Source organism: Streptomyces sp. NPDC050161, assembly GCF_044460025.1.
Classification (GTDB): Bacteria; Actinomycetota; Actinomycetes; order Streptomycetales; family Streptomycetaceae; genus Streptomyces.
In genome coordinates, this window is record NZ_JBITJM010000022.1 from 1 (window position 1) to 111,888 (window position 111,888).

Annotated in this window: 104 protein-coding genes, 1 pseudogene and 1 riboswitch (1 of these 106 only partly in view); of the genes and pseudogenes, 53 read left to right on the forward strand and 52 right to left on the reverse strand. The window is 71.3% G+C overall.

Translation table 11 applies throughout. The features are described from left to right. The 4 genes from ACIBK8_RS28725 to ACIBK8_RS28740 all read right to left on the reverse strand — a co-directional run. Positions 1–525 (reverse strand): HAMP domain-containing protein (locus tag ACIBK8_RS28725; RefSeq protein WP_399044826.1); only part of this gene is annotated, 525 nt, incomplete at its 3' end. 401 nt (positions 526–926) lie between these two features. Then, a complete protein-coding gene (gene thpR / locus ACIBK8_RS28730; protein WP_399044828.1) occupies positions 927–1,517 on the reverse strand; it encodes an RNA 2',3'-cyclic phosphodiesterase in 591 nt (196 codons plus the stop codon). Positions 1,518–1,632: 115 nt separating this feature from the next. After that, positions 1,633–3,066: an MFS transporter gene (locus tag ACIBK8_RS28735; RefSeq protein ID WP_399044830.1), complete on the reverse strand. Its 1,434-nt coding sequence runs from the start codon at positions 3,064–3,066 to the stop codon at positions 1,633–1,635. Between the two features lie 30 nt (positions 3,067–3,096). Next, positions 3,097–3,534 (reverse strand): MarR family winged helix-turn-helix transcriptional regulator, encoded by a 438-nt coding sequence (locus ACIBK8_RS28740; protein ID WP_393687539.1) that lies wholly within the window; start codon positions 3,532–3,534, stop codon positions 3,097–3,099. 130 nt (positions 3,535–3,664) lie between these two features. Here ACIBK8_RS28740 and ACIBK8_RS28745 point away from each other — a divergent pair, with 130 nt between their 5' ends. Beyond that, the gene (locus ACIBK8_RS28745) at positions 3,665–3,880 is read left to right on the forward strand and encodes a ribbon-helix-helix protein, CopG family (protein ID WP_393687540.1); all 216 of its coding nucleotides are present in this window, start codon (positions 3,665–3,667) and stop codon (positions 3,878–3,880) included. A 9-nt stretch (positions 3,881–3,889) separates the two neighbouring features. Here ACIBK8_RS28745 and ACIBK8_RS28750 read toward each other — a convergent pair whose 3' ends face one another. After that, a complete protein-coding gene (locus ACIBK8_RS28750) occupies positions 3,890–5,356 on the reverse strand; it encodes an NCS2 family permease (protein ID WP_393687541.1) in 1,467 nt (488 codons plus the stop codon). A gap of 252 nt (positions 5,357–5,608) precedes the next feature. Between ACIBK8_RS28750 and ACIBK8_RS28755 the strand changes: the two genes are divergently transcribed. Together ACIBK8_RS28755 and ACIBK8_RS28760 are read left to right on the forward strand one after the other, a co-directional pair. Continuing rightward, positions 5,609–5,875: a DUF2530 domain-containing protein gene (locus ACIBK8_RS28755; protein ID WP_399044833.1), complete on the forward strand. Its 267-nt coding sequence runs from the start codon at positions 5,609–5,611 to the stop codon at positions 5,873–5,875. 56 nt (positions 5,876–5,931) lie between these two features. Beyond that, positions 5,932–8,334 (forward strand): HAD-IC family P-type ATPase, encoded by a 2,403-nt coding sequence (locus ACIBK8_RS28760; protein ID WP_399044834.1) that lies wholly within the window; start codon positions 5,932–5,934, stop codon positions 8,332–8,334. Positions 8,335–8,361: 27 nt separating this feature from the next. On the opposite strand, the gene ACIBK8_RS28765 is transcribed toward ACIBK8_RS28760, so the two are convergent. From ACIBK8_RS28765 to ACIBK8_RS28775, 3 genes are all read right to left on the reverse strand, one after another. Beyond that, the gene (locus tag ACIBK8_RS28765; protein WP_399044836.1) at positions 8,362–9,450 is read right to left on the reverse strand and encodes a phosphotriesterase; all 1,089 of its coding nucleotides are present in this window, start codon (positions 9,448–9,450) and stop codon (positions 8,362–8,364) included. Then, a complete protein-coding gene (locus tag ACIBK8_RS28770; protein WP_399044837.1) occupies positions 9,447–10,541 on the reverse strand; it encodes a DMT family transporter in 1,095 nt (364 codons plus the stop codon). Before ACIBK8_RS28770 ends, ACIBK8_RS28765 begins: the two co-directional genes overlap by 4 nt. Before the next feature lie 71 nt (positions 10,542–10,612). Further along, on the reverse strand, positions 10,613–11,380 hold the full coding sequence (locus ACIBK8_RS28775; RefSeq protein WP_399044838.1) for a glutamine amidotransferase: 768 nt from the start codon (positions 11,378–11,380) through the stop codon (positions 10,613–10,615). Positions 11,381–11,409: 29 nt separating this feature from the next. Between ACIBK8_RS28775 and ACIBK8_RS28780 the strand changes: the two genes are divergently transcribed. The 3 genes from ACIBK8_RS28780 to ACIBK8_RS28790 all read left to right on the forward strand — a co-directional run bounded on the left by ACIBK8_RS28780 (position 11,410) and on the right by ACIBK8_RS28790 (position 13,801). Then, entirely contained in the window at positions 11,410–12,627 is a 1,218-nt protein-coding gene (locus tag ACIBK8_RS28780) for a LacI family DNA-binding transcriptional regulator (RefSeq protein WP_399044840.1), read from the forward strand. Positions 12,628–12,708: 81 nt separating this feature from the next. Continuing rightward, a complete protein-coding gene (locus ACIBK8_RS28785; protein WP_399044841.1) occupies positions 12,709–13,509 on the forward strand; it encodes an SDR family NAD(P)-dependent oxidoreductase in 801 nt (266 codons plus the stop codon). A gap of 103 nt (positions 13,510–13,612) precedes the next feature. Continuing rightward, complete coding sequence (locus tag ACIBK8_RS28790; protein WP_393687550.1) at positions 13,613–13,801, forward strand: hypothetical protein; 189 nt, start codon at positions 13,613–13,615, stop codon at positions 13,799–13,801. Between the two features lie 21 nt (positions 13,802–13,822). Here ACIBK8_RS28790 and ACIBK8_RS28795 read toward each other — a convergent pair whose 3' ends face one another. Next, positions 13,823–17,125 (reverse strand): sacsin N-terminal ATP-binding-like domain-containing protein, encoded by a 3,303-nt coding sequence (locus ACIBK8_RS28795; RefSeq protein ID WP_399044984.1) that lies wholly within the window; start codon positions 17,123–17,125, stop codon positions 13,823–13,825. A 287-nt stretch (positions 17,126–17,412) separates the two neighbouring features. After that, positions 17,413–18,327: a DUF3027 domain-containing protein gene (locus ACIBK8_RS28800; RefSeq protein ID WP_393687551.1), complete on the reverse strand. Its 915-nt coding sequence runs from the start codon at positions 18,325–18,327 to the stop codon at positions 17,413–17,415. Positions 18,328–18,759: 432 nt separating this feature from the next. On the opposite strand from ACIBK8_RS28800, the gene ACIBK8_RS28805 reads away from it, so the two are divergent. The 4 genes from ACIBK8_RS28805 to ACIBK8_RS28820 all read left to right on the forward strand — a co-directional run bounded on the left by ACIBK8_RS28805 (position 18,760) and on the right by ACIBK8_RS28820 (position 22,440). Further along, on the forward strand, positions 18,760–20,157 hold the full coding sequence (locus tag ACIBK8_RS28805; protein WP_399044986.1) for an MFS transporter: 1,398 nt from the start codon (positions 18,760–18,762) through the stop codon (positions 20,155–20,157). Between the two features lie 123 nt (positions 20,158–20,280). Next, positions 20,281–20,784, forward strand: a complete 504-nt coding sequence (locus tag ACIBK8_RS28810) for a hypothetical protein (RefSeq protein ID WP_393687552.1) — start codon at positions 20,281–20,283, stop codon at positions 20,782–20,784. Between the two features lie 49 nt (positions 20,785–20,833). Next, the gene (locus ACIBK8_RS28815; protein ID WP_399044844.1) at positions 20,834–21,538 is read left to right on the forward strand and encodes a futalosine hydrolase; all 705 of its coding nucleotides are present in this window, start codon (positions 20,834–20,836) and stop codon (positions 21,536–21,538) included. A gap of 50 nt (positions 21,539–21,588) precedes the next feature. Further along, the gene (locus tag ACIBK8_RS28820) at positions 21,589–22,440 is read left to right on the forward strand and encodes a 1,4-dihydroxy-6-naphthoate synthase (protein ID WP_399044845.1); all 852 of its coding nucleotides are present in this window, start codon (positions 21,589–21,591) and stop codon (positions 22,438–22,440) included. Between the two features lie 28 nt (positions 22,441–22,468). Here the strand turns inward: ACIBK8_RS28820 and ACIBK8_RS28825 are convergent, their stop codons facing one another. Beyond that, positions 22,469–22,852: a cold-shock protein gene (locus ACIBK8_RS28825; protein WP_393687555.1), complete on the reverse strand. Its 384-nt coding sequence runs from the start codon at positions 22,850–22,852 to the stop codon at positions 22,469–22,471. A gap of 230 nt (positions 22,853–23,082) precedes the next feature. On the opposite strand from ACIBK8_RS28825, the gene ACIBK8_RS28830 reads away from it, so the two are divergent. Next, entirely contained in the window at positions 23,083–23,337 is a 255-nt protein-coding gene (locus tag ACIBK8_RS28830) for a hypothetical protein (protein WP_227050830.1), read from the forward strand. On the opposite strand, the gene ACIBK8_RS28835 is transcribed toward ACIBK8_RS28830, so the two are convergent. Then, the gene (locus ACIBK8_RS28835; protein WP_399044847.1) at positions 23,298–23,939 is read right to left on the reverse strand and encodes an HAD family hydrolase; all 642 of its coding nucleotides are present in this window, start codon (positions 23,937–23,939) and stop codon (positions 23,298–23,300) included. The two genes, ACIBK8_RS28830 and ACIBK8_RS28835, sit on opposite strands and share 40 nt — an antisense overlap. Positions 23,940–24,205: 266 nt before the next feature. Here ACIBK8_RS28835 and ACIBK8_RS28840 point away from each other — a divergent pair, with 266 nt between their 5' ends. From ACIBK8_RS28840 to ACIBK8_RS28855, 4 genes are read left to right on the forward strand one after another with little or no spacing between them, the layout of a single operon-like run. Further along, on the forward strand, positions 24,206–25,210 hold the full coding sequence (locus ACIBK8_RS28840; RefSeq protein WP_399044849.1) for a FecCD family ABC transporter permease: 1,005 nt from the start codon (positions 24,206–24,208) through the stop codon (positions 25,208–25,210). Beyond that, on the forward strand, positions 25,207–26,310 hold the full coding sequence (locus ACIBK8_RS28845; RefSeq protein WP_399044851.1) for a FecCD family ABC transporter permease: 1,104 nt from the start codon (positions 25,207–25,209) through the stop codon (positions 26,308–26,310). Before ACIBK8_RS28840 ends, ACIBK8_RS28845 begins: the two co-directional genes overlap by 4 nt. Continuing rightward, the gene (locus tag ACIBK8_RS28850; protein WP_399044853.1) at positions 26,307–27,149 is read left to right on the forward strand and encodes an ABC transporter ATP-binding protein; all 843 of its coding nucleotides are present in this window, start codon (positions 26,307–26,309) and stop codon (positions 27,147–27,149) included. Before ACIBK8_RS28845 ends, ACIBK8_RS28850 begins: the two co-directional genes overlap by 4 nt. Before the next feature lie 52 nt (positions 27,150–27,201). Beyond that, a complete protein-coding gene (locus tag ACIBK8_RS28855; protein WP_399044855.1) occupies positions 27,202–28,239 on the forward strand; it encodes an ABC transporter substrate-binding protein in 1,038 nt (345 codons plus the stop codon). A 283-nt stretch (positions 28,240–28,522) separates the two neighbouring features. Here the strand turns inward: ACIBK8_RS28855 and ACIBK8_RS28860 are convergent, their stop codons facing one another. Next, positions 28,523–29,851 carry a hypothetical protein gene (locus ACIBK8_RS28860; protein WP_399044856.1) on the reverse strand — a complete coding sequence of 443 codons (1,329 nt, stop codon included), beginning with the start codon at positions 29,849–29,851 and terminating at the stop codon, positions 28,523–28,525. Between the two features lie 245 nt (positions 29,852–30,096). On the opposite strand from ACIBK8_RS28860, the gene ACIBK8_RS28865 reads away from it, so the two are divergent. Continuing rightward, the gene (locus ACIBK8_RS28865) at positions 30,097–32,607 is read left to right on the forward strand and encodes a helicase-associated domain-containing protein (RefSeq protein ID WP_399044857.1); all 2,511 of its coding nucleotides are present in this window, start codon (positions 30,097–30,099) and stop codon (positions 32,605–32,607) included. 46 nt (positions 32,608–32,653) lie between these two features. On the opposite strand, the gene ACIBK8_RS28870 is transcribed toward ACIBK8_RS28865, so the two are convergent. Beyond that, a complete protein-coding gene (locus ACIBK8_RS28870; RefSeq protein WP_399044859.1) occupies positions 32,654–33,004 on the reverse strand; it encodes a hypothetical protein in 351 nt (116 codons plus the stop codon). A gap of 196 nt (positions 33,005–33,200) precedes the next feature. Here ACIBK8_RS28870 and ACIBK8_RS28875 point away from each other — a divergent pair, with 196 nt between their 5' ends. Further along, positions 33,201–34,859, forward strand: coding sequence for a DNA repair helicase XPB (locus ACIBK8_RS28875; RefSeq protein ID WP_393688320.1), 1,659 nt, complete (start codon positions 33,201–33,203; stop codon positions 34,857–34,859). A 14-nt stretch (positions 34,860–34,873) separates the two neighbouring features. Here the strand turns inward: ACIBK8_RS28875 and ACIBK8_RS28880 are convergent, their stop codons facing one another. After that, on the reverse strand, positions 34,874–36,151 hold the full coding sequence (locus ACIBK8_RS28880) for a glycosyltransferase 87 family protein (RefSeq protein WP_399044861.1): 1,278 nt from the start codon (positions 36,149–36,151) through the stop codon (positions 34,874–34,876). A 155-nt stretch (positions 36,152–36,306) separates the two neighbouring features. Continuing rightward, positions 36,307–36,504: a hypothetical protein gene (locus ACIBK8_RS28885; protein WP_399044863.1), complete on the reverse strand. Its 198-nt coding sequence runs from the start codon at positions 36,502–36,504 to the stop codon at positions 36,307–36,309. Positions 36,505–36,881: 377 nt separating this feature from the next. Between ACIBK8_RS28885 and ACIBK8_RS28890 the strand changes: the two genes are divergently transcribed. Together ACIBK8_RS28890 and ACIBK8_RS28895 are read left to right on the forward strand one after the other, a co-directional pair. Next, on the forward strand, positions 36,882–39,086 hold the full coding sequence (locus tag ACIBK8_RS28890; protein ID WP_399044864.1) for a HelD family protein: 2,205 nt from the start codon (positions 36,882–36,884) through the stop codon (positions 39,084–39,086). Then, on the forward strand, positions 39,083–39,484 hold the full coding sequence (locus ACIBK8_RS28895; protein WP_399044865.1) for a hypothetical protein: 402 nt from the start codon (positions 39,083–39,085) through the stop codon (positions 39,482–39,484). The genes ACIBK8_RS28890 and ACIBK8_RS28895 overlap by 4 nt, the downstream gene beginning before the upstream one ends. A gap of 27 nt (positions 39,485–39,511) precedes the next feature. On the opposite strand, the gene ACIBK8_RS28900 is transcribed toward ACIBK8_RS28895, so the two are convergent. Next, positions 39,512–40,246 carry a copper homeostasis protein CutC gene (locus ACIBK8_RS28900; RefSeq protein WP_399044867.1) on the reverse strand — a complete coding sequence of 245 codons (735 nt, stop codon included), beginning with the start codon at positions 40,244–40,246 and terminating at the stop codon, positions 39,512–39,514. Between the two features lie 360 nt (positions 40,247–40,606). On the opposite strand from ACIBK8_RS28900, the gene ACIBK8_RS28905 reads away from it, so the two are divergent. The 6 genes from ACIBK8_RS28905 to ACIBK8_RS28930 all read left to right on the forward strand — a co-directional run bounded on the left by ACIBK8_RS28905 (position 40,607) and on the right by ACIBK8_RS28930 (position 46,037). Continuing rightward, positions 40,607–41,101 carry a hypothetical protein gene (locus ACIBK8_RS28905; protein WP_399044869.1) on the forward strand — a complete coding sequence of 165 codons (495 nt, stop codon included), beginning with the start codon at positions 40,607–40,609 and terminating at the stop codon, positions 41,099–41,101. After that, the gene (locus ACIBK8_RS28910) at positions 41,098–41,892 is read left to right on the forward strand and encodes a hypothetical protein (protein ID WP_399044871.1); all 795 of its coding nucleotides are present in this window, start codon (positions 41,098–41,100) and stop codon (positions 41,890–41,892) included. The genes ACIBK8_RS28905 and ACIBK8_RS28910 overlap by 4 nt, the downstream gene beginning before the upstream one ends. A gap of 49 nt (positions 41,893–41,941) precedes the next feature. Beyond that, complete coding sequence (locus ACIBK8_RS28915; protein WP_399044872.1) at positions 41,942–42,853, forward strand: transporter substrate-binding domain-containing protein; 912 nt, start codon at positions 41,942–41,944, stop codon at positions 42,851–42,853. Between the two features lie 52 nt (positions 42,854–42,905). Continuing rightward, positions 42,906–43,577 (forward strand): hypothetical protein, encoded by a 672-nt coding sequence (locus ACIBK8_RS28920; RefSeq protein WP_399044873.1) that lies wholly within the window; start codon positions 42,906–42,908, stop codon positions 43,575–43,577. After that, on the forward strand, positions 43,574–44,653 hold the full coding sequence (locus ACIBK8_RS28925; RefSeq protein ID WP_399044874.1) for a serine hydrolase domain-containing protein: 1,080 nt from the start codon (positions 43,574–43,576) through the stop codon (positions 44,651–44,653). Before ACIBK8_RS28920 ends, ACIBK8_RS28925 begins: the two co-directional genes overlap by 4 nt. Before the next feature lie 133 nt (positions 44,654–44,786). Continuing rightward, a complete protein-coding gene (locus tag ACIBK8_RS28930; protein ID WP_399044876.1) occupies positions 44,787–46,037 on the forward strand; it encodes a Cmx/CmrA family chloramphenicol efflux MFS transporter in 1,251 nt (416 codons plus the stop codon). 27 nt (positions 46,038–46,064) lie between these two features. Here the strand turns inward: ACIBK8_RS28930 and ACIBK8_RS28935 are convergent, their stop codons facing one another. From ACIBK8_RS28935 to ACIBK8_RS28945, 3 genes are all read right to left on the reverse strand, one after another. Continuing rightward, positions 46,065–46,610 carry a pyridoxamine 5'-phosphate oxidase family protein gene (locus ACIBK8_RS28935; RefSeq protein ID WP_399044878.1) on the reverse strand — a complete coding sequence of 182 codons (546 nt, stop codon included), beginning with the start codon at positions 46,608–46,610 and terminating at the stop codon, positions 46,065–46,067. Between the two features lie 111 nt (positions 46,611–46,721). Further along, positions 46,722–47,897 (reverse strand): CaiB/BaiF CoA transferase family protein, encoded by a 1,176-nt coding sequence (locus ACIBK8_RS28940; protein ID WP_399044880.1) that lies wholly within the window; start codon positions 47,895–47,897, stop codon positions 46,722–46,724. 40 nt (positions 47,898–47,937) lie between these two features. Further along, positions 47,938–49,104, reverse strand: coding sequence for an acyl-CoA dehydrogenase family protein (locus tag ACIBK8_RS28945; RefSeq protein WP_393688292.1), 1,167 nt, complete (start codon positions 49,102–49,104; stop codon positions 47,938–47,940). 241 nt (positions 49,105–49,345) lie between these two features. On the opposite strand from ACIBK8_RS28945, the gene ACIBK8_RS28950 reads away from it, so the two are divergent. After that, on the forward strand, positions 49,346–50,080 hold the full coding sequence (locus ACIBK8_RS28950) for an IclR family transcriptional regulator (protein WP_399044882.1): 735 nt from the start codon (positions 49,346–49,348) through the stop codon (positions 50,078–50,080). Between the two features lie 148 nt (positions 50,081–50,228). Here the strand turns inward: ACIBK8_RS28950 and ACIBK8_RS28955 are convergent, their stop codons facing one another. Further along, positions 50,229–52,115, reverse strand: a complete 1,887-nt coding sequence (locus tag ACIBK8_RS28955) for a GAF domain-containing protein (RefSeq protein ID WP_399044884.1) — start codon at positions 52,113–52,115, stop codon at positions 50,229–50,231. 70 nt (positions 52,116–52,185) lie between these two features. On the opposite strand from ACIBK8_RS28955, the gene ACIBK8_RS28960 reads away from it, so the two are divergent. After that, positions 52,186–53,022 (forward strand): class II aldolase/adducin family protein, encoded by an 837-nt coding sequence (locus tag ACIBK8_RS28960; protein ID WP_399044886.1) that lies wholly within the window; start codon positions 52,186–52,188, stop codon positions 53,020–53,022. Between the two features lie 21 nt (positions 53,023–53,043). Here ACIBK8_RS28960 and ACIBK8_RS28965 read toward each other — a convergent pair whose 3' ends face one another. Continuing rightward, positions 53,044–53,340, reverse strand: a complete 297-nt coding sequence (locus ACIBK8_RS28965; protein ID WP_399044888.1) for a DUF4031 domain-containing protein — start codon at positions 53,338–53,340, stop codon at positions 53,044–53,046. A 68-nt stretch (positions 53,341–53,408) separates the two neighbouring features. Further along, positions 53,409–53,771: a hypothetical protein gene (locus ACIBK8_RS28970; protein WP_399044889.1), complete on the reverse strand. Its 363-nt coding sequence runs from the start codon at positions 53,769–53,771 to the stop codon at positions 53,409–53,411. 131 nt (positions 53,772–53,902) lie between these two features. On the opposite strand from ACIBK8_RS28970, the gene ACIBK8_RS28975 reads away from it, so the two are divergent. The 6 genes from ACIBK8_RS28975 to ACIBK8_RS29000 all read left to right on the forward strand — a co-directional run bounded on the left by ACIBK8_RS28975 (position 53,903) and on the right by ACIBK8_RS29000 (position 60,701). Further along, the gene (locus tag ACIBK8_RS28975; protein ID WP_399044890.1) at positions 53,903–54,847 is read left to right on the forward strand and encodes a MurR/RpiR family transcriptional regulator; all 945 of its coding nucleotides are present in this window, start codon (positions 53,903–53,905) and stop codon (positions 54,845–54,847) included. Between the two features lie 114 nt (positions 54,848–54,961). Continuing rightward, positions 54,962–55,900 (forward strand): N-acetylmuramic acid 6-phosphate etherase, encoded by a 939-nt coding sequence (gene murQ, locus ACIBK8_RS28980; RefSeq protein WP_399044891.1) that lies wholly within the window; start codon positions 54,962–54,964, stop codon positions 55,898–55,900. 77 nt (positions 55,901–55,977) lie between these two features. Next, the gene (locus ACIBK8_RS28985) at positions 55,978–57,627 is read left to right on the forward strand and encodes a PTS transporter subunit EIIC (RefSeq protein ID WP_399044892.1); all 1,650 of its coding nucleotides are present in this window, start codon (positions 55,978–55,980) and stop codon (positions 57,625–57,627) included. A 121-nt stretch (positions 57,628–57,748) separates the two neighbouring features. Beyond that, a complete protein-coding gene (locus ACIBK8_RS28990) occupies positions 57,749–58,108 on the forward strand; it encodes a DUF6204 family protein (protein WP_399044893.1) in 360 nt (119 codons plus the stop codon). A gap of 418 nt (positions 58,109–58,526) precedes the next feature. Beyond that, the gene (locus tag ACIBK8_RS28995; RefSeq protein WP_399044894.1) at positions 58,527–59,621 is read left to right on the forward strand and encodes a YncE family protein; all 1,095 of its coding nucleotides are present in this window, start codon (positions 58,527–58,529) and stop codon (positions 59,619–59,621) included. A gap of 267 nt (positions 59,622–59,888) precedes the next feature. Then, entirely contained in the window at positions 59,889–60,701 is an 813-nt protein-coding gene (locus tag ACIBK8_RS29000; RefSeq protein ID WP_399044895.1) for an alpha/beta fold hydrolase, read from the forward strand. Positions 60,702–60,741: 40 nt separating this feature from the next. Here ACIBK8_RS29000 and ACIBK8_RS29005 read toward each other — a convergent pair whose 3' ends face one another. Continuing rightward, positions 60,742–60,954 (reverse strand): hypothetical protein, encoded by a 213-nt coding sequence (locus ACIBK8_RS29005; protein WP_399044896.1) that lies wholly within the window; start codon positions 60,952–60,954, stop codon positions 60,742–60,744. Further along, on the reverse strand, positions 60,951–61,175 hold the full coding sequence (locus ACIBK8_RS29010) for a hypothetical protein (protein ID WP_399044897.1): 225 nt from the start codon (positions 61,173–61,175) through the stop codon (positions 60,951–60,953). The genes ACIBK8_RS29005 and ACIBK8_RS29010 overlap by 4 nt, the downstream gene beginning before the upstream one ends. Before the next feature lie 121 nt (positions 61,176–61,296). Between ACIBK8_RS29010 and ACIBK8_RS29015 the strand changes: the two genes are divergently transcribed. Further along, a complete protein-coding gene (locus ACIBK8_RS29015; RefSeq protein WP_399044898.1) occupies positions 61,297–62,130 on the forward strand; it encodes a helix-turn-helix domain-containing protein in 834 nt (277 codons plus the stop codon). Continuing rightward, complete coding sequence (locus tag ACIBK8_RS29020; RefSeq protein WP_399044899.1) at positions 62,120–62,416, forward strand: DUF397 domain-containing protein; 297 nt, start codon at positions 62,120–62,122, stop codon at positions 62,414–62,416. Before ACIBK8_RS29015 ends, ACIBK8_RS29020 begins: the two co-directional genes overlap by 11 nt. Positions 62,417–62,490: 74 nt before the next feature. Here ACIBK8_RS29020 and tgmC read toward each other — a convergent pair whose 3' ends face one another. The 5 genes from tgmC to map form a co-directional block, all read right to left on the reverse strand. Further along, positions 62,491–63,633 (reverse strand): ATP-grasp peptide maturase system methyltransferase, encoded by a 1,143-nt coding sequence (tgmC, locus tag ACIBK8_RS29025; RefSeq protein ID WP_399044900.1) that lies wholly within the window; start codon positions 63,631–63,633, stop codon positions 62,491–62,493. Further along, positions 63,630–64,592: an ATP-grasp ribosomal peptide maturase gene (gene tgmB / locus ACIBK8_RS29030; protein WP_399044902.1), complete on the reverse strand. Its 963-nt coding sequence runs from the start codon at positions 64,590–64,592 to the stop codon at positions 63,630–63,632. Before tgmB ends, tgmC begins: the two co-directional genes overlap by 4 nt. Further along, entirely contained in the window at positions 64,592–64,864 is a 273-nt protein-coding gene (gene tgmA, locus ACIBK8_RS29035; protein WP_399044904.1) for a putative ATP-grasp-modified RiPP, read from the reverse strand. Before tgmA ends, tgmB begins: the two co-directional genes overlap by 1 nt. A 220-nt stretch (positions 64,865–65,084) precedes the next feature. Beyond that, positions 65,085–65,795 (reverse strand): DUF4328 domain-containing protein, encoded by a 711-nt coding sequence (locus tag ACIBK8_RS29040; protein ID WP_399044906.1) that lies wholly within the window; start codon positions 65,793–65,795, stop codon positions 65,085–65,087. Positions 65,796–65,992: 197 nt separating this feature from the next. Continuing rightward, on the reverse strand, positions 65,993–66,763 hold the full coding sequence (gene map / locus ACIBK8_RS29045) for a type I methionyl aminopeptidase (protein ID WP_399044908.1): 771 nt from the start codon (positions 66,761–66,763) through the stop codon (positions 65,993–65,995). Between the two features lie 78 nt (positions 66,764–66,841). Here map and ACIBK8_RS29050 point away from each other — a divergent pair, with 78 nt between their 5' ends. Next, positions 66,842–67,144, forward strand: coding sequence for a helix-turn-helix domain-containing protein (locus tag ACIBK8_RS29050; protein ID WP_399044909.1), 303 nt, complete (start codon positions 66,842–66,844; stop codon positions 67,142–67,144). A 1,332-nt stretch (positions 67,145–68,476) separates the two neighbouring features. Here ACIBK8_RS29050 and ACIBK8_RS29055 read toward each other — a convergent pair. Both ACIBK8_RS29055 and ACIBK8_RS29060 read right to left on the reverse strand, forming a co-directional pair. After that, positions 68,477–68,722 carry a transposase family protein gene (locus ACIBK8_RS29055; RefSeq protein WP_399044911.1) on the reverse strand — a complete coding sequence of 82 codons (246 nt, stop codon included), beginning with the start codon at positions 68,720–68,722 and terminating at the stop codon, positions 68,477–68,479. Between the two features lie 206 nt (positions 68,723–68,928). Beyond that, the gene (locus ACIBK8_RS29060) at positions 68,929–70,071 is read right to left on the reverse strand and encodes an FAD-dependent monooxygenase (RefSeq protein WP_399044912.1); all 1,143 of its coding nucleotides are present in this window, start codon (positions 70,069–70,071) and stop codon (positions 68,929–68,931) included. Between the two features lie 173 nt (positions 70,072–70,244). Here ACIBK8_RS29060 and ACIBK8_RS29065 point away from each other — a divergent pair, with 173 nt between their 5' ends. The 4 genes and pseudogenes from ACIBK8_RS29065 to ACIBK8_RS29080 all read left to right on the forward strand — a co-directional run bounded on the left by ACIBK8_RS29065 (position 70,245) and on the right by ACIBK8_RS29080 (position 74,226). Beyond that, positions 70,245–70,580, forward strand: coding sequence for an ArsR/SmtB family transcription factor (locus ACIBK8_RS29065; RefSeq protein ID WP_399044913.1), 336 nt, complete (start codon positions 70,245–70,247; stop codon positions 70,578–70,580). Between the two features lie 317 nt (positions 70,581–70,897). Continuing rightward, positions 70,898–71,660, forward strand: a pseudogene (locus ACIBK8_RS29070) (transposase family protein). A gap of 1,465 nt (positions 71,661–73,125) precedes the next feature. After that, on the forward strand, positions 73,126–73,704 hold the full coding sequence (locus tag ACIBK8_RS29075) for a Uma2 family endonuclease (RefSeq protein WP_399044915.1): 579 nt from the start codon (positions 73,126–73,128) through the stop codon (positions 73,702–73,704). Between the two features lie 99 nt (positions 73,705–73,803). Further along, positions 73,804–74,226, forward strand: coding sequence for a VOC family protein (locus ACIBK8_RS29080; RefSeq protein ID WP_399044916.1), 423 nt, complete (start codon positions 73,804–73,806; stop codon positions 74,224–74,226). 51 nt (positions 74,227–74,277) lie between these two features. Here the strand turns inward: ACIBK8_RS29080 and ACIBK8_RS29085 are convergent, their stop codons facing one another. The 6 genes from ACIBK8_RS29085 to thrC form a co-directional block, all read right to left on the reverse strand. Next, positions 74,278–75,057, reverse strand: a complete 780-nt coding sequence (locus ACIBK8_RS29085) for an SDR family NAD(P)-dependent oxidoreductase (protein ID WP_399044918.1) — start codon at positions 75,055–75,057, stop codon at positions 74,278–74,280. 52 nt (positions 75,058–75,109) lie between these two features. Next, positions 75,110–75,805, reverse strand: a complete 696-nt coding sequence (locus ACIBK8_RS29090) for a type 1 glutamine amidotransferase domain-containing protein (RefSeq protein ID WP_399044919.1) — start codon at positions 75,803–75,805, stop codon at positions 75,110–75,112. 243 nt (positions 75,806–76,048) lie between these two features. After that, on the reverse strand, positions 76,049–77,674 hold the full coding sequence (groL, locus tag ACIBK8_RS29095) for a chaperonin GroEL (RefSeq protein ID WP_227046769.1): 1,626 nt from the start codon (positions 77,672–77,674) through the stop codon (positions 76,049–76,051). Positions 77,675–77,999: 325 nt separating this feature from the next. Next, positions 78,000–78,206 carry a cold-shock protein gene (locus tag ACIBK8_RS29100; protein ID WP_030576453.1) on the reverse strand — a complete coding sequence of 69 codons (207 nt, stop codon included), beginning with the start codon at positions 78,204–78,206 and terminating at the stop codon, positions 78,000–78,002. A 483-nt stretch (positions 78,207–78,689) separates the two neighbouring features. After that, positions 78,690–78,968, reverse strand: a complete 279-nt coding sequence (locus ACIBK8_RS29105; RefSeq protein ID WP_399044920.1) for a MoaD/ThiS family protein — start codon at positions 78,966–78,968, stop codon at positions 78,690–78,692. 78 nt (positions 78,969–79,046) lie between these two features. Further along, the gene (gene thrC, locus ACIBK8_RS29110; protein WP_399044922.1) at positions 79,047–80,339 is read right to left on the reverse strand and encodes a threonine synthase; all 1,293 of its coding nucleotides are present in this window, start codon (positions 80,337–80,339) and stop codon (positions 79,047–79,049) included. Between the two features lie 16 nt (positions 80,340–80,355). Beyond that, positions 80,356–80,516: riboswitch (SAM riboswitch) on the reverse strand. Positions 80,517–80,688: 172 nt separating this feature from the next. Between thrC and ACIBK8_RS29115 the strand changes: the two genes are divergently transcribed. From ACIBK8_RS29115 to ACIBK8_RS29125, 3 genes are read left to right on the forward strand one after another with little or no spacing between them, the layout of a single operon-like run. Continuing rightward, a complete protein-coding gene (locus tag ACIBK8_RS29115; RefSeq protein ID WP_393688240.1) occupies positions 80,689–81,654 on the forward strand; it encodes a glucosyl-3-phosphoglycerate synthase in 966 nt (321 codons plus the stop codon). A gap of 39 nt (positions 81,655–81,693) precedes the next feature. Continuing rightward, positions 81,694–83,151: a trehalose-6-phosphate synthase gene (locus ACIBK8_RS29120; RefSeq protein WP_399044924.1), complete on the forward strand. Its 1,458-nt coding sequence runs from the start codon at positions 81,694–81,696 to the stop codon at positions 83,149–83,151. Positions 83,152–83,204: 53 nt separating this feature from the next. Then, positions 83,205–84,236 (forward strand): cytochrome c oxidase assembly protein, encoded by a 1,032-nt coding sequence (locus tag ACIBK8_RS29125; protein WP_399044926.1) that lies wholly within the window; start codon positions 83,205–83,207, stop codon positions 84,234–84,236. 31 nt (positions 84,237–84,267) lie between these two features. Here the strand turns inward: ACIBK8_RS29125 and otsB are convergent, their stop codons facing one another. The 3 genes from otsB to ACIBK8_RS29140 form a co-directional block, all read right to left on the reverse strand. Beyond that, entirely contained in the window at positions 84,268–85,182 is a 915-nt protein-coding gene (gene otsB / locus ACIBK8_RS29130) for a trehalose-phosphatase (protein WP_399044927.1), read from the reverse strand. 76 nt (positions 85,183–85,258) lie between these two features. Continuing rightward, on the reverse strand, positions 85,259–85,558 hold the full coding sequence (locus ACIBK8_RS29135) for a DUF3263 domain-containing protein (protein WP_399044928.1): 300 nt from the start codon (positions 85,556–85,558) through the stop codon (positions 85,259–85,261). 81 nt (positions 85,559–85,639) lie between these two features. Beyond that, positions 85,640–86,863 carry an extracellular solute-binding protein gene (locus tag ACIBK8_RS29140; RefSeq protein WP_399044930.1) on the reverse strand — a complete coding sequence of 408 codons (1,224 nt, stop codon included), beginning with the start codon at positions 86,861–86,863 and terminating at the stop codon, positions 85,640–85,642. A gap of 331 nt (positions 86,864–87,194) precedes the next feature. Here ACIBK8_RS29140 and ACIBK8_RS29145 point away from each other — a divergent pair, with 331 nt between their 5' ends. The 3 genes from ACIBK8_RS29145 to ACIBK8_RS29155 all read left to right on the forward strand — a co-directional run bounded on the left by ACIBK8_RS29145 (position 87,195) and on the right by ACIBK8_RS29155 (position 90,494). Continuing rightward, positions 87,195–88,127: an ROK family protein gene (locus tag ACIBK8_RS29145; RefSeq protein ID WP_399044931.1), complete on the forward strand. Its 933-nt coding sequence runs from the start codon at positions 87,195–87,197 to the stop codon at positions 88,125–88,127. Then, positions 88,127–89,329 (forward strand): N-acetylglucosamine-6-phosphate deacetylase, encoded by a 1,203-nt coding sequence (gene nagA / locus ACIBK8_RS29150; RefSeq protein ID WP_399044932.1) that lies wholly within the window; start codon positions 88,127–88,129, stop codon positions 89,327–89,329. The genes ACIBK8_RS29145 and nagA overlap by 1 nt, the downstream gene beginning before the upstream one ends. 232 nt (positions 89,330–89,561) lie before the next feature. Continuing rightward, positions 89,562–90,494: a 1-phosphofructokinase family hexose kinase gene (locus ACIBK8_RS29155; RefSeq protein ID WP_399044934.1), complete on the forward strand. Its 933-nt coding sequence runs from the start codon at positions 89,562–89,564 to the stop codon at positions 90,492–90,494. An 18-nt stretch (positions 90,495–90,512) separates the two neighbouring features. On the opposite strand, the gene ACIBK8_RS29160 is transcribed toward ACIBK8_RS29155, so the two are convergent. Both ACIBK8_RS29160 and cdgB read right to left on the reverse strand, forming a co-directional pair. Continuing rightward, complete coding sequence (locus ACIBK8_RS29160; protein ID WP_399044936.1) at positions 90,513–91,436, reverse strand: carbohydrate-binding protein; 924 nt, start codon at positions 91,434–91,436, stop codon at positions 90,513–90,515. A 259-nt stretch (positions 91,437–91,695) separates the two neighbouring features. Next, positions 91,696–93,375 carry a diguanylate cyclase CdgB gene (gene cdgB / locus ACIBK8_RS29165; RefSeq protein WP_399044937.1) on the reverse strand — a complete coding sequence of 560 codons (1,680 nt, stop codon included), beginning with the start codon at positions 93,373–93,375 and terminating at the stop codon, positions 91,696–91,698. A 301-nt stretch (positions 93,376–93,676) separates the two neighbouring features. On the opposite strand from cdgB, the gene ACIBK8_RS29170 reads away from it, so the two are divergent. Beyond that, positions 93,677–94,273, forward strand: a complete 597-nt coding sequence (locus tag ACIBK8_RS29170) for a flavin reductase family protein (RefSeq protein WP_399044939.1) — start codon at positions 93,677–93,679, stop codon at positions 94,271–94,273. 33 nt (positions 94,274–94,306) lie between these two features. On the opposite strand, the gene arfB is transcribed toward ACIBK8_RS29170, so the two are convergent. Further along, entirely contained in the window at positions 94,307–94,735 is a 429-nt protein-coding gene (gene arfB / locus ACIBK8_RS29175; protein ID WP_393688216.1) for an alternative ribosome rescue aminoacyl-tRNA hydrolase ArfB, read from the reverse strand. Positions 94,736–94,938: 203 nt separating this feature from the next. On the opposite strand from arfB, the gene ACIBK8_RS29180 reads away from it, so the two are divergent. Both ACIBK8_RS29180 and ACIBK8_RS29185 read left to right on the forward strand, forming a co-directional pair. Continuing rightward, positions 94,939–95,514: a TerD family protein gene (locus ACIBK8_RS29180; RefSeq protein WP_393688214.1), complete on the forward strand. Its 576-nt coding sequence runs from the start codon at positions 94,939–94,941 to the stop codon at positions 95,512–95,514. 190 nt (positions 95,515–95,704) lie between these two features. Beyond that, positions 95,705–96,202, forward strand: coding sequence for a hypothetical protein (locus ACIBK8_RS29185; RefSeq protein WP_393688212.1), 498 nt, complete (start codon positions 95,705–95,707; stop codon positions 96,200–96,202). 115 nt (positions 96,203–96,317) lie between these two features. Here the strand turns inward: ACIBK8_RS29185 and ACIBK8_RS29190 are convergent, their stop codons facing one another. Further along, the gene (locus tag ACIBK8_RS29190; protein WP_399044941.1) at positions 96,318–96,995 is read right to left on the reverse strand and encodes a pentapeptide repeat-containing protein; all 678 of its coding nucleotides are present in this window, start codon (positions 96,993–96,995) and stop codon (positions 96,318–96,320) included. A 343-nt stretch (positions 96,996–97,338) separates the two neighbouring features. Between ACIBK8_RS29190 and ACIBK8_RS29195 the strand changes: the two genes are divergently transcribed. Beyond that, positions 97,339–98,562, forward strand: coding sequence for an FAD-dependent oxidoreductase (locus ACIBK8_RS29195; protein WP_399044943.1), 1,224 nt, complete (start codon positions 97,339–97,341; stop codon positions 98,560–98,562). A gap of 195 nt (positions 98,563–98,757) precedes the next feature. Here the strand turns inward: ACIBK8_RS29195 and ACIBK8_RS29200 are convergent, their stop codons facing one another. Beyond that, positions 98,758–99,873, reverse strand: coding sequence for a M24 family metallopeptidase (locus ACIBK8_RS29200; protein WP_399044945.1), 1,116 nt, complete (start codon positions 99,871–99,873; stop codon positions 98,758–98,760). A 363-nt stretch (positions 99,874–100,236) separates the two neighbouring features. Here ACIBK8_RS29200 and ACIBK8_RS29205 point away from each other — a divergent pair, with 363 nt between their 5' ends. Further along, positions 100,237–101,346: a DNA cytosine methyltransferase gene (locus ACIBK8_RS29205; RefSeq protein WP_399044946.1), complete on the forward strand. Its 1,110-nt coding sequence runs from the start codon at positions 100,237–100,239 to the stop codon at positions 101,344–101,346. A gap of 87 nt (positions 101,347–101,433) precedes the next feature. Here ACIBK8_RS29205 and ACIBK8_RS29210 read toward each other — a convergent pair whose 3' ends face one another. The 4 genes from ACIBK8_RS29210 to ACIBK8_RS29225 form a co-directional block, all read right to left on the reverse strand. After that, positions 101,434–102,291 carry a PmeII family type II restriction endonuclease gene (locus tag ACIBK8_RS29210; protein ID WP_399044947.1) on the reverse strand — a complete coding sequence of 286 codons (858 nt, stop codon included), beginning with the start codon at positions 102,289–102,291 and terminating at the stop codon, positions 101,434–101,436. Positions 102,292–102,409: 118 nt separating this feature from the next. Beyond that, a complete protein-coding gene (locus ACIBK8_RS29215) occupies positions 102,410–102,715 on the reverse strand; it encodes an SCO5918 family protein (protein WP_399044949.1) in 306 nt (101 codons plus the stop codon). 135 nt (positions 102,716–102,850) lie between these two features. Continuing rightward, on the reverse strand, positions 102,851–104,368 hold the full coding sequence (locus ACIBK8_RS29220) for a DEAD/DEAH box helicase (protein WP_399044950.1): 1,518 nt from the start codon (positions 104,366–104,368) through the stop codon (positions 102,851–102,853). Positions 104,369–104,737: 369 nt separating this feature from the next. Next, positions 104,738–104,941, reverse strand: coding sequence for a cold-shock protein (locus tag ACIBK8_RS29225; RefSeq protein ID WP_181763581.1), 204 nt, complete (start codon positions 104,939–104,941; stop codon positions 104,738–104,740). Between the two features lie 808 nt (positions 104,942–105,749). On the opposite strand from ACIBK8_RS29225, the gene ACIBK8_RS29230 reads away from it, so the two are divergent. Beyond that, the gene (locus ACIBK8_RS29230; protein ID WP_399044987.1) at positions 105,750–107,252 is read left to right on the forward strand and encodes an FAD-dependent monooxygenase; all 1,503 of its coding nucleotides are present in this window, start codon (positions 105,750–105,752) and stop codon (positions 107,250–107,252) included. Between the two features lie 55 nt (positions 107,253–107,307). On the opposite strand, the gene ACIBK8_RS29235 is transcribed toward ACIBK8_RS29230, so the two are convergent. Together ACIBK8_RS29235 and ACIBK8_RS29240 are read right to left on the reverse strand one after the other, a co-directional pair. Continuing rightward, the gene (locus tag ACIBK8_RS29235; RefSeq protein WP_399044952.1) at positions 107,308–109,059 is read right to left on the reverse strand and encodes an HNH endonuclease; all 1,752 of its coding nucleotides are present in this window, start codon (positions 109,057–109,059) and stop codon (positions 107,308–107,310) included. 256 nt (positions 109,060–109,315) lie between these two features. Beyond that, positions 109,316–111,217, reverse strand: a complete 1,902-nt coding sequence (locus ACIBK8_RS29240) for a KedN5 family methylcobalamin-dependent radical SAM C-methyltransferase (protein ID WP_399044989.1) — start codon at positions 111,215–111,217, stop codon at positions 109,316–109,318. 345 nt (positions 111,218–111,562) lie between these two features. Here ACIBK8_RS29240 and ACIBK8_RS29245 point away from each other — a divergent pair, with 345 nt between their 5' ends. Continuing rightward, a protein-coding gene (locus tag ACIBK8_RS29245) for a DUF2000 domain-containing protein (RefSeq protein WP_399044954.1) crosses the window boundary here: on the forward strand, positions 111,563–111,888 show its 5' portion. Its footprint extends 112 nt past the window's final position; only the first 326 of its 438 coding nucleotides appear in the window; the start codon lies at positions 111,563–111,565; its stop codon lies off the right edge, out of view.

A 111,888-nucleotide genomic window follows, 5' to 3' on the forward strand; every position in this document is an offset into this window, starting at 1 on the left:
CAACTCATCATCAGGACCACCCAACTCGATCCGACGATGCAGATCCGAACCAGCCACCCGCTGCGCCGTACGCGTGATCCGCCCCAACGGCGACAACACCCGCCCCGCCATCGCATAACCGAACGCGAACGCCACAATCGTCAACCCCAGCAACGCCAGCAGAGAACGATTGAGGAATGCGTTGAGGGCGACGGTCCGTTGCTGCTCAAGGCAGTCGTTCACCGCGGCGTTGACTTCGGAAAGGGAGCCCGCCGAACCGAGGGAGGGGCACCCGACGCTGTGAACCTTGATATCGGTGCCGAACACCCTCAGAGAGGGGAAACCGTCTTCGAGAGCGTTGGCGATCAGGATGTAGATGATGACGAGCAGCACCACGCCCGCCATCAGGAACATGCCGCCGTACAACAGCGTGAGCCGTATTCGGATGGTCGGCCGCACCCGGGCGAAAGGCCGGCCGGACCCGGATGCCGACTGCGTGGACCCCGTGGTGACGGTCGGCGGCACGGAGGAATGCGGAGGCGTCATCACCGATCAGCCTCAGCAGACGAAAGCGGACAAGACAGGTAATCTCGATATGCCTAAGCTCCGCATTACTGATCCCCTCTCAGGCTGCCTACCGCAGAATGGGTTTGTTATTCCCCCATCCTGCCCAGACGGGTCGTAAACCGGTGGTAAGGCTTTCGCTCGCCGAGGCCGGGCACGACACGTTTCCGTCACGGGCGGGCCGGAGCGCATTGAGGCGGACGGTGCTGTCGGCGAAGCTCTCGTCCGGTGCCTCCCCACGTCCCCGGCACCGGACCGACGGGTCAGCGAAGGGCCGCCGCCACAACGACGACGATGAGCAGCACGGCGAGCAGGCCGGACATGATCCGGTTCCGGGTTTTGGGGTCCACCCTCTGAGCGTAACCGGGGCCGGTCCGAACGCTTCAGCGACCCGGTCCGCCGGGGGTGTGCCCGCCGAGCGGCCAGGTCATCACCGTTTCGTAGTGCGGCTGTTTTCCGGCGACGCCAGGGATCGGCGGGTGGCTGCGGACGAGGGCCAGCGAGCGCACCGTCCAGGGCGTGCCGGCGAAGGTGTCGAGGGCGGCGGCGAACGGGGCGAGGGACAGGCCGGGGGTGCGGTTCCTGGCGAGGGTGAGGTGGGGGGTGTAGCCGGGGCGCTCGTCCATCGTCAGTCCGGCCCGGCGGCCGGCGGCCGACGCCGAGCCCGCCAGTTTCCGCATCGCGGCCAGTTCCCCGTCGGCCCCGGCCCACAGCACCCGGTCGGCGAACCGTCCGCCGCCGAAGATCCGCAGCCCGTACGGGGCGTGCCGGTGCGCGGCCCGCGCCAGCCTGGCGTGCAGCTGCGGGATGACCTCGTCGGCCACCTCGCCGTAGAAGGCGAGGGTGAAGTGCCAACTGTCGTGGCCGGCCCAGCGCAGCCGGCCGGCGTCCGGCAGGGAGCGCAGCGCGTCGACCCGGCCGGACAGCTCGTCCATCGCGGACCGGGGCGGGAGCACGGCGGCGAAGAGTCTCACCCCGCCAGTCTCACCCGGTGGCCGGGCCCGGCGCACGGTGTTTCCCGGTACCGGCGGACCACGGCCCCCGTGCCGCGCGGGGCGGTACGGGGGCCGTGCGGTCGTACGGCTGCGGTCAGGCGGCCGTGGCGAGCGACGCCTCGCCGGACGCGGGGACGCGCGGGACGAACGCCACGTGCCGGTGCCCGCGGCGCAGGTCTATCTTCAGCCGCAGGCCGCCCGCGCGGGCCAGGATGAGGCCGATGAGGACGGCGGCCAGCAGCGAGATCAGGCCGCCGGACAGGAAACCGACGCGGGCGCCGAAGGTGTCGGTGATCCAGCCGACGACCGGGGCGCCCAGCGGCGTACCGCCGACGAAGACCATCATGAACAAGGCCATCACCCGGCCGCGCATCAGCGGGTCGGTGGCCATCTGCACGCTGGAGTTGGCGGTGACGTTGATCGTCAGGCCGACCACGCCGATCGGGGCGAGCAGCACGACGAAGATCCAGAAGGACGGCGCGAGCGCGGCGGCCATCTCCAGGACGCCGAACACCACGGCGGCGCCGACCAGCAGCCGCAGCCGGGAGGACGAGCGCCGGGCCGCGAGCAGCGCGCCGACCAGCGAACCGGCCGCCATCAGCGAGTTGAACAGGGCGTAGGTGCCGGCGCCCTGGTGGTAGACGTGGTACGTGAACGCGGTCAGCCAGATCGGGAAGTTGAAGCCGAAGGTGCCGATGAAGCCGACGAGGACGATCGTCCAGATCAGGTCGGGGCGCCCGGAGACGTAGCGCAGGCCCTCGCGCAGCTGGCCCTTGCTGCGCGGCACCCGGTCGACCTTGTGGAGTTCGGCGGTCCGCATCATCAGCAGCCCGGCGATCGGCGCGAGGAACGAGACGCCGTTGAGCAGGAACGCCCAGCCGCTGCCGAACGCGGTGATCAGCGCGCCGCCGACGGCCGGGCCGATGAGCCGGGCGGACTGGAAGTTGGCGGAGTTGAGGCTGACCGCGTTGCGCAGGTCTTCCTTGCCGACCATTTCGACGACGAACGCCTGGCGGGACGGGTTGTCGATGACGGTGACCAGGCCGAGGACGAAGGCGACCAGGTAGACGTGCCAGACCTGGATGTTTCCGGAGAGGGTCAGGACGGCGAGGGCGAGGCCCGTCATGCCCATCGCGGACTGGGTGAACAGCAGCAGCTTGCGCTTGGAGAACCGGTCGGCGATGACGCCGCCGTACAGCCCGAAGAGCAGCATCGGCAGGAACTGGAGGGCGGTGGTGATGCCGACCGCCGTGGACGAGCCGGTGAGGCTGAGCACCAGCCAGTCCTGGGCTATGCGCTGCATCCAGGTGCCGGTGTTGGACACCACCTGGCCGGTGGCGAAGAGGCGGTAGTTGCGGACTCTCAGCGAACTGAACATGCCCTTGCGCGGTGCGGCGGCGGGGCCTGCGGTGCTGCCCGGGGCGGCGCCGGGCGTACGGCCTGCGGGGGCCGCGGTCGCGTCGTCGGAAACCGTGTCCTGCGGGGAGTTCGGTGCGGGGGCGGAGTCTGCTCCGGATCCCGTACTCAAAGTGGGTTCGCCTCCTCGGCCTCGGTGTCGCTACAGCTGTGCGAGTTTCTCCAGCACGGGCGCGGCGGCCCGCACCTTGGCCCACTCGTCCTCGTCCAGCCCGGAGGCCAGCTCGGCGAGCCAGGCGTTGCGCTTGCGGCGGCTCTCTTCGAGCATCGCCTCTGCCTGTTCGGTCTGCGTGACGACCTTCTGGCGGCGGTCGTCCGGGTGCGGTTCCAGCCGGACGAGCCCCTTGGCCTCCAGCATGGCGACGATCCGCGTCATCGACGGCGGCTGTACGTGCTCCTTGCGGGCCAGCTCGCCCGGGGTGGCGTGGCCGCAGCGCGCGAGGGTGCCGAGCACCGACATCTCGGTGGGGCTCAGCGACTCGTCGACCCGCTGGTGCTTGAGCCGACGGGACAGGCGCATCACGGCGGACCGCAGCGCGTTCACAGCGGCAGCGTCGTCGCCACGGGACAGTTCCGGCATGTTCGTTAGCATAACTCATTACCTTTTCTAAGGAAAGCCGCTGGGCAGACGGCCGCCGGGATCACCCATACGAGTGAGGACGCGCCGGAAAGGGACGCACCTGACCGGCCCGCGCGGGGACCGTGTCCTCATGGGATCGCGAGTGCTCAGCCTGCGTGTGGACGGGGAGCTGCTGGAACGCATTCAGCAGCACGCGGCGAAACGCGGAATGAGCGTCCAGGACTATGTCGTCCGGACGCTCATTCGCGAGGATTTCGACGAACGCTTCAAGACGTCCGTCGACGAGACGGCGCGGCTGGGCGGCTGGGGGCCCGACCCCGAGGGGTCACCCGCCACGCCGCCCTAGGCCGCCGGCTCAGGAGCCGAGCAGCTGCTCGATCGGGTTGAGCAGGAAGTACACGAGGAAGCAGAGCCCCACGACGTCCAGCAGCCAGGGGATCTCCTTGAAACGGCCGGTCGCGCTGCGCAGCAGGATGAAGGCGAGCACGCCGATGCCGATGCCGTTGGTGATGCTGTAGGTGAACGGCATCGAGATGATCGTCAGGAACGCGGGGATGCCGACGGTGAAGTCGCCCCAGTCGATGTCCCGCACGTTCGCCGCCATGATCAGGAAGCCGACGACGATCAGCGCGGGGGTCGCGGCCTGCGCGGGCACCACCGTCGCCAGTGGCGTGAAGACCAGCGCCAGCAGGAAGAGGCCGCCGGTCACCACGTTCGCCAGGCCGGTCCGCGCACCCTCGCCGACACCGGCGGTGGACTCCACGAAGCAGGTGTTGGCCGAGGCCGAGCCGACGCCGCCGGCCGCGACCGCGATGCCGTCGACCATCAGGATCCGGCCCATGCCGGGCAGGTTGCCGTTCTCGTCGGTCAGCCCGGCCTCCTCGCCGACGCCGATGATGGTGCCCATCGCGTCGAAGAAGCCGGACAGCAGCACGGTGAAGACGAACAGGCAGCCGGTCAGCACGCCGACTTCCTTGAAGCCGCCGAACAGGCTGATGTGGCCGATCAGCCCGAAGTCCGGGGCGCCGACGATCTTCTCGGGCACGTTCGGGACCGCGAGGCCCCAGGCGGCGTCGGGGATGTCGGCGACGGCGTTGATGACGATCGCGACGACCGCCATCACGACCATGCCGATCAGGATCGCGCCCTTGGTCTTGCGGACGACCAGCATGAACATCAGCACCAGGCCGAGCACGAAGACCAGCACCGGCCAGCCCTTGAGCTGACCGCCCTGGCCCAGGCCCATCGGCACGGTGGTGTGCGCGGCGTCCGGATTGCGGCTGACGAAGCCCGCGTCGACCAGGCCGATCAGCGAGATGAACATGCCGATGCCGATGGCGATGGCCCGTCGGAGGCCGCCCGGGATCGCGTCCATCACCCGCTGCCGCAGACCCGAAGCGACCAGGATCATCAGCACCAGACCGGCGAGCACGACCATGCCCATCGCGTCCGGCCAGCTCATCTTGGGCGCGAGCTGGAGGGAGACCACGGCGTTGATGCCGAGACCGGCGGCGATGGCGATCGGGACGTTGCCGATGACACCCATCAGGACGGTGCTCAGACCGGCCATCAGCGCGGTCGCGGTGACCAGTTGGGCGTTGTCCAGGTGGTGACCGAATTTATCGACACCGGCGCCGAGGATGATCGGGTTCAGCACGATGATGTACGCCATCGCGAAGAACGTCGCCAGCCCGCCCCGCAGTTCGCGGCCGACCGTCGACCCTCGCTGGGAGATCTTGAAGAAGCGGTCGAACCCGTTCTTGGGCGGGTGACCTGGGCTCTGAAGAGCACTTTCGACCGGAGTGGTGGCCGAGGACGACATGCGGGGACCTCAGTAGGACGGGCCTGGTGGAGGCGGGGGCGGCCCGGTGGACCCGGGTCAATGGACGAACCGAACGAACCGGAACGACTTGTAGGAATCAACGATCCAAACCAGTCAGATCCGGAAAGGTTCAGTATGAATAAACAATTCATTGATCGCTATCTCCGCGCGTAGAACGCTGCGCCACCTGGTCCCATCCCCGGCCAGCTGCCGCCGGAAGGCCCGCCGCCCGCGCCCCGTAAACTGGGCGCCATGTGGAAGAAGTCCGAACTGCGCGAGGCTCCGGCGCCTCTTGAGGGCCCCGTCGTCGGCACGATCACCGGCGGCACCATCATCTGGTTCGTCCTCTTCCTCGGCCAGCTGCCCTTCTACAGCTGGTACGCCGACGCGGGACACGCCTGGTGGGTGTGGACGTGCCTGGCCGGCGGCGGCCTCGGCCTGCTCGGCATCTGGTACGTCCGCAAGCGCGACGCCGCCATCAAGCGCGCGGCAGCCGCCGCAGCCGCGGACCCCGCCTGACCCACCGCTCCCCGCCCAGCGGGTGAGGTGCGCCCCGCGCCCGTACCGTCGAAACCATGACGCAGCGGGCGAAGACCGACATCGGGGAACCCGGGCCGGGCGGCCGGCCCGTCCCCGCCACCGCCCACCGCGGCCTGACCGCGTCCGAGGTCGCCGCGCGGGTGGCGGCGGGCGAGGTCAACGACGTCCCCGTACGGTCGTCGCGCTCGGCGACGGAGATCGTCCGCGCCAACGTCTTCACACGGTTCAACGCCATCATCGGCGTGCTGTTCGTGATCATCCTGATCGTCGGCCCGATCCAGGACGGCCTCTTCGGCTTCGTCATCGTCGCCAACACCGGCATCGGCATCGTCCAGGAACTGCGCGCCAAGAAAACCCTGGACAACCTCGCGGTGATCGGGGAGGCGCGGCCGACGGTGCGACGGGACGGGACGGCCGCCGAGATCCCCACCGCCGAGGTCGTCCTCGGTGACGTCATCGAGCTGGGGCCCGGCGACAAGGTCATCGTCGACGGCAAGGTGCTGGAGGCCGACGGGATGGAGGTCGACGAGTCCCTGCTGACCGGCGAGGCGGACCCGGTGCTCAAGCGGCCGGGCGAGCCGATGATGTCCGGCAGCTTCGTGGTGGCCGGCGGCGGCGCGTTCACCGCGACCAAGGTCGGCCGCGAGGCGTACGCGGCGCAGCTCGCCGAGGAGGCCAGCCGCTTCACCCTGGTCCAGTCCGAACTGCGCACCGGCATCAGCCGGATCCTCACGTACGTGACGTGGATGATGATCCCGACCGCGCTCGGCCTGATCTTCAGCCACCTGTTCACGCTCCACATGGCGGGCGACGACGCGGTGCGCCGGATGGTCGCCGGGATCGTGCCGATGGTGCCGGAGGGGCTGGTGCTGCTGACGTCCGTCGCCTTCGCGATCGGCGTCATCCGGCTCGGCCGCAAACAGTGCCTGGTCCAGGAGCTGCCCGCGATCGAGGGCCTGGCCCGGGTCGACGTGGTCTGCCTGGACAAGACCGGCACGCTGACCGAGGGCGGCATGGACGTCAGCGCGCTGCGACCGCTGAACGGCGCCGACGAGGGCGCGCTGCGGCAGGTGCTGGGCGCGCTCGGCGGGTCCGACCCGCGGCCCAACGCCTCGCTCCAGGCGATCATCGAGGCGTTCCCGCCGGACGCCGCCTGGCGGTGCACCGCAGCGCTCCCCTTCTCGTCGGCCCGCAAGTACAGCGGCGCCACGCTCGACGACCCGGCGGGCGAGAGCGCCACCTGGCTGCTCGGCGCCCCCGACGTCCTGCTGCCGGCCGGCGACCCGGCGCTCGCCGAGACCGCGGGACTCAACGCCCAGGGCCTGCGGGTCCTGCTGCTGGCCCGCTCCGACCGCGCGCTGGACGACCCGGCGCTCGCGCACGGCGTACGGCCCGCGGCGCTGGTGGTGCTGGACCAGCGGCTGCGTCCGGACGCGCACGCGACACTGGCCTACTTCGCCGACCAGGACGTGGCGGCCAAGGTCATCTCCGGCGACAACGCGGTCTCGGTGGGCGCGGTGGCGTCCCGGCTCGGGCTGCCGGGCGCCAACGCGCCGGTGGACGCCCGCGAGCTGCCCGCCGACCGGGGCGCCATGGCCGGAGCCCTGGAGGACGGCGCGGTCTTCGGCCGGGTCACCCCGCGGCAGAAGCGGGACATGGTCGCAGCGCTCCAGTCGCGCGGCCACCACGTCGCGATGACCGGCGACGGCGTCAACGACGTGCTCGCGCTCAAGGACGCGGACATCGGCGTGGCGATGGGCTCGGGCTCCGAGGCGACCCGCGCGGTGGCGCAGATCGTGCTGCTCAACAACAGCTTCGCGACGCTGCCTTCGGTGGTCGCCGAGGGGCGGCGGGTGATCGGCAACATCACCCGGGTCGCCACGCTCTTCCTGACCAAGACCGTCTACTCGGTGCTGCTGGCGATCCTCGTCGCCTGCTGGCAGATCCCCTACCCCTATCTGCCGCGCCATCTGACGCTGCTGTCCACCCTGACCATCGGCGTCCCGGCGTTCTTCCTGGCGCTCGCCCCCAACAAGGAGCGCGCCCGGCCGCACTTCGTCCGCCGGGTGATGCGGTACGCGATCCCGTCCGGCCTCATCGCCGGCACCGCCGCCTTCGCGACGTATCTGCTGGCCCGGCAGTACTACTCGGGTCCTGACGCGCTGTCCGCCGAGACCAGCGCGGCGACGCTGACGCTGTTCCTCACCGCGATGTGGGTGCTGGCGATCATCGCCCGCCCGTACACCTGGTGGCGGATCGGGCTGGTCGCGGCGATGGGCGTGGGATTCCTGGTGGTCCTGGTGACGCCGTGGCTCCAGCGCTTCTTCGACCTGCGGCTGGTCGGTACGACCCTGCCGTGGGCGGCCGTCGGCATCGCGGTGGTGGCGGCGGTGCTGCTGGAGCTGGCCTGGCGGTGGGCGCGGCGGACGCTGCCCTGAGACCGCCGCCGGACCGCAGCGCCGCCGTCAGGCCGTCAGCAGCCGGGCCGGGTTGTCGCGGAGCAGCGCGTCCAGGACGGCGGGCCCGGTGCCGCGGGCGGCGAGCATCTCCCGGAAGACGGTGGGGGCGTAGGCGAAGCCGTTGCCGCCGTGCTGGGTCCACATCTGCTTGAGGAACACGTCGTGGCTGAGCAGGAGTTGACCGGCGTGGCCCTGCTCGATGAGGCGGGTGACCGCGCCCGCGGTGACGGACGGGTCGGGCGACGCGCCCTCCTTGGGGAAGGTGATGTCCATGCCGACCATGTCGAACTCCAGGTACACGCCGCGCTCGGCGACCGACCGCTGGTAGCCGGGGTCGTCGGACGACGGGTCCATGTGGGCGAGCGACACCTTCTCGGGGCGTACCCCGACCTCGGTGCAGACCAGGTCGAGCACCTCGTGGGCCCGGCGCTGCCAGCCGGGCAGGTGGATGTTGAGGGCGACGGCGGGGTGGGCGAGCTGGGCGAGCGCGGCGGCGCGCAGCGAGGCGCGTTCGGCGTCGGTGAAGTCGGGGGAGACCCCGATCTCGCCGATGATGCCGGGGCGGATGCCGGTGTCGCCGACGCCGTGGGCCAGCTCCGCGGCGATGGCCGCCGCCTGGTCGTCGACGGTGCGTGCGGTGATCCGTTCGCCCTCGAACTTCTCCAGGTAGGCGCCGCAGCCCATCACGATGTTCAGGCCGGTGCGCTCGGCGAGGGTGCGCAGCCGCTGCGGGTTGCGGCCGATGGCGGGGCTCGATGTGGCGTCGACGACGGTCCGGCCGCCGAGCGCGGCGAACGCCTCGATCTCCGCGACGACCGCGTCCACCGGCTTGTCGGCGATGTTGTCGGCGCAGCAGTACGGGTCCTGGCGCAGCGCCCAGGCGACCGGGGCGGCGACGGGCGCGTCGACGAGGGCCGCGGAGAAGGGGTAGCTGGGCGGGTCGAGTACGCCGGAGAGGTCGTTGAAGAGGTGCTCGTGCGGGAGGACCAGCCCGAGGTCCGCCCGGCCGACCGGGCCGGTGACGGTCTGCACGGCGGGTCCTGCGGCCGGTGTTCCCGCGGCCCGTGTCCCGGCCGCCCGTGTCCCTGCGGTCATGACGCGGCTCCGTCCTCGGTCGCGGGTACCGGCACCGTGCCGCCCTTGCGGGAGGGCAGCATGCCGATGCCCGCGGCGATCAGCGCGAGAAGAGTGCCGATCAGGGTGGCGATGTGGACGGCGTGGCCGAGTGAGGGGATGGCCCAGTCGAGCGCCAGCGAGCCGACGAGCTGTCCCGCGGTGGAGGCGAGGCCGAGCAGCAGCAGGCCGAGGCCGCGCACCAGCAGGGCCATCAGTGCGATGGAGAGCAGTCCCAGCGGGCCGCCGAGGTAGAGCCACCAGTCGCCCGGCAGCGAAAAGGTGACGCCGCCGGTGGCCGCGCGGACGCCGTAGGCGACGAGCAGGGCGCAGAAGCCGACGAGGAAGTTCCAGCCGATCGAGACCAGCATGGAGTCGGCGGTCCTGGCGACGGCCGCGTTGCCCGCGGGCTGCCAGCCGGCCAGCAGGCCGCCGACGAACGGCATCACGGCCAGCGCGACGGCGTGCGGGACCTGGAAGCTCGGCGAGATCACCACGATCGTGGCGACGATGGCGAGGATCGCGCCGGTGGCACGCGGCAGCGTGAACGGCTGCTTGACGTCGGCGGTGACGCCGAAGCGGTCGCAGATGATGCCGGAGACGACGAGTCCGCAGATCAGCGCGATCTGGAAGGTGGCGACTCCCAGCACGCCGACGGTCACCCCCTCGGAGAGGACGATGACGGCGCCGCACAGCCCCGCGGCGTAGTTCCACCACGGGAGGGTGCGGGCGCGTATCTGGCCGGGGATGGCGAGAGCGGCCCCGCGGGTCGCGGGGCGGGCGCCGACGATGACGGCCATCAGGACCAGGCCGACGCCGAAGGAGACCAGGGCGGCGGCGTGGCCGTCGCCGAGCGACTGGCCGAGCTTGCCGTTGACGGCCGACTGCATCGGGCTGAGGGTGCCGGCCAGCACCGTGGCGACCACCAGCAGGACGGTGGCGGTGCCGCGGGCCGCGGCGCCACCGGGTCCGGTGCGGGCCGGTGTTCCGCCGCCGTCCACGCCTTCGGGACGGCTGCCGCCGGGTGCTGCGGGGTGGCGGGCTCCGGGGTCCGCCGCAGGGCTGCTCTTCACTGTCCGACCGTGCCTTTCATCGTCATTGATGGGAGGAACCGGATGTTCCGCAGGGGCGGGTCAGCGCCCCCTCAGTGTCGGCCCGACCGGCCGGGGGTGTCTGCGAGCCAGGTCACGGCCTGGTCGAAGAGCTTCTGGTAGCCGTCCCAGGCCAGGAATTCGCGCGGGGCCCAGTGCGGCGAGATGTCGGATGCGAAGGCGAGCGTGCGCCCGGCGCCCTCGTTGCGTACGGCGAGCAGCGGGCGGTCCTCGACGGTGGCCAGGACGGTGGCGTCGTCCTTGGCCGTCAGCCGCTGGTAGCCGAGGAGGATCGGCCACTGCGCGTCGAGGCCATCGGTGACCGGGTGGTGCTCGGCGGTGAGGGCGCCGTTGACGCCTTCGGGGGCCTCGACCCGGTCGTCGTACGGGAGGATCGAGACCGGCAGGACGTCCTCGACGGCGGTGCCGTGGTAGTTCGCCTTGGCCTGGAAGCCCTGGAAGCTGAGGTAGCCGCCCGCCATCATCAGGCCGCCGCCGTTGCGCACCCATTGCGCAAGGAGCTTGAGACGGTTGGGGAACGGGCGGCCCTCGTTGAAGACCACCGGCGGCAGCAGCAGGGTGTTGGCGCCGACGTCGGAGAGCAGCACGACGTCGTAGGCGTCCAGCTTCTCCTCGGTCTCGGGGAAGTCGGTGGCGACCGCGTGCGAGGGCATGTGCTCGACGTCGTGGCCGGCCGCGGTCAGCGCCTCGACCAGGCGCTCGCAGCCGATCTCCAGCCGGGTGTGCGGGAAGGCGTCGTAGCCCTTGTAGTCGGTGACGGCATTGATCCAGGACTCCCCTGCGATCAGCACGCGGGCCATGAGGTACCTCCTCGGTGGAGCTTTGCGCAATGTTGCGCAACTTGCGCACGGAACGTTTCCACGGCCCCTGGAAGCTGTCAATACCCCCCAGGGGCACCCGGTTCCCCGCCTCTCCCCCACCCGCCGTCGATCACGGCGGTATGCTCGGCAGCGACCGCCACCACGTGCAGGAACCCGCGGCCCCACCGGATCGGGGGCCGTCGTCGGAAGGAACCGGGATGACGTTGACCCGCGTTGCGCAACACGCTGGTGTATCGGTGTCGACGGTGTCGCGCTACCTGCGCGGCCAGCTCAACGTCCAGCCCGTCACGGCCGCCCGGATCGACGCGGCGGTCAGCGAACTCGGCTACCACGCGCCCGCCCCGCAGCCCGCCGACCGGGCACCGGCGACCGGCACAGGACTGATCTCGCTGGTCCTGCCCGACCTGGTCAACCCGTACTTCGCCCAGCTCGCCGACGCCTTCACGGCGGCTGCGGCGGCCCGCGACATCCCGCTGCTGCTCGGCGTCAGCGGACGGCACGACGAGCGCGCTGCCCGCCTCAACCGCCTGCTGTCCGCCGCCGGTTCGGTGGCCGGGCTGATCTACGTCGGGATGCGGCGCACCAACGAGGACGTGGACCGGGCCATCGACGAGGGCCTGCCCGTCGTGATCATCGACGAGGAGCTGGAACTCGCCGAAGGGCGCGAGGTCGACACCATCACCGTCGACAACTACGGCGGCGCCTACCAGGCCACGTCCTACCTCGTGCAGCTCGGCCACCGCGCCATCGCCCACGTCGCGGGCCCGCAGGAGCTGTCCACCACCCAGGAACGCAAGCGCGGCTATCTCGACGCGATCCGCGACGCCGGTCTCGACCCGGCCGGCCAGCTGGTGCTGCACGGGCCCTACACCGAGCAGTTCGGCGCGAGCACCTTCCCGTATCTGCACCGCGCGGGCACCGCGCCCACCGCGGTGTTCGTCGGCAGCGACATCGCCGCCGTCGGCATGCTGGCCGCCGCCGAACTGCACGGCCTGCGCATCCCCGACGACCTCTCGGTGGTCGGCTGCGACGGCATCCGAGTCGGCCAGTGGCTGCGCCCCAAACTGACCACCCTGGAACAGCCCACCGCCGAACTCGCCGCCACCGCCCTGGACGCACTCACCGCCCGGATGGCGGGCAACGGCACGAACGTCCGCAAGGTCCTGCCGCTCCAACTGGTCGTCCGCGGCTCGGCCGCCGCGCCCCCGGAGCCGTCGGCGGGGTGAAACCCGGTACGGCTCCGCCGGGCCCATCCAGGTACTGCTGATGCCTGGATGGGCGGCGCGGACCGGCGCAGACTCGACGTCATGAACCACACACCCGAGAACCCCACTTCGACCCCCGCCGCCCCTGGCCTGCTGGCCGGGAAGGTCGCCTTCGTCACCGGTGCCGGGCGCGGCATCGGCGCCGCCGCGGCGCGGCTGTTCGCCCGGGAAGGCGCCCGGGTACTGCTCGCGGCCCGCACCGAGGCCCAGTTGAAGGCGGTGACCGAAGAGATCAGGGCGGCGGGCGGCACCGCGGATCACGTGGTGTGCGACCTGGCCGACGCGGACAGTGTGCGCGCCGCCGTCGACCGCGCCGTGGAGCTGTACGGCCGCCTCGACGTCGCCTTCAACAACGCCGCGACGGGGGTACCGCCCGGCCCGCTCGACCAGGCGCAGGAGGCCGACTTCGACCACGCCTACACCGTGAACCTCAAGGGCCCCTGGCGTGCCATGGCCGCCGAGGTCGCCGCCATCCGGGCCACCTCCGGAACCGGCGCCATCGTCAACAACTCCAGCGTCGGCAGCCTGCGCGGCAACCCCGAACTGCCCGTCTACGGCGCCTTGAAGCGGGCGCTCAACAGCCTCACCGAGTCCGCCGCCGTCACCTACGGACCGGAGGGCATCCGCGTCAACGCCATCGCCCCCGGCACCACGCTGACCGAGATGGTGCGCGAGTGGGACGAGCGCTCCCCCGGCGTCATCGAGCGGCTCAACGCGAAGACCCCGCTGGGCCGCGCGGCCGACCCCGACGAGGTCGCCCAGGCCGCCGCCTGGCTCCTCAGCGACCGCGCCTCCTACGTGACGGGCACGGTCCTGCGGGTCGACGGCGGCATGCGGGCCTGAGCCGGAGCCGACGGCCGTTCGCCGCCCCGCGCCGTATCGGCCGGGTCACAGAACCCGCCCCGGCGTGGCGCCGTCCCGCCGTGACCCCCTAGGGTCCGTGCCCATGGCATTCACACCGGGGGACCTCACCCACGAGGTACTGGCGCGCTCACATCACTTCAGCCACTACCACTCGTCGCACGGCTCGTACGGCGGCAGCAGCGGCTCCTTCCAGTGGTGGGAGTGGCTGATCGTGCTGGTCGGCGGCGGCGTGGTCATCTGGAGTCTGATCAAGAAGTTCAGCTCCCGCTGACCACGGCGCCCGCCGCACGCCTCAGTCGAACCAGCGGGCCTGCGCCAGTTCGTCGCCCCGGTCCGGCTCCTCCAGCAGCGCCGCGACCTCGAACCGGCGCGGCCACTGGCCCGCCGCCCAGGCCAGCCCCGCGGCGACGCCCTCAAGCGTCGCCGCGTGCAGTGTGCCGTCGGCCGTCAGCCGCCAGTCCAGCTCACCGGCCGCTTCGCCCTCGCCGACGAGCAGCTCCTCGTGCTCCGTGTACGCGTCCGGCGTACCGGCGCCGAGCAGCACCCGCACCGCGTCGGGCACCTCGCGGCGGACGCCTTCCGAGCGGACCTCGGCGTCCACCACCTCGCCGAGCCGCCGTACCTGGAGCAGTTCGGCCAGCTCGGCGGCGCGGGCGGGGCGCACCGGCAGCAGCGCCCGGCCGGCCGCCAGCGGCATCAGGTCGGGTGCGTCGGCGACGACGGCGTCCGCCGCGTCCACCACCCGCACCTCGCCCGCCGCGGTGCCGCCGGCCGCCGTCGGCGGTGCGTGCACGACGGCCCGCAGCTCGTCGGGGAGCGTCACCTGTTCCGGGTCGAGTTCGGCCAACGCGCCGTACAGGGCGTGCAGTTGGGCCGCGCCCACGGGCAGCTCCGGGTCCGCGAGGCGGGCCAGCAGCTCCGCGGCCCCGCCCGGCTCGTCCAGCAGCGCGGCGACCGAGGTCCGTACGCCCAGCGCCCGCAGCACCTGCGCGTCGACCTCACCGGCGTCCGCCGACTCGTACAGTCCCGCCAGCAGCGGATCGCCGCCGGCCGACCGCAGTCCGGCCGGGCGCCGCCCGTCGAGGACCGGGTGCCCGCGCAGCCACCAGGCGGCGTAAGGGCGCACGGACTCGGTCGTGCCGTCCGGCAGCAGGACCCGCACCGGCGCGGTCAGCGCGTCGCGCAGCGGCGGCTTGGACAGCATCGCCAGCGCCTGCGGCCAGGCATCGTCGTCGACGAGGTCCAGGTCGCGCACCGCGACCAGTTCGGTGACCACCGGCGGCACCGGGGTGTCGGGCAGCGTGTCGAGGATGTCCTCGCACCACACGTCGACGGAGTCCAGCAGCCCGGCGTCGTCCGGCTCGGCGAAGTCGCCGTCGCGCGGCTCCAGTTCGTCCGGGTCGAGGACCACGTCCGTGGCCCGCACCAGCGCGAACTGGGCCAGTACGCCCACCGCGGTCAGCGGCTGCTCGCCCCAGCGTTCCGCCAACTCGGCGTCGCAGGCGGCGAGTTCACCCGCACGGATGACCCGCTCGAAATCGCTTCCCGGGTAGACCAGTTCACCCGCGGGTGCCAGCTCACCGTCCTCGTCGGGCAGCGCGAGCGCGCCCAGCCACGGCTCGTCGCCCGGCGCCAGACGCGCGTCCCGCACCAGCGCGAGCACCGTGTCCGCCACCGCGTCGGCGCCCAGCGGAGCCCCGACGCCGTCCATGTCGTCCGCGAAGACGTCGTAGGCGTCCTCGTCCGCGTCCAGCGAGTTCGCCACCGCGGCCCGCACCTGAGGTGTCGTCAGCACGGCGCGCGGCGAAGCGGGCAGCGCACCCAGCTTCTCCAGCAGCGGATGCACCGCGTCGGGGTGCGCGACCTTCAGGCCGAGCCTGGCCAGCGTGGCGTAGCGCGCCGCGGCTTCACCCTCCTGGCCGGCGGCCTCGCCCGGCAGCGGCAGCAGGACCTGGCGCGGCCCGATCGTGGTGCGCACCGTCTCGCCCGCGCCGCCTGGGCGCCGCCCGGCCTGGCCCGCCAGCGGAACCGGCAGACCGCTCAGCCGGTCCGGGTCGGTACCGGCCAGCGCGTCGTAGAGCCGCCACCACCAGCCGGGGGTCCGCTCGACACCCGCCAGCCGGTCCACCATCTCGCTCAGCGGCACCCTGGCCACGCCCAACGCCCGCAGTTCGGGCCGCCGTTCGAGCCCGGCGGGCAGCAGCGTCGGGAACAGTTCGGCCAGCACCCCGACGGTCCCGGCGCCCGCGCCCTCCAGCACCTCGGCGTCGACCGGCCGCAGCCCGTGACGCTCGTCGCCGTCCACCGGCTCGTCCCAGCCTGCGTCCGCCGCCACCGGCTCGTCCGCGTCGGCGGGCGCCCCCGCGCTCGGCAGGAAACGCACCCGCGGCAGCAGATCGAGGATCCGCCCGCGCAGCGCACCGTCAAGACCGCCCTTGCCCAGCGGGCCCGGCACCAGGTCGAGGGTGCCGACCGACACCGGCCGCCAGTCGCCCAGCAGCGTCGCGTACGCGTCGGCCGCCCGCTCCACCAGGAAGTCGGTCAGCGGTCCTGGCGCGACGTGCCGCCGGGTCGGCTCCAGCGGGAAGGACGCGATCAGCAGCGCGGGCAGCCCCATCGGCTCGTCGGTCGGCGTCGGCGCGTGCACCACGGCCGCCGTACCGGGCCGCACCGGCGCGCCCTCGTCGTCCACCGGCACCGCCCAGGTCACCGACCACACCGGCCGCAGCCGCTCCTCGACCGGCCGGTCGGCGAGCAGCGCGGGCTCCAGCGGGCCGCCGTCGCTCGCCACCCGCCAGCGGGTATCGCCCCGCTCGCTGTCCTCGATCAGGACCAGGTCCGCGTCCTGACGCCGCCTCAACTCCCGTACGCCGTCCGGGGTTTCGATGACAACCTCGGCGAGGCCGGGCAGCGTCAGCAGCAGCGCCGCGTCGACACCGGCCAGCAGCCGCTCGGCGAGATCCTGCGCCGCGCCGTCCCGCAGCGGCAGCACCACAGCGGTGTCGTACCCCTCGGGCGCGCCGCCCTCAGCGGGCAGCGGCAGCCGCAGCAGCGGTACGTGCCCGTCGCGGCGGCGCAGCTCGCCGCCGAGCCCCGGACTGTGCGCCGCGACCTCCCGCGCCAGCTCCCGCGCCTCGGCCAGCGACCAGCGGACACCGCCGGTACGGCCCACCAGCGCGGGCTCGTCGCTCACCGACAGCACGGCCGCGAATCCGACGCCGAACCGGCCCACCGCGCCGGCCGCCACGCTGCTCTCCCGCTTCGCCGAAGCCCGCAGCGTCGACAGCGACTCGACGCCGGTGGCGTCCAGCGGCGCACCGGTGTTGGAGGCGACCAGCACCGCGGGCGCGTCGCCGTCCGCCGGGTGCAGGGTCAGCCGCAGCCGGCCCGGTACACCGGCCCGGCCCGCCGCGTCCGCCGCGTTCTGCGCCAGCTCCACCGCGAGCCGGTCGCGGTAGCCGCCGAGCGCGAGGTCCTCCTCCGCGTTGGCGTCCTCACGGAACCGGGCGGGCGATGCGGCCCAGGCATCCAGCACGCCCCGCCGCAGCCGCGCGGTCCCGAACGGGTCGGCCCCCTCGGTCTCCCCGCGCACCATTGCCGTACCGGTCACTTGGCTCTCCCTCAAAGGCGGTCTCTGTCCCGACGGTAACCCCACGTCGGCGTCCGGCCCGCCGTACGGGCCGCCTGACGGCGGGGTGGGGTGCGGGGCGCGGCCCAGGCGGGTGGTGGGTTCCGGCGGTGGGGTCGGTGGGGTGGGTCTGTGGACTGCTTCGCTTTACGTCCTCAGACCCACCCCACCGACCCCACCGCCTCCCGTGGACAAGGGGCCGCGCCCCTCTGGGGGGGGATGTGTCAAAAAACGGGTGGAGCCGACAGTGCCGGCTAGCTGTGACCCAGTTCCTCGGCCGGGCCGGTGTCCTCGACCGAGCCGCTGTCGCGCTCGGGGCGCAGGGACAGGGCGTCGACGATCGTCTCGTCCACCACCGGGGCCGCGGGGCGCGGCGGGGCCGGCATGACGGCGGCCTCGGAGTGGCCGCCGCAGCCGTACGCCAGGGAGACGACCCGGCCGTCCGCCGGGGAGAACTCGTTGGCGCAGACGCCGAACGCCTGGCGCAGGGATCCGGCGAGCGGGGTCAGGAAGCCACAGGACACGCAGGTCGCGGGCGCGGCCTGGGCCATCGGGGTCTTCGCGCCGTACGCCTCGTCCCAGCGGTCGGCCGCGACGTGCAGGCCGTAGCGGGAGAGCACCCGGGCGCGGCGCATGCCAAGTTCCTCGGCGACGGCCGCGATGCCGCCGCGCTCCGGTGCGGGCTGGACCGCGGGCGATCCCGGCACCACGTCGGCGTCCTCGGCATCGGCGACCTCGGCCACCTCGCCCGGCACGGCCCTGGCGACGGCGGAGTTCGGCGGCGGGACGTCCTCACCGGTGTAGCCGGGCTCCAGGCGCAGGTCCTCGGCCTCGGTGGGCAGCAGGTCGCCAGGGCCCATGTCGCCGGGGCGCAGCCGCTCGCTCCACGGCACCCATTCCGGGGCGAGGAGGGCGTCGGGGCCAGGCAGCAGGACCGACTCGTCGAGCGTGACGACCTTGGCGCGGGAGGCACGGGCGACCGTCACCGCCCAGCGCCAGCCGCGGTAGCCGGGCTCCTTGCAGGCGAAGAGGTGCGTCACCACGCGGTCCCCGTCGGCGACCGCGTCGATGTGCTCACCGACCATGCCCGGCAGCGCCGTCTCCTCCGCCGCCGCGCGGGCAAGGTCGACCGCCTCGGCGCACAAGCGGTCGGGGGTACGGCTTCGCATCGCAGCACTCACAAGAATCGATTCTCTCTTCCACGCCGTCTCACGAGTGCGCCAGCCGGAGCTGTCCTGTCCTGTCCGGACGACCGGCAGGGCCGGGGCGGGCGGAGCGGACCTGGGGACCGCGTCGACGTCCGCGCCCGATCGCTTGGGTCGAGCGCACCTCTTACGACCCATTCTGCGGGATCGCGCAAAGGCGCGCGGCCAAGAACGACCGCCGGTGGCGCGCTACACACGCTACCCCTTCCATCGTGGACGACCCCTCGGCGGGAGCGGCAATTGTGATCGGCGACCGCCGTCCCCGGTGCCGCGCCCTGCGGGACGGCGGTGACACCTGGCGTGAGAAGGCGGGGAAACCACCATCTCCTGGGCGAGTTCGGGCAGTATGGCCAGGTGGCTGCCGCAAGGGCGTCGAAGGTGTCGAAGACATCACGGGTGTCACGGGCATCGACCGCGGGCGGGAATCGAGGCAATCGGGCCCGCCGGGCGGGCCGGGCGGCCGGCCGCCTGCTGCACCGCCCGTTCACCGGCGCGGCCCGCGGGTTACGGCGCCTCACCCACGCGCACGGCGCGGGCGAGTCGGGCCTCGGCAAGCTGATCGAGCTGCACGCGGTGAACTCGGCGGGCGACATGATGATCACGGTCGCGCTGGCGTCGACGGTGTTCTTCTCCGTGCCGACGGACCAGGCGCGCGGCCGGGTGGCCCTCTACCTGGCGGTCACGCTGGCCCCCTTCGCGCTGCTCGCGCCGGTCATCGGGCCGCTGCTCGACCGGATCCCGCACGGCAGGCGGGCGGCGATGGCCGGCTCGATGCTGGCCCGTGCGCTGCTGGCGGTGACGATGTCGGGCGCGGTCGCGGACGGCGGTCTTGAGCTGTATCCGGCGGCGCTGGGTGTGCTGGTGGCGTCCAAGGCGTACGGGGTGGTGCGCAGCGCGGTGGTGCCGCGGCTGCTGCCGCCGCGCATCTCACTGGTCAAGGCCAATTCGCGGGTGACGCTCGCCGGGCTGCTGGCGACCGGCGCGGCGGCGCCGGTCGGGGCGGGGCTGCATCTGATCGGCCCGCCGTGGCCGCTTTTCGGCGCTTTCGTGGTGTTCGTCGGCGGTGCGTTCCTGTCGTTCACGCTGCCGCACAAGGTCGACTCCGGGAAGGGCGAGGCGCGCGCCCGGCTGACGGCGCGGGAGGAAGAACGGGAGGAAGGGGCGGGCCCGCCGCGCTCCCGGCGGCCCGGCCTGCGGACCGTGGGCCCTTCGGTGCTGCACGGCCTCCAGGCCAACGCCGCGCTCCGCTCGCTCTCCGGCTTCCTGACGTTCTTCCTGGCCTTCATACTGCGCGAGCACCCGCTGGCCGGGCTCACTCCCGCGACCTCGCTCGGCCTGGTCGCGGTCTGCGCGGGAGGCGGCAACGCGCTGGGCACCGCGGTCGGCGCGTGGCTGCGGGCCCGCGGCCCTGAGCGGATCATCGCGGCGGTACTGGGGGTCGCGCTGACGGCGACGGTCGTCGCTGCGGTCTTCTACGACCTGCTGGCGCTGGTGGTGGTCCCGGTGGCCGCTGCCGCCGCCGGTCTGTGCCAGGCGCTGGCGAAGCTGTCGCTGGACGCGATGATCCAGCGCGACGTGCCCGAGCAGGTGCGTACCTCCGCGTTCGCCAGGTCGGAGACGGCGCTCCAGATGGCGTGGGTGGTCGGCGGTGCCATCGGGATCGCGCTGCCGCTCATCGGGATGCTGGGGATGGCGGTGGCCGCGGCGCTGGTGGCGGCCGGCGTGCTGCTGGCCGTGCGGGGGCTGCTGAGCGCGGCGCGGCGGGGCGGCGGGGCGGGGCCGCGGGTGGTGTGAGCGCCCGCGGGCGGGCGGCGGGGCGGGGCGGGCACGGCGCCGGATCCGCGCATCCGGTCGGGCGCGGCACGGCACGCCGCACCCGGGCGTGGTGTGCGCCGGGACGCCAGATAGCCTGCCCGCATGACCGCTGCGTTGATCTCCCGGGGCAAGGGCCGCCGTGCCGCTGCCGCCGTCGGTGCCGTTTCCCTGGGTCTCATCACCCTCTCCGCCTGCGAGAAGCCGACCGATCTGGCGACCGTGACCGTCGGTTCGTCGACGATCACGGCCGAGGCCACGCCCGGCTGCGACGGCGAAGGAAAGATGCTCGACAAGAAGCAGGTCGAGTCCTGCATCACCAAGAAGGGCGACAAGACCCTCACCGTCCACCCCGGTGAGAAGGTCCGCGTCGGCGTGGAGCCCGACGTCGCGAAGTCCGGCTGGATCGTCATCGGCGGCGGCCCGGTCATGCGCGAGCCGAGCAAGCAGACGTACCGCACCTTCGACGCGGACACCCTGTTCATGCAGCAGAACCCGCAGACCGGTCAGACCACCTACACCAAGTCGGTCACCCTCCAGGTCGCGGAGCTGGGCGAGGGTCAGGGCCCCAAGACCATGTGGCACTTCACGCTGAAGCAGAAGGACTGAGCACGCTGACCGGAACCGGGGAGCGGCGGCGCGCCGTGCGGGCCTTCTGATGCGGGTACTGGTCGTCACGGCGGTGGCCGCCGAGCGCGACGCGGTGTGCGCGGCGGGCGGTCCGTACGAGGCGTACGAGCTGCCGGGCGGTTACGCGCTGCACCGCCCGTCCGGTGACCGGTCGCCGGCCGTCGACGTGCTGGCCGCCGGGGTCGGCCCCGCGGCTGCCGCGGCGGGCACGGCCACCGCGCTGACCGCCGCTGCCCTGTCCGGCGCCCCCTACGACCTGGCCGTATCGGCCGGTATCGGCGGCGGTTTCGCGCCCGCGGCGCCGCTGGGTTCGCTGGTCGTCGCGGACGAGATCGTCGTCGCCGACCTGGGCGCCGAGACACCCGACGGCTTCGCGCCGGTCACCGCGCTCGGCTTCGGGACCGTGGCGCACCGCCCCGACCCGGCGCTGGTGCGGGCCTTCGCCGCCGCGTCCGGCGCGGCGACCGGTCCGGTGCTGACCGTTTCGACGGTGACCGGCAGCGCGGAGCGCGCCGCCGAGCTGGCGGCCCGTCATCCGGGCGCGCTGGCCGAGGCCATGGAGGGCTTCGGCGTCGCCGAGGCCGCCGCCGCCCACGGTGTGCCGGCCGCGGAGATCCGTGCGGTGTCCAACGCCGTCGGCCCGCGCGACCGCGACGCCTGGCGGATCGGCCCCGCGCTCACCGCGCTGACCGGCGCGTTCGGCGCGCTGCCCGGCGCCCTGAGCGCCCCGTGACACCCCGGCCCGGCCCGGACACGGACCGGGCCCACCTGGAGGAGGACCCCGTGAACCGGCCGCTGGACATCGCGTTTTCGCCGTGCCCCAATGACACCTTCGTCTTCGACGCCTGGGCGCACGGCCGCGTCCCCGGCGCCCCAGAGCTTTCGGTCACCTTCGCGGACATCGACGTCACCAACGGCATGGCCGAGCGCGGCGAGTTCGATGTGCTGAAGGTGTCGTACGCGGTGCTGCCGTGGGTGCTCGACGAATACGCGCTGCTGCCCTGCGGCGGGGCGCTGGGCCGGGGCTGCGGCCCGCTGGTGCTGACGCGGGAGGCCGGCCCCGCGGCGGGTCTCGCGGGCAAGACGGTGGCGGTGCCCAGCGAGCGCTCCACCGCGTATCTGCTGTTCCGGCTCTGGGCCGCGGCCGAGGTGCCTGGCGGGGTCGGCGAGATCGTCGTCCTGCCGTTCCACGAGATCATGCCGGCGGTGCGCGACGGCAAGGTCGACGCGGGTCTGGTCATCCACGAGGCCCGCTTCACGTACCAGGACTACGGCCTTTCCTGCCTGGCCGACATGGGCGAGCACTGGGAGGACACCACCGGCCTGCCGATCCCGCTCGGCGCGATCATCGCCAAGCGGTCGCTGGGCGCCGACACCCTGCGCGCGCTCGCCGACGCCGCCAGGACGTCGGTCCGGATGGCGTGGGACGACCCCGCCGCCTCCCGCCCTTACGTGCTCAGGCACGCCCAGGAGATGGATCCGGCCGTCGCCGACCAGCACATCGGGCTGTATGTGAACGAGTTCACTGCCGACCTCGGCGAGCACGGCTACGCCGCGGTGCGCGGGCTGCTCACCCGCGCGGCGGCCGAGGGGCTGGTACCGCCCCTCGGCCCTGATGCGCTGACATTCGTCTGATGCCGGGCGGCCGGCCGGCCGGGCGTCCTCAGACGTCCAGCTGGTCGGCGACCGCGCGGAGCATGCCGGCGATCTTCGAGCCGTGCGCCTTGTCGGGGTAGCGGCCACGCTCCAGCTGCTGGGTCACGTTCTCCAGGAGCGTGGTGAGGTCCTGGACGATCGACGCGAGTTCGTCGGGCTTGCGGCGCTGGGCCGCCGCCACCGACGGCGCGGGGTCGAGGATGGCTACGGAAAGTGCCTGGTCGCCGCGCTGGCCTGCGACGACGCCGAATTCGACGCGCTGTCCGGGCTTGAGTACGTCCACGCCGTCGGGCAGCACCGACGAGTGCACGAAGACGTCATCGCCGTCATCACGGGAGAGAAAGCCGAAGCCCTTCTCGCTGTTGAACCACTTGACCTTGCCGGTAGGCACGTCTGTCCTCGTCCTCGTACTCGTGGGAAAAAACTGGCGAACTGCGGGAAATGCGGAACTGCCGGGTGCGATAGCCGCTGTACTGCGGAATGTGCGGAAAAAACGGGTCTGGATAGCAGTGCAGCGGGTCACCTGGACCCGCCGTCACCAAGGCTAGTGGTCCGGTGCCCGGTGACAAGACGTCGCCAGGTGGTTCCTTGGTGCTCCTGGCCCGGACTTACCCTGGTCAGGTGTCTGACGAAACTCCCCAGGCCGGGGATCTGCTGGTCCGAATCGGCGCGATCACGTTCTTGATTGGCGCACTGGCCACTCTGGCCACAGTGACGCCGCTGTTCATCGGCGCCGAACCGCTGCCTTCCGTCTTCTACTGGGTGTGCATGCTGATGGGCGTCGGCTTCCTCGTCGCCGCCGCGGGGGTGATCAGGTCCGCCGCCGCCCAGCGCCGTCAGGCGGACGCGGCTTCCGCCGCCTCGTCCGCGACGTAGCGCCGCAGCCAGGCAGGGAACGCGGTCAGGTCGTCGAGTACGACGTCGGCGCCCGCCGCGCGCAGCTCACCGGCGTCGCACGGGCCCGCGGCCACGGCGACGGACAGCGCGTCCGCGGCCCGCGCGCCGCGGACGTCTCCGGTGTGGTCGCCGACGTAGACCTGCGCGCCGTACTCCTTGAGCGCCTCGGCCTTGGCCTCCGCCCAGAGTGAGCCGACGAGGGCGTCCGCCTCGATGCCGAGGTGTTCGAGGTGCAGGGCGGCGTTCGCCTCGTACTTCGCGGTCACCACGACCGCCCGCCCGCCGGCCGCGTGGACGGCCGCCACCGCCTCCCGGGCGCCGGGCATCGCGAGCGTCGGCCCGATGGCGTACGCGGGGTACAGCTCGCGGTAGACCTCGCTGATTTCGGCCACCCGCTCCTCGGGGAACCAGCAGCGGATCTCGTCCTCCAGCGGCGGCCCGAGCCGGGTCACGGCGAGGTCGGCGTCGATGGGTGTGCCGGTGCGGGCGGACAGCTCCAGGTAGGCCGCCTTGATGCCGGGGCGGGAGTCGATCAGCGTCATGTCGAGGTCGAATCCGACCGTCAGGGGGTGCGCAGCCATGCCTGCCATTGTGCCCACGCGTGCGCGGCGTCCCGGCGGCCGGGGCACGGGGACCTCGGCCTTACTGCCGGAGCACCCACGCTGCCCCATGGCCTGGCCGTACCCTTAGCCTTGCCTTACCTAAGGGTGTGCCCGTGTGTCCCTGGCCGGATTCACGGGCACGCTCTCAGCCACGGATATCTCGAAATGGACCCGATGTCAGCCGACCAGGCAAGCAGTCCCGGAGGCGCCGCAGCGCGTCCCCGCATACCCGGCGACCGCGCCTCATGACGCCCGGGGTGCGGGGCCGCAGACTCGGTCTGACGGCGGTGGCGGTGCTCGCGCTGCTGCTTGCCGTGCTGTTCTCGCTCGCCGTCGGCAGCCGGATGTTCGCCCCGTCGGAGGTGATCGGCGCGCTGCTGCACGGCGGCGACGGTGACGCCGCCGAAGTGGTGCGGTTCCTGCGGCTGCCGCGCACGCTGATCGGCCTGATGGTCGGCGCGGCGCTGGCGATGGCCGGCACGGTCATGCAGGGCATCACCCGCAATCCGATCGCCGATCCGGGGATCCTCGGCATCAGCCAGGGCTCGTCGGTCGGTGTGGTGCTGGCCATCTCCCTCGCCGGTGTGCACACCTTGACCGGCTATGTCTGGTTCGCGTTCGCCGGTGCCGCCCTCGCGTCCGTCGTCGTGTACGCCATCGCCTCCAGCGGTCGCGGCGGCGCCACCCCGGTCAAGCTGGCGCTGTCCGGTGCCGCGATCAACGCGCTGCTGGTGTCGGTGACGATGGCGGTGCTCACGACCCAGGCCGCCGCGCTGGACGAGTTCCGCTTCTGGCAGGTCGGCTCGCTCACCGGAAGGGACAGCGAAGTGGCCGGTCAGATCTGGCCGTTCCTGCTGGTCGGCGCGGTACTGGTGCTGTCCGTCGCCCGCGGTCTCGACGCCCTGGCGCTCGGCGAGGACGTCGCCAAGGGCCTCGGCCAGAACGTCGCGACGGTACGGATCGTCGGCGGTCTCGGCGCGACCGTGCTCACCGGCGCCGGGGTCGCGGCGGCCGGACCGATCGCGTTCGTCGGCCTCGCCGTGCCGCACATCGCCCGCGCGATCGTGGGCAGCGACCACCGCTGGGTGCTGCCGATGGCGGCGCTGCTCGGTCCGGTCATCGTGCTGGTGTCGGACACCGTCGGACGGGTCCTGTTCCCGCCGTCGGAGGTGCCGGCCGGCGTGATGACCGCGCTGATCGGGGTGCCGTTCCTGGTGACCCTGGTCCGCCGGAAGGCGGTGGCCGCGTGAGCGCCCCCGTCACCTCCCCCGGCACCGCCGCGCGACGCGGACCGGTGCGTCCGGCCGGGCACAGCAGGCTGACGGTCGGCCGGGCGTCCTTCCTCGTGCACCGCAGGGCCGCCGTCGTCGCGACGCTGCTGGCCGTGCTGCTGGCCGCCGTGTGCCTGGCGTACCTGTGCGTCGGCGAGAGCTTCGTCGCGCCGTCCGATGCGCTCAAGGTGGTGCTGGGGCAGCCGTCGTCGCAGGAGCTGGTGGTCGGGACGCTGCGGCTGCCGCGGATGGTCGTCGGGCTGCTGGTCGGCGCCGCGTTCGGGGTGGCGGGCGCGCTGATCCAGACGGTCGCCCGCAATCCGCTGGCCAGCCCGGACATCATCGGCGTCACACAGGGCGCGAGCGCGCTGACGGTCGGCTCGATGACCTTCGGCGTCACCTCGTACGCGGTGCTGCCGTACCTGTCGGTGGCCGGCGGGCTGCTCGCCGCCGCGCTCGTCTACCTCTTCGCCTGGCGCGGCGGGCTGCACGCCACCCGCTTCGTCCTCATCGGCATCGGCTTCGCCGTCGCGCTCCGCTCGGTCACCCAGCTCTTCCTGACGAAGGGCGACTACCTGGTCGCCCAGCAGGCCCAGGTGTGGATGACCGGCTCGCTCAACGGCCGCGGCTGGGCGGAAGCCGCGCCGCTGGGCTGGGCGCTGCTGGTGGCGCTGCCGTTCGTGCTGTGGGCGGCGCGCGCCCAGCGGACCGTGTCGATGGACGACGACACCGCGACGGCGCTCGGCGTCCGGCTGGGGCGGACCCGGCTCGGCCTGGTCGCCATCGGCGTGGTGCTGGCGTCGATGGCGACCGGCGCGGCGGGCCCGGTCGACTTCGTGGCGCTGCTCGCGCCGCAGATCGCGCGCCGTCTGACGCGCACCGCGCAGATCCCGCTGCTGAGTTCGGCGCTGCTCGGCGCCGGCATCGTCGTCCTCGGCGACCTGCTGGCCCGCAAGGCGCTCGCGCCGACCGAACTGCCGGTGGGCGTGCTGACCGCGGCCGTCGGCGCCCCGTATCTGATCTGGCTCATCATCAGGGGCCATCGCACCCGTAGCCGTGCCGCAGGAGGACAAGCGTGACCGAGACCGGCGAGAGCGTCGTCACGACTGCCGGGGACGGCTCCCCGAGCCGGCTCACGGCGCGCGATCTGACGCTGGCCTACGAGGACCGTACGGTCGTCGACGGCCTGGACCTGGATGTGCCGCAGGGCGCCGTCACCGTCGTCGTGGGGCCCAACGCCTGCGGCAAGTCGACGCTGCTGCGCGCCCTGGGGCGGCTGCTGCGACCGCGCCGCGGTGCGGTGCTGCTGGACGGCACGGATCTGGCACGCATCCCGACGAAGACGATCGCCAGGTCGGTGGGGCTGCTGCCGCAGACCCCGGTCGCGCCGGAGGCCATCACCGTCGGCGATCTGGTGGCCCGCGGGCGGCAGCCGCATCAGCGCTGGTGGCAGCAGTGGTCGGACGACGACGAGCGCGCGGTGACCGAGGCGATGGAGCGCACGGACGTGGCGCAGCTCGCCGAGCGGGCGGTGGACGAACTGTCCGGCGGGCAGCGGCAGCGGGTGTGGATCGCGATGGCGCTGGCCCAGGAGACCGATCTGCTGCTCCTGGACGAGCCGACGACCTACCTCGACATCGCGCACCAGGTCGAGGTACTGGACCTGGTGCGCCAGCTCAACCACGACCGGGGACGGACCGTCGTCGCGGTGCTGCACGACCTCAACCAGGCCGCGCGGTACGCCGACCATCTGGTGGCGATGAAGGCGGGCCGGATCGTCGCGCAGGGGCGGCCTGGTGAGGTCGTCACCGCCGATCTCGTCCAGGAGGTGTTCGGCCTCGAAGCGGTCGTGGTGCCCGATCCGGTCACGGGCTCGCCGCTCGTGGTGCCGGGGCGTCCGTGGGCCCGCTCGGGCTGAGGCCCGGCCCGTCTTCCCTTCTTCCGCGTTTCCCGAGCAGAAAGGGCAGTTCATGTCCCGCTTCGCCGTCCCCCCGCGCCGTACCGCGGCCGTCGCCGTCACGGTGCTGGCCGCCTCGCTCGTTCTGACCTCCTGCGGATCCGGAGATTCCGACTCCGCTTCCGGTGACTCGTTCAAGGCCGCCGACTGCCCGAAGCAGCCCACGACGCGCTGGGCGGAGCCGGCGTCCGGCGGCGGCACGCACACGGTGGCGACGGCGATGGGCGACGTGAAGGTGCCGACCGCGCCGAAGCGGGTGGTGGTCCTGGACACCGCCGAGCTGGACTCCGCGATCACGCTCGGCGTGAAGCCCGTCGGCGCGACCCGGTCCGATGTGGCGTCGGGCTTCCTCGACTACCTGCCCAAGGACAAGGTCGCGGGCATCAAGGACGTCGGCAAGATCGGCGCCCCGAACCTGGAGGCGGTCGCGGCCCTCAAGCCGGACCTGATCCTGACCAGCAAGGTCCGTGACGGCCGCAGCTACCAGCAGCTGACGAAGATCGCGCCGACGGTGATGACGGAGACCACCGGCTACCCCTGGAAGCAGAACTTCGCCACGCACGCGGCGGCGCTCGGCCGGATTCCGCAGGCCAAGAAGGCCGTTGCGGCGTACGAGGCGCATGCGGAGAAGGTCACGGCGGCGCTGGGCGGGGCGGCTAAGGCCAAGGCGCTGCGGACAAACATCGTCCGGTTCGTCGAGGGCGCCGACACCCGTGTTTACGGTTGCCAGAGCTACATCGGCACCATCCTCGCCGACATCGGCACGGGGCCCACGGACGTCGTCAACGGGTCCAAGGACGGGCTGATGACGGAGCTGAGCGCCGAGCAGATGAACAAGGCCGATGCCGACGCCGTCTTCTACGCGAGCTACGGCACGCCGGAGAAGTCGAAGGAGGCGCAGGTCACGGGCGGTGCGCTATGGAAGAACATGCGGGCGGTGAAGGACGGCAGGTCGTTCCGCGTCGATGATCAGCTGTGGATCCAGGGGATTGGGTACACGGCGGCGGACGAGATTCTGTCCGAGGTGCAGCAGCGGTTGGGGAAGAAGTGATGGGGGGGGGGGGGGGGGGGGGGGGGGCCGCCCGGGGGGGGGGGGGGGGTTTTTGGGGGGGGGGGGGGGGGCCGCGGGGCCCGCACCGGGTCGTCTCCTCGACGCATGTGCCCTTAGCTACCAGTCAAGAAGCTGCCGGTGTTGGCACCTGTCGCTGCGGGGAGCGACCCGGTGCGGCCCCTCCGACCCACCCGGGCCTCGTACGCGGCTGACCGCCGGTGGATGGTCCCTGCGCCTCGCCCTTCGGGCATCGGGGGGGGTGTGTGGCGTCTGGTGGTGTGGGTCAGGGGGTGGTGCGGCGCATGCGCCACAGGAGGAAGAGGGAGGAGGCCACTGCGGCGATGCGGACCATTGTGGGGAGGGCGTCCAGGAGTTCGTGGCCCAGTTGGCCCGGTGTGATGGGGGTGCCCCAGCGGCCGTCCATGCGGCCCCAGAGCCAGATCAGCATGCCGCCGATGAGGATGCCGGGCACGCCCAGTGCGGCGAACTTCGCCTCGGTGCGGGTGAGTCGGCGCGATACGTAGGCCAGCGCCCAGCCGGCCGCGAGGGCCAGCCAGGATCCCAGTACGGCGCCGACGAGCAGCAGCAGTACGGCGAGGGTGATCACCGGGCTGAGGCGGATGCGGGCGGCGGGTGAGGTGTCCTGGGCCGCGTCGGTGGTGGGTTCGGCGGCCGGTGCGCCGCTTTTGCGGGTGAGGGTGCGGCGCAGGATGCCGGGCAGGGGTGGCTTGGCGGCGGGGGGCTGAGCGTCCGTCGTGTCGTCTTCGGGGGCCGGTTTGCCGTCCTTTGACGGGGCGCCGTCCTTGGGGCGTTCCCATATTTCCGGGATCTCGATGCCGCCGACGAAACCGGGCACCGACTCGCCGGGGCCGAACGGCGCCGCCTGCACCCGCCACCAGTCGGGGCCGTCGTCGTCGCCGAGTTCGTCGGCACCGGCCAGGTGGGGCGGGGGGCTGGCGGCCGGGGGGAGGGTGAAGCGCGGTCCTGCGGTGTCGCCCGCCTGCTCGGCCGTCGGCTTGGCCGCCTTCTTCAGGAAGCTGAGCTTCGGGGCGAGGCCGCCTTCCGGGACCGGGCGGTCTCCGTCGCGGGGTGCGGGCACCGAACCGGTGAGCCCGCTGCGGGCGGCCAGGCCGCTGAGTCTGTCGCGTACGCCGGGGCGGGGAGTGGGTTCGGCCGCGGTGGGGCGGGGGGACGGTTCCGGAGCCGGGTGGTCGGCAGGGGAGGTGGCAGCGGAGGAGGCTGCGGAGGAGGCTGCGGTGTCGTGGGGGGTGGGCTCCGGCGGCTCGGGGGTGGGTGGTGCGGGGGGTGTGAGGGTTACTGGGGGTGCGGGGGTGCGGTCCTCGTCGGCCGCTCCGGTGCCCCCAGCTCCTCCGGCCGCTCCGGTCGCTCCGGCCGCTGCCGAGACCACCGCTTCCGGTGTGCCCAGGCGGGAGATGACCCGTTTCACGCTGGAGACCGAAATGGTTTTCTGGGCTGCCAGCTGGGCCGTCAGGTCGGTGCGCAGTGTGGCCACCAGCCGCATCCGCGCGGCCGATGACAGGCCCCGTTGCTGGGCCAGGTCGCCGACCCGGCTCAGATAGTCAAAGACGAGCTTATCGCTCTCGATCCCCACGAAATCCCCTGCGGCGTGCGCTGGTTGCTGCCTCGACGTTACCCCTTCGGCCCAGTGGGGTGACGGAGGCGGGACGTGTGAGGGGACTGTGGGGTGACGGGGCGGAGGGGGCGGGCGCGCTGTCGGGTGGGGCCTCGGGCCGGGCGTCCGTGGGAAGCCGGGGGACGCGATTGTGGGGCGTCGGGCACGGCGTCCGCTGCCGTCGCGGGAGACCTGCGCCCCCGGGCACGGCTACCGTAGGGCGGATGACTGATACGCCCCGCACACTCGCCGAGGAGCTTCGGACCCGCACCGACAGCGGGCTCGTCGACCTGCTGCGGGCCCGTCCCGACCTGCTGAGTCCGGTGCCGGGTGACGTCACCCAGCTCGCCACCAGGGCCGGGACGCGGGCGTCGGTGGTGCGGGCCGTGGAGCGGCTCGACCGGTTCGCGTTGCAGACGGCGGAGGCGCTGGCGGTGGCGCCCGATCCGTGTCCTTACGCGGTGCTCGCCGGGCTGATGGCCGGGGACGCGGGGGACGCGGGGGTGCTCGCCGCGCTGCCGGACGCGGTGGCGGGGCTGCGGGCGCAGGCGCTGGTCTGGGGGTCCGACGACCGGCTGCGGCTGGTGCGTACGGCGCGTGAGCTGCTCACGCCCAGTGCGACGCATCCCTCGCCGACGGGGCTGGGGCCGAGCGTCGCCGAGGCCACGTCGGGGATGTCTCCGGGGCGGCTCCAGGAGATCATCGCGGCTGCCGGGCTGCCCGCGACCCACGATCCGGTGACCGCGGTGTCCGCGCTCGCCGCCCTGTTCACCGACCGCGTCCGGATGGCGGCGCTGCTCGACACCGCGCCCGCCGAATCCGTCACCGTCCTCGACAAGCTGCTGTGGGGCCCGCCCTACGGCGGGGTCACCGACCGGCCCGCGCCGCATCTCCAGTGGCTGCTGGACCGCGGGCTGCTGCTGCCCGCGGGCGCGCGCAATGTCGTGCTGCCCAGGGAAGCGGCGCTGCATCTGCGGGCGGGGCGTGCGCACCGTGAGCCCGAGCCGGTGCCGCCGGCTCTCGCGCCGGTCACCGAGCGGGATCCGCTGGCCGTGGACGGCGCGGCGGCGGGCCAGGCGTTCACCGCGCTGGCGACCGTCGAAGAGCTGCTGAAGGAATGGGATCTCGGCGGGCCCGCCGTCCTGCGTGCGGGCGGGCTGAGCGTCCGCGACCTCAAGCGGACCGCAGCCGCGCTCGACACCACCGAGCAGCTGGCCGCCTTCTGGCTGGAACTGGCCTACGCGGCGGGGCTCGTGGCGTCCGACGGCGAGGCCGACGAGCGGTACGCGGCCACCCCCGCGGCCGAGGAGTGGCTGCAACTCCCCGACGAGCTGCGCTGGGCCGAGCTGGTGGCGGGCTGGCTGGCGGCGACCCGTACGCCCGGTGTGGTCGGCAGCGCTGACGCCAAGGGCCGGGCGCTGGCCGCACTCGGTCCGCACCTCGACCGCTCCCCCGCCCCGGAGGTCCGCCGCCGCGCCCTCACCCTCCTCGCCTCTCTCCCGCCGGGTGCGGCCGTCCCCGCGGGCGCCGTGCTCGACCGCCTCCACTGGGAGCGCCCGCTGCGCGCCGCCGCGCCGGGCGCACCGGCCTCCGGTACGGCCGCGCCGCCCGCGTCCGATCTGCGCTCCCGGATCGCCCAATGGACGCTCGCCGAGGCCGAGTTGCTGGGTGTCACGGGGCGGGGCGCGCTCGCCACCCACGGCCGGGTCCTCATCGGCGCCGAAACGTCACCGCAGCCGGACGAGCCGGACTCCGCCGGGCCCACCGCCGTGCCGTCGGCGGCGGAGACCGGGGCCGCCGCCGCCCGCGCCGCGGCCCTGCTCGCCCCGCATCTGCCCGAACCCCTCGATCACGTCCTGCTCCAGGCCGACCTGACCGCCGTCGCGCCGGGACCGCTGCGCCGCCCGCTCGCCGAGGCGCTCGGCGTGCTCGCCGACGTCGAGTCCAAGGGCGGCGCGACCGTCTACCGCTTCACGCCGGGTTCGGTACGCCGCGCCCTGGACGCCGGACGTTCCGCCGCCGAGCTGCAGGACTTCCTCGCGACGCACTCGCGCACCCCGGTGCCGCAGCCGCTCGCCTACCTCATCGACGATGTGGCGCGCAGGCACGGCCAGCTGCGGATCGGCGCGGCCGGCGCCTACGTCCGCTGCGACGACGACGCGCTGCTCTCCGAGATCCTCGCCGACCGCCGTGCCGCCCCCCTGCGTCTGCGCCGCCTCGCCCCGACCGTGCTGGCCGCGCAGACCGCGCCCGACCAACTCCTCGAAGGGCTGCGGGCGATGGGCTACGCCCCGGCCGCCGAGTCCGCCGAGGGCGACGTCCTGATCACCCGCCCCGACTCGTACCGCACCCCGCCGCGCACCGCGCCCGCTCCGGTGCCCGAAGGCCCGCCGGCGCCCGATCCAGCCCTCGTCGGCGGGGCCGTGCGCGCCATCCGGGCCGGTGATCTGGCGGCCACCGCGGAACGCAAGCCGGTGGCGGCGACCGCCCCGGCGCCGGGCGCGCTGCCCCGCACCACATCGGCCGAGACCCTGGCCACGATGCAGGCCGCGGTGCTCACCCAGGCCGCCGTCTGGATCGGTTACGTCAACGCCGACGGCGCCGCCAGCCAGCGCGTCATCGCACCGGTCCGCGTCGAGGGCGGCTTCGTCACCGCGTACGACCACACGTCCGACGAGGTCAGGACCTATCCGCTGCACCGGATCACCGGCGTCGCCGAGCTGGCGGAAGGCTAGGGGGTTCCTTTTCGATCCTCGTGTGCCAGGCGACCCGGTACGACCGTTACAGCCAGCGCTCGGCTGCCTCGACGGTGTCGCCGCCACCGGTGTTGAACGCGAGCGCGGCCTGCGGCGCATGGATCCGGACCGCGTTCACCACCTGCTCGAAGAAGGTCAGCAGCGGTTCCGGCTTGCGGATGCCGCCCCCGATGACGACGACGTCCCACACCCGCTCCGCCAGCGCCGCTTCGAGCGTGGCCCCCGCCGACTCGTCGAGCGGAACCAGCGTCAAGGACGCCTCCACACCGCGCTCCGCGAAGCGCGCCAGCTCACCGTCGAGTGCCGCGAGGATGGCGTCCGCGTCGAGGCCGGGTACGGCCCGCGGATCGATACCGAGAATGAGAACGGAAGACATCGGCCGAGCCTACCGGCCGTCCCTGGCGCGGTAGTTGGGAAATGTGGCCGTCGGCGCACGGCGTCCCACGTCGGCGGGCCGTCGGCGCTCCGGGCGCCCGCCGGTCAGGAGCCGCCCCGCCGTGTCGGCGCGATGCGGCACACTGGACGTTTGGCCGTACCCGCGGCCGGTCCCCCGGTAGTGAAAGGCGAGGCGCGTGAACGGACCTCTTATCGTCCAGAGCGACAAGACGCTGCTCCTGGAGGTGGACCACGAGCTGGCGGACGCCTGTCGCCGGGCCATCGCCCCGTTCGCCGAGCTGGAGCGGGCGCCCGAGCACATCCACACGTACCGGGTGACGCCGCTCGGGCTGTGGAACGCGCGGGCCGCGGGGCACGACGCGGAGCAGGTCGTGGACGCGCTGGTGCAGTTCTCGCGGTATCCGGTGCCGCACGCGCTGCTCGTCGACATCGCGGAGACCATGTCGCGCTACGGGCGGCTGACGCTGACCAAGCATCCCGCGCACGGCCTGGTGCTGACCTCGACCGACCGGCCGGTGCTGGAGGAGATCCTGCGGTCGAAGAAGGTGCAGCCGCTGGTCGGCGCGCGGCTCGACCCGGATTCCGTGGTCGTGCATCCGTCCGAGCGCGGGCAGATCAAGCAGACGCTGCTGAAGCTGGGGTGGCCGGCGGAGGACCTGGCGGGTTACGTCGACGGCGAGGCGCACCCGATCGCGCTGGCCGAGGACGGCTGGGCGCTGCGGCCGTATCAGCAGCAGGCCGTCGAGGGGTTCTGGCACGGCGGTTCCGGTGTCGTGGTGCTGCCGTGCGGTGCGGGAAAGACGCTGGTGGGGGCCGGGGCGATGGCTCAGGCGAAGGCCACCACGCTGATTCTGGTCACGAACACGGTCTCGGCGCGGCAGTGGAAGCACGAGTTGGTGAAGCGGACGTCGCTGACCGAGGAGGAGATCGGCGAGTACAGCGGCACGAAGAAGGAGATCCGGCCGGTCACCATCGCGACGTACCAGGTGCTGACGACGAAGCGGAAGGGCGTCTACCCGCATCTGGAGCTGTTCGACTCGCGGGACTGGGGCCTGATCATCTACGACGAGGTGCACCTGCTGCCCGCGCCGGTCTTCAAGTTCACCGCCGACCTCCAGGCGCGGCGGCGTCTCGGGCTGACCGCGACGCTGGTGCGCGAGGACGGCCGGGAGTCGGACGTCTTCTCGCTGATCGGGCCGAAGCGGTTCGACGCTCCGTGGAAGGAGATCGAGGCGCAGGGGTACATCGCGCCCGCGGACTGCGTCGAGGTCCGGGTCAATCTCTCCGACACCGAGCGCCTGGCGTATGCGACGGCGGAGACCGAGGAGAAGTACCGCTTCTGCGCGACGACGGGCAGCAAGCAGCGGGTCACCGAGGCGCTGGTCCGCAGGCATCAGGGCGAGCAGACGCTGGTCATCGGGCAGTACATCGACCAGCTGGACGAGCTGGGCGAGCATCTGGGCGCGCCGGTGATCAAGGGCGAGACGACCAACGCGCAGCGGGAGAAGCTGTTCGGCGCCTTCCGTGAGGGCGAGATCTCGGTGCTGGTCGTCTCGAAGGTCGCGAACTTCTCGATCGACCTGCCGGAGGCGACGGTCGCGATCCAGGTGTCGGGCACCTTCGGCTCGCGGCAGGAGGAGGCCCAGCGGCTGGGGCGGGTGCTGCGGCCGAAGGCGGACGGGCACGAGGCGCGCTTCTACTCGGTCGTCGCGCGCGACACCATCGACCAGGACTTCGCGGCGCACCGGCAGCGCTTCCTGGCCGAGCAGGGGTACGCGTACCGGATCGTGGACGCGGACGAGCTGCTGTCGGCGGATCCTTCCGAGGACGCCTGACCCGAGCCTGTCGGTCAGCCGGCCGTGCGGGTGCTCTGCGGCAGCGTCCGGCCGGTGCGTGGGCGGGGGATGCGGCGGGGGGTGCCGTCCGTCGGGGCCGTGCGGGTCCACCACACCACCATCGCCAGCAGCGCGAGGCCGAGCAGCGGGTACGGCGAGGTGAGCGGCTGCTGCCACCAGGAGAAGTGCAGGTCAAGGTCGCCGGTGTGCGGGACGATCCACAGGGTGCGGACGGTGAAGGCGAGCGTGACGGCGACGAGCAGGGCGCGGCGCCAGCGGATGCCGCGGGTGTGGGCGGCCAGCGCGACGATCAGCGGCACGCACCACACCCAGTGGTGGGACCAGCTGATCGGTGAGACGAGCAGCGCGGTGACGGCGGTGCAGAGCACGCCCCAGGTTTCGGCGCCGCGCCGCAGGAAGACGCGGCGGGCGGCGTAGAGCCCCCCGGCGGCGGTGAGCAGCGCGGCGACGGCCCATATGAGGCCGGGCTCGGGGGTGTGCAGGACGCGGGCGATCAGGCCCTGGAGCGACTGGTTGTCGACGATCCACACCTTGCCGACCCGGCTCGTCTCGAACATCCGGCGGGTCCAGAAGTCGACGCTGGCGTCCGGGAGCACCAGGAGTCCGAGCAGCACCGAGCCGAGGAATCCGGCCGCGGCGGTGCAGGCGGCCTTCACCCGTCCCGTGACGAGGAGATAGACCGCGAAGATCGCCGGTGTGAGCTTCACGCCTGCGGCGATGCCGACGGCGAGGCCCTTGAAGCGGGCGCCGTCGGGGCGGGCGAGGTCCCACAGGACGAGGCAGGTCAGGGCGAGGTTGATCTGCCCGAAGATCAGGGTCTGGAAGACCGGTTCGAGCCAGATGCCGAGTGCGGTGGCGCCGATGACGGTGGGCGCGGTGTACGCGGAGCGGCGTATTCCGGCGGCTTTGCAGGAGAGCTGGATCAGCACGGCGAGCAGCGCGCCGTTGACGAGGACGCAGGCGACCTTGAGCGTGGCGAGCGAGACCCACGTGGTGGGGAGGAAGAGCAGCGCGGCGAACGGCGGGTAAGTGGCCGGAAGGTGCCATTTGGTGGTGGTGAATCCGTAGAGATCACTGCCCGTCGCGGCGGCTTCGCCCTCGGCGCGGTAGACCTCTATGTCGGGCATCGGCAGCGGGTGGACCGTATACAGCACCCAGAGGCCGATGAGGGAAGCCGCCACCAGCGCCCCCGCGATCACCATGCGGTGCGGTCCGGCGACGCTCTGCGCCCATGTCCGCCTCCACGTCCGCGTCCCGTCGGCGGCAGACACCCGTTGTCCTCCTCGTCGCCCTGCGCTCCTTACGCGGCGACGCTAGCTGATCAGGACCGACGGCCCGTAACGGTTTCCGGTCAACCGGATGTCCGGGAGGAATCACGCGCCCGCCGGCCGCTCCGGGGCGGGTGCCGGGGCCGGGGCGCTCCGGGTCAGTCCTCGGCGTACTCGCCGAGCAGGACGACGCTGAAGGCCGCCGCGGCGAAGACCTTCACCGCGCGCAGGGCGTTGCCGACGAGGTGGTGGCTGTCGTGGTCCCGGCCGACGGATCCGGTGTCGAGTGCGGTGGCCCCCTTGGCCGGGTGCAGGGAAGCCGGTGCGACCGTTGGAATCATCGTTGCGCTGCTCATGCCTCCATGATGGTTTTCCCCCGGATGTGGCACATCGGTCGATGGGTCCATTCCGCAGAGGGCCTGAAGTCCGACGGCGGGACCGCCCGGCCCCCTACCGGAGGTGGACGGGGTCCTACGGGAGAGGGACGGGCCGCGGGCCGTACGGGGGCGCCGGAGCGGGCGGGCCCGCCGGATATCCGTTGGCGCCGCGAATAGCTGCTGACTACAATCGCGCGTCTGCCCTGCCTCCCGTCGAGGAGTGCCGCCGACCGGACGGAAACCGGCCGGTTCTTCGCATCACGCCGATGACCGCCCCACGTACCGAACAACGGCCCGCCGTGTCCGCTCGCAGCGGCGCGTGCCCGCCGCAGTGAGATCCCACCGGAGGCAACGCCGTGCCCGCGCACGCCCAGCAACCCGCATCACCCGTATCCGTCCCTGCCCCCGGCGCCGCAGCCGACCCGCTCCAGCGCGAGCGTGCCCACCTCGCCGCGTCCCGCACCGCGCTGCGCGCCATGCGCGCCGACGCCGAGGCGCTGAACATCGCCGACGTCACCGCGAACTGGGTCAACGCCGAGGTGCTCCAGGGCGAGATCGACGCCCGCATCAAGGCGCTCGCCGACCTGACCCACACCCCGCTCTTCTTCGGGCGGCTCGACTACCTGCACGCGCCGGGGATGGACGCGGCGGAGGGTGCGTCCGGGGAGAACTTCTACATCGGGCGGCGGCACGTCCACGACGCCGACGGCGACCCGATGGTCATCGACTGGCGCGCCCCCGTCTCCCAGCCGTTCTACCGGGCCTCCAAGAAGGACCCGATGGATCTCGCGCTGCGCCGCAGATTCGGCTACACCGGCGGCGAGCTGACCGCGTACGAGGACGAGCACCTCACGGATCCCGGGGAGGCCGAGCAGACCAGCAAGCTCCTCCAGTCGGAGATCGAGCGTCCGCGCGTCGGGCCGATGCGGGACATCGTCGCGACGATCCAGCCGGAGCAGGACGAGATCGTCCGCGCCGGGATCAGCGGTTCGGTCTGCGTGCAGGGCGCGCCCGGCACCGGGAAGACGGCGGTCGGTCTGCACCGTGTCGCGTATCTGCTGTACGCGCACCGGGAGCGGCTGGCCCGCTCGGGCACCCTCGTGATCGGCCCGAACGACTCCTTCCTGCACTACATCGAGCAGGTGCTGCCCGCGCTGGGCGAGCTGGAGGTCAAGCAGGCCACCGTCGACATGCTCGTCGGCCATGTGGAGGTGCGCGGCACGGACGGGGCGGCAGCCGCCACGCTCAAGGGCGACGCGCGGATGGCCGAGGTGCTGCGGCGGGCGGTCCGCTCGCACATCTCGCTGCCGCAGGAGCCCTGCGTGGTCGTCCGCGGCTCCCGCCGCTGGCGCATCCCGGCGTATGAACTCGAAGAGATCGTGCGGGAGTTGATGGAGCGGGAGATCCGCTACGGTGCGGCGCGCGAGGCGCTGCCGCAGCGGATCGCGCATGCCGTGCTGGTGCGGATGGAGCAGGCCGGCGAGGCGCCCGACGACCGGGTGCAGGACGCGGTGGCGCGCAATCCCGCGGTGAAGGCCGTGGTCAAGGCGGTCTGGCCGCCGGTGGATCCGGCGAAGCTGGTGCTGCGGCTGCTGGGTGACGCGGAGTTCCTGGCCGCGCAGGCGGAGGGGATCCTGTCGCCCGACGAGCAGCAGGAAATCCTGTGGGCCAAGCCGGCCAGGAGCGTGAAGAGCGCCAAGTGGTCTTCCGCGGACGCGGTGTTGATCGACGAGGCGATGGACCTGGTGGCGCGCACCCACTCGCTGGGCCATGTGGTGCTGGACGAGGCGCAGGACCTGTCCCCCATGCAGTACCGGGCGGTGGGCCGCCGCTGTACGACGGGTTCGGTGACGATCCTGGGCGACATCGCGCAGGGCACCACCCCGTGGTCGACCAACACCTGGGAGGAGGCGCTGGCCCACCTCGGCAAGCCGGGTTCGGCCATCGAGGAGCTGACGCTGGGCTTCCGCGTGCCGCGCGAGGTCATCGCGTACGCGTCCAGGCTGCTGCCCGCCATCGCGCCCGAGCTGACGGAGGCGACCTCGATCCGCGAGTCGGCGGGCGACTTCGAGATCCGCACGGTGCAGCCGCAGGACCTGGACACGTCCGTGCTCGCCGCCTGCCACGACGCGCTGGCGAAGGAGGGCTCGATCGGCCTGATCGCGGCCGACGAGCGGGTGCCCACGCTGCGCGCCGCCCTGGAGGACGCCGGCCTGAGCTGCCTCTCCCCCGGCGATGAGACCTCGGCCGACGCCCGCCTGACCCTGGTGCCCGCGACGCTCGCCAAGGGCCTGGAGTACGACTACGTGGTGCTGGACGAACCGGCCGCGATCGTGGCGGGCGAGCCGGACGAACGCACCGGGCTGCGCCGCCTGTATGTGTGCCTGACCCGTGCGGTGTCAGGACTGACGATCATTCATGCGGCGGAGCTGCCCGAGCAGTTGGCGGATGGAGGGGACGGTTCGGCCGCCGCGACAGGGGAGTTGACGGACATGCTCGACGGATTGGATGCCGTTCCCGGTCAGTTGCCCGACGGTTTCGAAGGGGCGACCACGTCATGACGTACGAGCGGGGCGGTGGGCCCGGCGCCGACGGTCCGCGCGCCGGGGAGGGGGCGGAGACGGAGGTCACGGTGTGCGTCACCGCCTCGCCTCTGGCGGCCTGGTTCCACCACCTGCTGACGCGTCCGGTCGTCGTGATCGACGGCCGGGAGCACCCGGTGCGCTGGGGGCAGCGGGAGGCGCGCGCCGGGCGTGCCCGGGTCGCTCCCGGCGCGCACCGGCTCTGCGTCGCCTTCCGCTACCGGTGGCAGCGGACGGCGCGCCTCTGCGAAACCTGCGAGGAGTTCACGGCGGACGGGACACCGGTCGGCTTCGCCGCCCGGCTCGGCGCGCGCAACGGCAGCGGGTTCAGGATCGGGGCACGGGGCACCGTCCGCGTCCCGCCGGACGCAGCCTGACGCCCGCCCCATCGCCCCGCCGCCCCTCTAGGCCCCGTCCAGCGCCGTCCGCCACTCCTGTACCGCTGCCGCGTCCACCGGGCCCGACCAGCCGTTGGGGCGGGCGGCGCCGCCGATGTGGAAGGCGTCGAGGCCGCCCGCGCGCAGCGTCGGGAGGTGGGCCAGGGTGAGGCCGCCGCCGACCAGGATCTGCGGGGTGTAGCCCGGTTCGCCGGTGGCCGCGCGGGACTGTTCGGCCAGCAGGGTCGCCAGGCCGTCGTCGACGCCGCACGCGGAGCCCGCGGTGAGGAATGTGTCGGGCCCTGCGGGCCCCGGGGCGCCGCCGGGGCCCGGGGTCTCGGGGAGGGTGGCCAGTTCCTTGCGCAGGGCGTCGCGGTCGGCGGCCCGGTCGATGGCCCGGTGGAAGGTCCAGCGGCAGCCGTCGATCACCTCGGCGACCGCCCGCACGGCGCGCAGGTCCGGGCTGCCGTCGGGGGCCAGGAAGCCGAGGACGAATTCATCGGCGCCCTCGGCCCGCAGCGCGGCGGCGTCCGCGCACAGCGCGTCCACGTCTCCGGCCGCGAAGCCGTCGGCGCGGCGCAGCATCACGCGCAGCGGGATGTCGACGGCGGCCCGGATGGCGGCGAAGACGGCGCGGGGCGGGGTGAGCCCGTCGGCCGCCATGTCGGTGGCCAGTTCGAGCCGGTCGGCCCCTCCGGCCTGGGCCGCGACCGCGTCCTGCGGGTCGAGCGCGATCACCTCCAGGAGTGCGCGCTTGCTCATGTGACCTCAACCCTTCGGTGGACGACGTGGACGACATGGACAGGAGTGGACGACGGTGGACCGGCAGGCACAGGTCTAGTCCAATATCCAGCGTAAGGGCTGGTGGGTGATGCGGGGCCCACCACCGCGCGGGACACGACCGAAAACCGCCCGTACGCGCGGCCGGGCACCCCTGTGCACCTCGGACCCGACGCGCACCCCTTACCCGTACGGCCCGTTCCGTTCACCCGGCCGACCCCGCTACGCGCGTCGCAAACCACTCATCAGGGCGGGTGTGAAACTTGCCAACCATGGGTAACACGCCTTCCTCGTAAGGGCGTTGCGGCATCATGCACGTGGCCCACGAGCAGGGAGAAGCCGATGTCCGACCTTGCCACCGTTTCCGCCGAAGTCGCCCCTTTTCTCGCCCTGGCGGCGAACAGCCTCGGCAGCACCGTCCTCAGCACCGCCCAGCAGCGGATCGCCGACCGCACGGTGACGGCGGGCGAAGGCTTCTTCCGCCGGCTGCTGCGCCGCGACTCCGACGGCGGGGACCAGGACCGCGGCAGCATCGGCGGCGGCACCGAGCCGCTGCTCGACACCCGTACCGCCGACACCCTCGACGGCCTGCTGGCCCGCCTCGACGACCGGGACCGGCAGCTGCTCTCCGACGCCATCACCGCCTGGCTGGCCGAGCCCGCCGACCGCCGCGAAGCCTCCCACCTGCTGGAACACGTGGCCCAACGCTCCGCACCCGCCCCCGTGCAGATCATCAACAACCACCCCACGGCGAACGGTGCGCACTCCCTCGCGGCTGTCGAGATCCACGGCGACATCCACCTGGGAGGCGGCGGACGCACCCAGGACGGCTCATGACAGCCGACGACCGCGAGGCCGGGAGCGCCCGCGGCGACCGCCGGAGCCGGCCCGCGCGGGACACCCCGGGCGGGCCGCCCACCCGTGACATCCACAACAGCCCCACCACGCACGGCGACCACTCCATCGCCGCCAACGACATCAAGAACGTCATCATCCGCTGGGTGCTGCACCCCAGCGCCCGCTGGTTACCGCTGCTGCTGGCCTGCGCCGGGCTGGTGATCGCCCAGAGCCTGCACCCGCGCGGCCCGTTCGGCCAGTACGTACTGTGCGCCGTACTGGCCGGGATCGCGCTCGCCACGGCCGCCGTCCGCGTGCTGATCCGCAAGCCCCCGGGCGCCGGCTTCGTCGGGGCGCTCTCGCTGATCTCCGTGCTGGCCACCGTCGGCGGCTGGCTGGCGTTCCAGAACAGCGCCTCGCACGCCGACATCGACGTGACGGGGCAGGTCAGCACGGAAGGCACCCAGCCGCTCGACGACGCGGGGAACCGCTCGCTGATCTTCACCCTCGGCGAATCCGCCCTCAAAGAACCGCGCGCACGGCTGCGCCTGAACCTGGCGATCGACGACCACGACCCGTCGGGACCGACCTGCCTGCACCGGACCTCCGCCACGGTCCACCTGCTCACCGGAGGTGTCGCAGCCCAGGAGGAAGACCTCAGGTCCAGCGGCACCGCCGACTTCGCCCTGGGCGCGCAGACCGGCACCGTCAAGATCCAGCTGACGTTGAAGACCGGCCGGAACTGCCTGATGGACGTACGGGCCACATCGGCGGTGCTGCACGACAGTTGACGGCCGGCACCGGCCACGACCAGGAACCTGAACGCGAACGGGGACGCCCATGACCACACCCGCACAGCACCGGGACACGCCGCCGAGAAGCCGCTCCCGCCGGAGCCGCCGCCTGGCCTGCGCCGCGCTGCTCGCCCTCACCGCGCTGCTCGCCGGTGCCTGCGCCGACCCCGAGCCGCCGTCCCTGTTCGCGGACGGCCGGGTCTCGGTCGGCGTCAAGAACGACCAGCCGGGGACCGGCAAGGAGACCTCCTACAAGTTCGCCGGGTTCGACATCACCGTCGCCCGGCAGGTGCTCGCCGGCGTGCACGCGGAGCCCGATTTCAGCAGCGTGCCGTCCCAGGACCGCAGCACGGTGCTCACCCACCACCAGAAGGACCTGGTCATCGCGACCTTCTCGATCACCGACAAGCGGATGAAGGCGGTCGACTTCGTCGGCCCCTACGCCACCACGTCCCAGGGCGTCATGATCCGCGAGAACGAAGCCGCCACCATCCGCAGCCGCAAGGACCTCAAGGGCAAGCGCGTCTGCACCTGGGAGGGCACCACATCCGTCAAGGAGCTGGACAAGCCCGCCTACGACGACATCGAGGACTATCCGCAGCACGACGCCTCGCTCTGCATCAAGGACCTTCAGGACGGCACGGCGGACGCGGTCTCGACCGACCAGATGATCCTCTACGGCTTCACGCAGGAGAAGGACGCCCACCTCAAGGTCGTCCCCGGCATCCTCTTCGGCTCGGCGAACGAATACGGCATCGCGATGGACAAGGGCCACCGCGCGGACTGCCTGCAGCTGCGCGACGCGCTGCGGGACTACCTCACCAGCACCGCCTGGGAGCAGGACTTCGCCATCTCACTCCCGTCCATCAAGGACGAAGAGCCGCACTGGCAGACCGATTTCAAGCCGACCACGGAGTCCATCGACCGGTTGTCCTGCCGCGACCACCCCGCCCCCTGACCCGGCCCGAGCCCCCTCGCCCGGCCCGTGCCCCGCGCGGCACAATGGCCGCATGACACCCGAGTCCCGTACGGCACGGCCCACCGGCCAGGCACCGGACCTGCACCGGCGCTGGGCCGCCGCCGTGGCATCGGCACGCGGCCAGGAAGGCCCCGATCCCGCCCCGTATGCGGACAACCTCCTGGCCCGCTGGGCGGAGCCGCAGCGCCGCTATCACACGCTCGCGCACCTGACCGCCGTCCTGGACCGCGTCGACGAACTCGCCGCGCACGCCGACGACCTGTGCGTCGTCCAGCTCGCCGCCTGGTTCCACGACGCGGTCTACCGCCCGGACCGCTCCGAGAACGAGGAGCGCAGCGCCGCCCTCGCCGAGCGCGCCCTGCCCGAACTCGGCGTCGGCCCGGCCCGCACCGCCGAGGTCGCCCGCCTGGTGCGGCTCACCGTCACCCACGACCCGGGCCCCGACGACCGCGACGGCGAGGTGCTGTGCGACGCCGACCTCGCGGTGCTCGCCGGCCGGCCCGACGCCTACGCGGCCTACGCGGCGGCGGTCCGCGAGGAGTACGCCTTCGTCCCCGACCCCGACTTCACCGCGGGCCGCGCCGCCGTGCTCCGCCAACTCCTGTCCCTCCCCCGCCTCTTCCGCACCCCCACCGGCCGGGACCACTGGGAACACCCGGCCCGCCGCAACCTCGCCACGGAACTGGAGTTGCTGGAGGGATGAGCGACGGGACGTATCTCGGCGGCGGCAGCGGCGATCCCTGGGCCGGGGTGGACGCGGCCGGTCTGGCACGGGCCGCTCGGGCGCAGGGCGAACGGCCGGTGGCCGGTGTGCAGGACATGGCGTCGTACCTCGCGGCCCAGGTGTCCGACACCTCCCACCGGGACGTGGTGGGGCCGCTGCTCGACGGGCGGGGTGCGAGCGGCGTCGTGCTGCGGCGGGGCGTGGTCATCGCCCGCTGGGGCGATCCGGCGCGGGAGGAGATGGCGTTCAGCGCGACCAAGAGCGTGCTGTCGCTGGTGGCGGGGGTGGCGCAGGATGACGGGCTGCTGCGTCTCGACGAGCCGGTCCGCCGGTCCGTCGGCCTGCCGCAGTTCGCGGACGGGCACGGGCACGCGATCACCTGGCGCCATCTGCTGGATCAGACCAGCCAGTGGGAGGGCGAGCTGTGGGGGAAGCCCACCGCGGTCGACGCCCAGAGCACGCGGGAGGGCACGGAGTCGGCGGGCGGTCCGCCCGGGGAGGGCTGGGCCTACAACGACGTCCGGGTGAACCTGGCCGCCCTCGCCCTGACGGTGCTGTTCCGGCGGTCGCTGCCGGACGTGCTGCGCAGCCGGATCATGGAGCCGGTCGGTGCCTCGCCCTCGTGGTCCTGGCACGGCTATGCCGATTCCGTGGTGGACATCGACGGCGGCCGGGTGCCCGTGGTGTCCGGCGGCGCGCACTGGGGCGGCGGCCTGTGGATCAGCGCGCTCGACCTCGCCCGGATCGGGCAGCTCTGTCTGCGGGGCGGACGGTGGGGCGACCGCCAGGTGGTGTCACGGCAATGGATCGACGCGCTGTGGACGCCCTGCCGGGTCAAGCCGAACTACGGGCTGTCCTGGTGGCTGAACGATGACCGCACGGTGTGGCCGCAGGCTCCGGCGTCCGGCCGCTGCGCCCGGGGGAACGGCGGCAGCCACCTGCTGTGGGTGGACCCCGCTCGGGACCTGGTGATCAGTTCGCGGTGGGGAGCGGACGTCGAGACGCTGCTGGCGGCGGTGTCGGAGGCGGTGGAGCCGGTCCTGGCCGCCGGGTAACCGTACGGGAGGGCCGCGCCCCGTCCCGGAACGTGGACACCGCGCTCGAACGGGAATTCCCCTCCCGCCTTCGCTGTTCCTTGCTGTTATGCCTGCTCCATCCGATCCTTCCGTTCCCTCCGAACGCGCCCGCATGCCCATAGCCGTGTACGTACTCGGCCTTTCTGTCTTTGCGCTGGGCACCAGTGAATTCATGCTGTCCGGCATCCTCCAGCCGCTCGCCCGTGACCTGGGGGTTTCCATCCCGCAGGCGGGACTGCTGGTGTCCGCGTTCGCGATCGGGATGGTGGTCGGCGCGCCGGTGCTGGCCGCCGCGACGCTGCGGCTGCCGCGCCGTACGACCCTGATGGCGCTGCTCGCCGTCTTCGGCCTCGGCCAGGTGGCGGGCGCGCTGGCGCCGACGTACGGCGTGCTGTTCGTCTCCCGGGTGGTGAGCGCGCTGGCCTGTGCCGGGTTCTGGGCGGTCGGCGCCGCGGTCGCCGTCTCGCTGGTCCCGGTGACCGCGCGGGCCCGTGCGATGGCCGTCATGGTCGGCGGGCTGAGCGTCGCCAACATCGCCGGTGTCCCGGCCGGCGCGCTGCTCGGGCAGCACGCGGGCTGGCGGTCGGCGTTCTGGGCGGTGGCCGTGCTGTCGGTGATCGGCCTGGTGGGAGTGATCGCGCTGGTGCCGCGTACGGCGGTGCCGACGGGTGACGACCGGCCGCAGCTCCGCCGTGAGCTGGCCATCTACAAGGACAAACAGGTCTGGCTCTCGCTGACCGCGACGGCGATGAACGGCGCCGCGGTCTTCGCGCTGTTCTCGTACCTCTCCCCGCTGCTGACCGACACCGCGGGGCTGGCGGAGAGCTGGGTGCCGACGGTGCTCGCGCTCTTCGGTGTCGGCGCGCTGATCGGTACGTTCGTCGGCGGCCGGGTCGCCGACGCGCATCTGTTCCCCACCCTGTTCACCGGAATCGCCGCGTCCACCGTCGTGCTGGCCGTGCTGGCGATCACCGCGCACAATCCGGTCGCCGCCGTCGCCCTCTCCCTGATGCTCGGCGTCACGGCGTTCACCACCGCTCCGGCGCTGAACGCCCGGATGTTCAACGTCGCCAACGCCGCGCCGACGCTGGCCGGGGCGACCACCACCGCCGCCTTCAACGTCGGCAACACCCTCGGCCCCTGGCTGGGCGGCCTGGTCATCGCCGCGCACTGGGGCTACCGCTCGGTGGCAGGACTCGGCGCGGCGCTGGCCGCGGTGGCCGTGCTGACCACCTTCATCTCGTTCCGCCTCCAGCGGTCCACGCCGCGCTCCCGGATCATCGCCAAGTCGGCGCCTTCCGACAGCGCCTCCGTGCCCGCGGCCCGCTCCTCCGCTGAAGGCTCGGAGCAGCACGCGGGCTGACGTCCGACGCGCCGGGGCGGGCCGCCATCAGCCCGTCCCGGTGAAGCTCCACCGGGTCTGGCTGTAGGTCTCGCCCCGGCCGAAGCCGAAGGCCGTCTCCGGTGCGACCCGGTAGACGACGGCACGGCCGCCGCCCCCGACGAAGGCGCCGTCGCGGACCTCGAACCGCCAGTCGCCGCCGTATTTCGCGGCGTAGGCGTCGGCCAGCCGCCGCAGCGTCTCCTCGTCGCCGACCTGGACGGCTTCCCCCTCGACGACCACGTCGAGCCCGGCGTGCAGGTCGTTGCCGCCGGCTGTCGAAGTGGTCAGGACGCAGTGGGAGTTGGCGGCGATGTTGTGCGCCTTGCGTTCGGCGGGTCCGGTGCAGAAGTGCAGCGCGTCGTCCATCCAGACGGCGATCAGCGGGGTGACGTGCGGGCGCCCTTCCGGCCTGAGGGTGGCGAGCCAGAAGACCTCCGCCTCGGTGAGCCCGCCGACCGCCGCCGTCCATGCGGTGGGGGTGGCGCCGTCGCTGCTGTAGCGCGTGTCGAGGGTGGTGGACGGCTCCCTCACCGGTACGTCCCTGGCCGGCATGACGGTCTCCTTTCGGCGCGGCGCGTGGTCAGGGCCATGGTGCGGGTGCCGCCCGCCGGACCCCGCCCCCGACGCGCCGCCCGCCGCCCGTACGGGCGCGCCACGACACCGTCAGCGTTCGCTCCCCTCTCCGGGCGGCCCGCCGCGCCCGTCGGCGCCGAATTCGGCGAGCACGTCCCGGGTGTGCTCGCCCAGTGCGGGCACCGAGCCCATGCGCGCCTCGACGTCCGCGAAGTTGATGGGCGGCAGCACCGCGTCGATGGGGCCGACCGGCGTGTCGACGGCCCGCCACCGGTCGCGGGCGGCCAGCTGCGGATGGCCGGCCAGACCGTGGACGGTGTGCAGCGCGGCGTTGGTGATGCCCGCCGCATCGAGTGCGCTGACCAGTTCCGCGGTGGGCAGCCCGGCCGTCACCTCGGCGATCACCGCGTCCACGGTCGCGCGGTGGCGGCAGCGGGCGACGTTGGTGGCGTAGTCGGGGGCTTCGGCCAGGTCGGGGCGGCCGAGCACGTCACGCGCCAACTGCCGCCACTGGCGGTCGTTCTGGACGCCGATCAGGAGGTCGGGGCCGTCCGCCGTGGGGTAGGCGTCGTAGGGGACGATCGCCGGGTGGCCCAGTGCGGCGCGCGGCGGGGGCGTTCCGGTGTGCAGGGTGGTGTAGAGCGGGTGTCCCATCCATTCGGTCACCGCGTCGAACATCGAGATCTCCAGGTGGGCGCCGCCGGCGCCGCGTTCCCTGCGCAGCAGGGCGGCCAGGACGGCGGAGAAGGCGTACATGCCGGCGCCGATGTCGGCCACCGGGATGCCCGTCTTGGCCGGGGACGCGGCGGTTCCGGTGACCGATGCCAGGCCGGTCTCGCCCTGGATGAGCAGGTCGTAGGCGCGCCGGTCGCGGTAGGGGCCCGAGCCGCCGTAGCCGGACATCTCCACGGCGATCAGGTCAGGGTGCGCGGCGCACAGGGCCTCGGCGCCGAAGCCCAGGCGCGCGGCGGCGCCGGGGGCGAGGTTCTGGACGAACACGTCGGCGTGCGCGACGAGTTCGGCGAGCGCCGCGCGCCCCTCGTCCGTCTTCAGGTCGATGGCGACGGATTCCTTGCCGCGGTTGAGCCAGACGAAGTGCGAGGCCATGCCGCGCACCGCCTCGTCGTAGCCGCGGGCGAAGTCACCGCCGTCCGGCCTTTCGATCTTGATGACCCGGGCGCCCAGGTCCGCGAGGTGACGGGTGGCCAAGGGCGCGGCCACCGCCTGTTCCACGCTGACCACCACGATGCCGTCCAGCGCGTGCATGGCTCCTCCAGAGGGTGCGGTAGGGGTGCGGCGGGTGCGCTCAGTAGGACCGGGGCAGGCCCATGACGTGCTGGGATACGTAGTTGAGCACCATTTCCTGGCTGATCGGGGCGAGGCGCATCAGCCGCGACTCACGGAAGTACCGTTCGACGTGGTACTCCTTCGCGTACCCCATGCCGCCGAGGGTCTGCACGGCACGGTCCGCTGCCTGGTAACCGGCGTCGGCGCACAGCCATTTGGCCATGTTGGCCTCGCGTCCGCAGCTCAGTCCGCGGTCGTAGCGCCAGGCCGCGTTCCTGGCCATCAGGCGGGCGGCATCGAGCCTGGTCAGGGCCTCGGCGAGGGGGAAGGCGATGCCCTGGTTCTGTCCGATGGGGCGGTCGAAGACGACGCGGTCGTTGGCGTAGCGGGTGGCGGCGTCCAGCGCGGCGCGGCCGATGCCCAGGGCTTCGTGGGCGAGCAGGATGCGCTCGGGATTCAGGCCGTCCAGGAGGTAGCGGAAGCCCTTGCCCTCCTCGCCGATCCGGGCGCTCGCCGGTACCCGCAGGCCGTCGATGAAGATCTCGTTGGAGGCGACGGCGTTGCGGCCCATCTTGGGGATCGGGCGGATGTCCATGGCCGTGCGGTCGACGTCGGCGAGGAAGACGGAGATGCCGTCGGTCGGTTTGCCGACCTCGGCGCGCGGGGTGGTGCGGGCCAGCAGCACCATCTTCTGCGCGTCGCCCGCCTTGGTGATCCAGATCTTGCGGCCGTCGATGACGTAGTCGTCGCCGTCGCGGCGGGCGAAGGTGGAGATGCGGGTGGTGTCGGTGCCCGCGTCGGGTTCGGTGACGCCGAAGCAGACGTGCAGGTCTCCCGTGGCGGCCTGCGGCAGCACCTCGCGGCGCAGTGCCTCGCTGCCGTGCCTGGCGAGGACGTTGAGGCCGAAGATGGTCAGGTGCATGGTGCTGCACCCGTTCATTCCGGCACCGGACGCGGCCACCTCCTCCAGCAGCAGGGCCGCCTCCAGGACGCCCAGACCACCGCCCCCGTACTCCTCGGGTATGGCGATGCCCAGCCAGCCCGCCTTCGCGAAGGCGTCGTAGAACTCCCAGGGGAACGCGCCCCGTTGGTCCTGGTCGGCCCAGTATGCGGGGCTGAAGGACCGCGCCAGGTCGCGTACGCCGGCCTGGATGTCCCGCTGCTGCTCGGTCGGTTCGAAGTCCATCGTGCTGCCGCTCCTTGCTCGTTCGCCGGCCGGGGCGCGGTGGCGGACCGGGGGCGACGTGCGCCCCTGTACCCGCTTGAGACCCGCACACGCGCCACCCCTGAGTCCTATATGCGATCCATGGTGCGTACATGCGAATTCAGCCGAACCTATTCCTACCCCCAGGGGCGGTCAAGAGGCCGGAAACGGCCACCGGCGCCAAGCAGTAGAGTCCGTATATACGAACGCACAGGGAGCAGCAGTGCCGGAGACCCACGCCAAGGCCCACCGAACCGTCAGCCGCGTGACGGACATCCTCGAAACCGTCGCCCAGCGGCCCGGCGTCCGGATGCATGAACTCGCCACCGCGCTCGACGCCCCGAAATCCTCGGTGTTCGGGCTGGTCAAGGGCCTGGTCTCGGCGGGGTACCTGATCGAGGACCAGGGGCTCTACCACCTCGGCCCCGCGCTGGGGAACCTGCTGCTCCTGCCGGCGCCGGACGTGGCGGCGGCGGCCGGGCCCGGCCTGGAAGCCCTGCGGGACGCCTTCGACGAGACGGCCATGGTCGGCATCGCGGTCGGCGACTCCCTGGTCTACCTCGCAGCTGCCGAGTCCCGGCAGCTGATCCGCTACTCGGCGCCGATCCGCACCCGCCGCCCGCTCTACCCGCCGAGCGCGGGCAAGGTCGTACTGGCCTTCAGGTCACCCCGCCGCCGTGACGCCTATCTGGAGAACGCGATCACCGACCGGCAGGAACTCCGGGCGGCCCGCGAGGAGTTGGCGACCGTACGGTCCGAAGGTGTCGCCTTCAACCGGGGGGAGACCCTGCCCGACGTGAGCGCGGCGGCCCGTCCGATCCTGACGAACGGCGAGGTCCGCGGGGTCATCGCGGTGGCAGGGCCCACCGCCCGCATCACCCCGCGGCTGCCCGAGATCGCCGACGCGCTGAGCGGGGCGACGGCCGATGCGGCCGGGCGACTCGGCCTCCAGCGGTAGGCGGGCACACACAACACCCCACGGGGCGGCGCCGGTTCACCCCGCGGGGCGGCGCCGGTTCACCCCACGGGACGGCGCCGGGCACACTCCGGCCACGGCGGCGCTCCGGTCACGTCCGCACGCCGGTCCCGTCCGCACGCCGGAACCGTCACCACGGCTCCGCGTCCGGGTGCACCCGGAGCAGGAACTGCAGATCCAGCGCGCGCGGCGGCTCACGCCAGGTGGAGCCGAGGAGGCCGTCCAGGACGGCGAGCCGCTGATAGAGCGTGTTGACGTGGACGCCGAGCGACTTGGCCGCGGGCGCGGCGCGGCAGCCGTGGTCGAGGTAGGTCTTGAGCGTGGCGAGCATCGGCATGCTGCGGCGTTCCTGCTCCCGGACCACGTCACCCAGCAACGCGTCGAACTGCGCCTGGAGTTCGGCGCGCCCGGCGTGGCTGAGCAGCACGCGGTAGATGCCGAGCCGGGCGGCCGTGGCGGCGACGCCGGTACGGCCGAGGGTCCGCAACGCGTCCACGGTGCGCACCGCTTCGCGGTAGCAGCGGTGGAGATCGGCGGGGCCCGTGGTGGGTCCGGCGACGCCGATGGTGGCCGACGGGGGCGTGCCGCCTGCGCCCCAGGCCCGTACGAGCTGCTCGGGGTCGCGCGCGGGCACGACCGCGACCAGCCGTGCGCCGTCCGCCGCGACGATCGTGCCGGCGGGCGGGCCGAGCGCGGCGAGTTCCCGGCGCGCCCGCCGCTGGGGTTCTCCCGGTTGCCCCTGACCGGGCTCGGCCGACACGAGGCAGTACCCGGCCGACGGGTCGAGTCCCGCGTTGCGCATGCGCTGGCGCAGCACCGCCGGGTCCGGCTCGGGGCGGTGGAGCAGGTCGAGCAGCAGCGCGTCCCGGGTCAGCCGGGTCGCCTCGGTGACCGCTCGCTCGCCGACGGCGGCGAGCGCGAGGGCCGGGGCGGCCCGTTCGAGGAGCGACCGGTCGGTTTCCGCGTCCTTACCGTCCAGGAGCACCAGCGCGCCCACCGTGACCTGCCGGGCGATCACCGCCGTGATCTGGACGGTCCCGCCGTCGGCCTGGACGGCACGGCAGGCGCCCCGCGGGTCGTTGACGAGCGCGGCCAGCACGGAGGGCAGTTCGGGCACCCGCGCGACGAGGTCGGCGGGCACGGCGTCGCCCGCGTCGACGAACCGCACCTCTCCGGTGGCCGCTGCCGCGATCTCGTCCACCAGCTCCTCGACGCCGCCGCCCCGCAGCACCACGGCGGTCAGTTGCTGCTCCCACGCCAACGCCCGCTCCAGCCGCGCGTTGACGGCGGTGAGCTGTTCCGCCGCCGTCTGGTGCCGCTCGATCGCCGCGGCGCTGTCGAGGGCGAGCGCCGCATGCGAGGCCAGCGCCGACAGCAAGGTGATCTCTTCCTCGGCGAAGTGGCTCTCCCTGCGCTTGCAGACGAACAGGGCCCCGAGCTGCCGGCCGCGCGCGGCGAGCGGCACGCCGAGCAGCGCGCGGAACCGCTCGGCGGTTGCGGTGGCGTCGAAGGAGTCGTGGGCGAAGGCGGGTTCCGTGGCGTAATCGCTGGTCCAGACCGGTGCGCCACGGTTCAGGACCGCGCCGAGCATCCCGGCGTCACGGGGCACGCGCAGGCCCCGCAGCTGCGGGGTCACGGCCCCGCTCGCCACCTCCATCACGAAGTCGTCGCCGTGCACCAGGCCGATGTAGGCGAGGTCCGCGCCCAGCAGCCTGCGGGCCTGCGCGGTGATCTCCTGGAGCAGTTCGTCGGGCTGGTGGAGGCCCGCCAGCCGCGCGGCGATGTCGTTGAGCGCGGCCAGCTCCGCCGCCCGTCGGCGCCGTTCGTCCAGCCGGGCCAGCAGCCGCAGGGCGGCGCCTGCCTGCCGCTCCGCCGCCACGGGGTCGGCGCCGCCCCGCACGAGGTCGTCGCCGTGGGCGCTGATCGTCTCGGCCGACGCTCCCGCCAGCAGCAGTTCGAGCCAGGACTCGGCCATCGCCACCCCTCCGCCCGCCGCCGAGATATATGTGCACAGCACACATTAGTCCGTCGGGATCCGGGCCGTTTTCTCCGTACCCGTCCCCCGGACTCGTCCCTAGCGTGAAGACATGACCGAAACCAAGGACGCGCCCCAGACCTCGATCGAACCGTCAGGCCGGTACGGAGACGTGAACGTCTTCCGGGCGGGCGAAGGCGGGCTGCCCACCCCGCCGGAGAACCTGTCCTCATCGGAGGAGCGACTGCTGCGCAAGCGGGAACTGACCGCCGCCTTCCGGCTGTTCGGCCGGTTCGGGTTCTCCGAGGGCGTCGCCGGGCACATCACGGCGCGCGACCCGGAGTTCCCCGACCACTTCTGGCTGAACCCCTTCGCGATGAGCTTCAACCGGATCAAGGTCTCCGACCTGCTCCTCGTCAATGAGCAAGGCGAAGTCGTCGAGGGCCGAGGACCGGTGAACATGGCCGGCTTCCACATCCACTCGTCGGTCCACCAGGCCAGGCCCGACGTGGTGGCAGCCGCTCACGCGCACTCCCTGTACGGCAAGGCGTTCTCCTCGCTCGGCATGCGGCTCGACCCGATCACGCAGGACGCGACGGCCTTCTACCAGGACCACGGCCTCTACACCGAATACGGCGGCCCGGCAGGCTACCGGGAGGAGGGCACCCGCATCGCCGAGGCCGTCGGCGACGCCAAGGCCGCCGTCCTCCAGAACCACGGCCTGATCACCGTGGGGCACAGCGTGGGCGAGGCGGCATGGTGGTTCATCACCATGGAGCGCTCCTGTCAGGCCCAGCTCGTCGCCATGGCCGCGGGCAAGCCGATCAGCATCGACCACGAGACGGCTGAGTTCTCCCGCAAGGAAGTCGGCTCCCCGTATGCGGGCTGGCTCAGCTTCCGTCCCCTGTGGGACCAGATCACGGCGGAACAGCCCGACTTGTTCGACTGATCCACCCCGCCCCGGGCCGGGTCAGTCGGCCACGCCCGGGGCCCCGCCGGCCGGTGCCGGGCGGTGCTTGGGGCGGCGCAGCCCGGCGTCCGTCAGGCGGCGCAGCAGTTCCTTGCTGCCGACCTCCACCGCGCCGGCCCGCACCGCGTCGCCGTAGCGCTCGCCCGGCAGGTCGTAGTGATCGCGCTCGAAGGCCCTGCGGGGCGCGCCTATGCCGTCCGCGAAGCGGTGCAGCTCGTCGAACGAGACGTCGCTGACGACGTGCGACCACATGCGGCCGTGGCCCGGCCAGGTGGGCGGGTCGATGTAGATCGCCACGTCACCGCTCCCCGCTGCCGTCGGACACTGCCGCGCCACCCGCCGACGCCGCTCCGGAAGTGGCCACCTCACCGCTCCGACGGCTTGCCGAGCCCGCCGACGCGGGACACCGTCACGGCCGTCTTCGGGCAGACCCAGTGCGGATCGGGCCCCAACTCCGGCTCCACGTCGAGCGCGTGCGGATCGCCGGTCTCCGTGCACACCGGGCACAGCGGCCAGCGGCCGTACCGCTCCAGCAGGGCGTCCTGCACGTCCTGCGCCACCAGACCGGCGACGAACTCCACGCCTGCAGGCCACTGCTCCACCCACCATCTGCGGTGGACGACGGCGTCCTCGACCAGCGAGACGATGTCCGCGTCGGCGACCTCGTCGGCCATCAGATCGGCGAGCACCAGCGCCCGCGCGGCATGCAATGCCTGTTCCAGCTCCATGCCACCCATTCTCTCGCGGACCACCGACAGCCTTCCGCGGTTGTCCACAGGCCGTGACCTGCGGCCCGGGTTTTCCACAGGCCGGGAGTCGAGGTATTGACGCGACCAGCCGATGAAATTACTTTTCAGTTGTGAGCAGCAGCCTGAAGGAAACTTTCAAGGACGCGGCCGTCGAGACCCGACCGGCCCCGACCCCACCCGCCCCTGCGGCGCTGGCCGCCAAGGTCCGCACCCTCGGCCCTTCGATGACGCGTTCCATGCAGCGGGTCGCCGAGGCCGTCGCCGACGACCCGGCGGGCTGCGCCGCCCTCACCGTCACCGGCCTGGCGGAACGTACGGGCACCAGCGAGGCGACGGTCGTCCGCACCTCCCGTCTGCTGGGCTACCCCGGCTACCGCGACCTGCGCCTCGCCCTCGCCGCGCTGGCCGCGCAGCAGGAGGCCGGCGGCGCCCCGGCCGTCACCGCCGACATAGCGGTCGACGACACCCTCACCGACGTCGTCGCGAAGCTGGCACAGGAAGAGCAGCAGTGCCTGGCGGACACCGCGGCGGGGCTCGACGTCACCCAGCTCGAAGCGGCCGTCGCCGCGCTGGTCTCGGCCCGCCGCATCGATGTGTACGGCATAGGGGCGTCGAATCTGGTCGGCCAGGATCTGGTCCAGAAGCTGCTGCGCATCGGCCTGATCGCGCACGCCCCCGCGGACCCGCACCTCGCGGTGACGAACGCCGTACAGATGCGGGCCGGTGATGTGGCCCTCGCGATCACCCACTCCGGCCGGACCACCGACGTCATAGAGCCGCTGCGGGTCGCCTTCGACCACGGCGCGACGACCATCGCGATCACCGGCCGCCCGGACGGCGAGATCGCGTCCTACGCCGACCACATCCTGACGACGTCCACGGCCCGCGAAAGCGAGCTGCGACCCGCCGCCATGTCGTCCCGTACCAGCCAACTCCTCGTCGTCGACTGCCTGTTCATAGGGGTCGCACAGCGCACCTACGACATCGCGGCCCCCGCCCTGTCCGCCTCCTACGAAGCGCTGGCGCACCGCCACTCCCCCCGCACCCACCGCTGACCACCATCGCCCCCAGGCACCACAACTCCCCTCCCCTCCCTCCCCTCCCCTTCAGCACGCCCCTCACAGCACGTCGTACAGGTCCGTCCGTACGAGCCGGAAAGAGCCGCCCCCATGACTTCCACCGACGACCACACCCGTCTGCGGGCCCAGTTGGACACCCTCACCACAGAGGCGTTCCGCCCCGAGCTGGCCGAGATAGACCGGCGATCCACCCTGGAGATCGCCCGGACGATGAACGACGAGGACGCCACCGTCCCGGCAGCCGTCGCCACGCAGTTGCCGCGGATAGCCGCCGCCATAGACGGCATCGCCGCACGGATGGCCGAAGGCGGCCGGCTGATCTACGCCGGCGCGGGGACGGCAGGGCGGCTGGGTGTGCTGGACGCCAGCGAATGCCCGCCGACGTTCAACACCGATCCCACCGAAGTGCTCGGCCTGATCGCCGGCGGCCCGTCCGCGATGGTCACCGCCGTCGAGGGCGCCGAGGACAGCGCCGCGCTGGCCGCCGACGACCTGACCGCACTCGGCCTGACCGCCGATGACACCGTCGTCGGCATCTCCGCGTCGGGCCGCACCCCGTACGCGGTCGGCGCCGTCGAGCACGCCCGTGCCCTGGGCGCGCTGACCGTCGGCCTGTCCTGCAACGCCGGTTCGGCACTCGCCGCGGCGGCCGAGCACGGCATCGAGGTCGTCGTCGGCCCGGAGCTGCTGACCGGCTCCACCCGCCTCAAAGCAGGCACGGCGCAGAAGCTCGTGCTCAACATGCTCTCGACGATCACCATGATCCGGCTCGGCAAGACCTACGGAAACCTCATGGTCGACGTCCGGGCGTCCAACGAGAAGCTCCAGGCCCGTTCGCGGCGCATCGTCGCGCTCGCCACGGGCGCGTCCGACGAGGAGATAGAGACCGCGCTCGCCGCTTCGGACGGCGAGGTGAAGAACGCCATCCTCATGATCGTCGGCGGCACCGACGCCCCGACCACGGCCCGTCTCCTGGACGCCTCGCACGGCCACCTCCGCGCCGCCCTGGAAGCCACCCGCAAACCCTGACCCGACCGCCCCCACCGCTGCCACCCCCACCCCCACCGCACCACCCTCCTCGTTGTCCGCACAGCAAGGCACCGCACATGTCCGAAGACAAGAACCGCGCCACCGCCGCCGCGATCCTCCCTCTCGTCGGCGGCGCCAGGAACGTCACTTCCATCGCCCACTGCATGACCCGGCTCCGCCTCGGCGTCCAGGACCGTTCGCTGGTCCAGGACGACGCGCTCAAGGCGCTGCCCGCGGTCATGGGAGTGGTCGAGGACGACACGTACCAGATCGTGCTGGGCCCGGGAGCGGTCGCCCGCGTCACCCCGGAATTCGAGCGCCTCGTCGAGGAAAACCGCGCGACCGGCACCACCACCGACGCCACCACCGCAGCCGCAGCCGACACCACCGGGGCCCCAACTGCCCCCCGCCCCACCCCGGCCCAGGCTCCGACCCCGGCCCCGACCCCGCCCCTGGAAGCGTCCCCCACCACCGCCGAAGACCTCGCCGCCCAGGGTGCCGCGCTCAAGGCCCGCCAGAAGGCGAAGAACGCCACCCCGGTCAAACTGTTCCTGCGCCGGGTCGCGAACATCTTCGTCCCGCTGATCCCCGCCCTGATCGGCTGCGGCATCATCGCGGGCATCAACGGCCTGCTGATGAACCTCGGTTGGCTCCCGTCGCTGGTCCCCGCGCTGGCCGCGATGGCCTCCGGCTTCATGTCGCTGATCGCCGTCTTCGTCGGCTACAACACCGCCAAGGAGTTCGGCGGCACCCCCGTCATCGGCGGGGCGGTCGCCGCGGTCATCGTCTTCCCCGGCGTCGCGGACATCACCGCGTTCGGCCAGAAGCTCTCCCCCGGCCAGGGCGGTGTGCTGGGCGCCCTGGCCGCCGCGCTGCTCGCGGTCCAGGTGGAGAAGTGGTGCCGCAAGGCCGTACCGGAGGCGCTGGACGTCCTGCTCACGCCGACCCTCACGATCCTGGTGACGGGCCTGGTCACCCTCTTCGGCCTGATGTACGCGGCGGGCGAGGTCTCCACCGCGATCGGCACGCTCGCCAACTGGCTGCTGGCACACGGCGGCGCGTTCGCCGGCTTCGTCCTCGGCGGCCTCTTCCTCCCCCTCGTGATGCTGGGCCTGCACCAAGCCCTCATCCCCATCCACACCACCCTCATCGAACAGCAGGGCTACACCGTCCTGTTGCCCATCCTCGCCATGGCGGGCGCGGGCCAGGTCGGCGCGGCCATCGCCGTCTACCTCCGGCTGCCGCGCAACGGCTCGATCCGCACCACCATCAAGTCCGCGCTCCCGGCCGGTTTCCTGGGCGTCGGCGAACCGCTGATCTACGGCGTCTCACTGCCCCTCGGCCGCCCCTTCATCACCGCCTGCGTCGGCGGCGCGTTCGGCGGCGGCTTCATCGGCCTCTTCAACCAACTCGGCGACACCGTCGGCTCCACCGCCATCGGCCCCTCGGGCTGGGCCCTGTTCCCTCTGGTCAAGGGCAACCAAGGCATCGCCACCACCCTCGTCATCTACGCAATCGGCCTGGCCGTCGGCTACCTCACCGGTTTCCTCGCCACCTACTTCTTCGGCTTCAGCAAGCAAATGCGCACGGAATTGAACGCAGAAACCCTCAAGGAGACCGCCGTCGCCACACCGGCGGCACAGGCGCCCACGCCGCACCCGGCAGCATCCGCGACTCCGGCCGCATCAGGCGCCGGAAACAGCGGAATCGACATGGTGGGCCGGTAGGAACGCGGGGAAGAACACGCAACACACCCCCCGTTGCGGGCGGCACACGGTCGGCCGGGCCCACCGTGTGCCGCCGGAAACGCGGTGGAGCCGGGCCGAGCGCGCTGGCTAGGCTCGCGAGATGAGTACTCGTACCTTCCGTATCACCGTCCGCGGTGTCTTCGACGGGCTCGGCACCGATCAGCGGGCCGAGCTGCTGTCCCGTGCCGCGGAGCACGACATCCTGCACGCGGCCTTCACCCCTGAGGGAAGCCTCAGCTACGACCTGGCCGCGCGCCCGGCCTTCACCTTCCGCTTCCTCGACTCGGGAGAGGAGGAAGCGGACATCCTGGAGGCGACCGAACGCGCCGAAGACGCGGCGAAGGCGTGGCTGGCCGAACGCGGCTACGGCCACAAGAACCTCAGGAGCAACGCCGAGGACCTCTCCCAGGCACCCCTGGGCAAACGGCAGCGCCGCGCCGCAGCCCAGAAGAACGCCTGATGCTCTGAACCCCGACATCCGGCGCCGGCCCGGACGACCCCGGTGAAGCGGCCGAACAGGTCGCCGCCGAGGTCTTCGCCGTCCCCAGTGGAGCAAAGATCTCACCCCGCATCAGCGTCGTCCCGCAGAGTCCAGCCCTGACGCCAACTGCCGCGCCGGGCAAGGGATTCGCCACCCCGCCTCCACGACGATCACCGCGATCACCGCGATCACCGCGATCACCGCGATCCGCAGCAGGCTTCCCGGCCACCGGCACCGGGCCACGACGGCACCGACGCCGCCATCCCCACCCCACCCCCTGTGACACGCCCCACACCAAAACCCGTCAAAAGTTAGGCAAGCCTAAGCTAACTTAATCTTGGATCGCTTCCCGCGAGCCGGCCCCAAGGGGCACCCCCGCCAAGGAGATTGACGCCGCATGTCTTCACTGACCCCCCGCATCCGCCGGATCGCCGCCACGGCCGCGGCCGTCGCCGCGGGCAGCACGCTGACCATGACCGGCGCCGCGCACGCCGCCCCCGCGGCCGGGCCCGCCCCCGTGGCCGCCCACTCCGGCAAGGCCACGCACTCCGGCAAGGCCGTCACGGCCGCTCCCCTGGCGAAGGGTCTCTACCAGTCCGCGTACTCGGACCGGAACCACGTCCTCTGGGCCACCGCCTCGGTAGGCCGCCCGCCGGTCACCAACTCCGCGCTGGTGAAGGTCAACCCGCACTCGATGAAGGTGAAGGCGACCTACACCCCGCCGGTCACGGACGCGGCCACCGGCGCCGTCGAAGCGGTCTACGGAGTCGCCGTGGACGACAAGCACAACACCGTCTGGACGACCAACACCCGCAACAACTCCGTCGCCGTCTACAGCCAGCGCACCGGCAAGCACCTCGCCACGCTCCCCGGCGTGAACCACGCCCGCGAGGTCGTCGTGGACGAGCGGCACAACACCGCGTGGGCCAGCGGCTTCGGCGACGGCTCGCTCGTCGCCTTCGACACCCGCACGTACAAGGAGAAGAAGCGCGTCACGGTCGAGGGCGCGGGCCCCGCCGGCCTCGCCGTCAACGAGCGCACCGGCACCGCCTACGCCACCGACCTGAACGGCAACCAGATCATCGAGGCGTCCACCCGCACCAAGACCCCGCGCCTCATCCCCACGGGCGAAGGCCCCATCTCGATCGCCCTGTCCCGCGACGGCCGCACCGCCTACACCGCCGACCAGAAGGCCGGCTCCCTCTCGGTGGTCGACCTGCGCAAGGGCGCCGTCACCAAGTCCGTGCCCACCGGCGACGGCACCCTCGCCGTCGCCAGCGACCCGCGCTCCCGCACCGTCCTGGTCGCCAACCGCACCGCCGCCACCGTCTCCCTCATCGACCCCCGCAAGGGCTCCGTCGTCAAGACCGTGACCACCGGCGCCAACCCCAACCACATCGAGATCGCCCACGGCACCGCCTACGTCGTCGACAAGTCCAACGCCGGCCCCCAGGGCGAGGACCAGCTCAACCGCATCCGCGTCAAGCGCTGACCACCACCCCACCCCCCACAGGCCCCCGGGGCACCCGCCGCACGCGACGGCGGGCGCCCCGGGGGCCACACCGCGTCCGCACCCCCGCCACCGCCCGGCCACCCGGCCGCCCGACCACCCGCACCCATCTCGTTCCGTGATCGCTCCCGACGCGAACTGCCTGTTGGTCCCACCCCCGTTCCCCGGTGAACTGATACCGGCCACCGCGCCTCCCCCGGAGAGCAAACACCGCAGGCCACCGCACCACCGGACCAAGGAGCGATCACCATGCCCCACGCCCACGTCAACGGCACCGAACTGCACTACGAGGACCACGGCACCGGCCCCGCCGCCCTGTTCCTGCACGGCTGGGGCACCAGCGGACGCGCCTGGGACGCCCAGGTGGCCGCCCTCGCCCCCGACCACCGCGTGGTCACCGTCGACTGGCGCGGCTGCGGCCTCTCCGCCCGCCCCGCCACCGGCAACACCGCCGAGGCCAACGTCGCCGACATCCTGGCCCTCATCGACACCCTGTCCCTGGACCGCCCCGTACTCGTCGGCAGCTCGATAGGCGCCGCCTTCGCCCTGGAGGCCGCCTTCCGCGCCCCCGACCGCATCGCCGGGGTCGTCTCGGTCGGCGGCCCGGGTTACTGGAACACGGTCTCCCCGGAGAAGGCCGCCCAGGTAGCCGAACTGCGCACGTCACTCGTCACCGACCGCGCCGCGACCGTCGCCGCCTGGGTTCCCACCTGGTACGGCCCCGACACCTCCCCCGCCCTGATCGACCAGACCATCCGCCAGGTCCTGGATTCGAGCGTCTTCCTGCCCGAGCTGTTCGCCGACGGAGCCCCGCGCGACCCGCGCGCCTTCCTCGGCGAACTCCCCGTCCCCGTCCACTACCTGCACGGCGACCTCGACCTCATCCCGGCCGAGGTCTCCCGCACCCTCGCCGGCCTCACCCCGCACGGCGAGTTCCACCTCTTCGAGAACACCGGCCACATGCCGCACCAGGAGCGCCCGGTCGCATTCACCGCACGACTCCGCACCGCCCTGCACCGGATGACCGCGCCGACGCACCCCACGACGGCCCCCGCCTCCTAGGCGGACACCGCGAGCCGCAATCAGCCGCCACGCCTCGCACTCAGGGCAGCCTGCTCGCCTGATTCAACTCCGCGACCCTGCCACGGAGTTCCTCACGCGGCATCGCGGCCCGGACCGAGTCCGGCGGGCAGTCCCACTCACGCCCGCCCCCAGGAGGCCGCAACTGCACATACGGCCCCTCGCGCCCCATCACCCGGCCGACCCGCCCGTCCCGCGCGTCCACGACGTACCGCCCGCACTCGACACCCGTCACGGCCGGCACCCTTCCAGCACCTCCACCAGCCGGCGCGCCGTGGCGAGATTGCACCGCCCGAGTTCGATCAACGGCTGCGGGTCGGCCATCACGCACGAGATCCGGTCCACCCGCAACGACGGCAGCGCCACGCCCAGTTCCCGCAACGTCTCGTCCACGACCCGCACGATCTCCTCGGCCTCCCCCAGCCGCTCCGCCGCCGGCCGACGCCGCTCACTCATCGCCATCGCCATACCACCTTCCACGCTCAGTAGTGATGTTCTTCACACAGCGTGGCCGGACTCGGCTAGCCTGAAAAGTGGCGCAGATCCAACACATCCGGCTGGCTGACCAGGAGTTCTCATGCCCGGACCGAAGCGTCTCGACCCGTCGTCATCACCTCGCGCGATGCTCGGCGCCGAGTTACGACACCAACGCGAGAAGGCCAACCTGTCGCAGGACGAACTGGGCGCCGCTCTCTTCGTCAGCGGCTCGTTCATCGGCCAGCTGGAGGCCGGTACCCGCCGGATGCTCCCCGAGTACGCCGCCCGCATAGACGAAATCCTCGGCACGGACGGCTACTTCACCCGCAACTGCGAAGCGGCCACGAAGTCGAAGTACCCGGACCATTTCGCGGAAGCGGCCGAGGCGGAGACACTCGCCTCAACCATCAAGGAGTACGCCCCGCAGCTGATCCCTGGACTTCTACAGGCAGAGGCTTATGCACGTGCTGTCTTCCGGGCGTACCAGCCGACGGCGCAAGAGGCGGACATCGACGAGTTGTCGACCGCGCGACTCGAACGTGCCCGACTCCTCGAAAACCCAACATCGCCACTGTTTTGGTGCGTACTTGACGAAGCCGTTCTGCGTCGGATCATCGGCGGGGCCCAGGTAATGGCGGAGGCGCTGCGCCATATCGCGATGTTGGCCAAGGGGCACCGGATCATCTTGCAGGTGCTGCCGTTCGACGCCGGGGCCCACGCGTCGCTTGGTGGCCCGGTGAAGCTGATGAGCTTCCCTGACGCGCCAACACTGGCCTATGTCGAAGGGCTTGGCATTGGACAGTTGTTGGACGATCCAGCCACCGTCGCACGAAACGAACTGACCTACGATCTGATCGGGGCCAGCGCATTGTCACCGGAAGCGTCTCTGGCCCTGATCGAGTCAGTGGCGGAGGAATACACCCGTGACCAGTGAATACGACCTGAGCGCTGCATATTGGCGCAAGTCCAGCTACAGCGCCGGTGATGGCGGTAACTGCCTGGAGGTAGCGCAGGACTTCCCCGGCGCCGCCTCCTGGCGCAAGTCCACCTACAGCGGCGGCAGCGGCGGCAACTGCCTGGAGGTCAACGACAACGCCCTCCCCGGTCTCGTCCCCGTACGGGACTCCAAGCGGCCTTCCGGCCCGGCGCTCGTGTTCCGGGCGGCGGCCTGGTCCGAGTTCGTGACGGGCCTCAACAGCGGTTCGCTGCACGGCGCCTGAGACACAAAAGCCCGGGGCCCGGGGCTCATCACCCGAGCCCCGGGCCCCAGGCCGTCGGCTGGGACCGCTGTGCGTCAGATCGGCAGGTCCCAGCCGGGCCCGTCCTCGGTGCCGAGCCACACTCGCTGACCGGCGGCCGAGACCGTGATGCCGAATCCCTCCTGGTGGGGTTCGCCGGCGGCCTGCCAGCGCTGCACCGCCCGCTCGACCCGGTCCCACAGGCGGACGGGCCCGCGCTGCACAACGGTCCACCCGCCGTTGGGGTTGGGTGCCGTCCGGGCCTGCGAACCGGTGGACACGTCCCAGAGGATCTGCTCCGCCCCCCTCCCCATACGTTCGGCCGAAGGCGCCGCGAGCTGCGCGACCCACCCGCCGGTCCACGTGTCGAGCTTCGCAGGGTCGATCCGGCTCGGGCGTTCCTCTCCGGGCAGCAGGGCCAGCGTCGGGCGGGGCGGCCGGTCATGGGGCCTGGCGATCATGAAACTGGTGTAGCCGGGCAGGAACCGCCCTGTTGCCTCCCCGGGGCCGGTCACGTCGAGCAGCACCAGGGAGTTGGCGTAACTCCACCCGGACAGGGTGACCAGGATCTTTCCGCCCGGCTTCACCTGGTGCAGCCACGGGAGCGGGACGTACCGGACCGAGCAGGTGGCGATGAGCCGGTCGAACCACCTGCCGTCCGGGTCGCCGCGCAGCCCGTCACCGGTGATCAGCCGGGGCGCGAAACCGGCCACCTTGAGCGCCGCCGCCGCAGCCTCGCCCACCGCCGGGTCGTACTCGATGCTGGTGAGATTGGCGTCCCCGAGGCGGTGCGCGCCGAGGGCAGTCGAGTAGCCGGTTCCGGTGCCGATCTCCAGCACCTGGTGCCCGACCTCGGCGCCGAGCTGCTGCCACATGCGCAGCACCAGCGACGGCAGCGTGGACGACGACGACGGGGAACCGGTCACAGTCCCCTCGGTCACGTCGTCGGGCCTGATGCGGCCGTCGAGTTGGGTGATCAGCGTGTCGTCGGAGTAGACCCCCTCCAGCCATCCGGGCTTGCCCTCTCGGACAAGGCGGTAGCTGGTCGGGACGCTGCCTGCCACCGGCATGAAGTAGGACCCAGTGAACAGCTCGCGGGGAACCGTCCTGGCGGCGCTGCGCCACTCGGGTTCGGTGAGGGTGCCGTCCTCGGTGAGCCTGTCCGCCAGGGCGCTGCGAAGCTGAGCCGATGTGCTCACGTGTCGGGGCCTTTCTCCAGCTGGTCGGCGATGGTGTGGGCGATCGCTGCGGGGGTTTTTGCCGGCTGCCACGCCCACTGGCCGTTCGGATTGCACTCAAGGAAGTACCAGTCACCGGCGGTGGTTACGGCGAAGTCGAACGCGCCGTAGGTCAAACGGAGTTCGCCGAGGTAGGCGGCGACCGCGCAGGCGACCGGATCGGGCACCTCGACCGGTGTGCACGTCATCAGGTCTTGACGGTGACGCCAGTCGAGATCAGGGCTGTCGATCCGGACCCCGACCAGCCGGTCTCCTACGGCGGTCACCCGCACGTCGAACGCCTTGTCCACCTTGGCTTGGAACATGTGCGGGCAGACGGACACGGCATCGGTGATCTCGGCCCCGCGCACCTCCCGGACCCACACACTGTGCGGCCGGCCGTCCACCCGGTAGGGCGTGTTCCACAGCGGTTTGTAGACCACTCCGCCGGACTGGTGGACCGCGAACTGCCGTGCCTCGTGCGGGTCGTTGGTGACTACGGTGTCGGGCACCAGGAATCCGCAGCGTCGTGCGGTCGAAAGCTGTGCGGGCTTGAACTCGGCGGCCCGGTTGTTCCACGGGTGGTTGACGTAGTGCGCGCCCGGCAGTGACGCGAGGATGCCCCCCGTGCCCCACAGGGCTTGTTCTGCGGCGAACCGACGGTCCTGATCGCTCAACCCCGGCGGCCCCTCGTAGGGGGAGGGCCTACGCACCCAGACGGACCGAATCCGAGCGGTGTCAAGTTCCCGGCTTGCCGTGCGCAGCGTGCCCCGCTGGTCGCCCGTGCGGTACGTGGCCGTCAGCGAGGCACCCGTGTGCAGGTCGATGCCGGGGTCGAGACGGACAACGGGAACCCGGCGTTCGGCGAGCAGCCGCAACACCACATCCGCTGTCACGTCGTAGGAGTTGGTCAGTACCAGTACCGACCTGCTGTCGTCCATCAGCCGGAACTCTGGTCCTGGTCGTACGACTCGGTGCTGTCCGCGTCGGTCGCGCCGCCCGGACCGGCCCCGTCACCGGGGGTGGTCGTGGTGGGCGTCAGGCCGCTCGTGCTGGTGCCGTGGCTGCCCAGCTCAACCGTCCGGCCGTGCTCATCCACGGTCACCGCGATCTGCGTTTCGGGGTCGATCACAGGCGTGCATTTCGGAACCGTAGCGGTGGCCGCGTACGGCCCCATTCGTTGCGTGCCCCACGGTGCGGGCGTCTGCGTCATCTGTTCTGCGCCTCCGTCTCATGGCGGTGCCAACAGCTCAACAGCTCAACAAAATGGCCGGAGTTGTGCAATCCCACCCCGCCGACTCTTCCTGTCCAGGGTGGGAGTGGCCGGGGCCGTTGTGCCATCTGAAGACCGCGCGGGCGCCTGAGACACAAAAGCCCGGGGCCCGGGGCTCATCACCCGAGCCCCGGGCCCCGGACCGTCGGCCCATCGAGGGTCAGAGTGCCGGGCCCCGTAGCGCCTTCTCGTTCTGCATCCGCGTCAGGCGGCGCACGAAGAGGATCGCCAGCACCGCGGCCAGGATGTCGATGACATCGCTCGCCATGAGCCCGACGATCGACCTCTTGATCTCATCCAGTGTCTCGGCCTTCGCGTACCACTTGCTGGCGCCCCGTCCGAAGCACAGGTTCACGATCCACAGCGTCCACCACGCGTTGAGGAGCGCCATGGAGCGGGAGTTCTCGCCCGCGCTGGCCTTCCAGATGTCGATGGCGACCCGCCGCGGGAACCACAGGTTCACCACCGGCACGATCCAGCCCCAGATCGCCCAACCGCGCTTCTTCATGTGGTACTCGGGGGCGAAGACCTCGGCGTTCACGCGGGTCCTGTGGAACCAGACGATGAAGACCACAGCAGTCGCGACCATGCTCGCGGCCTGCAACTTCCCGGACAGCCCGAACAGCGTGTCCGCCCGGTCGACCTCCTCCGGGGTCAGGGAAAGGATGTCGCCGATGAGCCGGTTGGCCACGTCGTACGAGCGGCGGCCCTGCCACAGCGAGAACAGGTCGACGACGATGACGAGCCCGAGCAGGCTCATCACCGCCTTCGAGAGCCCGACGGGCGAGCGGAGAACGGCCTGCGGTCCGTGCGGAGCGAAATGCTCCGGGGACGGCTGTGGCGGCGGCGGTGCGACGGGCATGTGGGACATGCGAAATCCCCCGGTGGTGCTGGATCACTGTGCTGACACGTGCAGCGGGCCGCCTCTCCCCGAGGCGGCCCGCACACAGAGGGAACATACGTTCTCCATATATCCCCTGTCCATTCAAAAAGGGGCAGACCGGCCCGTCTCGGAGTGAACCAAACTTTCCGACAGAGGGCAGAGTTGAGGCACCCTCACAGCCGCGCCTACTTCTGCAAGGTGAGGATTTCGGCTCCGTCGTCGGTGATGGCGATCGTGTGCTCACTGTGTGCCGTCCGGCAGCCGGTCGCGCTGCGGAGCGTCCACCCGTCGGCGTCGGTGACGAGTTCAGCGGTGTCCGCCATGACCCACGGCTCCAGCGCGAGCAGCAGCCCGGGGCGCAGCTTGTACCCACGGCCGGGCCGTCCGGTGTTCGCAACGTGCGGGTCCTGGTGCATCGTTGACCCGATGCCATGACCTCCGAACTGGGTGTTGATCGGGTATCCCGCCTCACCGAGGACCGTGCCGATGGCATGGGAGAGGTCGCCGACGCGAGCCCCGGGCCCGGCGGCGGCGATCCCTGCGGCCAGCGCGCGTTCGGTCGCATCGATCATCGCGACGCTCTCCGCAGGCTTCGCGTCGCCCACGAGGAAGCTGATGGCGGCGTCCGCGGCGACTCCGCCCCGGGAGACGGCGAGGTCGAGGGTCAGCAGATCGCCGTCGGCGAGCGCGTAGTCGTAGGGCCGGCCGTGGAGTACGGCGTCGTTGACGGCCGTGCAGATGTAGTGGCCGAACGGGCCGCGGCCGAAGGACGGCGCGTAGTCGACGTAGCAGGACTGCGCCCCCGCCTCGACGATCATGGCCTTCGCCCACCGGTCGATGTCCAGCAGGTTCGTGCCGACCGCGCTACGGCTCTTCAGCGTCTGCAGGATGTCGGCGACCAGGGCGCCCGTGCCCTTCGCCCGAGCCAGCAGGGTGGGGTTCAGGATCTCGATCATGCGGCACCCTTCTCGTAACCAATAAATATACCGGTCAAACTATACCGGCCAAACTATACCGGTACTAGAATCGGGGCCATGGTCAGGTTGCCGCTCACTCCCGAAGAGGTCGAACGCGGACAGCGCCTCGGCGCCTTGCTACGTCGGGCCAGGGCAGAGCACTCGATGCTCGACATCGCGCTCGCCGCACACGTCTCACCGGAGACCCTCCGCAAGATCGAGTCGGGCCGCGTGGCCACCCCCGCCTTCCCGACCATCGCGGCGATCGCCGACGTACTCGGCCTCTCCCTCGATGCGGTGTGGGCCGAGATCAACCGACCCGAACATGGCGCCGGACCGACCGGCTCCGGTCACCACGCCCCTGAGCGCTTGGCCTCGTAGGCACCGGGCCGGGGGCTCTGCGGGCTGCGGATCAGCCCCACACGTCCGAGTCGTCATCGTCGGACCCGGGCGCCGTGATCGCCGTTCGTCATGGCAAGCGACGCACAAAGGCCGAAGATGTTTCGCGGTATCCGGATTCGGATCACCCCGAGCGATCAATTGGCGCCGAATCAAAGGGAAATGGTCAGCGACGCTCGCAGACTTTCCGCACAGTACGCACGACGGATTCACGTACCGGTACGCGCGCCGGATGCGCTGCCGGCGAGTCGAGCAGACGAGGCCACCACGTGATGCACGGTCCTGTTTCGCTTCCCTGGTGCGCTTCGGGCAGCGTCCGCCGACAGCTGTCAGCTCGGGGTACCCAGGGGTGCTGCATGGGGGGGCGGGGTTTGCGGGGCATGGGGTACCACCATTCGAGCCAGGAGCATCGATTCTGCTTAGGCCACACGAAGGGCTTATCAAATCTCCCATGGAGAAGCGTGGAAGGGTACGGGCCCAACACCATCGCCATGAATGAGAGGCAGAAATGAAGCGCTGGAAAATCCCCGCCGTGGTAGCTGCTGTGCTCCTTGTCGCTGGTGGGGGAGCCGTTGTGGCCGCGCAGAGCAGCGTCTCGGACCAGCCCCCAAAGGGCCCCGCGCCAATGAGCCTTGACGGCTATCAGATCGTGCATCTGCCGAATGCGGCCGTTCCTAACGGTCAGCTCCGGTCCATTAGGTGCCCGGCTGGCAAGAAAGCTGTCGGAGGAGGTGTCAATTTGCAGGGAAACCGTCCCGTAATGGTTGACAGCAACCCCTTCTCGGACGGGTCCGGCTGGAGCGGAAGCGGTCGCCAAGATGGATTCGACACGATTGGCGTCAGTGTGACGGTGATCTGCGTGAATCCCTGACCTCATACCTGACTCGCCCCCAAAGATGCGAGAGGGCCGTGACGCTGACCGGGATGCGGCGATGACACCGCGAACCGAGCCCAACGCCGGTACGGGGCTTACGGGGCATGGGGGGCATGGGGGGCATGGGGGGCATTCGGAAGAATGACCGGGGGGCAATCGGGGTTCCGTCCGAGTGGCGGGTTGTGAGATCGATAAGCGTGAGCCGGCCAGTGTGCTGCATTCGCTGAACTCCCCTCGGCATCACGGTCTCTGCGGCCATTCCCATGCCAGCCCATGCGGGCCGCCCCTGTTCGTGACGGGGGAAGTACGGGTAATCGCTGTTCGGTCCGGGATCGAGTGCGTCTGCAGCCATTGCTGGCCCTTCCCGGAAACGTGGCCCTCGCGCGCCTGCCTCAGTTCCTCGGCGAACAACACTCCAGAGCTACTGAGCCTTTCCCACCTCAGGTTGAGGCGTGACGAAGGGCGGGGATGGTCTTCACGATGGCGGTGACTCGGTTGGTGCTACAGCGGAGTTTCCGCGAGAGGCGCCAGCCCTTCAGAGCGGCCATGGTTTGCTCGCCGAGGCAACGGGTCCGGGCGTGGGTGCTGTTGTGCCGACGTTGTCGCAGCTTGAGACGCAGGCCGCGGAAGGGCGCCCGGGTGGTGCCGCCGGCGCCTTGATACGCCTTGTCCGTCCAGCACTTCACCTCCGCGTCGCGGGGGGGGAGTCACCGGCAGCACCCATGTCGTGGCGAGCGCCGGGAACGGTGGGTGGGGCCGACAGCAGGCGATCTGCCGCATCGGCGATGACCTGCCACGCCGAGCCGGGCTCGTCGGAGATGGCGGCGCCGACCCGGTTGGGAGCTACAGGGGAGCTGCGCACCGGCCGGTGAGCGGTCGGTGCGGGCCTGGTCTACCGGTTCGCGGCTTCGCGAGAGGCGATCCGGTTCGTGCGACCGACCGCGCGGCCCACCGCGTTGCGCACCGCGAGGCCCGGCCGGGTGCGGGGCACCATGAGCCTGGAGAGCAGACCGACACGTCGCTGCCGCGGGCCTACCTCGCGGCGGAGCCGCGACTCGTAGGCGGCGAAGGCGCGGGCGTGATCACCGGGATGGGCGGCGAGCTCTTCTGCGAGGGCGTAAGCGCCCGCCATCGCCATGCTGGACCCGTCACCCAACAGGGCTGTCGCCGCCGCCGCGTCCCCGAGCAGTACGACCCGTCCGCGGGACCACGAGGGCACCCGGACGGTGGTCAGGGGGTCGAAGAACGGAGCCGGGTGGTCGAGGAACGCCGCCACGAGTTCCGGTGCCCGCCACCGCACGTCGGCGTAGGCGTCGGCCACGGTCTGCTTGTGAAGGGCGATGTTCTTGCGGTCGTGGGGCGCCGGCTGTGCGGCCCGGAAGGTGAAGATCGCGAGCGGAGTGGTCCGCGAGGGGTGGAGGACCAGCATCCGGTTCGGCACGGTCAGCATCGTCATCTCGGTCGGGTCCTCGATGGCGTCGGGTTCCAGCGGGACGGTCGCGCCGTACAGGCCCAGGTCGCTCGCGAACTGCCGCTCGGGTCCGAACACCAGGCGCCGTACGGTGGAGTGCATCCCGTCGGCACCGACCACCAAGTCGAAGCGCCGTGGCGCGGACCGCCGGAAGGTGACATCGACCCCGCCTTCGTCCTGGTCGAGAGCGGTGACCGTGTCGTCGAACAAGAACTCGGCCTCGGTCTGCGCCGACTGGTGGAGCACCTCGGACAGGTCGGCTCGGGTCACCTCGACCGTCGGCGCCTCGTCCGAGGTGAGCGGGAGTTGCAGGATTCGCCTGCCGCCGGGGTCGAGCAGGGTCAGCGACCGATTGCGGGTGGCGAGCCCGTGGAGCTGCGGGAGGATGCCCATGCGGTCGGCGACCGGGATCGCGGGCCCCTTCACGACGATCGCGCTACCACCGGAGCGCAGCTGCCGGGCGTGTTCGACGACCGTCGGCCGGTATCCATTCCGGGAGAGCCAGTACGCGAGTGCGGGCCCTGCGATTCCGGCGCCGACTATCAGCACCTCGGGCTTCTTCATGACGATGACCTCTCGGAGTGTCGATGACCAGGTTCGCGGCGAGTGCCGAGCCGGGGTTCAGGGAGCGGCGGCACGGGGCAGCGCCATCGGGTCAAGGTACGATCAATTTCGTACCTCATCAGGGAAGCACGCCCTTCAGGTACGATGCAAGTCATACCTGAAGGGGGTGCCGCGTGGCCGGGAGGAACCTGGTCGGCCCGGAGGCCGATGCGCTCGATCTGGGTGCGGTGTTCCGCGCCCTCGCCGACGAGCACCGTCGTTCGGTGTTGACGGAGTTGGCCGCCGACCGCAGCGACAGCGAGCGGGGCTGCAACTCGTTCGGTCTTCCGATCTCGAAGCAGACCCAGACCCACCATTTCCGGGTCCTGCGCGAGGCAGGTCTCATTGACGAGATCGACTACGGCAACCGCAAGGGCATCCGACTACGACGCGTGGACATCGAGAAGAGATTCCCCGGGCTGCTCACGCTCCTGGGTGCAGAGTCCCCAGGCGGTACTGCTCCTCGCTGAGTACAGCTGAGCACACCGGAGGGGAGTCCGAGTCGGCCCTGAGCCGCGAGCTCGGCCGAATCCAGCTCGCGCCCGGCTCGCAGGTAGCCGAGCACGACGCGGGCACGAAGGGGATCGGTGTCGCTTCGACCACCGTCCCGCGCTCGTGACCGGCGCCGAACTCTTCCGCACCCCCCTCACGTCCACACCCACTGAGATTTCCTCAACCTGCGTGCGGAGCAGGGCCGCTGGGGGGTGAGGGCGGGGACCGGGCGTGGAGAAGCTCCTGGTAGACGGGTGCGTGTCGAGTCCAAGCCATCCTGCCAGGAGCTTTCCGCATGCTTGTCCACCCAGCCGGGGTCGATCTGTCCACCTCCGCTCTGCGCTTCCTCGCCCGTGCGTTGACCGCACGTCGTCTTGCGCAAGGGACACGATGGCGCCGGATGGCCGCCGGACGGCAGGCGCTGCTCGTGCCGGCTCATCTGCGATGCGGCCATACCTACGCCCAGCTCGCCGCCGGATTCGGTGTGGGCACCACCACCACCTACCGGTACATCGCCGAGGCCGTCGACATCCTGGCCGCTCTGGCGCCAACCCTCGCCGAGGCGGTGAGGACAGCCTCCGGCAAGGCGTTCGTGATCCTGGACGGCACGTTGCTGCCGATCGACCGGATCGCCGCCGACCGACCCTTCTACTCCGGGAAACATAAGAAGCACGGCTGAACGTGCAGGTGATCGCCGACCCGGCAGGACGGCTGCTGTGGGCCTCGCCCGCGCTGCCGGGATCTGTCCACGACATCAAGGCCGCGCGAAGCCACGGCATCATCGGAGCCCTGGCGGGGGCCGGGTGGGTTGCTGGGCCGACAAGGGCTACCGGGGCGCCGACGGCACCGTGCGAGTTCCCTACTGGGGGCGCTGGGAGACTCTCTCCCCTGGTCAGCGGGCCGTCAACTGCTCACACGCGAAGATCCGTGCACTCGTCGAACAGGCCATGGCCACCCTCAAAACCTGGCGGCTCATGCGCAAACTGCGATGCTCTACCAGCCGTATCACCAGCCTCGTCCAGGCCGTCCTCACCCTGCACCTGACATGCACAAACTGAGGTTGGAAAAGGCTCACTGGTTCCGCGTGTCGGGAGACCCGGAGGGCAACGAATTCTGCGTCCTCGCGGGCCGCCGCCCCTGGCCGGGGGCCGCACACCGCGCGAGACCCGAGACCCGGGCGCCGAGATCCGGGCTTCGAGATCCGAGCTTCGAGCCCTGTTTTCAACGCACGGGAGGGGAAAGGGAATTCACCCACCCACCCGCCCAACTCCCGTACACACCAGCACCGATGACGGATTGTGTTCGGTTTGCCACAACCTGCCACGCCGGTCTAGCGTGCCCGGCACCAGACAAAAATCAACCCCGGCGGGTGCTACCAACACTCACGCCGGGGTCTGACCAACAAGATCGGAACAAGCGATCTCATGGCTACTGAAGACTCTAACGCCGTTACACCCCCGTCCGCACCCGCGCACCCCGGTCGCGTACATCCCTCGGCCCGCCCCGGCTACGGCAAACGCACCGCCCCGGGCCAACTTCCCCGCAGCGCCGACGACTTCACGCACCTCCCGCGCCGCGAAGCATCCATCGCCGGATACCTCGACCGGCTGCCGGACGGCGCCGACATCTCCGTGAAGACGCTGGCCAAGGTGCTGCCGGACTACGGCCAGTGCGCGCTGGGCACGGCACTGCGGCGGTTATCCGAGGCCGGGCACCTGCGCCGCATCACCGAACTCCGGGGCGGCAGCGGCAGCCCGCGCTGGGTGACCCGAACACACTTCTCCCGCACCCCGCGCCCGGACTCCTGGTGGGCCGCCCTCACCTCGGGCAATGTCCCCACCTCATCGGATGACGCCAGTACCTCCTCGGCTGACGTCCCCATCTCCTCGGGCAACGTCCCCACGGAACCGGCCGCCGTCCAAGCGCCACGCGTACCGACACCCCCGCGCGTACCGACACCCCCGCGCGAACCGACACCCCCGCGCGAACCGCAACCACCGCACGAACCGGAACCACCACCACCCCCACGTCCACACCACTCCCCACACACGGCGCACCCCCGCACCCCGGCCTACACGGCCCTCGCCGCCCTCGGCCGCACAGATCCCCGTATGACGCTCTCCGCCGCCGACTGCGCCGCCCTCGAACCGCTGGCCGCCGAGTGGCTGGCCCGGGGTGCGACGCCCGAGCACTTGGCCCAGGCGCTCACCGCGGGCCTGCCACCGGTCGTCCATCACCCCGCCAAGCTGGCCCACTCCCGCCTGACCACCAAACTCCCACCGGAGCCCCAACAAGCCCCGGAACCACCACAGTTCAACACCGGAACCCCACCCCGCCCCCGCTTCATGGAATGCACCCTCTGCCGCGCCCCTGGCCTCCCCAGGCCCTCCCCGGCGGCCTCTGCCCCGACTGCCGCAACGAACCCCGCCCCACCCCGCGCGGCCTCTCCCCCACGGCCGTCCACACCCACGCCCAACGCCTCCGAGAGGCGACCCGTGCACGCGCACCGGAAGGAAGCCGCCCATGACGCCGGGCATCGCCCGCCGCCCACAGATGCCCGTCGAGGACTTCGAAGAACTCGCCCACGCCGCGCCGGAAACCGTCACGCTCGAATTCCTCAACGGAAGGCTGGAGGTCAAGCCGCCACGGGACGGCACGCACGGAGCGATCGTCATGACGCTGCTGGAACAGTGCCTGCACCAGCGGCCCGACCTCGCCCTGTACCCCACCCAGGGCCTCCGCACCGGGTCCTACCGCAAGGACCGCGCCCGCCCCGACGGCTCCCTCGCCCCGGAGGACCACTTCGTCGGCCAAGGCGAATGGGCAAGCCCCGAAGGCGTCCTCATGACCGTCGAGGTGACCTCCCACGACGCCGACACCGACCGCCGCGACCGCCGCGAGAAGCGCGACGGCTACGCAGCCGCCGGCATCCCCGCCTACCTCCTCATCGACCGCGACGCGGGCACGCTCACCGTCTACAGCGAGCCGCTGAACGGCACCTACCGCACCCGCGCCACCCACCCGTACGGAGCCGCCGTCCCGCTCCCCGACCCCCTCGGCATCACCCTGAAAACCGAGGAGCTGAAGGACTTCACCCACTGACGGAGGCCCCTCCAGACCGGTGCGGCGGCCGGTCGCAGAGATCCCGATCGCGGCGGAACCGAAGCCGGGACCGGCCGGAACTGGGCTAGAAAGGTCGGCATGGAACTCACCCAGATACGTGTATTGGTGTCCGACTTCCCCGGCGTCTACCGCTTCTACCGGGACGTGCTCGGGCTCAAGCCGCAGTTCGAGGCCGAGAGCGGCCCGTACGCCAAGTTCAGCCCCGACACCGGGCATGCCGCCATCGCGCTGCAGGAGCGGGCGCAGATGGCCGGTGTGCTGGGGCAGTTGGAGGCGAAGCCGGAGGGTTACCGCGCGCTGGTGGTGCTGCGGGTGGACGACCTCGACGCCGCCCACGCCGAACTGACCTCGCGGGGTGCGGTTTTCACCCGGGAGCCGGGCCCGATGGGCGATCGGATGCGGGTCGCCTACCTGGAGGATCCCGAGGGGAACGTGATCGAGCTTCAGGAGTGGCTGGCGCCGCGCGAGCGGCCCGACGGCGAGTCGGCGCAGGAGGCGTAGGAGGCGTAGGAGAGGCAGGAGAGGCAGGAGAGGCAGGCGGGGGCGGGCCCCTCAGTGCACCGAAAAGCCGCCGTCCACGTAAAGGGCCTGGCCGGTGACGTAGGCGGAGGCGGCGCTCGCCAGGAAGACCGCGGCGCCGGCGAAGTCGTCGGGCAGGCCGTTGCGGCCGGTCAGGGTGCGGGCGGCCAGCGCTTCGACCTTTTCGGGGTCGGATGACAGGCGGGTGTTGAGCGGCGTCATCACGAAGCCGGGGACGAGTGTGTTGCAGGTGACGCCGTGCGGTGACCACGCCTCGGCCTGGGAGCGGGCCAGGGACTCCAGTGCGCCCTTGGAGACCCCGTAGGCGCCGCTCTGGACGAAGGCGCGGTGCGCCTGCTGGGAGGTGATGTGGATGATCCTGCCGTAGCCGCGTTCGGCCATGCCGGGGCCGAACCTGCGGCCCAGCAGGAAGGGCGCCTCCAGGTTCACGGCCATCGTGGTGTCCCAGACCTCGTCGTCCAACTCGCCCATCGGCGGGCGCAGGTTGACCCCGGCGCAGTTGACGAGAATGTCCGGTTCGCCGAATACGGCAGCCGCCCGGTCCGCCGCCGTCCGCACCCCTTCGCGGGTGCCGAGGTCGGCGCTCACCCAGGCCGCCCGGCAGCCTTCGGCCGTCAACTCGTCGGCGGTGGCGGCGAGTTCCGCTTCCCTGCGCGCCACGATCACGACGTTGGCGCCCGCGCGGGCGAGGGCGCCGGTGATGGCCCGGCCGATGCCGGAGCTGCCGCCGGTCACCACGGCGGTCCTGCCGTCCAGGGCGAACAGGCCGGAGAGGTACGTCTGCGAAGTCATGGCCGCACCTTAGACGCGGCGTTCGCGGGGTGCGCGAGGGGGTCGGGGCAGGTCAGCGCAGCCGCCCGACGACCGCTTCGGCGACCGCCTGCGCGCTGCCGGGGTTCTGCCCCGTGATCAGCAGGCCGTCCTCGACCACGTACGTGGCGAACGGCTTCTCCGCCGTGCTGTAGGACGCCCCGAGCTGCTTGAGCCGGTCCTGGAGGCTGTAGGGAACCACGTCCGCGCGCTGGGCCAGCTCTTCCTCGGGCCACGAGAAGCCGGTGACGTCCTTGCCCCGCACCAGCGGCTCCCCGCCGCTCAGGGTGACGTCGAGCAGGCCGCACGGCCCGTGGCAGACCGCCGAGACGATCCGGCCGGTTTCGTGGAACCGGGCAATGAGCGATTCCAGCGCCGCGCTCTGGTGGAAGTCGAACATCACGCCGTGCCCGCCGGTGAGGTAGATCGCGTCGAAGTCCTCGACGTCGACGTCCGCCACCGGCACGGTGTCCGTCAGCTTGTCCATGAACGCACGGTCGGCGTAGCGCTTGCCGGTGCCCAGGTCGGCGAGGACGTCGTGGGCCAGGCTCTCCGGGTCGAGCGGGACGTGGCCGCCCGCGATACTGGCGATCGTCATCGCGAAGCCGGCCTGTTCGGCGACGTCGTAGAAGTGCGTCAGCTCCCCCAGCCACAGGCCGGTGCGGTACCCGGCCTTCTCGTACTCGCCCACGCTCGTGACGATGACCAGGATGCGGTTGGTGCCGGCCATGGCGGCCTCCCTCTCCGAGCTGCCGGTGAAGCCGCCGGTGCCCGCGGGCACCCCGCAAGGGCCAGGCGGCACACGCGACTCACTCCCACGGTAACCGTGATCGTTTACGCCGCAACGCGGCTCCCGCACCGACGATTTGGCCCCGTGGTCCGCCCCGCACAACGCCCGAGGGCGACACCCCCCGGAAGGGGTGCCGCCCTCAGTACGTACTCCGGCGCTATGGCCTGCCGATCCTCGGGAGGATCAGAAGTCCATGTCACCGCCGGGCATGCCACCGCCGGCCGGGGCGGCGGACGCCTTCTCCGGCTTGTCGGCGATGACGGCCTCGGTGGTGAGGAACAGCGCGGCGATGGAGGCGGCGTTCTGCAGCGCGGAACGGGTCACCTTCGCCGGGTCGATGATGCCCTCGGCGATCATGTCGACGTACTCGCCGGTCGCGGCGTTCAGACCGTGGCCGACGGCCAGGTTGCGCACCTTCTCCACGACAACGCCGCCCTCAAGGCCGCCGTTGACGGAGATCTGCTTCAGCGGGGCCTCCAGGGCCAGCTTCACCGCGTTGGCGCCGGTGGCCTCGTCACCCTCCAGCTCCAGCTTCTCGAAGACCGAGGAAGCCTGCAGCAGGGCCACGCCACCGCCGGCGACGATGCCCTCCTCGACGGCCGCCTTCGCGTTGCGAACGGCGTCCTCGATGCGGTGCTTGCGCTCCTTGAGCTCGACCTCGGTCGCGGCACCGGCCTTGATGACCGCAACACCGCCGGCGAGCTTCGCCAGGCGCTCCTGCAGCTTCTCGCGGTCGTAGTCGCTGTCCGAGTTCTCGATCTCGGCGCGGATCTGGTTCACGCGGCCCTGGACCTGGTCGCTGTCGCCAGCGCCGTCCACGATCGTGGTCTCGTCCTTGGTGATGACGACCTTGCGGGCGCGGCCCAGCAGGTCGAGACCGGCGTTCTCCAGCTTGAGGCCGACCTCCTCGGAGATGACGGTGCCACCGGTGAGGATGGCGATGTCGCCGAGCATGGCCTTGCGGCGGTCACCGAAGCCCGGGGCCTTGACGGCGACGGACTTGAAGGTGCCACGGATCTTGTTGACGACCAGGGTCGACAGGGCCTCGCCCTCGACGTCCTCGGCGATGATCAGCAGCGCCTTGCCGGACTGCATGACCTTCTCCAGGAGCGGCAGCAGGTCCTTGACGTTGCCGATCTTGGAGTTGACGATCAGGATGTACGGGTCGTCGAGCGACGCCTCCATACGCTCCATGTCGGTGGCGAAGTACGCCGAGATGTAGCCCTTGTCGAAGCGCATACCCTCGGTGAGTTCCAGCTCCAGACCGAAGGTCTGGGACTCCTCGACGGTGATGACGCCTTCCTTGCCGACCTTGTCCATGGCCTCGGCGATCAGCTCGCCGATCTGGGTGTCAGCGGCGGAGATGGAGGCGGTCGAAGCGATCTGCTCCTTGGTCTCCACGTCCTTGGCCTGCTCCAGCAGAGCGGCGGAGACGGCCTCGACGGCCTTCTCGATGCCGCGCTTGAGCGCCATCGGGTTGGCGCCGGCGGCGACGTTGCGCAGGCCCTCCTTGACGAGCGCCTGGGCCAGGACGGTCGCGGTCGTCGTGCCGTCACCGGCGACGTCGTCCGTCTTCTTCGCGACCTCCTTGACCAGCTCGGCGCCGATCTTCTCGTACGGGTCCTCCAGCTCGATCTCCTTGGCGATGGACACACCATCGTTGGTGATCGTGGGGGCGCCCCACTTCTTCTCAAGGACGACGTTGCGGCCCTTGGGGCCGAGGGTGACCTTGACGGCGTCGGCGAGCTGGTTCATACCGCGCTCAAGGCCGCGCCGCGCCTCCTCGTCGAACGCGATGATCTTGGCCATGTGAAGTGGTCCTCCCAGGACGAAGGGGGCACCTCCCGCGCCCGAAGGCGTGGAGGCGGATTTCTCCGGACCGCGCTGGCGCCCGCGACGGACGGACCACACACCGGACGGTTCCTTCCCGCCCTGCCTGCGGACCTCGCCGACGGTCCAAAACTGTCACTCTCACCCGGAGAGTGCTAACGCCAATGATTAGCACTCGACCCCCTAGAGTGCAAGCGCCTGTGGGATACGTCGGGCCTACGCCCCCCGACCGTCCCGGGCACGACAGGAGGCCCGCACCCCCGAAGGGATGCGGGCCTCCTTCATGCTGCAGTCGGTCGGCGCCTCAGCCGGCCGCCACCCGGACCATGTCCGCCTGCGGCCCTTTCTGGCCCTGCGAGATCTCGAACTCGACCCGCTGGCCCTCCTCAAGGGTGCGGTAACCGTCCATCTGGATCGCGCTGTAGTGGACGAAAACATCCGCACCACCGTCGACCGCGATGAAGCCGTACCCCTTCTCCGCGTTGAACCACTTGACGGTGCCCTGAGCCATGCCTAACTCCCCTATTACTGGCCCTTGCGCAGGACCGCACTCCGCGGACCCGGGTCAGACCTCACCCCGCGAATGGCCCGTGGGGTGTGCGCCGGAACGCGTCGACCGCCGCTGAATGTATCTGCACCGATGCCCAGCGCAACAGGTCAATCGGACGAGAATTCTGACGGCGCAGGAAGGGGCGATATGCCCTGAACTACCCATATTCCCGGGCAAGTCGGGCCGGGCATAGCGCACTTAAGCCGCAAATGCTGCACACACTTTGCGCACAACTCACCGCGATCTCATGGGCGTCGAACCGCTCACGGTGGGGGCGTGGAAGGGAATCAGCGAAATGGTATCGCGTTTTGCAGGACCCTTTCACAACTCGGAATGGCCCCGTCCGCTTATCCGCGGACGGGGCCATTCCAGTCAGTCAAGGGAAAGGATGGCGCGAATTGAACGGCGCACTCCTTCCGAGGGGGCAGCGGCCCCCGAAGGCGGTCAGCAGCCTCCCGCCACCGCCGGAATGATCGAGATGCCCGCACCGTCCGGCGTAGGCGTCTCCAGGCCCTGCTCGAAGCGCACGTCGTCGTCGTTGACGTACACGTTCACGAAGCGGCGCAGCTTGCCCGCGTCGTCCAGCACACGGGCCGCGATGCCCTGGTGGTTCTTCTCCAGGTCGCCGATCACCTCGGAGAGGGTCGCGCCCTCGGCCGCGACCTCGGCCTGGCCACCGGTGTACGTGCGGAGGATGGTGGGGATGCGGACCTTGACGCTCATGGGTTCTGCCTTCCAACGGCTACGGAATACGACTGCGGGTTCGGGGGCCGCCGGGCGAGCGGCGGCGGGCGGGACGGGTCAGCCGGCCAGACCGGCCGAGCGGAACGCGTCCAGGCTCGGGCGGATGGTGGCCGTGGGGCCCGTGGTCGGGGCGACGGCGTCAAGCGTCTTGAGGCCGTCACCGGTGTTCAGGACGACGGTGGTCAGGGACGGGTCGAGCAGCCCCTCGTCGATGAGCTTCTTGGTCACGCCGACGGTCACACCGCCCGCGGTCTCCGCGAAGATCCCTTCCGTCCGGGCCAGCAGCTTGATCGCGTCCACGACCTGCTCGTCGTTCACATCCTCCACCGCACCGCCGGTACGGCGCGCGATGTCCAGGACGTAGGGACCGTCGGCCGGGTTGCCGATCGCCAGCGACTTGGCGATGGTGTCCGGCTTCTGCGGGCGCACCACGTCGTGACCGGCCTTGAACGCCGTCGAGACCGGCGAGCAGCCCTCCGCCTGGGCGCCGAAGATCTTGTAGGGCCGGTCCTCGACGAGGCCGAGGGCGATCAGCTCCTTCAGACCCTTGTCGATCTTCGTCAGCTGCGAGCCCGACGCGATCGGAATGACGATCTGGTCCGGGAGCCGCCACCCCAGCTGCTCGCAGATCTCGTACGCGAGCGTCTTGGAGCCCTCGCCGTAGTACGGACGGAGGTTGACGTTGACGAAGCCCCAGCCCTCGCCGAGCGGATCGCCGATCAGCTCGCTGCAGAAGCGGTTGACGTCGTCGTAATTGCCCTCGATGCCGACCAGGTCGCCGCCGTAGACCGCGGCCATGACGACCTTGCCCGCCTCCAGGTCGTGCGGGATGAAGACGCAGGACTTGAAGCCGGCCCGGCGCGCCGCCGCGCCCACCGCGCCGGCGAGGTTGCCGGTCGACGAGCAGGACAGGGTGGTGAAGCCGAAGGCGCGGGCGGCTTCCACGGCGATGGCGACGACCCGGTCCTTGAAGGAGTGCGTCGGGTTGCCGGAGTCGTCCTTGACGTACAGGCCGCCGGTGACACCCAGCTCACGGGCGAGGTTGTCGGCCTTGACGAGCTTGGTGAAGCCGGGGTTGAGGTTCGGCTTCTCGGCCACGTCCTCGGGGACGGGCAGCAGCGGCGCATAGCGCCAGATGTTGTCGGGACCGGCCTCGATCCGCTTCCGCAGTCCCTCGGGGTCGCCACTCGGCAGGTCGTACGCCACTTCGAGCGGCCCGAAACAGGTCGCACAGGCGAAGATCGGGCCGAGGTCGAAACGCTCGCCGCATTCGCGGCAGGAGAGCGCGACGGCAGGACCCAGAGCGACGGAGGAAGCGTTTTCGGTGACTTCAGTAGCTTGCACAGCCATGGAGGGAGGCCCTTTCTCCTCATCTTCCTCGGGGCGCATCTCGCCACGAGACGGATTTGGCACCTTCCCTAGCCGGGAGCCTCACGCGCGCGGGACGTTCACGTCCTGGCGGCAAGACCGGCTGGAGGGTTGCCGGGGCTTCAACGGGCCGTATCCCTCTGCCCCTCTGGATGAGCGGTATGGCACTGGGCAAAATCCCAGGCGTTTGTGGTGCGGAGACCCCGGCATGCGACGGTCGTCCGCGTTGTTCAAGACTGTAACCGAAGGCCCTGACGGTTGAGATAGTCGTCCGAACCGCGAGATGGATCACATGCGCCGCTGATACGGCGCGCACCGAGGAGTCGAAGACGTGCTGGAAGAGGTGGAGCGCTGGCTTGAGCACCGCTCCTGGTCCGCTGCCGACCGCCCGCTCGGGCAGCTGCTCGACGCCAAGCGGCAGACCGGCAGGACGGTCAGCGTGGTGCTGCCCGCACTCGACGAGGAGGCCACGGTCGGCACCATCGCCGCGGCCATCCGCGCCGCGCTGATGACCCCCGATGTGCCTCTGGTTGACGAGTTGGTGGTGCTGGACTCCGGCTCCACCGACCGCACCGCCGAGGTCGCGGCGGCGGCCGGCGCGCGCGTCGTGCACCGTGACACCGTCCTGCCGCGGCTGCCCGCGCTCCCCGGCAAGGGCGAGGTGCTCTGGCGCTCGCTGCTGGCGACCCGCGGCGACATCGTCTGCTTCGTCGACGCCGACCTGCGCGCCTTCTCACCGGACTTCGTCTCCGGCATCGTCGGCCCGCTGCTGACCGATCCGGACATCCAGTTCGTGAAGGCGATGTACGACCGGCCGCTGGAGACCGGCGGCGCGCCCGGCTCAGGTGCCGGACAGGGCGGCCGGGTCACCGAACTGGTGGCGCGCCCCCTCCTCAACCTCCACTGGCCGCAACTGGCCGGCTTCGTGCAGCCCCTGGGCGGCGAGTACGCGGCCCGCCGCTCACTGCTGGAGCGCCTGCCGTTCCCGGTCGGCTACGGCGTAGAGCTGGGCCTCTTGGTCGACGCCCTGCACACCGTCGGCCTGGACGCGCTCGCCCAGGTGGACGTCGGCGTCCGCAAGCACCGCCACCAGGACGGCCAGGCACTCGGCCGGATGGCGGCTGCCATCTACCGCACGGCCCAACTCCGGCTGGCCCGCGGCCACTTGGTGCGGCCCCGGCTCACCCAGTTCGACCGCGGCGAATCCGGTTTCGTGCCCCGCACCACCGACGTGGACACCGAGGAACGGCCCCCGATGGCCGAAATACCGGAGTACGCGGAACGCCGGGCGGCCTGAAGGCGCGCGGGCGGCACCCCGTCCGTCTACTCTCGCCGCATGGTCTCCGAACGCAAGCCTGCCGAGGTGCTCGTCGCCTCCAATCGCGGTCCGGTCTCCTACACCCGGGCAGCCGACGGCACGCTGACCGCCAAGCGCGGCGGCGGCGGTCTCGTCTCGGGCCTGTCGGCCATCGGCCCCGACACCGACGCGGTCTGGGTGTGCGCCGCGCTCGGCGACGGCGACCGCGCGGCCGTCCGGCGCACCGGCGGCGACCTCGACCCGGACGACACCGGTGGACAGCGCGTCCGGATGCTGGACATCCCCGCGGAGGTGCACGCCGCCGCCTACAACGGCATCGCCAACTCCGTGCTGTGGTTCGTCCACCACATGCTCTACCAGACGCCCCTGGAACCCGCCTTCGATACGGACTTCCGTACGCAGTGGGCGGCCTACGAGGCGTACAACGCGGCCTTCGCCGACGCGCTCGCCGAGGCCGCCGCACCGGGCGCCGCGGTCCTCATCCAGGACTACCACCTGGCGCTGGCCCCCGGGATGCTCCGCGCGCTCCGCCCCGACCTGCGGATCGCGCACTTCTCCCACACGCCGTGGGCGCCCGCCGAGTACTTCGCGATGCTGCCCGACGACATCCAGCGGCAGCTGCTGCGCGGCATGCTCGGCGCGGACCGCACCAACTTCCTGACCCACCGCTGGGCACGGGCGTTCCGCAGCTGCTGCCGGGCGGCGCTCGGCCCGGACGGCGAGATCGCCGAGGCCCGCATCGGCGTGTACGGCCTGGGCGCCGACGCCGGGTTCCTGCACGAGCGTGCGCACCGTCCCGACGTCGGCGAACGGCTCGTGGCGCTGCGCGCCCAGGTGGACGGCGGGCGCGGCGCCGCCCCGGCCCGCAGAACCATCGTCCGCGTCGACCGCACCGAACTCTCCAAGAACATCGTGCGCGGCCTGCACGCCTACCGCAGGCTGCTCGCCGACCACCCCGAATGGCGCGAGCGCGTGGTCCACATCGCCTTCGCCTACCCCTCCCGCCAGGACCTGGCCGTCTACCGCGACTACACCGCCGAGGTGCAGCGGGTCGCCGAAGCCGTCAACGCCGAGTACGGCACGCCCGGTTGGCAGCCCGTCGTGCTGCACGTCAAGGACGACTTCGCCCGCTCGCTCGCCGCCTACCGGATCGCCGACGTGGCCCTGGTCAACCCGATCCGGGACGGCATGAACCTCGTCGCCAAGGAGATCCCGGTGGTCTCCGACGCGGGCTGCGCCCTGGTCCTCTCCCGCGAGGCGGGCGCCCACGAGGAGCTGGGCGACGACGCCCTGACCGTCAACCCGTACGACATCAACGCCACCGCCGACGCCCTCCACGCGGCCCTGTCGATGCCGGACGCCGAACGCGCCGCCCGCACCGGACGCCTGGCCGCAGCCGCCACCGCGCTGCCGCCCGCCCGCTGGTTCCTGGCGCAACTGGAGGAGCTGCGGGCGCTGGATGACCGGTCCTGCTGACCGCAGGGCACCCGCTCCGCCGCCGTCGCGGTGCCGGGTCTAGCGTGTGATCCGTGACGGGTACAACGATTGCGGCCGGCCTCCCGGAACTCACCGCGGGGCGGCTGGCCGACAGCTGGCAGCTCGATCCGTACGCCCTGGCGCTGGTGCTCGTGCTGGGCGGTCTCTACGCCTGCGGTCTGGTGCGGCTCGCGCGGCGGGGCGAACGGTGGCCGCTCGCGCGGACCGCGGCGTTCGCGGGGATCGGGCTCGGCGGCATCGTGGTGGCGACCATGTCAGGGCTCGCGGTCTACGACCACGAGCTGTTCTGGCCCGCCGCGGTGCAGAACGTCGTGCTCGACCTGATCGCGCCGCTCGGCCTGGCGCTCGGCGACCCGCTGGCCCTCGCGCTGCGGGCACTGCCCGAAGAGCGGCCGGCCGCCCGGTGGCTGCGCGCGCGGCTGACCGGCCGCGCCCTGAGACTGCTGACCTTTCCCCTGGTCAGCACGGTGCTGGTACTCGCGTCCGAGCTGGCGGTCTACTTCACGCCGTACTTCCCGACGGCACTGCGGCACGGCCCGCTGCACGAGCTGATGTACCTGCAACTCCTGGTCGTCGGCAGCCTCTTCGTGCTGCCGATGCTCACCCGCGAGGCGCTGCTGCCGTCGTGGTGCAGCCATCCGGTGCGGGCGCTGCTGGTGCTGGTCGACGGGCTGGTCGACGCGGTGCCCGGCATCGTCGTGATGACCAGCAGCACCATGATCGCGGGCGGCTGGTACGCCTCGCAGCACCGGCCCTGGGATCCGAGCCCGGAGCGCGACCAGATGATCGGCGGCGGGCTGATGCTGACCATCGCCGAGGTCGTCGGACTGCCGTTCCTGATCGCGGTGTTCGCGGAGTGGGTACGGTCCGAGCGCGCCCGTACGAAGGCGCTGGACGCCCGGCTCGATCGCGAGCTGGCACCGGCGGGCGGGACGGCCGCTGCGGGCGGGACCGGCGCTGCGGGCGGGACCGACGCGCCGCAGCCGGAGCTGACCCGGCCGTGGTGGGAGACCGATCAGGGGATGGTGGGCGAGCGCTTCCGGCGGCACGGCGGGGGCGGCTGACCCGGGCGTCGACGGGGGCCCGCCGCCGTCCTCAGGTGGCCGCGAGCCGGTCCGCGAGCCCGTCGATCAGCGCCACCACGCCATCGGGCCCGTCGACCACCAGGTCCGCGCGGGCGGCCAGTTCGGCGACCTCGGCGCTGCCGCTGCACACCAGGAGGCCGGTGAGGCCGTCGGCGCGGAGGCGTTCGACGGCGTCGAAGGCGGCGAGGTCGCCGAGGTCGTCGCCCGCGTAGAGGACGGTGCGGGCGCCGCTCTCGCGGACCCAGTCGGTGAGGGCGACGCCCTTGTCCATGCCCGGCGGGCGCAGCTCCAGGACGAGGCGGCCCGGTTCGACGATCAGGCCGTGGCGGGCGGCGAGCGCGGACAGCGGCGCGCGCAGCCGGTCGAAGGCGCCCTGCGGGTCGGGGGCGCGGCGGGTGTGCACGGCGAGCGCGCGCCCGCCCTTGGCCTCGATCGCGGTCTCGGTCCAGGGGCCGTGCCAGACGCCGGAAGCGGCCAGCACGCCGGGGAGTTCGGCCGCCACGGCGGCGACGGCAGGCGGCGGCGGGGGCGCGTGGACGGTGTTGCTCGCGGCTTCCCAGCGCTCGGCGCCGTAGTGGCCGAGTACGACGAGGTGGTCGAGGCCCGGGGCGCCCGTGACGCCGGCCAGGCGGACCGCGACCTCGACCGGGCGGCCGGTGATCACGGCGGCGGCGCGCAGCCGCGGGACGAGGCGGCCGAGCGCCGCGGTGGCGCCGGGGTGCGCGCGGGCCTGTTCCGGGTCGGGGACGATGGCGGCGAGCGTGCCGTCGAAGTCGAGGGCGATCACGGCGCGTTGCGGCTCGGCGAGCAGCGCGGCGAGACCGGCCCGGCCGGCTGCGGTGCGCGGTTCGGGGAGGGCGCGGGGGCCGGGTTCCCGGGGAGCGGATTCCTGCGGTTCCGGTGCGGCGTTCGGGGAGCTGCCCATGGCGCCGAGCCTACCGGTGGGGCGGTGTGACGCGAGGGGTGTGCGCCGTCCCGGAGCGGTCCTTGAGTCCGGTACGTCAGCGCCGGGTGCGGCGGGCGGCGCGCACCCGGCGGAGGCGGTTGACGGTGACCGGGTCGTGCTCCAGCGCCCGCACGTCGTCCAACAGGGCGTTCAGGAGCTGGTAGTAGCGGGTCGGCGAGAGGCCGAGCCGCTCGCGGATGTAGCGCTCCTTGGGACCGGCCGACGGCCAGGAGCGGCGCTCCACGGCGAGCACCGCCGTGTCCCGCGCCGAGAGCCCGCCCGCTCCGGCGTCGTCCGCACGGCCGTCCGCCCCGGGTGCGGCGCCGTCCGCGCCGCCTCCCGCACCACTCGTCATCACGCTTCCGTACCGCCCGTCGTCACGTTTCCACGATAAGCCCACGGTCCGACAGCGCCGGGGGCCTCGGGGCGCGGGCGGTCACTCGCTGGTGTTGTCGGCGGTGTCCGCGGCGTTCTGCAGTTCGGTGAGCACGCTCTTGGGGTCGCCCTTGGGGCCGACCGCGGCGCCCATCTTCGCCTTGACGGACTTGGAGACCATCGGCCAGGAGATCTTGTTCGCGGGGTAGAACTGGGCGTCGCGGAGCTGCTTGAGGAAGCTGTGCAGCGTGCTGAACTTGTCGTCGGCCGCCATCTTCTGGGATGCCGTGGTGGTGACCGGCAGCAGCCCGTAGTCGTGCGAGAACTTCAGGACGTTGCCGTCGCTGTAGACGAAGTCGAGGAACTTGCCGGCTTCCTTGCGGTGGCCGTTCTGCTTGAACGCCATCATCCAGTCGGCGACACCCATGGTCGCCTTGGCCTTGCCGTTGACACCCGGCAGGTCGGCGGTGCCGTAGTCGATGCCCTTGGCCGCGGCCTGCTTCATCAGGGTCGGGTGGCCGTTGAGCATGGCGGCGTCGCCGTCGGCGAACGCCTGGAAGGCTTCCTCGCGGTTGAGGCCGGCCGGGTCGCCGCCGGTCAGGCCCTTGCCGACGAGGTTCTTCTGGAGCCACTCGAAGGTCTTGACGTTCTCCGGCGAGTTGATCGTGTACTTGCCGATCTGGTCGGTGTAGCTGCCGCCACCGCTGAGCATCCAGATCATGGTCTCGGCCTGGGTCTCCTCCGGGCCGAGCGGCAGCGCGTAGGGCATCTTGACGCCGTGTGCCTTCAGCAGCTCGGCGTCCTTGGCGATGTCGTCCCAGCTCTGCGGGGCTTCGGTGATGCCGGCCTCGGCGAAGAGCTTCTTGTTGTAGAAGAGGCGGCGGGTGCTGGCGCCGAACGGCATGCCGTACTGGATCCGGTGGTACTCGCCTGCCTCCGCGAGCGCGGGGGTGAAGGCGGCCTGGGTCGGGATGGAGAGCAGCTGGTCGACGCCGTAGAGCTGGTCCTTGGCCGCGTAGTCGGCGTACGCGCCGATCTGGGCGAGGTCGGGGGCGTGGCCGTCCTTGACGAGCCCGGCGACCTTCTTGTCGACCTCGGTCCAGCTGTAGACGTCGACGTCGACCTTGATGCCGGGGTTCTTCTTCTCGAAGGCGTCGGTCACTTCGTCCCAGTAGTGCTGGGAGCTGGTGGCCTTGCCGTCGCCGTAGTCCGCCGCGATCAGCTTGAGGGTGACGTTGCCGCCGCCGCCCGGACCCCCGTCACAGGCGGTCAGGGTCAGAGTCATGACGGTGGCGAGTCCCGCCGCTGCCAAGGTCACGTACCGCCGCTGCACTGCTGTTACCGCCCTTTGTCCCGAATGATGTGTAAGTACCCGGTTTGCCGTACGGCTTCAGGGATCGCCCTCCACCGGCATGGGCAGCGAGTCTCCCCCGCATACCGACACAAGGTCTACACCACCTCCCGAATCGCTGGGGTATCGCCCCAGGGAGGCGCAGGTCACAGCAGTTTTGCGTCAAAAAAATCATGGGGTTGCACCAAGGATAAATTCCGGTGAACGACAGGCGGTACGGCGAGTGGACTAGACCTTTCATGGCGGATCGCGCGAAACTGTTCCCGTGAGACACGTCATCGCCCTCGATGTGGGCGGCACCGGAATGAAGGCCGCCCTCGCGGGAGCGGACGGCACCCTCCTCTACGAAGCACGCCGCCCCACCGGCCGCGAACGCGGCCCGGAAGCCGTCGTCGACGCCATCCTCGGCTTCGCCGCCGAACTGCGGGACATCGGCAAGGCCAGGTTCGGCAGCACCGCAGCCGCCGCGGGAGTCGCCGTCCCCGGCATCGTCGACGAGGGCGCGGGACTCGCCGTCTACTCCGCCAACCTCGGCTGGCGGGACGTCCCGATGCGGACGCTGCTGTCCGAACGCCTCGGCGGCGTGCCCGTCGCCCTGGGCCAGGACGTCCGCACCGGCGGCCTCGCCGAAGGCCGCATCGGCGCGGGCCAGGGCGCCGGACGCTTCCTGTTCGTCCCGCTGGGCACCGGCATCGCGGGCGCCATCGGCATCGAGGGCCGCATCGAAGCCGGCGCGCACGGCAGCGCCGGCGAGATCGGCCACATCGTCGTACGGCCCGGCGGCCGGCCCTGCGGCTGCGGCCAGCGCGGCTGCCTGGAGGTGCTGGCATCCGCCGCGGCCGTCGGCCGTGACTGGGCCGCGGCCTGCGGCGACCCGCAGGCGGGCGCGGCGGACGCGGCCAAGGCCGTGGCATCGGGCGACCCGCGCGCCGCAGCCGTCTGGCAGGACGCCGTGGACGCGCTCGCCGACGGCCTGGTCACCGGACTCACCCTGCTCGACCCGCAGACGCTGATCATCGGCGGCGGCCTCGCCGAGGCGGGCGACACGCTCTTCGTGCCGCTGCGCGAAGCGGTCCGCCGGCGCGTGACCTTCCAGCGCCTCCCCTCGATCGTTCCGGCGGCACTCGGGGACGCCGCCGGCTGCCTGGGCGCAGGACTGCTCGCCTGGGATCTTCTCTCCACGGAGGTATCGGCCTGATGGCACAGCAACAATCCGCGGGGCGGTCCGGCGGCCTGCGCACCACCCTGGCCGGCGCCCGCATCGCCCGGCCTTCCGGCGTCGTCGACGGCGGCCGGATCACCGTCGAAGGCGACCGCATCGCCGACGTGTCCGGCCGCGAGGGCGACCCCGGCGCGGCCGGCACCGTCGTCGACCTGACGGGCCATCTGATCGTCCCCGGCTTCGTCGACATGCACGTCCACGGCGGAGGCGGCGGCTCCTTCTCGTCCGCCGACCCGGAGGAGTGCCTGACCGTCGCCGCCACCCACCGCAGGCACGGCACCACGTCGATGGTCGCGTCGACCGTCACCGGCGACCTCGACGAACTGGGCAAGCAGGCCGCGGTGCTCGCCGAACTCGTCCAGCAGGGCGACCTGGCCGGCATCCACTTCGAAGGCCCCTTCATCTCCCCGCACCGCTGCGGCGCGCACCAGCCCGAGCTGCTGCGCGACCCCGACCCGGCCGACGTGCGCAAGCTCGTCGACGCCGCCCGCGGCACCGCCCGGATGATGACCATCGCCCCCGAACTGCCCGGCGGCCTGGAGTCCGTACGGCTGCTCGCCGACGCCGGAGTGATCGCCGCCGTCGGCCACACCGACTCCACGTACGACGCCACCCGCGACGCCATCGACGCGGGCGCCACCGTCGCCACCCACCTCTTCAACGCCATGCCCGCCCTGGGGCACCGCGCGCCGGGGCCTGTCCTCGCCCTCCTGGAGGACGAGCGGGTCACCGTCGAGCTGATCAACGACGGCACCCATCTGCACCCCGCCGTCCTGGAGATGGCCTTCCGCGACGCGGGCGCCGGACGCGTCGCGTTCATCACCGACGCCATGGGCGCGGCCGGCATGTCCGACGGCATGTTCCCGCTCGGGCCGATGCGGGTCGAGGTCAAGGACGGCGTCGCCCGGATCAGCGAAGGCCCCACGGCCGGCTCCATCGCCGGCTCCACCCTCACCCTCGACCGCGCCTTCCGCCGCGCCGTCACCCTCGACCGGCTCCCCGTCGAACACGCCGTACAGGCCCTCTCCGCCAACCCGGCCCGCCTCCTGGGCATCGACGACCGCACCGGCTCCCTGGAAGCGGGCAAGGACGCCGACCTGGTGATCCTCGACGCCGCGTACGAAGTGGTCGGCGTGATGCGCCGCGGCGCCTGGGTGGTCCGCCCGGCCGGTATCTGACGGACCGTAAGGCGGCGGGCCGAACCGCCGTTCAGCGGACGGCGGTCGGCCCGGGTCTGGGCCAACCACCGTCCGCGATGGCATGATCGCTCGCGCACTTGTCCGTACGCTGCCGCCGAGCGCGGTTGCCAGACCAGCGGCCGTCCGCCCGACGGCCGTCCGGCCAACCACTGCCCGGCCGGCGGCTGCCCCATCGGCACAGCCGTCCGAGCACGGCGCGGGAGGGGGAACCATGATCCTCACGGTCACGCTGAACGCCGCCCTGGACGTCACCTACCGGGTACCGCAGCTGCGCCCGCACACCACGCACCGCGTCACCGAAGTCGTCGAACGCCCCGGCGGCAAGGGCCTGAACGTCGCCCGGGTGCTCACCGCGCTCGGCCACCGCACCGTCGCCACCGGATTCGCCGGCGGCGGCACCGGCGACGCGCTGCGCACCCTGCTCGCCCAGGAGACCGACGTCACCGACGCGCTGGTCCCCGTCGGCGGCACCACCCGCCGCACCATCGCCGTCGTCGACGCCGCGTCCGGCGACACCACCCAGCTCAACGAGCCGGGCCCGACCGTCTCCCCCGCCGAATGGAACGCCTTCCTCGGCACCTACCGCGAACTCCTGGGCGACGCACGGGCGGTGGCGCTCTGCGGCAGCCTGCCCCCCGGCGTACCGGTCGACGTCTACGCCCGGCTGACCCGGGCCGCACGCGGCGCCGGCGTCCCCGTCCTCCTGGACACCAGCGGCGAACCGCTGCGCCGCGGCCTCGCCGCCCGCCCCGACCTCGCCAAGCCCAACGCCGACGAACTCGCCGCCCTCACCGGCTCCACCGAACCGCTGCGCGCCGCCCGCGACACCCGCCGCCGCGGCGCACACGCCGTGGTCGCGTCCCTGGGTGCCGACGGCATGCTCGCGGTCACGTCCGACGGCACCTGGCAGGCCGCCCCGCCCCGGCGCATCGCGGGCAACCCGACGGGCGCCGGCGACTCGGCGGTGGCCGGCCTGCTGTCAGGACTGGTCGAGGGGCTCCCCTGGCCGGACCGGCTCACCCGCGCGGTGGCCCTGTCGGCCGCGACGGTACGCGCACCGGCCGCCGGGGAGTTCGACGCGGCGACCTACGAAGAGCTGCTGCCGCGGGTGGAAGTGACGGACCATCCGGTGGCGGCCGGCTGAGACGGCGCGTCCGGAAGGCTACTTCTTCTTCTTGACGTGCCCAGCCGCCAGCGAGAGGTGGTCGAGGTTGGCCTCGCACTTGTCGCCATCGGCGCAGGAGAGCGCCAGCGTGTTGGTGCCCTCGTTCAGGTGGATCCAGCCGAAGGTGTACGTCCAGCCCTTGTCCCAGGCACCTTCATCGGCGCCCGCGAAGTTCGACATTCTGATCTTCTGGGCCGGGCCGCTGTTCGTCGTCAGCGTCGCCGAGGCGTCCTTACCGGGGACGCCGTAGTCGACAAAGAGGGTGTAGTCACCACTCTTGGGCACATCGACGTTCCACGTGACCGAGGCGCCCACCTTGTTGAACACCACATAGGCGCCACTGGCCGACTTCGCGCCGCTGACCGACTTGTCGGTGGTCGCCTCGGGGCTGAGCTTGAGCGTCGCCGCGTCCTCCTGCGGAAGCTCGACCGGGGACGCGGAGTTGCTGGGCTTGTCGCTCGGCTTGACGCTCTCGCCCGCCGTCGGCTCCTTCTTGCCCGCCTGATCGTCGGTGCTGTCATCCTTGTTGTTGGTGATCATCGCGACGCTGATGCCTATGCACACCACCGCGACCACCGCGACGGCACCGATCAGCAGGCCCTTGTGGCTGCGCCGCGGCTCCTGCTCCTGGAGCGGCCGGCCGGACTGGGGGCGGTCGCCGCCCGGCAGCGTCTCCGGAGCGGCGTAGTTGGCGTGCGGACGGCCGTACGCGGGCTGCTGGGGGGCCTGTTGCTGGCCGCCGTACTGCCGCTCGCCGACCGCGCGTACCTGGTTGTAGGAGGTCCGCGGAACTCCCGGCTGCCGCGCCGTCCCGCCGTCGCCCGTCGCTCCCGCGCCGCCATCGCCGCCTTCCGAGCGGTAGAGGTAGCCGAACGGGTCGTCGTTCTCCGGCGTGTCCGCGCCATTGTTGCCGGCCGTCATTCCGTGTCACTCCCCAGCGATATGTACCGCGTCCGTACGCATGCGCAGAGGTCTGCGCGAACTGTTTTTCGGGCCCCCGGCGGCGCCGCGCCGCACCGGCGCAGCCTACCTCTTCGGCGCCAACCCCCGCCGGGTCCGTCCAGCCACAAGATCGCTACGGATCGGTGAACGACCGGTGTGAGGAGGAGCGATACCGCGGGTGTGAGATACGCAGCAACGGGGCCCGCTCCGGGGCCGGTCCCGGCGGCCTGCCGCCCGCTCAGCCCGCCGCCCGCCGGTTCGCCTTCGACCGGGAGCGCTTCTCGACGTACATCCGCTGGTCCGCCGATGCCAGGACCTCTTCGGCCGTCATCCCGCAGCTCGCCCAGCTGATCCCGAAGCTGGCGCCGACCCGCACCGCGCGGCCGTCCACCCGGATCGGCGGGATGATCGCGTTCCGCAGCCGTACCGCGAGGTCCTGAGCGTCGGCGGTGCCCAGACCGTCGGCCAGCACCACGAATTCGTCGCCGCCGAGCCGGGCGACCGTATCGCCGTCCCGCACCCCGCTGGTCAGCCGCCTGGCGACCTCGATCAGCACCGCGTCTCCCGTGTGGTGCCCGAACCTGTCGTTGATGGACTTGAAGCCGTCGAGGTCGCAGAAGAGGACCGCGAGGCCCTTGGAACCGTCGTCGGCGGGGCCGTCCCCCGGCGCGATGGTGTGCACGTGATGGTCGTACGGCAGCGCACCGCCCACCGACCGCTCCATGCCTTCGAGGCCGTCGAACGCCTCGTCGTCGGCCCGGAAGCCGTGCGGATCCGACGGGTCGGCGAAGACGGTGGCGGAGACCGCGTACGCGTCGGCGGGCGAGCCCGGCGGGCAGCCGCACAGCCGGGCGCCGAGCCTGGCCCGCAGCTCAGCGCTGTTGGGCAGGCCGGTCAGCGAATCGTGGCTGGCACGGTGCGCGAGCTGCAGTTCGTGCCGCTTGCGGTCCTCGATGTCCTCGACGTGCGTGAGCAGGAACCGCGGCCCGTCGGCGGTGTCCGCGACGACGGAGTTGCGCAGCGAGACCCACACGTACGTGCTGTCCCTGCGGGCCAGCCGCAGCTCGGCCCTGCCGCCCTCGGCCGAGGTGCGCAGCAGGGTGCCGATGTCCTCGGGGTGCACGAGGTCGGAGAAGGAGTAGCGGCGCATCGCGGACGCCGGGCGGCCCAGCAGCCGGCACAGCGCGTCGTTGGTCCGCAGCAGCCTGCCGTGCTGGTCACCGCCCATCTCGGCCACGGCCATCCCGCTCGGCGCGTACTCGAACGCCTGCCGGAAGCTCTCCTCGCTGGCCCGCAGCGCCTGTTGTTCGCGCTCCAGGCGGACCAGGGCCCGCTGCATGTTCGCCCGCAGCCGGGCGTTGCTGATCGCGATGGCGGACTGGAAGGCGTACATCTGGAGCGCTTCCTGGCCCCAGGCGCCGGGGCGGCGGCCGTTGCGCGGCCGGTCGACGGAGATCACTCCGAGGAGTTCGCCGCTGCCGTTGGCCGCGGCGTACATGGGCGCGAAGAGCCGGTCCATCGGATGCCACTCGTCGACGAAGCGGGGCGCGGGCCCCGCGGTGTGCCACTGCGGTACGTCATCGTCGTCCAGCACCCAGCCCTCGGTGTGCGGGATGAAGCACAGCTCGCCCCACCGCTCCCCCATGGCCAGCCGGCGCTCCCAGGAGGCGCGCGAGCCGACCCGCCCGGCCATCAGCGCCTCGGCGCCCGCGCTGCCTGCCACCGCGGCGACGACGAGGTCGCCGTCGGGGCGGACGAGGTTGACCGCGGCCAGCTCGTATCCGAGCCCCGTGGTCGCCCCGTCGGCGACGGTCTGCAAGGTGTCCGCCAGGCTACGTGCGGTATTCAGCTCGGCGACCACTTGGTGCAGCTGCCGCAGGGTCGCAAGACGGACGTACGGCTCCGACTCGGCCTCCATCGCTCGCTCTCCCCGAGACCTCGACAGCAACTCCAGAGATTCTTTGTCGTCCGATTCCACGGCCACTGAATCACAGTGAGCTGCCCACTCGGTACACAGGGTCAACAATTACCGTGCGCTGTGACTCAAGTCACAGAATGTGAAGTGTAGTTGACGACCGTCCCGGGAACCCCGGCGTCGGCATTCCTGCACTTCCTGAAAGCAAATTCCGGCTGCCCGCCAACTCAGCCGTCAGACCTAGGACACGGGTGGTCCCCCGGTCCGATGCGCCCTCGGGGCGGATGAGGTTAGCGTTCATGGCGTGTTCACGAAAAGCCCCGCCGCCGCACCCGCCGGTGCCCCCGCCGTCACCCCCGCATCCGTACCGGACGGCGCGCTGATCCCCCATTCTGATGGGGTGAGTGACGACGAGTTCCGAGCCGCCCTGTCCCGCCTCGCCGCCGGGGTGGTGCTGATCACCGCGCACGCCGCGGACGAAGGACCGCACGGCGAGGACGTCGGCATGACCGCCACCGCGTTCGTCTCCGTGTCATTGGACCCGCCATTGGTGATGGTGAGCGTTCGCAACGACTCCCGGATGGACGACCTGTTGGCGCAACAGCCGCTATGGGCCGTTTCGGTCCTGTCGGAGAGTCAACGGCAGATTGCCGGGCGATTCGCCATGAAGGGCCGCATCAGCGACCGACTGCTCTTTGCCGACCTTCCCCATGTACGGGGCGAAGCGTCCGGCGCACCGCTCATCGGCGGCGCGCTCGCCACCCTGGAGTGCCGTACCGAACAGCGGGTGGTGGCCGGCGACCACACCCTCGTCATCGGCCGCGTCCTGACGGCGTCGGCACCGGGCGACGACACCGGGCCGCTCACGTACTTCCGCGGAAAATACCGTCATTTGGGGTGAGTTGACGGGGGGCGGGCAGGTGGCTGCGGCCCCTCAGCCCCAGTCGCGGCCCGAGCGACCGCGCTTGGTGTCGCCGCGCTGCTTCTTCTCACGCAGCCGGCGTTCGTTGATGCCCCGCGGAATCCGCGACTTGCGGCGCGGCTTGGGCGGCGGCGCGGTCGCCTGCGCCAGCAGCGCGGTGAGCCGGACGGCCGCGGTCTCGCGGTTGCGCCACTGGGAGCGGTGGTCGGACGCCCGTACGGACAGCACGCCGTCGACGAGCCGGGCGGCCAGCCGCTCCAGGGCGCGCTCCTTCCACACCTCGGGCAGCGCCTGCGTCCTGCCGAGGTCGAAGCGCAGCTCGACCTGACTGTCGCTGGTGTTGACGTGCTGGCCGCCCGGACCCGAGGAGCGCGAGAAGCGCCACATCAGCTCGGCCTCCGGCAGGACGACCGAACCGCGGATGACATAGGGACCGGACATGTGTCCCATGATCCCGTGTTTCCGGGCGCCGGTCACCCGCTTTTCGTCGGCGCGCGACCGCCGCGCCATCAGGATTCGGCAAAGAAAGTAAAACGAGCTGGAACCTCGTGGTCCCCTGAGGGCGTTGAGAAGGAAGACGGTAGCTTCGTCAGTTCAGTACGAAGCCCGACGGTTCGACGATTCGACGAAGAAGGGGACATCCCATGGCTGTAAGCCTGTCCAAGGGCGGCAACGTCTCGCTCACCAAGGAGGCCCCGGGCCTGACCGCCGTCACGGTCGGCCTCGGCTGGGACGTCCGCACCACCACCGGCACGGACTTCGACCTCGACGCGAGCGCCATCGCGGTCAACCCGAGCGGCAAGGTCTACTCCGACCAGCACTTCGTCTTCTTCAACAACAAGGTGACGCCGGACCAGTCCATCGAGCACACCGGCGACAACGTCACCGGCCAGGGCGAGGGCGACGACGAGCAGATCAAGGTCAACCTCGCGGGCCTGCCCGCCGACGTCGACAAGATCGTCTTCCCGGTCTCGATCTACGACGCCGAGAACCGCAGCCAGAACTTCGGCCAGGTGCGGAACGCCTTCATCCGCATCGTCAACCAGGCCGGCGGCGCCGAGATCGCCCGTTACGACCTCAGCGAGGACGCGGCGACCGAGACCGCCATGGTCTTCGGCGAGCTGTACCGCAACGGCGCCGAGTGGAAGTTCCGCGCCGTGGGCCAGGGTTACGCCTCCGGCCTGGTCGGCATCGCCCAGGACTTCGGCGTCAACGTCTGACCCGTGCCGAGGCACTGAGCCGACGCACTGAGCCGAGGCGCTGAGCCGATGCTCTGACAAGCCGGCCGAGGCCGCCCGACCCGCCATCGCGCGCGGAGCGGGCGGCCTCGTCCGTTCCGGCCTCGCGGGCGTCCGTTCCCGTTCCCCCGCAGCGCCACGCCGCTCCCGCCGTCGTGACACCATCGACAGCGTGATCGACCTCGGCTACTCCCTCTCCCGCCGCTTTCCGGACCCTCCGCAGACGGACTACCGGACGGCGGACGTGCGCACCCTGCGTCACGACCTCTTCTGCGGCGATGTCTACATCGCCGACACCAAGGAGGACCGCGAGGTGTCCACCGCCTGGGGGTGGGTGCCGGTACTCGACTTCGCCTGGGCGCTGTGCGACATCGTCGAGCAGCTCGACACCGACCCGCGGGGCAGCCGCTCGTCCCGGCCGGTCCACGCCGAGCTGGACTTCACCGAGTCATCCGACCGGCTGCTCTTCGAGCGCCGCTTCGGCTGGGTCGACGTGGCCGCCGACTGGATGCCCGCGGACGAGCCGCCGCTCACCTTCAACCACGGCGCGCTGCGCCGCGAGGCCCGCGACTTCCTCCACGACCTGATCGCCGACCTCGCCGACATGCACGACGGTCTGGACGACAACCCGGCCGTATGGGCCCTCCAGGCCCGCTTCCCCCGCGTCTGACCGGCCGGGCCGGCAAGGCGGACAAGGCGGACACAGACCTCTCGGACCGACCGGGCCGCCCAGACCGTTCGGATCGACCGGGCCGCCCGGACCACCCGAACCGCCCGCCCTCCCCTCACTCCACCCGCACCCCCACCTGCGCCGCGAACGCCGGTGCCAGATCCATCAGTTGGACGGTACTGATCACCGCGCCCGACAGGCTCTCGATGCCTCGGGCGATGTCCAGCTCGGCCGCGCCCCGCAGGTCGACGTCCTTCATCCGCACCCCGCTGAAGTCCGCCCGCGCGACCGTGCAGCCGTCGAACGTCACCCGCTCCATCTCGGCACCCGAGAAGTCCGCCTCGACCAGCACGCACCCTTCGAAGACGACGTCCCGCAGCTTCGCCTTGCGCAGGTTCGGGAAGTCGATCTTCCCGCCCCGCACCAGGACCCGTTCCAGCACCGCGCCGTGCAGCTGTATCCCGCCGAGCCTGGCGTCCGTCAGCTCCACATCGCGCAGCGAAGCCTGCGACAGGTCCGTACCGACGCCGCGCACCCCGCTCAGCACGCTGTCGATGACGCGCGCCCGGCTCAGCACCGTCTCGTCGAGCGCGCACCGCCGCACCGCGCAGTCCATGAACCGTGCGCCCCGCGCCGACTGCCCCGCCCAGTCGGCTTCGGTGAACTCCAGCCCGTCGTAGTCCCCTTCGGGCTCCAGCTCCGCGCCGTCGTGCGGCGCCAGCTCGGGCAGCCGCACCTCCGCCCGACGTACCGCCCGCGCCGTCCCCTTGCCCTGCGCCGCCACGGCGCTCACCGCCTTCCGCCTCGCCTGTACGTCCGTACGCCGCCCCGACCGCCCGTCCACGACGAGCGGGCACGGGGCTCGGGCACACGCGGTACGTACGTCCTGTTCCCGTCTGCACACCCATCGTGAACCACCCCACTGACAATTCCCGCCCGTGATCCCCGCGCACGTCCCTGACCTGCGGCGATCCGATATCGCGGCACATGCAGCCCCGGCCCGCGAACCCCCGCCGGGCGTCCGCATGTCACATCCGTCCCCGCCCTCCCGTCCAAACCGGCACAGGCACGTACCGCACGCAGCGGACGCGCAGCGCATCCAGCGCGTCCAGGACACATCGCGACGGAGGAACCCCATGGCCCGCACGGCCGACCCCACAGGCACCGCACACCCCGCGCCCCGCCCCACCCCCGCCCGCCTCACCGTCATCGGCGGCGGCTTCGCCGGGCTCACCGCCGCCATCTCCGCGGCCGAGGCAGGCGCCGACGTCACCCTGTACGAGGCGCACCGCACCCTCGGCGGACGCGCCCGTACCGCCGACGCGCCCTACCGCACCAACGAAGGTCCGCACGCCCTCTACAGCCGTGGCCCGCACTGGGCCTGGCTCGCCCAGCGAGGGCTGATCGGGCCGCTCGCCCCGCTGCCGCTGCGCGAAGGCGCCCGGTTGCGCTTCTTCCACGGCGGTGCCCTGCGGCGCACTCCGCCGCTCGGCATCCTGCGGCTCCGCACCCGGCGCGACGCCCCCGTGGACCAGGACTTCCACACCTGGGCCGCCGGGCAGGCCGGAGAACGGACGGCCCGCGCCGCGGCCCACTACGCAGGCGTCGCGACCTTCCACCACGACCCGGGCAGCCTGTCCGCCGCCTTCGTCCAGGAGCGGCTGCGCCGCACCACCACCCTCGTGCCCGAAGCGCGCTACATCCGGGGCGGCTGGAGCGAGCTGATCGCCCGGATGGCCGACCACGCCCGTGGCCTCGGCGTACGCATCGAGACCTGCGCCCGCGTCGGCACGCTGCCCGATTCGGGCCCCGTCATCGTCGCCACCCAGCTCGAATCCGCCCGCGCCCTCCTCAAGGACGACGGGCTCACCTGGAGCAGCGCCCGTACCGCGCTGATCGACGTCGCCGTGCGGACCGCGCGCGGCGACGCGTTCCTGGTGTCCGGGCTCGACTTCCCTGGCTGGGTCGAGCGGTTCACCGCCCAGGATCCGGGGCTGGCTCCCCGTGGTGAGCAGTTGCTCCAGGGGCAGGTCGGTATCGGGCCGGGCGAGCAGCGCGCCGACGGGATCCGCCGGGCCGAGCGCCTCCTGGACGCCGGTTTCCCCGGCTGGCGCGCCCGCACCACCTGGCGGCGCGACTCCCTGGCCACCGGCCGTACGGGTGCGGTGGATCTGCCGGGCACCACCTGGCGGGACCGTCCCGCCATCGACCGCGGCCACGGCGTCTATCTGGCGGGCGACCAGGTCGCGGCGCCCGGTGTGCTGTGCGAGGTGTCCTTCAGCAGCGCCATCGAAGCGGTCTCGCTCGCGCTCGCTTCCGCCCGAGCCCTACGGAACACGGCGGGGCTGCACCGCACTTGAGGCGCCGACGGGCCACCCCGCTGAGGTGACAACGGGACCAACACGGCCAACGGGGCCAACGGAGCCAAAAACGGGGCCACGCTTCCGGACGGCCGTGGAAACCACGCGTGGACGGGGAAACCGCCCTGCTCCCCGCCCACGCACACCCACACGTCCACGCCCACGCCCACGCCCCCGCCCACGCGCCGGACGCGGCTACCGCACCAGCACCATCCCCCGCTCCGTCTCGTTCAGCCGCCGTCCGCCCGTCTCCGTGCACGTCACGATGTCCTCGATGCGCACCCCGAACCGGCCCGGCAGGTAGATCCCCGGTTCGATCGAGAAGCACATCCCCGGTACGAGCGGCAGATGTTCGCCCTCCACCAGGTACGGCGGCTCGTGCGTGGTCACGCCGATGCCGTGGCCGGTGCGGTGGATGAAGTACTCGCCGTATCCCGCCGACTTGATCACCCTCCGGGCGACCCGGTCGATCTCCTGGCACGCCACCCCGGGCCGCACCGCGTCGAACGCCGCCTGCTGCGCCGCCCGTACGACGTCGTGGACCTTGCGCTCCTCGGCGGTCGGCTCGCCCACGTGGACCGTGCGCGAGGTGTCCGAGCCGTACCCGTCCCGCAGCCCGCCGAAGTCGAGTACGACCATGTCGCCGTCGTTGATGTACCGCGCGCCCGCCTCGTGGTGCGGATTCGCACCGTTGGGCCCCGACCCGACGATGGTGAAGTCCACCTGGCTGTGGCCGTGTTCGGTGAGCAGCCGGGCGAGGTCGGCGGCCACCTCGCGCTCGCGGCGGCCGGCGAACGGCAGGCCGATGATGTCCTCGTACGTCGCGTCGGCCGCGGCGCCGGCGGCGGCCAGCCGTTCCACTTCGTGCGCATCCTTGACGGCACGCAGCATCGGCAGCACCTCGGACAGCGCGCCGTAGCCGCTGCCGGGCAACACCCGTTGCAGACCGAGCAGATGCATCGCCCAGGTCGCGTCGGACACGCCGTAACGCCCCTGGGGGTCGAGCCATTCCGCCAGCTCCCTGTACGGGTCCACGCCGTCGCCCCACCCGGAGATGTCCAGCGCGCCGGCCCCGGCTGCCGCTTCGGCGTCCGGGCGCTCCAGTACGGGCACCAGCAGCCGCGGGCGCCGCCCGGGGACAAGGAACAGTGCGGTCAGCCGCTCGGTGGTCGCGGTGACGCGGTAGCCGCACAGCCATGCCAGATCGGGCCCCGGTGTCACGATCAGCCCGGCAAGACCCGCCTCGGCAGCCGCCGCGGCGGCCCGCCCCATCCGCTGCTCGTGATCGTCGCGCGTCGTGGAAGTCGCCATGCCTGGAATGTACGCCCGCCACCGGGCGCGCGGCAGAGCGGAAGCACCCGAACGCCACCCGGGCACGTCCGGCCCCGCGGCGCTCCGTTTCCGCCGCCCACGCCCCCGGGAATAACGAGCCCGTGCATTCCCCTCCCCTTCCCGACGGAATAAGGGAAGCGATATCTCTCACTTCCCGCACACGAAGGCACACTCGCCATTACTCATTCCCCGGCCCACCCCATCGTGTAGAATACGCACGCCCTAACACCCGCACCCGCGCCGGATCCTGGCAGTAGTCACGGTCACGAAAACGGCGGAAAAGCGAGAGTTTCGCGTCACGAAAAGGCAGTAGCAATACCACCAGGAGTGAGTTTCCATCCCATGAGCGAAGCACCGACCTGCGTATCAGTCTTTTCGGGCGGGATGGGCCTGGACCTCGGCCTCGAACAGGCCGGTTTTTCGATCCGGTTCGGCGCCGACAACATGAGCGCAGCGGTGGAAACAGCGAAATCGAACCGCCCTGGCCTCCCCTTCTACGCGGACGACATCCGCGGGCTTTCCACCGCTCACATCTGGAAGGCGTCCGGGCTCCATGAAGGCGGGCTCGACCTGCTCGCCGGCGGTCCGCCCTGCCAGAGCTTCAGCACCGCGGGAAAGCGCCGTGGCCTCGACGACGAGGAAAAAGGCTCGCTGGTCTTCGAGTTCGTGCGCCTGGTGAAGGAACTCCAGCCCAAGGCGTTCATCATGGAGAACGTCAAGGGGCTGCTCTCGGCATCGGTGAAATGGCGGCAGCTGCCGTACAACAACAACGGCAAGATCATCGATGATCTGCACGGCTCGCTCTTCCGTGAACTCTGCGCACAGTTGCAGGACCTCGGCTACAGCCTCGACCACCGGCAGCTCAATTCCGCGGACTACGGCGTCCCGCAGACCCGGCAGCGGGTCTTCCTGATCGGCTACCGCGACGGCCGCACGGTCACCTTCCCCGACCCCACGCACGCCAAGGAACCCGGTATCTTCACCGAGCCCTGGCAGACGATCGGCGACGGTCTGGCGGGCCTGGAGTCCGACGACTCGTACTGCGCGAAGTTCAGCGAACGCAAGCTGAAATACCTGCGGATGATTCCCGAGGGCGGGAACTGGCGTGACCTTCCCGAAGAGATACAGAAGGAATCCATGGGCCGCGCCTTCTACGCCAAGGGCGGACGCTCCGGATACTGGCGACGGCTCAGCTTCGGCACCCCCTCACCCACCATCCTCACCGAACCGCAGAACGCCAGCACGGCCCTCTGCCACCCGGTGGCCGACCGGCCGCTGACCGTACGCGAATGCGCGCGGCTGCAGACCTTCCCCGACGACTGGAAGTTCTACGGACTCGGCCGCGACCAGTACAAGCTCGTCGGAAATGCCGTCCCGGTACATCTCGCCAAGGCGCTCGGCACCCATCTGCGCTGCACCCTGGAAAACCAGCCGGCCACCGCTACCGCCTGACCGCTCCGCCGCGGACGGACCGACCGCCTGCCGATGGACCGCGTATCAATCGATCACGTATCAATCGACCACGTATCGACCGACCGCCTACCGATTGACCCGGCGGAAGAGCTTCGCGTAATCGATGTTCCCTTCCGCGTCGCCGATCTCCGGCTGCGCGGCACGGGTGAGGCGCTCCAGCAGGTCGGGCACGAGAGTGTCCAGCACCTCTTTCCTGAACTCCGAGCACAGCAGCGCACAGACCTCGCCCACCCGTACGTCGTAGTCGGCGGTGCCACCGCCCACCTGCTCCCAGAACTCCCGGCTGGAAAGCGACACATATTCCTGCCCTGGCGCCTTGGACGTCCGCGCCCTGCCGTAACAGGGTGCGAAGTATCCGACGAAATCCTGGCCGGTCTTCTCGTACTCGTCGCGTACCCGGACGATGGTGTGGGACAGGTTCTTCCGGGAACTCATCGGCATGCAGTCCCAGCTCATCTTCACCTGATAGCCCGCCACCTCACCGTCCTCCCCCGGCACTTCGAAGTCGAAGTCGTCGGGGTACTCGGGATGCCGGGCACCGGGAAAGCACGCCTTGACGATGGCTTCCAGGAGATGCCCGACGGCCTCTTCCTCGGACGCGTACAGGGCGCTCTGCACCTGGAGCGTCGCCCAGTCGCGGACCGTTTCCGCATTCCTTATGCGCAGCAGGAAGGGGTTGGTGCGCTTCAGACGGTCCGCGACCTTCAGCGCCGAGAACCGCTTCCGCATCCGGTTGACGTAGAGCCGCTCGGCTTCCGTCACCACCAGCGTCGCCCGGTCGAGCGGAATCCGCAGCAGCGCGCTCACCTCACCGGCCAGCTCCGCTTCCGGAACGGCCGGGGCCCGCTCCTCGTCGAGGGGGATGGCCTGCTGCGGCACGGCGGCGAGCGCAGGCGTCAGGGCGGGCGTCGTGAGGTCCGGCATGCGCCATTCGTATCATGACCGGCCTATATGCGACCCGCCCCGGCACCGGCTTTCGCAGGCGGGACGGGGCGGGCGCTAAATCCTCAACTCCGCACGGGCGGCGGGCCCGTGACGCAGGTCAGCCGCCGGTCGGCCCCAGGAGCGCCGACGCCGCCTCCAGCGCGGTGGGAGCGGCGTCGGCCTCCTGCGACGGAGCGGGGCGGCAGGTGAAGCCGAGGCGGCTCAGCGCCCGGGTCACTTCGCCGGCGCTGAAGTCGCGGCGGTCCTGCCGGGTGATGATCTCCCCCACCTGCTTGACGGGGTAGTGGCGGCGGCCGATGATCACGGACTCCCCCGTGATGGGCTCGGGCCTGACGCCCTTCATCGACTGCTGCACCTCACTCTTGATCAGGTCGAAGGGAAAGCGGGCGATGACGCAGCGCATGGGGCCTCAACAGGGTCGAAGAGAATGCCGGCGACGGACGGCGCCGCCGGGCGGAGAACGGTGCGGCAGAGGCAGAACCGTACCCGTGAAACACGGAATTCCGGCCCTGCCGTACGCCACCGGGCCGAAGGCGGGCTACTGCTTCCCGCCCGTCTTCTGCGCGGCGGCGCGCCGGGCACGGGCGGGCCCGCTGCGCCGCCCGCGAGCGGACGAAGCGGACCGCTTGGGGCGTTCGACGACCGGCGCGGCGACGGTGACGGGGACACCGGAGGGAGCCTGCGCGCCGGTGATGCGGCTCAGCTCGGCCTCACCGGAGCGGACCTGAGTGGTCTGCGGGGTGATGCCGGCGTCCGCCATCAGGCGCGTCATCCCCCGGCGCTGCCCCGGCAGAACGAGGGTGACGACCCGGCCGGACTCGCCTGCCCTGGCGGTACGGCCGCCACGGTGCAGGTAGTCCTTGTGGTCACTGGGCGGGTCCACGTTGACGACGAGGTCGAGGTTGTCGACGTGGATGCCGCGGGCGGCGACGTTGGTGGCCACCAGGGCGGTGACGTGCCCGGTCTTGAACTGGGCCAGCGTACGGGTGCGTTGGGGCTGGGACTTGCCGCCGTGCAGCGCCGCCGCCCGCACGCCGCTGCGCAGCAGGTGCTGGGTGAGCTTGTCCACCTCGTGCTTGGTGTCGAGGAACATGATCACCCGGCCGTCACGGGCGGCGATCTCGGTGGTGGTGGCGTACTTGTCGGCGCCGTGCACGTGCAGCAGGTGGTGTTCCATCGTCGTGACCGCGCCCGCCGACGGGTCGACGGAGTGCACCACCGGGTCGGACAGGTAGCGGCGCACCAGGAGGTCGACGTTGCGGTCCAGGGTGGCCGAGAACAGCATCCGCTGCCCGTCAGGACCGACCTGGTCGAGCAGCGCGGTGACCTGCGGCATGAAGCCCATGTCCGTCATCTGGTCGGCCTCGTCGAGCACCGTGACGCACACCTGGCGCAGACGGCAGTCCCCGCGGTCGATGAGGTCCTTGAGCCGCCCGGGAGTCGCCACGACGACCTCGGCGCCGCCGCGCAGCGCGCCGGCCTGCCGTCCGATCGACATCCCGCCGACGACGGTCGCCACCCGCAGCTTCAGCGAACGGGCGTACGGCGCGAGCGCGTCACCGACCTGCTGCGCCAGCTCACGGGTGGGCACCAGGACCAGGGCCAGGGGCTCACGGGGCTCGGCGCGCCGGCCGGCGATACGGGCCAGCAGCGCGAGGCCGAAGGCGAGCGTCTTGCCCGACCCGGTGCGGCCCCGTCCCAGGACGTCGCGGCCGGCCAGCGAGTTCGGCAGGGTGGCGGCCTGGATCGGGAACGGCGCCGACATGCCTTCGGATGCCAGGGCCGTCAACAGCGCTTCCGGCATGTCCAGTTCGGCGAAGGTCTCCACCGGGGGCAGGGCCGGGGTCAGGGTGGCGGGCGCCGCGAACTCGCCCCGCAGCGCGGTGGGGCGCCGGCCGCCGCCGGAACGGCCCTGCGCGCCGGAGCGGTTGGGCGCTCCGCCGCGTCCGGAGGCACCGGAGCGGCCGGGGGCCTGGGGGCGGTGGCCGCCGTTGCGTCCTGAGCCGGACGAACCGGCGCGGGGTGAGCGGTCGTTGGAGCGTGCTGTGCGGTTCATGTGAACCTTCCTCGATGCGGTACGTCGAGGAATCCTCGGCAGCTGCCAGCCACACTCAAGAGAACCGCAAAGACGAACCGAAAAAATAGATGAAACGAAGCGGATGTGAAATACACCGGATCCGCTGTGTCGAAAACGATCGGAATTCGCCGTACAGAAGGGCGTTTCCTGCCGATCGCGAGCCGGGCTGACCGCCGTTCCGCCGAGGCAGGTGACGGTCCAACACCCCGAGGGGCGGCCGGCGTCGCTCGTGCGGCGGCGATGGCGCGCACGGGGGGAGTTACCGGGACACGAGGGATTTACCGGGAAAACAACGAGCTGGGGCCCGCACCCAAGGTGCGGGCCCCAGCTGCGTCGTACGCGTCAGCGTCAGGCGGGAACGATGTTCTCGGCCTGCGGGCCCTTCTGGCCCTGGGTGACGTCGAAGCTGACCTTCTGGCCTTCCTGGAGCTCACGGAAGCCCTGGGCGGCGATGTTCGAGTAGTGGGCGAAGACGTCGGCGCCGCCACCCTCCTGCTCGATGAAGCCGAAGCCCTTTTCCGAGTTGAACCACTTCACGGTGCCTGTAGCCATTTTTTTCTCCTTCGGGGCAGTGCCCGGAGCCCACACCGTGTGGACCCCGCGTCGCCGCGATGATCGCCCCGTCCGGAAAATGCACCGGAAAATACAAAAGCACTCCCGCCGCGTATGACGGCGGAGGCACTCAAAGTCTCTTGGGAACCACAACTGCAACTGATTACGACAGTAGCACGGTACGGCCGACCGTGCCGGGCAATGTCCAGGAATTTTCCCGCAACCAGCATTTTCCCCGGCCGCCACACCACATATTCCCGCCGTTTCGACGACGAATATCACCACACCCGCATCCGACCCCAGGTGAAGCACCCCGGTGACAAATCCCTCACCCGCCGCCGCACCCACTCCCCGGAATCCACGGGACGGTGAGCAGCGGAACGCGCGCGGGCCCCGGCAACCGAGACGCGCTGCGGGCTCCTGCAACGGGGAAACGGGCCGCCGGGCAACTCGGCAACTCGTGTTGCTGATCCCGTCACCCGCGACACCGGCAAGGGGTGTACCCCCCTCCTTGCCATGCTCAACGTATAGCTCACCAGGGGGCTTGCGGCAAGGCCCCGGTCATCCCGCAGAATTGCCGATCAAAGCCAGTACCTGCGGAAATGACAGGTTCGCGAAGTGTGCGCGCTCTTGCCGACGTACGGGCCGCGCGGGGACGTCGAACCGACGGCACTGAGCCGACGGCGGGCCTCCCGGTGCAGCCGCATGCACTCCGCCCAGAGGTACAGGGACACACGCCACCGGTCCACACCGCAGCAGCCGGGCCGGAATCAACTGCGACGGGTAAGGAACTTCAGTGGGGGACCTCATGTTTGACGTCATCGTGGTCGGCGGCGGGCCGACCGGCTTGATGCTGGCCGGCGAGCTGCGGCTGCACGGCGTGCACGTACTCGTGCTGGAGAAGAACACCGAGCCGACCGGGCAGTCCCGCGCGCTCGGCCTGCACGCGCGCAGCGTCGAGGTGATGGACCAGCGCGGCCTGCTGGAACAATTCCTCGCGCGCGGCCAGCAGTTCGCGACCGGCGGTTTCTTCGCCGGCATCGACAAACCGTGGCCCGACCGGCTGGACACCGCGCATCCGTACGTACTCGCCATCCCGCAGAGCATCACCGAACACCTGCTGACCGGGCACGCCACGGAACTCGGCACCGAGATCCGGCGCGGCTGCGAAGTGGTCGGGCTGACCCAGGACGCGGACGGGGTGACCGTCGAGCTGGCCGATGCGGACGTCCCCGGCGGGGGAAGCACACGGCTCGTCCCTGGCGGCGGAAGCACGCGGCTCGTCCCTGGCCGGGAAAGCACGCGGCTCCGCTCGCGCTACCTCGTCGGCTGCGACGGCGGACGCAGCACGGTGCGCAAGCTGCTCGGCGTCGGCTTCCCCGGCGAGCCCGCCAGGGTCGAGACGCTGCTGGGCGAGGTCGAGGTGGCCGTGCCGCAGGAGACGCTGGCCGCCGTGGTGGCCGAGGTCCGCAAGACCTACGTACGGTTCGGCGCCATGCCCCTAGGGGACGGGATGTACCGCCTCATCGTGCCCGCCGACGGCCTGGCCGATGACCGCACCACCCCGCCGACCCTCGACGCGTTCAAGCAACGCCTACGGACGATCGCCGGCACCGACTTCGGCGCACACTCGCCACGCTGGCTCTCCCGCTTCGGCGACGCCACCAGGCTGGCCGAGCGCTACCGGACCGGCCGGGTGCTGCTGGCAGGCGACGCGGCACACATCCACCCGCCGACCGGCGGGATGGGCCTCAACCTCGGCATCCAGGACGCGTTCAACCTCGGCTGGAAACTGGCCGCCGAGGTCGCCGGCTGGGCACCGCAGGGGCTGCTCGACAGCTACCACACCGAACGGCACCCGGTGGCCGCCGCCGTCCTCGACAACACCCGCGCACAGACCGAGCTGCTGTCCCCCGAGCCGGGCCCCCGCTCCGTACGCCGGCTGGTGTCGGAACTGATGGACTTCGAGGAGGTGAACCGGTACCTGATCGAAAAGATCACGGCACTCTCGGTCCGCTACGACTTCGGCGAAGGCCACGACCTGCTCGGCCGCCGCATGCGCGACCTCCCCCTGAAACAGGGCCGCCTCTACGAACTGATGCACACCGGCCGCGGCCTGCTCATCGACCGCACCGGCCACCTCTCGACGACAGGCTGGACGGACCGCGTCGACCACGTCATCGACACCGCCGAAGAACCGGACGTACCCGCGCTACTCCTACGACCGGACGGCCACGTGGCCTGGGCAGGCGAAGACCAGACGGACCTGCTCAACCACCTCCCGAGGTGGTTCGGCACACCCACTGCCTGAACTCACGGTCCCGGCCACAAAGTTGGGGTGGGCTGCCGCAGGCACCTTGGGCCTTTTACTCGGTCGCATCCCTGCCGCACAGGGCGCGTTGGTAGCGAAGGTGCGCCTCGGCGATCGGGTGGGCGGGGAGCCGGCGGAGCTCACCTCGACGGCTGCCGTCCGCGGTGGAACGAACCGTGCCCTCGGCGTCGACGTAGATAGCCAGGGTGTCGAACTGAACGTGGTGATTCGGGCACAGCACGAGCAGGTTGGGCAGTTCGTCGGGGCCGTCGTGAGGCCGGCCGAGACCTCGGATGTGGGCGGCCTCGCTGTACGTACCGAATCCCGTCGACAACTGCAGTCCACAGACTTGGCAGCGATCGTCGTGCAGCTTCTTCACCTTCTTGGCCAGTTCGATATCGCGGGCCACACGAGAGGAAGTGATGGTGCGCCGTTCGGCAGGACCTCGATACGTTTCCTCATCCTCTGCGCACTCCCCGACACCACTCGCACTTTCGTAGCCGGCCAGCCCGAGCCGTTCCATCAAGGCGTGCTGACCTATGTCGGCAAGGTAGGTCTCCCGTATGACAGCGATCGCCTGAGACCGAACGAAGGGGTCACGCAGCAGCAGCGCCGCCTGCTCGGTCATTCCCCCTTCGGGATTGGCCCTGTCGAACGCTGCGGCATGTGGCTTGCCTGCCTGCTCCGACGGGACACCGCGGACATCCCACAGGCCGCTCGTCCGCAGATGCCAGAACGGATACTCGGGGGTGATGGACGACTCGGGATGGCCGAACTCGGCCATCAGCCCACCGACCTCGTCACGAAACTGCCGCCAAAGCGCCAGACGTTCCTTTCCTGCGGCGACCCTGGCGATACCCCACAACAGCGCCAGCGGCTTGTGCCTGCTCTGCTGGCCTTTTCGCTGGTGAATCTTGAGGCTCTTGAGCCTGTCAATGAGCTCACTCGGAGTGAGCGTCTCCGACGCACCGTCCCCTGCAGAAGAGACGGAGGCAGCGTCTTCCGGCAGGCGAGGTGCCGGAAGCAGCCTCTCGGACTCCTGCTCTCCCCCAGCCGATTGCGAGTCGAAATCCTCGCTCTCCGCGGGGCGGACGATCCGCCGTCGCACCATGGGCAGCATGACGTCTCCGTGTTCCACCCACTGACGCCAGGAACTCGGCGCGCGCTCCAGCGCTTCGGCAGCCGCGATCTCTGGGTTACCCCGAGCCTCGATCCACGCCCAGTCGACCTGCTCACGCTCTGCACTCAGGTCCAGAACTGCCAGGTCATAACGGTAGTTGAGGGAGGTCCGCCCCTCGGCCTCCTGCTCGATCCGCTCGACGCGCTCGATAACCGCCACGCCGCAGAACTCGACGTGCTCCTCGGGAATCGTGTTGCGCGAAACCTCCGCGAACACAAGAAGCGGCACCGCCATTGCCCTCTGCTGCGCAGTCGACGCCTGGTGCCCCGCGAAAGCCTCCAACAGCACAGCGTTGCCCGGCATGGTCCCCACGGGCACCGTGTCGTCACCGCTGTGGTCTCCGAAGTAGCGCACGCGGCCGTTGTCCAGGTCGAAGACGTCCCGCCAGGGTGTCTCAGCCGTTCCGGACTCCCACGAACTGGAGCAGATCAGGATTGCCGGACGACGTCGCTCACCTGATGCCCTGACCTTGGCCATCGGATTGATGCCCTTGCTCAGCTGAACCTGAGCGAGAACCTCGGAGGCTGTGAGGTGGTGAATGTTCGGGTAGCCGTCGATCAATGGCAGCGAAGGGTCTCTGTTCCGGGCGGACCGCAACACCTCTCCGACGCGCAACTGGCTTCCCACCGTGCCTCCCCATGAAATCGCCACCCTGGTCCACTGATCCTGCCAGGTTCGTTGACTCCGGACGGGGCCTGACGTGCAGCTCGTGCGGAACCATCGACACTCCCCGATGGCCAGGCTGGTCACCGCCCCGTGCCGACTGCGAAAACGTGGGTCGGAGTTACGCGGACAGGCTCAATTCCCCCCGCCACCGCCGACAACGCCTCCCCCGATCCATGGAGACGCAGGTCGGGGAGATGTTCCCGGAGTGTCCCTTCCGTCACATCTCCACCCTCTGCGGGGACGGGCTCTCCGCCCGAGCGATGTAATGAGCGGTCTCCTCGTGATTGGTGGAGCGGGCGAGTTCGGCAAATCCTTGACGGAACATCAGGCGTACGCGGGTGGCTGCCCGCTCGGGGGGATCGGAAAATTTTCCGTTGGCTTTCACCAGCTGAACGAGCGCGGGGACGTCGTACACATACGTCCGGTCGACCACCCAGTACGGCAGCGTCCCGTCCATGGTGGATTGCGCTGGGGTGAGACCACGTTTGTGGGGGTCGGGCAGCGGGCGGGTATCGAGGTCGAAGCGCAGGATTTCGCCGACCACGTCGCGCCACTCTTCGGATGCCGTGCGGCCGGCGCGCTCTCGCCACCAGCCGAGTACGAGCTGATCAAATTCCGGCTCGGTGAAACAGTATTCCAGTGCCGGTGCCAGAGAGTCAGGGTCGGCCGTCGAACGCTCGGCAGCGTGCGTGAGGAGGCGGGCGCCCGGCAGGGGTTGCCCCTCGATGTAGTCGGCCAGCGAAAGGATGGCTTCCGATTGCGTCATGCCGCCGACGGCCCGCAAGGCAGGGAATATGTGACGCAGCACCACATTCTCGGCCAGCAATCGCGCCCAGAAGAGGAACCGCTGCATCCGCAGGTTTTCCTCAAGCGGCACGTCTTTGTTGGCGAGGACGTACTCAAAGTCGTCCCGTTCGCCGCGAACGGTGACGAATCCATGGAGTTCCCGGCGCTCGGTGTAGTCGGTGTTGGGCAGCAGGAGCAACGGGTAGGCCGCTATGCGGGAGACATAGCCGGCCAGTTCGTCGTACCCCTTCAGGAAGGATTCCGGTGTTTCGCCGGGGGCACCCCAGATGAGTTCAGCGTACGCATCGAGCCCTTCGGCCGCCAGCCACTCGGCAAGTTCCCGCCACTGGTTGATCTTCATGTTCCGGCGGTTCATGTTGGTCAACGTGTCGGTGTCCAGGGTCTGCAACGCGAGGGTGAAGGAACTCTGGAGTCCGGCATCCCGCATCAGACGTACGATCTTGTAGAACATGGCATTCTTGTTCTTGGCCCAGGACGTTTCGAGCGCCATCGGATATCCGTAACGTCTTTTCACGTCGATGAGATCTTCGACGAACTCCAAGTCCGCGGGCAACATACCGAAGTTCGCGTCGCAGAGCACAACAGTTTCGGCTCCGGCCTGGGCCAGAGCCGAGAGTTCCCTTCGCAGCCGGTCACGGGAGAAGGACCGGACCTTCTGTCCCACCGCACCTCCCCAGTAACAGAAGGCACAGTGGTAGGGACAGCCGCGGTTGGTCTCCAGGAGGGCAACGTCGTAGCGGAAGTCGCCCTTTTCGTCGACCAGGGGAATGGCTCCGGTTAAGATCGGTGAAGGTATCTCGTCCAAGTCGGTGATCCGGGGACGGGGAGGGTTCGTCTGCGTCCTGCCGTCGGCGCCTCGGATGGATATATCGGCGATGTGGTCATACCCGCCTCCTGCCAGTATGGCGTGCAGAATGTCGCGGAAGGTCATTTCGCCCTCGCCGTTGACCACTATGTCAACGGCCTCACAGTTCCGGAAAACGCGTTCCGCCTGGTTGGCCACGTGGTTCCCGCCAAACACGACCACGGTGTCCGGGTTCGCTTGCTTGATGGCCTCGGCGACCGTGGAGAATTGCCGGACGTTCCAGCCGAGCACCGAGAATCCGATGACATCCGGCGCGCCTTCCCGGAGAATCCGTATCGCCATCTCGATAGGCGTCACATCCCCCGATAGGTTCTCAATAGTGGTGTGGCACGCCGCGCGGAGGCTCTCGTCCCCCTCGATCGCCGCCGCAAGGTAGCCGGCCGCCAGCGGCATCGATTCCTTTGACATGTGCCACACGCCCTGCTGAACGAGTTTCACTGTAAGCACAGCGATATCCAATCTGCGAGAGACGGAATGAGGGAAAGGGGACAGGTGTCCCGTTTTGCATCCCGGGCACCATCGTCAGGAGAGCGGTTGACCGTGTCAACAGTTCATCCAACTGCAATGTGGACGAAATACTCCGCCACCCGACCTTCGATTCCGAATAAGATTCGGATCCCTTGCTCAGTTGACCGGCCTTGTCGGATATTATTCGCCCCTGGCTCATCTCGGGGAATTTTCTCCGACGGGGTTGCTAATGATCAGCTACGTGATCAAACTTGTCGTGGACCTCGCCGATCTTTTCGCCCATCGGTCCACGATTCATTGCACTCAGCACCGAGGAGCACCTGCATGCCCACCAGCTGGTCCGAGCCGCCGACCGACAACTGTGCCGACAACGCGGTCTGCGTGCTCGTGCTGGATGACGAGTTGCCGAGGTGGCTGGCGGCCAATACCGCGGCGGTGCTGGGCATCGCACTCGGGGCCCATGGGCTGATCAAGGCAGGCCCGGATCTTGCGGATGCCGCAGGATCTCTTCACCCGGGCATCGGGACCACTCCTGTGCCGGTCCTCGGTAGCCCACGGAGTGCACTGCCACTGGTCAGACAGAAGGCCATGGCAGCCGGTGTGACCGTCATCGACTTCAACGAGGCAGCCCGAAAAAGCAAGTCCTACGA

Coding starts and splice junctions, on each gene's coding strand:
- ACIBK8_RS29100 (WP_030576453.1), bottom strand. CDS start 78,206: ATGGCTCAGGGCACCGTCAAGTGGTTCAACGCGGAGAAGGGGTACGGC.
- ACIBK8_RS28960 (WP_399044886.1), top strand. CDS start 52,186: ATGACCGAAACCAAGGACGCGCCCCAGACCTCGATCGAACCGTCAGGC.
- thrC (WP_399044922.1), bottom strand. CDS start 80,339: ATGGCTGTGCAAGCTACTGAAGTCACCGAAAACGCTTCCTCCGTCGCT.
- ACIBK8_RS29220 (WP_399044950.1), bottom strand. CDS start 104,368: ATGAACCGCACAGCACGCTCCAACGACCGCTCACCCCGCGCCGGTTCG.
- ACIBK8_RS28895 (WP_399044865.1), top strand. CDS start 39,083: ATGACGTACGAGCGGGGCGGTGGGCCCGGCGCCGACGGTCCGCGCGCC.
- ACIBK8_RS29040 (WP_399044906.1), bottom strand. CDS start 65,795: ATGTCCCACATGCCCGTCGCACCGCCGCCGCCACAGCCGTCCCCGGAG.
- ACIBK8_RS28775 (WP_399044838.1), bottom strand. CDS start 11,380: ATGGCCCGCGTGCTGATCGCAGGGGAGTCCTGGATCAATGCCGTCACC.
- ACIBK8_RS29050 (WP_399044909.1), top strand. CDS start 66,842: ATGGTCAGGTTGCCGCTCACTCCCGAAGAGGTCGAACGCGGACAGCGC.
- ACIBK8_RS29090 (WP_399044919.1), bottom strand. CDS start 75,805: ATGGCCGGCACCAACCGCATCCTGGTCATCGTCACGAGCGTGGGCGAG.
- ACIBK8_RS28920 (WP_399044873.1), top strand. CDS start 42,906: ATGACACCCGAGTCCCGTACGGCACGGCCCACCGGCCAGGCACCGGAC.
- ACIBK8_RS28790 (WP_393687550.1), top strand. CDS start 13,613: ATGGCATTCACACCGGGGGACCTCACCCACGAGGTACTGGCGCGCTCA.
- ACIBK8_RS28935 (WP_399044878.1), bottom strand. CDS start 46,610: ATGCCGGCCAGGGACGTACCGGTGAGGGAGCCGTCCACCACCCTCGAC.
- ACIBK8_RS29215 (WP_399044949.1), bottom strand. CDS start 102,715: ATGCGCTGCGTCATCGCCCGCTTTCCCTTCGACCTGATCAAGAGTGAG.
- ACIBK8_RS29080 (WP_399044916.1), top strand. CDS start 73,804: ATGGAACTCACCCAGATACGTGTATTGGTGTCCGACTTCCCCGGCGTC.
- ACIBK8_RS28760 (WP_399044834.1), top strand. CDS start 5,932: ATGACGCAGCGGGCGAAGACCGACATCGGGGAACCCGGGCCGGGCGGC.
- ACIBK8_RS28750 (WP_393687541.1), bottom strand. CDS start 5,356: ATGTCGTCCTCGGCCACCACTCCGGTCGAAAGTGCTCTTCAGAGCCCA.
- ACIBK8_RS29160 (WP_399044936.1), bottom strand. CDS start 91,436: ATGACGGCCGGCAACAATGGCGCGGACACGCCGGAGAACGACGACCCG.
- ACIBK8_RS29010 (WP_399044897.1), bottom strand. CDS start 61,175: ATGAGTGAGCGGCGTCGGCCGGCGGCGGAGCGGCTGGGGGAGGCCGAG.
- ACIBK8_RS28915 (WP_399044872.1), top strand. CDS start 41,942: ATGACCACACCCGCACAGCACCGGGACACGCCGCCGAGAAGCCGCTCC.
- ACIBK8_RS29200 (WP_399044945.1), bottom strand. CDS start 99,873: ATGGCGACTTCCACGACGCGCGACGATCACGAGCAGCGGATGGGGCGG.
- ACIBK8_RS29230 (WP_399044987.1), top strand. CDS start 105,750: ATGTTTGACGTCATCGTGGTCGGCGGCGGGCCGACCGGCTTGATGCTG.
- ACIBK8_RS28930 (WP_399044876.1), top strand. CDS start 44,787: ATGCCCATAGCCGTGTACGTACTCGGCCTTTCTGTCTTTGCGCTGGGC.
- ACIBK8_RS29135 (WP_399044928.1), bottom strand. CDS start 85,558: ATGACGAGTGGTGCGGGAGGCGGCGCGGACGGCGCCGCACCCGGGGCG.
- ACIBK8_RS28945 (WP_393688292.1), bottom strand. CDS start 49,104: ATGGACTTCGAACCGACCGAGCAGCAGCGGGACATCCAGGCCGGCGTA.
- ACIBK8_RS29155 (WP_399044934.1), top strand. CDS start 89,562: ATGATCCTCACGGTCACGCTGAACGCCGCCCTGGACGTCACCTACCGG.
- ACIBK8_RS28940 (WP_399044880.1), bottom strand. CDS start 47,897: ATGCACGCGCTGGACGGCATCGTGGTGGTCAGCGTGGAACAGGCGGTG.
- tgmA (WP_399044904.1), bottom strand. CDS start 64,864: ATGACGCAGACGCCCGCACCGTGGGGCACGCAACGAATGGGGCCGTAC.
- ACIBK8_RS28800 (WP_393687551.1), bottom strand. CDS start 18,327: ATGCGAAGCCGTACCCCCGACCGCTTGTGCGCCGAGGCGGTCGACCTT.
- ACIBK8_RS28990 (WP_399044893.1), top strand. CDS start 57,749: ATGAGTACTCGTACCTTCCGTATCACCGTCCGCGGTGTCTTCGACGGG.
- ACIBK8_RS29015 (WP_399044898.1), top strand. CDS start 61,297: ATGCCCGGACCGAAGCGTCTCGACCCGTCGTCATCACCTCGCGCGATG.
- ACIBK8_RS29060 (WP_399044912.1), bottom strand. CDS start 70,071: ATGAAGAAGCCCGAGGTGCTGATAGTCGGCGCCGGAATCGCAGGGCCC.
- murQ (WP_399044891.1), top strand. CDS start 54,962: ATGACTTCCACCGACGACCACACCCGTCTGCGGGCCCAGTTGGACACC.
- ACIBK8_RS29210 (WP_399044947.1), bottom strand. CDS start 102,291: ATGCCGGACCTCACGACGCCCGCCCTGACGCCTGCGCTCGCCGCCGTG.
- ACIBK8_RS28910 (WP_399044871.1), top strand. CDS start 41,098: ATGACAGCCGACGACCGCGAGGCCGGGAGCGCCCGCGGCGACCGCCGG.
- arfB (WP_393688216.1), bottom strand. CDS start 94,735: ATGTCCGGTCCCTATGTCATCCGCGGTTCGGTCGTCCTGCCGGAGGCC.
- ACIBK8_RS29225 (WP_181763581.1), bottom strand. CDS start 104,941: ATGGCTACAGGCACCGTGAAGTGGTTCAACTCGGAAAAGGGCTTCGGC.
- ACIBK8_RS28780 (WP_399044840.1), top strand. CDS start 11,410: ATGTTGCGCAACTTGCGCACGGAACGTTTCCACGGCCCCTGGAAGCTG.
- ACIBK8_RS28795 (WP_399044984.1), bottom strand. CDS start 17,125: ATGGTGCGCGGGGAGACCGAGGGGGCCGACCCGTTCGGGACCGCGCGG.
- ACIBK8_RS28810 (WP_393687552.1), top strand. CDS start 20,281: ATGACCGCTGCGTTGATCTCCCGGGGCAAGGGCCGCCGTGCCGCTGCC.
- ACIBK8_RS28870 (WP_399044859.1), bottom strand. CDS start 33,004: ATGTCTTCCGTTCTCATTCTCGGTATCGATCCGCGGGCCGTACCCGGC.
- ACIBK8_RS28815 (WP_399044844.1), top strand. CDS start 20,834: ATGCGGGTACTGGTCGTCACGGCGGTGGCCGCCGAGCGCGACGCGGTG.
- ACIBK8_RS29075 (WP_399044915.1), top strand. CDS start 73,126: ATGACGCCGGGCATCGCCCGCCGCCCACAGATGCCCGTCGAGGACTTC.
- ACIBK8_RS29180 (WP_393688214.1), top strand. CDS start 94,939: ATGGCTGTAAGCCTGTCCAAGGGCGGCAACGTCTCGCTCACCAAGGAG.
- ACIBK8_RS28925 (WP_399044874.1), top strand. CDS start 43,574: ATGAGCGACGGGACGTATCTCGGCGGCGGCAGCGGCGATCCCTGGGCC.
- tgmB (WP_399044902.1), bottom strand. CDS start 64,592: ATGGACGACAGCAGGTCGGTACTGGTACTGACCAACTCCTACGACGTG.
- ACIBK8_RS29120 (WP_399044924.1), top strand. CDS start 81,694: ATGGTCTCCGAACGCAAGCCTGCCGAGGTGCTCGTCGCCTCCAATCGC.
- ACIBK8_RS29000 (WP_399044895.1), top strand. CDS start 59,889: ATGCCCCACGCCCACGTCAACGGCACCGAACTGCACTACGAGGACCAC.
- ACIBK8_RS28900 (WP_399044867.1), bottom strand. CDS start 40,246: ATGAGCAAGCGCGCACTCCTGGAGGTGATCGCGCTCGACCCGCAGGAC.
- ACIBK8_RS29195 (WP_399044943.1), top strand. CDS start 97,339: ATGGCCCGCACGGCCGACCCCACAGGCACCGCACACCCCGCGCCCCGC.
- ACIBK8_RS28885 (WP_399044863.1), bottom strand. CDS start 36,504: ATGAGCAGCGCAACGATGATTCCAACGGTCGCACCGGCTTCCCTGCAC.
- ACIBK8_RS28985 (WP_399044892.1), top strand. CDS start 55,978: ATGTCCGAAGACAAGAACCGCGCCACCGCCGCCGCGATCCTCCCTCTC.
- ACIBK8_RS29085 (WP_399044918.1), bottom strand. CDS start 75,057: ATGACTTCGCAGACGTACCTCTCCGGCCTGTTCGCCCTGGACGGCAGG.
- map (WP_399044908.1), bottom strand. CDS start 66,763: ATGATCGAGATCCTGAACCCCACCCTGCTGGCTCGGGCGAAGGGCACG.
- ACIBK8_RS28755 (WP_399044833.1), top strand. CDS start 5,609: ATGTGGAAGAAGTCCGAACTGCGCGAGGCTCCGGCGCCTCTTGAGGGC.
- groL (WP_227046769.1), bottom strand. CDS start 77,674: ATGGCCAAGATCATCGCGTTCGACGAGGAGGCGCGGCGCGGCCTTGAG.
- ACIBK8_RS28855 (WP_399044855.1), top strand. CDS start 27,202: ATGTCCCGCTTCGCCGTCCCCCCGCGCCGTACCGCGGCCGTCGCCGTC.
- ACIBK8_RS28740 (WP_393687539.1), bottom strand. CDS start 3,534: ATGCCGGAACTGTCCCGTGGCGACGACGCTGCCGCTGTGAACGCGCTG.
- ACIBK8_RS28970 (WP_399044889.1), bottom strand. CDS start 53,771: ATGGAGCTGGAACAGGCATTGCATGCCGCGCGGGCGCTGGTGCTCGCC.
- ACIBK8_RS28745 (WP_393687540.1), top strand. CDS start 3,665: ATGGGATCGCGAGTGCTCAGCCTGCGTGTGGACGGGGAGCTGCTGGAA.
- ACIBK8_RS28995 (WP_399044894.1), top strand. CDS start 58,527: ATGTCTTCACTGACCCCCCGCATCCGCCGGATCGCCGCCACGGCCGCG.
- ACIBK8_RS28840 (WP_399044849.1), top strand. CDS start 24,206: ATGACGCCCGGGGTGCGGGGCCGCAGACTCGGTCTGACGGCGGTGGCG.
- ACIBK8_RS28905 (WP_399044869.1), top strand. CDS start 40,607: ATGTCCGACCTTGCCACCGTTTCCGCCGAAGTCGCCCCTTTTCTCGCC.
- ACIBK8_RS29105 (WP_399044920.1), bottom strand. CDS start 78,968: ATGAGCGTCAAGGTCCGCATCCCCACCATCCTCCGCACGTACACCGGT.
- cdgB (WP_399044937.1), bottom strand. CDS start 93,375: ATGGAGGCCGAGTCGGAGCCGTACGTCCGTCTTGCGACCCTGCGGCAG.
- ACIBK8_RS29140 (WP_399044930.1), bottom strand. CDS start 86,863: ATGACTCTGACCCTGACCGCCTGTGACGGGGGTCCGGGCGGCGGCGGC.
- otsB (WP_399044927.1), bottom strand. CDS start 85,182: ATGGGCAGCTCCCCGAACGCCGCACCGGAACCGCAGGAATCCGCTCCC.
- ACIBK8_RS28835 (WP_399044847.1), bottom strand. CDS start 23,939: ATGGCTGCGCACCCCCTGACGGTCGGATTCGACCTCGACATGACGCTG.
- ACIBK8_RS28865 (WP_399044857.1), top strand. CDS start 30,097: ATGACTGATACGCCCCGCACACTCGCCGAGGAGCTTCGGACCCGCACC.
- ACIBK8_RS28785 (WP_399044841.1), top strand. CDS start 12,709: ATGAACCACACACCCGAGAACCCCACTTCGACCCCCGCCGCCCCTGGC.
- ACIBK8_RS29205 (WP_399044946.1), top strand. CDS start 100,237: ATGAGCGAAGCACCGACCTGCGTATCAGTCTTTTCGGGCGGGATGGGC.
- ACIBK8_RS28765 (WP_399044836.1), bottom strand. CDS start 9,450: ATGACCGCAGGGACACGGGCGGCCGGGACACGGGCCGCGGGAACACCG.
- nagA (WP_399044932.1), top strand. CDS start 88,127: ATGGCACAGCAACAATCCGCGGGGCGGTCCGGCGGCCTGCGCACCACC.